Below are 113,168 nucleotides of genomic sequence, written 5' to 3' on the forward strand. Positions count from 1 at the left end.
TGCGGATCACAGGCCTGCCGTGGCCGCACCAGCTCGACCTGATGCCCGCGGGCGCGCAAGCCCTCGCACAAGCGGCCAAGGGTATTGGCCACGCCGTTGGAACTTCGGCGGTCACGGCCATGCGTTCATCGTCAGCGCCGAGGGCAAGATCCTCATCCACCCGGACAACAAACTGGTGCTCAAGACCCTCGCCGAGGCCTATCCAAATGGCGCGCCGAAGGTCAGCCCGGGCCTGAAAGAAGTCGAATTCGACGGCAAGACCCAGTTGATCTCGTTCACCCGCGTCAATGGCGTGCCGTCGGCTGACTGGTATGTGGCGCTGGTGCTCGACAAAGACACCGCGTTCGCCATGCTCAGCGAATTCCGCACCTCAGCGTTGATCGCCATGACCATTGCCGTGGTCATCATTCTGGCGTTGCTGGGCATGCTGATTCGCGTGCTGATGCAACCGCTGCTGACCATGGGCCGCGCCATGCACGATATTGCTGAAGGTGAAGGCGACCTGACCAAGCGTCTGGTGATTCACGGCAACGATGAGTTCGGCGCGCTGGGCACCTCGTTCAACCGCTTCGTCGAGCGTATTCACACCTCGATCCGCGAAGTGTCCTCGGCCACCGGCCAGGTCAACGAAGTCGCCCTGCGCGTGGTCGCCGCGTCGAATTCGTCGATGTACAACTCCGATCAGCAAGCCACCCGCACCAACAGCGTTGCCGCCGCGATCAACCAGCTCGGCGCCGCCGCCCAGGAAATCGCCCAGAACGCGGCCCTCGCCTCGCAGCACTCCAGCGATGCGCGCGGCCTCGCCGTCGAAGGTCAGCAAGTGGTGGATAAAACCATCCACGCCATGCAGCAGCTGTCGGCGAAGATCAGCGATTCGTGCGGCAACATCGAAACGCTTAACAGCAACACGGTGAACATCGGCCAGATTCTCGAAGTGATCACCAGTATTTCCCAGCAAACCAACCTGCTCGCCCTCAACGCGGCAATCGAAGCGGCGCGCGCCGGTGAAGCCGGTCGTGGTTTCGCCGTGGTCGCCGACGAAGTGCGCAACCTCGCCCACCGCACTCAGGATTCGGCGCAGCAAGTGCAGAAGATGATCGAAGAACTGCAAGTCGGCGCGCGTCAGGCGGTGAGCATCATGACCGAGAGCCAGCGCGAGAGCGAAAGCAGCGTCGGCATCGCCAACCAGGCCGGCGAACGCCTCGACAGCGTGACCCAGCGTATCGGCGAAATCGACGGCATGAACCAGTCGGTGGCCACCGCGACCGAAGAGCAGACCGCCGTGGTCGAGTCGATCAACGTGGATATCAACGAGATCAACACGCTGAATCAGGAAGGGGTGGAAAACCTGCAGGCGACCTTGCGCGCGTGTTCGGACCTGGAGCAGCAGGCGGCGCGCCTCAAACAATTGGTGGGTAGTTTCAGGATCTGAAGATCGAGAGCATACCCCTCACCCCAACCCTCTCCCCCAAGGGGGCGAGGGGGAAAGGGAGCAGATCTTCATGCTGTTCAAAACCTGAGTTCGACTCGAAGTTTGCAGGTCGATGTATCAAGTCCAGACAACTCGGTCAGTCCCCTCTCCCTCCGGGAGAGGGTTAGGGTGAGGGAAAGCCTTTAAAACCGCGACCCAGGCTCAGAAAGAAACACCAACTCCTCAGCCGTAGACTCCCGCCCCAACACCGCATTGCGATGCGGAAACCGGCCAAACCGGGCGATCACCTTGCGATGCCGCTCGGCATAATCCAGATTGTCGGCGAACACCGTCCGCTCATCCTCCGGCTGTTCCGCCACCAGCTCGATGAATCGCGACACCGCTTCGTTCTGCACTGCGAGGTTTTCGCAGTGTTCGAATACCAGATAGATGAACACACGCTGGATCGGTTTCAACTGCCGGTCGAAATCCGCCGCAATGCCTTGGGCGACGAGTTTCTGCGCGCGTAAATCACCGGAGTAGGCTTTGGGGGTGTTGCGATGGATCATGCGCGGCAGTTGATCGAGTAAAAGCACAACCGCCAGCCAACCTTCGGGACATTGCGTCCACTCGGTCAATTCGCCGGCCAGGGCCTGATCGACAAAGACCCCGAAACGCGTCTGCGCTTCGAGGTCCTGGCTGGCTCGCTTGCCGAACCACAACTTGCCCTTGTCAGCCGCCACTGCGTCCGGTGATTCGGCGTGTCCGAACCACCAGTCAAGCAACGGCTGCCAGGGCGCAGTCACGGTTATTCCTTGTGGTAAGCCGTGGCGCGCGCGACTTCTTCTTTCGAGCCGAGGAATACCGCTACACGCTGGTGCAGGCCTTCAGGCTGAATGTCGAGGATGCGCTGGTGACCATCGGTGGACGCGCCGCCCGCTTGTTCGACGAGGAACGACATCGGGTTGGCTTCGTACATCAGGCGCAGCTTACCCGGCTTGGACGGCTCACGGCTGTCGCGCGGGTACATGAACAGACCGCCACGGGTGAGGATGCGGTGCACGTCAGCAACCATCGCTGCGACCCAACGCATGTTGTAGTTCTTTTTCAGCGGACCTTCTTCACCGGCCAGCAACTCGCCGACGTAGCGCTGTACCGGGGCTTCCCAGTGACGCTGGTTGGACATGTTGATGGCGAATTCCTGAGTGGTTTCAGGAATGGTGATGTCTTCGTGGGTCAGTACGAAGCTGCCCATTTCGCGGTCGAGGGTGAAACCTTTGACGCCGTCGCCCAGGGTCAGCACCAGCATGGTCTGCGGACCGTAGATCGCGTAACCGGCGGCCACTTGTTGAGTGCCAGGTTGCAGGAAGGCCTTTTCGTTCAGCGGCTCGTTCTGGCTGAGGTATTCGTTCGGGCAACGCAGTACCGAAAAAATGGTGCCGACCGGAGCGTTGATGTCGATGTTCGACGAACCGTCCAGTGGGTCGAATACCAGCAGGTAGGCGCCTTTCGGGTATTTACCTGGAATCTGGTAGGCATTGTCCATTTCTTCGGATGCCATGCCAGCCAGGTGACCGCCCCATTCGTTGGCTTCGAGCAGGATCTCGTTCGACAGCACGTCGAGCTTCTTCTGCACTTCGCCCTGGACGTTTTCAGTGCCCATGCTGCCCAGAACACCACCGAGGGCGCCTTTGGACACGGCGTGGCTGATTTCCTTGCAGGCACGCGCCACCACTTCGATCAAAAAGCGCAGATCGGCAGGAGTGTTGTTGCTGCGGGTCTGCTCAATCAAATAGCGACTCAAGGTAACGCGGGACATGGACGGCTCCGGTGGAATGGGGGGCTAAAAACCCGCGCAGTTTACAGGGAGTCTGAAAACCTAGCGAGCGAAGACGCCCGCTAACGTGCGTCGGGCGTATTTGCCTGCATCAGACGTGATTGTCGGTGGAGAGTTCAGGTGGTGGATTTCAGCGTAGACCGGTTCGGGACTATTGGTGCCTGGCTGATGCGGCAGTTTGAAGATTTTTGTAGGCTGGAAGACCGCTATCGCGAGCAGGCTCACTCCTACAAGAACCGCATTCCACATGAAGAAATGCGGTCACTTGTGGGAGCGAGCCTGCTCGCGAATGGTGCGCAGCGCCAGCCCTTCTCAGGTGTTGGCGGGCGGCTTGCGCAACAGGCTGAACGCCATCGCACCCAGAAACACCACGCTCAACAGCAATACCGCCCACAGTCCGATCTTCTTCCAGTTGGTCCCGGCCACCGCCGCCGTGGTCGCCGTCGAGGTCTGCGTCACCACGGTTTCGCTCTGCACAGAGGCCTTGCCCAGCGTCGCCAGCATCTGCGGTTTGAAATCCGGAATCAGCGTGGTCAACGGCAGGTTCGCCGTTTTCACCGTGGCATTGCCCAAGGCGAGACTGTACGGCCCATCGCCCCGGGCGAGGAAAATCACCTGCGTGGCGCGCACTGCGTATTTCAGATCCGGCGCCTGCTCACCCAGCCCGCCGCCGCGCTCATCCACGGTCAGCTTCAATTGCTGCACGGTCTGCCCGGCGAGAGGGATTTCGTTCTGCACCACGTCCTGATTGTTCTGGGTCAGGCGATACAACAAGCCACTGCTCAGCATCTGCCACGGCAAACTGCTCTCGCGGCGGCCAGCCAACGTGACCGGCGCCAGACTGTTCGGCTGCTTCAGTTCGACCTGGACGCGCTCGACATTCAGCCCCATCGGCAACTGCCAGGTGTATTCCCCGGCCTTGGTGCTGCTGCCGGCCACGGTTTGCGACCAGACCAACGGCAGCGGTAAATGACGCGGGTCGCTGCTTTTCAGTTGCGCCGAAGTAAGGATTGGCGCTGAACCCGGCGACTCCCAGAGCAGGCGCACATACCGCGCGGTCAGCCCCGGCAGGGTCACTTCGTGCTGTTCGATGCGCTCATCGGAGAACGTCAGCCGAGCAACCTGGCCTTCGCCCCATGCCTGCCAATGTTGCAGGTCGTCGCTGGCTTCGATGCTGAAACGCTGGAAGCCGTCGCGCTCGCTGGTCCAGTCGAGGACCAGTTGCTGCAAGGGTGCCTTGATCGCGCTGGCATCGAGCAGCCAGCCACGCAGCACTTCTTCCCCGGCTTCCAGCTGACTGGACGGCTGCACTTCGACCAGCGTGCCGCTGGTGGTCGATTGCACGCGCACGTTTGGTGCGCGCTCGCCGGCATCTGCGGCGTTGTACAGCGGGAACCATTTGACGTCGTGTAACTGACCGTCATCGCGGGTCTGCGCGGATTCGCGGGCCAGCGCGTAAGCCTGCGGTTCACCGGCGGCGTTGAACACGCGCAAGTCGCCGAGGTCAGTCTGGCGTGCCTGCAGTTGCACGCTAAGCGGCAATTCGAGGCGATACCACGGGCCGTTGCCGCTGACCGACAGCGGCACCTGCGTGGCGAAGTCCGCAGGTTTTTCCTGGGCGCCGACAGCCATCACCACGCCCAACGCCAACCAACCCAGATTCAGCATGCGACTCAAGAGACAACTCCTTCGGTTTCCGTGGCGGGCTTGTCCGCCGCCGGTTCGGCTTCAACGCGCTTGGGCGGCAACGGGGCAAAATAGCCCACCACCAGCAGCAACACGCCGACGCCGATAAACGAGACGATCCGGGCGAGGCCGCCACGGTTGCTCAGTTCGACAAAAATCAGTTTTGCCACCACCAGCGCAATCAGCGCCGCGCCGATCAGCCACACTTCGCGCCGATGGCGCAGATGACCGCCGATCATCAGCCCCAGCGCCATCAGCGTCCAGACGATCGACAAGCCGGCCTGCACCAGCATCGAGGCGAGCAGCGTGTCCAGTTCGAAGGGGATGCCGGCCCAATGATGCGCGGCGCGGGTCACCAGCGCCGTGCAGAAGGCAAACAGCGAAACCCCGGCGATCAGTTGTGTGGCGGTGTCGGCGTAGTCCCGGCGTATCGACAGTTGTGCCACCGCACTGCGCGACCACACATAAACGCCGAACAAGGCAAACAGCAGCCCCAGCTCCAGAGGGTTGAGCAGCGGCACATAAGGCAGCGGTTCGGCGTTGCCATCGCTGACAGCGTTGGCCAGCCAGAACCACGCCAACATCAACACCGCCAGCGGCGCAGCGGCATACAAACGGTACTCGCGGGCAAACGCCGATACCGGCCACGGCCAGGCGCGCGGTGCCGCTGCAAGCAACAGATAGATACTCGGCAGAATCGCCCAACCCAGCCAGCGCCAGGCGTTGTACTGCTCGGACAACAGCAGCAGACCGTAGCGTAACTCCAGCGCCAGCACGCCGATCAGCAGCCAGCAGCCGAGTACATGCGCGGAACTTAAAGCGCGTGCCGGCAGCATCGGCGCGAGGCGGCGCAGGCTGAAGAAATGCGCGGCAAATACTAGCGTCCAGGCCAGCCAGCCGAAGTCGGCTGCCGGGTGATAACGCGACTGCCACGCGCCGAGCAATACCAGCGCTGCCACCGGAATCAGCAAGGTGCAAAGCAAGCCCAGCGCCGGCCATTTCAGCCGCAGTGACGCCAGCGTCCACAGCGCCACGCTGAGCGCCGCGACCAACAGCAATAGCGTCGCTTGCAGATTGGCCGGGGCAAAGCGCAATACCTCACTGACCCACGCCAACGCCCACCAAGCGGTGCCCCACACCAGCAACACTTCAGACAAGCGCTGCAAACTCAGCGCATCAAAGGCCGAAGCATGGTTGCCCAGTTGCAAGCGCCACGCACCGATCATCGCCGCCAACCCCAGCACCAGCGGCGTCCAGAAGCCACCATGGGCCAGCGGTTTCAAGCCTTCGCTGGACAGCGGCCCCAGCAACTCCGGGCCGGCCAACAAAAATGCTGCGCCGCCGATCACCTGCAACAGCAGACCGAATACGAAACTGACGCGCTGCTGCAGATACAGGCTCAGCCAGATGATCAGCAAACCACTGGCCGCCCACACCGCACTTGCGGTCTGCCATGGCAGGACAAACAGAACCGCCAGATTGATCAACACCAGGCCGGCCAACAGCACCACGGACAGACCGCGCAGCAGACGCACGTCGCTGCGCACCATGTCATCGCGTGCCGCCAGCAACATGCCGGCAATCAATGCCAGACCGATCAGCGATGCGCTGAGCAAACCACTCCAGCCCGCGCTGAACACTGCTGACGAATCCTCGCCCGCGCCTTGCAGGCGTAACAGGAACAACGCGCCACCGAGCAATTGCACCGCAAACGCACTGAACAGGAACGTGCGCGATTGTATGCGCAGACCGACCCACAACGTCGCCAGACCGGCCAGCGCCCAACTGATCGCCGTGCCCTGGATGAAAAAGAACAACGGGGCCAGCAGATACAGGCACGTCAGGCCCAGACTCGCCAGCACTGGCAACGCCTGGCGCTCCCACGGCGCGGTCTGCTCCGCTGCCGCTTTGCGCAATTGATAGAAGCTGAACAGCAGCGCACCGCCAAGCATCAACGCGCCCAGTGGCGCACCGTCGAGCAAACTGTTTTCGCCAATGCGCAATTCACTGAGGAAGGCCAACGCCGAGCCCAATTGCAGCAACAGTGCAAAGGCCCGCGCGAACGGTCGCTGCTGGCGCAGGCCAAGCCAGAAAATCCCCGCCCCTTCCACGGCCCATGCCGCTGACGTCCAGCGCGCATCGAGCCCCAACGGAATCGCCAGACTGGCAAAAATCACCCCGAGCGCCAGACAGGTTTCGCCCAGCAACACTGCGCGCCCACCTATCAATACCCTGGCCAGCGCCATATAGAGCAGGCCCAACGCCAAGGCACTGAACGCCGCCGCAAATTCCAGGTGCTGGACGATGGCGAACTGCAAACCGAAACCAATGATCGGCGGGCCGAACAACATCGTGCCGTCGACGTAATCGCCCTTGCGCACCGACCAGTGCAACAGCGCCTCGCGATCGGCGTCCCCCGGGGCATCGGCCAGATCGAGAAGCTTGCGTCGGGCAAACAGCAAACCGATGGTCAGGTACATCAGGAAAAACAGGATCAGGAACGGCTCGGTGCTCCACAACAGCTCCGGACCATAGGAACGCAGCCCCCAGGCGAACCCGATGCCAAAGGTGCCAACGAAGCCGATCAGATTGAGCAGGCGCCAGGCCTTGAACCAGGCAATCGCCAGAATGCCGGCGTTGAGCAGGGCGAAATAACTGAACAGCGCGACGTGATTGCCTTCCCCCGTTGAGGTCAGGATCGGCGCAGCAAAACCGCCCAAGGCTGCCGCAGCGGCCAGCCCCAGCGCATCCTGGGTGATTGCCAGAATGGCCGAGAACACCGTCACCGCCACCAGCAGGCCCAGCGCGGCGGAAGGATCGAGCAGCGGATGCAAGCGCATCGCCGCGAACACCGTCAGGTACAGCACCGCGATCCCGGTACCCTGCAGCATCAACGCATAGTGTGTGTTGCGCCGGCGCAGCCACCAGCCCAGGGCAAGCAGGCCCAACGCGGCAGCCGCAACCCCGGCGTAACGCAACTCGATCGGCACCACCATGCCTTCGGTGGCGTAACGCAGCAAAAACGCCAGACCGAAAAACAAAAGCACCACGCCGACGCGCAGCACTGTGTTGCCACCGAACAGCCAGTTGCGTGCCGCACTGATGCCACGCTCGATCAGGTTCGGCCCACGGGGTTCGGCAGGTATGTGCGGTTCACGAGGGGCCGGTTCGGCGCGCCAGACATCGTCCGGCAGCGGCTGGCTGGTTTCACGGTTGGCGGCAGTGATCGGCTCGAGTTCGGGCGGCAGCTCCCAGATAAGTTCAGGCGCCGCGGCTTGTTCGAAGACTTCGACAGACTCGGCGACAGGCTCAGCGACGGGCGCAGGAGACGGCGGTGGCGCAGCATGAAGCGGCGCGCCTTCGAGCAGAAACAGCCGCTGCTCGACGCCTTGCAAGGCGACTTTCGCTTGCTCGAGTTGCTGCTGTTGCGCAGCCGTCAGCTTACCGAGCCGCGCGATGCGCATCGTCTGCGCAATCGCCAGCCCGAGCAGCGCGCCCAACAGCGCAGCGCTGAACGACTCGTCGAGCAGTCCACCGAGCATCAGCCCGATCAACATGAACATCCATTGCATGGTCGATATCCCTAAGCAGCCCCGGGGCGGGGCGAGTCCGGCGATGGCTTCAGTCTAGGCACAAACCCCGTGGGAGCGAGCTCGCTCGCGAAAGCGCTTTGTCAGTCAACATTTCTGTTTAATGTGACAACGCTATCGCGAGCAGGCTCGCCCCCACAGGGCATGGGTGGTGACTGATGCATCCGGTAACCGGCGCTCAGTATATCGATCCGGCCCAACAAACGTTGGGCCTTGCGCAGATTTGTTGCGGAAAGTTACTCCAGCGCTTTCCAGATATCGGTGGCGTACTCGCGAATGGTCCGGTCAGACGAGAACCAGCCCATGCGCGCCGTGTTCAGCACTGCCGAACGCCACCAGTTATTGGAATCGTGCCAGTGCGCTTCCACGCGCTTCTGCGCTTCCCAGTACGAATCGAAATCGGCGCAGACCAGGAAACGGTCGTAGTCGATCAACGAATCGATCAGCCCGGTGTAACGCGAGGTGTCGTCGGGCGAGAACACACCGCTGCGGATCGCTTGCAGCACATCGTTCAGACGATGCGACGCGGCGATGTCCGGCAAGGCGCTGAACTCGTGGTTCTGTTTGCGCGCTTCAACCTGCTGCGCACTGAGGCCGAAGATAAACATGTGCTCTGCACCGATGCGCTCGGCCATCTCCACGTTGGCACCGTCGAGGGTGCCGATGGTCAACGCGCCGTTGAGACCGAACTTCATGTTGCTGGTGCCCGACGCCTCGAAACCGGCGGTGGAGATCTGCTCGGACAAGTCCGCCGCCGGAATGATGCTCTCCGCCAGGCTGACATTGTAGTTGGGCAGGAACACCACCTTGAGCAAGCCGCGCACCGTCGGGTCGTTGTTGACCACCCGGGCGATGTCGTTGGTCAGTTTGATGATCAGTTTGGCCTGGTGATAACTCGCTGCGGCCTTGCCGGCGAAGATTTTCACCCGTGGCACCCAGTCGACTTCCGGCTCGGCACGAATCGCTTGATATAGCGCGACGGTGTGCAACAGGTTGAGCAACTGGCGCTTGTATTCGTGGATGCGTTTGACCTGCACATCGAACATCGCCGCCGGGTTGACGGCAATGCCCAGACGCTCGTGAATCAGGTAGGCCAAGGCCTTTTTGCTGTGCAGGCGTTGTTCGGCAAAAGCTTTGCGGAACGCGGTTTTCTCAGCGAACGGCTCTAGTTCGAGCAAACGCTCTTCGGGATGGTCGAGTATCTCCGGACCCACAGCATCGACCAGCATCGACGTCAGCTCGGCGTTGGCCTGGAACAGCCAGCGGCGGAAGGTAATGCCGTTGGTCTTGTTGTTGATCCGCTCCGGGTAGAGTTTGTGCAATTCGGCGAATACGGTTTTGCGCATCAGTTGCGTGTGCAGCCCGGACACGCCGTTGACGCTGTGCGAGCCGAGGAACGCGAGGTTGCCCATGCGCACGCGGCGGCCGTTGTCTTCTTCGATCAGCGACACCGCGCGCAGCACGTCGAAATCGTGAATGCCCTTGGCCCGCAGCGAGTCGATGTGCTGGGCGTTGATCAGATAAATGATCTGCATGTGCCGCGGCAGCATGCGCTCCATCAGGCCGACCGGCCAGGTTTCCAGCGCCTCGGGCAGCAAGGTGTGGTTGGTGTACGACAGCGTGTCGACAGTCACTTGCCATGCCGCATCCCACGCCACGTCGTAGACGTCGACCAATTGACGCATCAGTTCGGCGACGGCAATCGACGGGTGGGTGTCATTAAGCTGGATCGCCGCATGATCACCAAGCGTCAGCACCGAGGTGTGCATGTTGCGGTGACGGCGCAGCAGATCCTGCAGCGACGCAGCGACGAAGAAGTATTCCTGACGCAGGCGAAGTTCCTGGCCTGCTTCGGTGCTGTCCGCCGGGTAGAGCACGCGCGAAATACTTTCGGCGCGAGCTACTTCGGCCACGGCACCGAGGTGGTCACCGGCGTTGAAACGCTCCAGATGCAACTCTTCCATCGCCCGCGCACGCCACAAGCGCAAGGTGTTAACGCTGGCGCCGCGCCAGCCGACCACCGGGGTGTCATAAGCAATTGCGCGCACGGTTTCCGCCGGCGACCAGACCTGGCGGGTTTTGCCATTGGCGTCGGTGACGGTTTCGACGCTGCCGCCAAAGCCGATCGGGTACACCACTTCCGGCCGCTCGAATTCCCACGGGTTGCCGAAATCCAGCCAGTGTTCGGTCTGCTCTTGTTGCCAGCCATCGACAATCGCCTGACGGAACAAGCCGTGCTCATAACGAATGCCATAGCCGTGACCGGCAATGCCGAGCGTCGACATGCTTTCCATGAAGCACGCCGCCAGACGTCCGAGGCCGCCGTTGCCGAGCGCTGCGTCGGGCTCCAGCAAACGGATGCGCTCCAGATCGACGCCCAGTTCGGTCAACGCCTCACGGGCGACGTCGAGCAGACCAAGGTTGCTCAGGCTGTCGTAGAGCAAGCGGCCGATGAGGAATTCCAGCGAGAGGTAATACACCCGCTTCTGGCCTTTGCGGTAGATCTGCCGGGTGTGGTCCATCCAGTGTTCGACCATGTGATCACGCGCCGCCAGGGCGATGGCTTCGAACCAGTCATGGTCAAAGGCGTGATCGGGATCCTTGCCCACTGCATAGGTGAGTTTGGTCAGGACGGCGTCGCGGAATGCGGCCACCTCTGCTTCGCGAACTAGTGGTTCTTGAGTCATCAATAGGACCTCGAGCGAGCGGGGAATTGTCTGAGCCTAGACGGTCTGACCGACGGTAACGGCTCTGGTTCGGCTGTATTTCCGGAGACTGTGAGGTAGTCCGGCATAACCTTGGCGGATGAACCAATGAATGCAGGGGCCGTGCCGAGTTGCCCGGCAAAGTGCCGGCATCAAGAAAAATCTGGCGAAAGGTTGTTCAAAAATCCACCGGTCCCGGTATGATCGCGCGCCCTGATGCATACACCTCTGGTAACTCCCGATGATGAAACCCAACCTGATCGCCGCCGCCGAGATCGATCGTCTCGATACGTGGGCCAAATATTCGGCGCCGATGTGCGGCTCGTGCATGTCCAGCTGCTGCACGCTGCCGGTTGAGGTGAAGATCAAGGATCTGGTGCGCATCGGTGTGGTCGACGAGTTCGAACTGGGCGATCCGCCGAAGAACATCGCCAAGCGTTTGCAAAAGGAAGGCCTGGTTGAGCGTTTCAATCAGAAGTCGGGAATCTTCACCCTCCAGCGCATGAGCAACAACGATTGCTATTACCTGGATCGTAAGAGCCGCCTGTGCACCATTTATGACAAGCGCCCGGACACCTGCCGCAACCACCCGAAAATCGGCCCGCGTCCGGGGTATTGCGCTTATAAGCCGAAGGAAGTCGAGCGCGTGCAGAATTTCCGCGCGATCGAGAAGTTCTGACCCGCGCTGCATTTTCGTTAGCCATCAGACCTCAGCCCCTCACCCCAGCCCTCTCCCGAGGGAGAGGGAGCCGACCGAGGTGCCTTGCGTTCTCCATCTACCTGAAATACCCGGTCGATTGTGGATTCGCTGCAGCACGGACGGGCCGGCGTATCCCTTGAGCATCCCCAATCAGTCCCCTCTCCCTCTGGGAGAGGGCTAGGGTGAGGGGCTTTTGATCTTCAAGGCCCAACCTGCATTTCCTCCAGACAAACAAAAACGCCCCCGGTCTCGCGACCGGGGGCGTTTTTTCAAGCTCGGGCTAAATTACGCCTTGGCTTTCTTGGCAGCGCGGGTACGCTCGCTTTCGTCGAGGATCTTCTTGCGAAGACGGATCGACTTAGGCGTGACTTCGCACAGCTCGTCTTCCTGGATGTATTCCAGAGCCTGTTCCAGGGTGAACTTCACCGGTGGAACCAGAGCGATGGTTTCGTCTTTACCCGAAGCACGCATGTTGTCGAGCTTCTTGCCTTTGGTTGGGTTTACACCCAGGTCGTTGTCGCGGCTGTTCTGACCAACGATCTGACCGTTGTAGATCTCCTGGCCGTGTTCTACGAACAGCTTGCCACGAGCCTGCAGGGTTTCCAGCGAGTAGGTCAGTGCCTTGCCGGTTTCAACCGAAACCAGAACGCCGTTCTGACGGCCGGACATATGGCCCGACTTGACGGTGTCGTAGCGGTCGAAGATCGAGGTCAGGATGCCAGCACCGTTGGTCAGGGTCAGGAACTGGTTACGGAAACCGATCAGACCGCGAGCAGGGATGTTGTATTCCAGGCGAACACGGCCCTTGCCATCCGGCACCATGTTGCTCAGGTCGCCCTTACGCAGACCCATCTCTTCCATGACCTTGCCCTGGGATTCTTCAGGGATGTCGATGGTCACGTTTTCGAACGGTTCCTGCTTCACGCCGTCAACTTCACGGATGATCACTTCAGGACGGCCCAGGGCCAGCTCGAAGCCTTCGCGACGCATGGTTTCGATCAGTACCGAGAGGTGCAGCTCACCACGGCCGGAAACCTTGAACTTGTCAGCGGAGTCGCCTTCTTCAACGCGCAGTGCAACGTTGTACAGCAGCTCTTTGTCCAGACGGTCCTTGATGTTACGGGACGTCACGAACTTGCCTTCTTTACCGCAGAATGGCGAGTCGTTTACCTGGAAAGTCATCGAAACGGTTGGCTCGTCGACGGTCAGCGGCTTCATCGCCTCGACGGTGTCCGGATGGCACAGGGTGTCGGAGATGAACAGCGAGTCCATACCGCTGATGCAGACGATGTCGCCGGCCGCAGCTTCTTCAACGTCAACGCGGTGCAGACCGTGGTGACCCATCAGTTTCAGGATACGGCCGTTGCGACGCTTGCCGTCGGCACCGATCGCCACAACCGGAGTGTTCGGCTTGACGCGACCGCGAGCGATACGGCCAACACCGATAACACCCAGGAAGCTGTTGTAGTCCAGAGCGGAGATCTGCATCTGGAACGGACCGTCACGGTCAACGGCCGGAGGCGGAACGTGATCGACGACTGCCTGGTACAGCGCAGTCATGTCTTCGCCCATGGCGGTGTGGTCCAGACCGGCAATACCGTTCAGGGCCGAAGCGTAAACAACCTGGAAGTCCAGTTGTTCTTCGGTCGCACCGAGATTGTCGAACAGGTCGAAGATCTGGTCCAGAACCCAGTCCGGACGCGCGCCTGGACGGTCAACCTTGTTGATCACCACGATTGGACGCAGGCCGGCTTCGAAAGCCTTCTTGGTCACGAAACGGGTTTGCGGCATAGGGCCGTCTTGAGCGTCAACCAGCAGCAGAACGGAGTCAACCATCGACATTACGCGTTCAACTTCGCCGCCGAAGTCGGCGTGGCCCGGGGTGTCCACGATGTTGATGTGGTAGCCGTTCCAGTTGATGGCGGTGTTCTTCGCCAGAATGGTAATACCGCGCTCTTTTTCCTGGTCGTTGGAGTCCATCACGCGCTCGTCGTTGAGCTCGTTGCGCTCCAGGGTGCCGGATTGACGCAGGAGTTTGTCTACCAGGGTGGTCTTACCGTGGTCAACGTGGGCAATGATGGCGATGTTGCGTAGATTTTCGATCACTTGTGTATCTCGATCAGAGGATTCGGTTTGCTGACAAGTCTTGGCAGCGATTAGCAGTAGTGTCCGGCATGGCCGTTACAGCTTGACGGCGGTGTCGGGGGGCCGGTGACGCAGGCCACAGGCAAACAGCCCCGGGCACTTAGCTCGGTCGATAAACGCGCACATTGGCATGCCCCTCACTGAGCAAATGGTGAGCATGCAGGCGACTCATCACGCCTTTGTCGCAATACAGCAGGTACTGGCGAGTCGGATCCAGCTCCTTGAAACGAGCGTTCACTGCATAGAACGGCATCGTCTGTACTTCTACGCCAGCGAGTTCCAGCGGCTCATCCTCGGCGGCATCCGGGTGACGGATGTCGATCACGATCTGGCCGGCCAGTGCTTCGCTGACTTCTTCAATCTGTACGTCCTGGCCCAGTTCGTCGATTACGCGATCGATCGGCACCAGTTTGGCATTGGCGAGCGCACGCTCGAGCACCGCCATGTCGAATTGCTGCTCTTCGTGCTCAACCCGACCGCGTTTGGCGGCCGTTTTCGGGTTGACCGAAATGACCCCGCAGTATTCCGGCATGTGCCGGGCGAAATCGGCGGTGCCGATCTCGTTCGCGGTGTCGATGATGTCTTGTTTGTGCGCCACGATCAGTGGGCGCAGGACCAGCTTGTCGGTCACGCAGTCGATCACCGACAGGTTCGGCAGCGTCTGGCTCGATACCTGGGAGATCGCTTCGCCGGTGACCAGCGCATCAATGTGCAGGCGCTCGGCGATGTTCGACGCCGCGCGCAACATCATACGCTTCAAAACCACGCCCATATGACTGTTATCGACTTTGCCGAGAATTTCGCCGAGGACTTCCTCGAACGGAACACTGACAAATAGCACGCGTTGCGAGCTGCCGTACTTCTTCCAGATGAAATGCGCGACTTCCATCACGCCCAATTCGTGGGCACGACCGCCCAGGTTGAAGAAGCAGAAGTGCGTCATCAGGCCACGGCGCAGGATCTGGTAGGCCGCCACGGTCGAGTCGAAGCCGCCGGACATCAATACCAGCGTCTGCTCCAGCGCACCGAGCGGGTAGCCGCCAATGCCGTTGTGCTGGCTGTGGATGACGAACAACCGTTTGTCGCGAACTTCGATGCGGACTTCGATTTCCGGCGCTTTCAGGTCGATTCCGGCCGCACCGCACTCGCGACGCAGCTTGCTGCCGACGTATTTTTCGACGTCCATCGAACTGAACGTATGCTTGCCGGCGCGCTTGCAGCGCACCGAAAAAATCTTCCCGGCCAAGGCCGCGCCGTAATGCTGTTTGCACTTCTCGGTGATGTCGTCGAAGTCGCCCAGCGGGTACTCATCGATCTGCAGAAAGTGCGCGATACCCGGCATGCAAGTCAGGCGCTCGCCCATCTCTTTCAAGGCTTTGGGGTCGGTAACGCGGGTTTCCAGCTCGAGATTGTCCCACACGCCGTTCACCACCACTGCCGGGTCCAGGTCGCGGAGCACGGTGCGGATGTTCTTGGCCAACTGGCGGATGAACTTCGTCCGGACAGGTCGGCTTTTGATGGTGATCTCGGGGAAGACTTTTACGATTAGTTTCATGAAAACAGCGCGCGCACGGCCAGCCGAAAAAGGGGGGCGCGGATTATAGCGGAAATTGCTCAAGGTTTAACCAGTTAATATGCAGAACGTTTTGCATGCACCAAAACGGGTCGTTTTCGATTTGCACCGCCACATTAAAGGGCGATATTTTCGCAATCAGGCCGCTTGAAGCCTTTATAAGCATGAAATTGGGGCAAAAAACCCATGCTGGGGCACTGGCATGCAATTTGCTCCCTTGTGAGGCAGGTTGCCTTGGCAGAGTATTCGCGCCGGCATCACCCAACTTTAAGGGCATCCACTACTAGCCCTAAGCCACCCGGAGGACAGTATGTCGAAGACGGTTCAACTCATCAAAGATCATGACGTCAAATGGATTGATCTGCGCTTCACGGACACCAAAGGCACTCAGCACCACGTGACCATGCCGGCTCGCGATGCGCTGGATGACGACTTCTTCGAAGTCGGCAAGATGTTCGACGGTTCCTCCATTGCTGGCTGGAAAGGCATCGAAGCCTCCGACATGATCCTGATGCCGGTTGACGAAACTGCCGTTCTCGACCCGTTCACCGAAGACGCTACCCTGATCCTGGTGTGCGACATCATTGAACCTTCGAGCATGCAAGGCTACGACCGCGACCCACGTGCGATCGCCAAGCGCGCCGAAGAACACCTGAAAGCCACCGGTATCGGTGACACCGTGTTCGCCGGTCCAGAGCCTGAGTTCTTCATTTTTGACTCGGTGAAATTCAAGTCGGACATCTCCGGTTCGATGTTCAAGATCTACTCCGAGCAAGGTTCGTGGATGTCCGACCAGGACGTCGAAGGTGGCAACAAAGGTCACCGTCCAGGCGTCAAGGGTGGCTACTTCCCGGTTCCGCCATTCGACCACGACCACGAAATCCGTACCTCCATGTGCAACGCACTGGAAGAAATGGGCCTGACCGTTGAAGTTCACCACCACGAAGTGGCGACTGCCGGCCAGAACGAAATCGGCGTCAAGTTCAACACCCTGGTGAAGAAAGCCGACGAAACCCAGACCCTGAAGTACGTTGTCCACAATGTTGCTGACGCTTACGGCCGCACCGCGACCTTCATGCCGAAGCCACTGTACGGCGACAACGGTTCGGGCATGCACGTACACATGTCGATCTGGAAAGACGGCAAGAACACCTTCGCCGGTGAAGGCTATGCCGGCCTGTCCGATACCGCTCTGTACTTCATCGGCGGCATCATCAAGCACGGTAAGGCTCTGAACGGCTTCACCAACCCGGCTACCAACTCGTACAAGCGTCTGGTACCAGGCTTCGAAGCGCCAGTAATGCTGGCCTACTCGGCTCGCAACCGTTCCGCTTCGATCCGCATTCCTTACGTGTCGAGCCCGAAAGCCCGCCGTATCGAAGCACGCTTCCCGGATCCGGCTGCCAACCCGTACCTGGCTTTCGCAGCACTGCTGATGGCTGGTCTGGACGGTATCCAGAACAAGATCCACCCAGGCGATGCCGCCGACAAGAACCTGTACGACCTGCCGCCTGAAGAGGCGAAAGAGATCCCACAGGTTTGTGGCAGCCTGAAGGAAGCACTGGAAGAGCTGGACAAGGGCCGCGCGTTCCTGACCAAGGGCGGCGTATTCTCCGACGACTTCATCGACGCTTACATCGCGCTGAAATCGGAAGAAGAAATCAAGGTTCGCACCTTCGTACACCCACTGGAATATGAGCTGTACTACAGCTGCTGATCCGGTAGCGCTGCGTAACGCGGCGTGACAAAAAGAGGCCTCCTTCGGGAGGCCTTTTTTATTGCCTCGATTTTGCGGCCAACCAAGTCCCCTGTAGGAGTGAGCCTGCTCGCGATGGCGGCGTGTCAGTCGCCAATTTTCTTGATGATCCACCGCGATCGCGAGCAGGCTCACTCCTACAGGGATTTGTGGTGTTTGAATGATCTTTGGATGTGTCGCAAGTTGGGCCAACCGCCCCACCTGTCCTATGCTGCTACCCATCGCTTTCCATACCGGTCGAGTTCATGGGTCGCATCTTTCTCTACATTCTGCTGCTGATCGCCCTGCCCGCCGCTGCGCAGATCTACAAATACACCGACGCCAACGGCAACACGGTCTACAGCGATCATTCGCCGGACGGCGTGAAGGCGCAGCCGGTTGAGCTGCCGCCGTTGAACCGTGTCGAGCCGCAAGCGCCAGGTACGCCGCCCCTGCCGGAGGCCGAGACGCCACAGCCTCCGCGCAATGCCTACGAAATCCTTGAACTGGCCGGCCTACCCACGGAAGAAGCCCTGCGAGCCAACAACGGCACTTTCACGGTCAGGGTGCTGATCAAGCCGCGCTTGCAGGCCCCGCATCAACTAAGACTGATGCTCGACGACGAACCCTACGGCCAGCCAAGCAACGTGCCGAGCCTGCAACTGGTCAACGTCGACCGCGGCGAACATCGGCTTGCGGTGCAGGTGATCGACGGCCAGAGCGTCATTCAGCAAAGCCCACCCGCAATCTTCACCGTGCAGCGGGTGCATCGACCATGAAAGTTGCCTGCCTGATCCTGTGCCTGCTCGCCCTGCCCGCTTCGGCGGAGGTGTTCACCTATATCGATGCCCACGGCAATCGCGTCTACACCGACCAACCGCGCGGCAACGCCAAGCGTGTGCCGATCGCCACCAGCAATCGTATGCCTGCCACCCCGACCGCCGCCGCCCCGAGTAGCCAAACCAGGAACGCCTCACCACAGCCACCGTTTCATTACGACATGCTGCGCGTTCTGGTGCCCGAGCCCGATGCGACGATTCGCAGCAGTGGCGGGGAACTGATTGTCAGCATCACCAGCGAGCCGGGCCTTCAAGAAGGTCACCGCTACCGCTTGTTGCTGGACGGCCAGCCCACTGGCGAGCCCGGCCTGAGCCCGGTCTTCCCGCTGAGCAATATCGATCGCGGCAGCCACCACCTGTCGGCAGAAATTCTCGACGCTGACGGGCGCACCGTCGAACGCACCGCCAACCAACCCTTCCACATGCTGCGCATCTCCCTGGCACAGAAACGCCAGGTCACACCCTGCACCAAAGACGATTACGGCGTGCGGCCGGAATGCCCGCTGAAAGACAAACCTGAAGAACCGAAAAACCCCTTCCTGCGCTTTTTCTGACGCTACCGAGCGAAGCGCACTGTATTGGTGCGCTAAGCTGCACCCTACTCAAATTCCAACCCATTTTGGTTCGAATCTTCCCGATTGAGCTGGCTTCGTGCCATACAAACGCGCGTCAAACGCCTGTTTCAGGCGTTAAACGCTTCTTTTCGGAGCCTTGGTTTGGTTTTTGCATTTTCCCGGTATCAGCGCTTAGTTCTCGCGCACGCCTTGCTCCAAAAGGGGTCCAGATGACCATAAGCGACGCAATCCATCGTTTGCTGCTCGACAACCTGACCACCGCGACCATCCTGCTCGACGCGCAATTGCGCCTCGAGTACATGAACCCGGCGGCGGAAATGCTGCTGGCCGTCAGCGGTCAGCGCAGCCATGGCCAGTTCATCAGCGAACTGTTCACCGAATCCCCCGAGGCGCTCAACTCCCTGCGCCAGGCAGTCGAGCAAGCGCATCCGTTTACCAAGCGCGAAGCGATGCTCACCGCGCTGACCGGCCAGACGCTGACCGTGGATTACGCGGTAACGCCCATCCTCAGCAATGGCGAAACCCTGCTTTTGCTGGAAGTCCACCCGCGTGACCGCTTGCTGCGGATCACCAAGGAAGAGGCGCAGTTGTCCAAGCAGGAAACCAGCAAGATGCTGGTGCGCGGCCTCGCCCATGAAATCAAGAATCCGCTCGGCGGGATTCGTGGTGCCGCGCAATTGCTGGCCCGCGAACTGCCGGAAGACAGCCTGCGCGACTACACCAACGTGATCATTGAAGAGGCCGACCGCCTGCGCAATCTGGTCGACCGCATGCTCGGTTCCAACAAGCTGCCGTCGCTGGCGATGTGCAACGTTCACGAAGTGCTCGAACGCGTCTGCCAACTGGTCGAGGCCGAAAGCCAGGGTTGCATCACCCTGGTGCGCGACTATGACCCGAGCATTCCCGACGTATTGATCGACCGCGAGCAGATGATCCAGGCCGTATTGAACATCGTGCGCAATGCGATGCAGGCGATCAGCAGCCAGAATGAGCTGCGTCTGGGCCGCATCAGCCTGCGCACCCGTGCCATGCGCCAGTTCACCATCGGCCATATCCGCCATCGCCTGGTGACCAAGATCGAAATCATCGACAACGGCCCGGGCATCCCTGCGGAACTGCAGGAAACCATTTTCTTTCCGATGGTCAGCGGTCGCCCGGACGGTACCGGGCTGGGCCTGGCCATTACCCAGAACATCATCAGTCAGCATCAGGGCCTGATCGAGTGTGAGAGCCATCCAGGCCACACCACGTTCTCGATCTTCCTGCCACTGGAACAAGGAGCCACATCGACATGAGCCGTAGTGAAACCGTGTGGATCGTCGATGACGACCGTTCTATCCGTTGGGTTCTGGAAAAGGCCTTGCAACAGGAAGGCATGACCACGCAGAGCTTCGACAGCGCCGATGGCGTGATGAGTCGTCTGGCGCGGCAGCAGCCGGACGTGATCATTTCCGACATCCGCATGCCCGGCGCCAGCGGTCTGGACCTGTTGGCGCGGATTCGCGAACAGCACCCGCGGTTGCCGGTCATCATCATGACCGCTCACTCCGATCTGGACAGCGCGGTCGCCTCGTATCAGGGCGGCGCGTTTGAATACCTGCCCAAGCCGTTCGACGTCGACGAAGCCGTTTCACTGGTCAAGCGTGCCAATCAGCACGCTCAGGAACAGCAAGGACTGGAAGTCGTACCGGCACTGACCCGCACCCCGGAAATCATCGGCGAAGCGCCGGCGATGCAGGAAGTGTTTCGCGCCATCGGCCGCTTGAGCCATTCCAACATCACCGTGCTGATCAACGGTGAGTCGGGTACCGGTAAAGAACTGGTCGCCCACGCCCTGCATCGTCACAGCCCACGCGCGGCTTCGCCATTCATTGCGCTGAACATGGCAGCGATCCCCAAGGATCTGATGGAATCCGAGCTGTTCGGCCATGAAAAAGGCGCGTTCACCGGAGCGGCGAATTTGCGTCGCGGCCGTTTTGAACAGGCGGATGGCGGCACCCTGTTCCTTGATGAAATCGGCGACATGCCGGCCGACACCCAGACGCGTCTGTTGCGCGTGCTGGCCGACGGCGAGTTCTATCGGGTGGGCGGGCATGTGCCAGTCAAGGTCGACGTGCGCATCATCGCCGCGACGCACCAGAACCTGGAAACCCTGGTGCATGCCGGCAAATTCCGTGAGGACTTGTTCCACCGCCTCAACGTGATCCGCATTCACATCCCGCGCCTGTCGGATCGTCGCGAAGACATCCCGACCCTGGCCAAACACTTCCTCAGCCGCGCCGCGCAGGAACTGGCGGTCGAGCCGAAGCTGCTGAAAAGCGAGACCGAGGAATACCTGAAAAACCTGCCGTGGCCGGGCAACGTGCGTCAGTTGGAGAACACCTGCCGCTGGATCACGGTGATGGCTTCCGGGCGCGAAGTGCACATCAGCGATTTGCCGCCAGAACTGCTTAACCTGCCGCAGGATTCGGCGCCGGTGACCAACTGGGAGCAGGCGCTGCGTCAGTGGGCCGATCAGGCCTTGGCGCGCGGCCAGTCGAGTCTGCTCGACAGCGCCGTGCCGGCGTTTGAGCGGATCATGATCGAGACGGCGCTCAAGCACACCGCCGGCCGCCGCCGTGATGCTGCGGTATTGCTGGGTTGGGGGCGTAATACCCTGACGCGCAAGATCAAGGAATTGGGGATGAAGGTTGATGGTGGCGATGATGATGAGGGGGAAGAAGGATAAAGCTTCGTTCGCTTGAGATTGTCGGTGTATTCGAGATCCAGCCCCCTCACCCCAGCCCTCTCACAATGGGAGAGGGAGCAGATCCCGAGCGTTTTCAAAGCTTGAGTTCGGCTCGGTATCTCAGGTCGGCGTAACTTGACCAGGCAACTCGGTCAGTCCCCTCTCCCTCCGGGAGAGGGTCAGGGTGAGGGCCACCGTGCACCGCATCAATGCACAATGACCCGTGATCGCGCATAGCGACCTCGCCTCACTCTCGATTGAAAAAGCGGCAAGCCCCACCAGCCGTACACACGAAAGCCCCGAATTCCGGGGCTTTCGCGTTCCTGATCAAGCTTTTTGTTACAGCAAATGAAAATCTGGCACGCCCCCTGCAATAACCCTTACAGGTGATTCGTTTCACCACCCTTTTCGGGGACCTTGGTACAGGCAGGCCGGGGATTCCCCTCTTTACATCGGGCTCATGTCGCAACGCGACGAGCTCACCCTTTTGGGATCCTTGGTACAGGCAGGCCGGGGGTTCCCTCTTTACACCGGACCGACGCTCACAGCGAAGTCCGCCCCTTTTGGGAACCCTGATACAGGCAGGTCAGGGATTCCCGCTTTTACTCCTCCCACGGTTCGAGGCTCAATCGAGCTTCGGACGCTTGGGCAGATGATGCAGGGGCTGATTCTGCCGTCCACTGTCGTATGTGCGTATTTCTTCCTCCAGCCTGTCCAGCATTCTTCCCGGGCTCGGTTCTTCAGCCAAGATCCGATTCAGTCGCAACTGCTCGTCTACATCAGCGTGGTGGTATATCTCGAGAAACGACCAGACGCGCCGCTGCAAAAGCGGCCGCTCAACGTAAAACTCCGGCGTACGGCTCAGTTTCTTCAGACCTCTGGCAAGATGGCTAACGTTGCCCCAGAGTTGTAGCTTTCGAGCCAATTGCTCTGCCGGGACATGCTGCAGCCAAAGATTGGCCGACAAATCAAAACTTTCTGTTCCCAGCCAAATGTCGTTACCTGTCTGGTTACGTGCATATAACAGCCGACGGAGGGAGACCGGATCAGTTATTGGATTGCCGATGAGATTGAAACCGGCTCTGATTTCAACGGATGCCGGGATCGCTGTGATTCGATTGTTCGCCAGATTCAATACTTTTTCTGGAATCGTCGAGGTAATGCCCTCGGGAAATCCGTCTAGCCCCATGTTGGAAAGATCCAGTTCCTGCAGCGCTGTCATAGCTTTGACCGAGGGTCCGGCAAATAGCGCATTGTCACCCAGTTTTAAAACTTCCAGCTTCGACGGACCATTGCCGGCGTCAAGCCCGGAAGGAAGACGGCGTATTCCAGTCCGCGTCAGATCCAACACACGTAACTCGGTCATGCCGGTCAAATCCGGTTCCACTGTTGAATAATTAGCCCAGTGTTGCACAGGCTCCCCTGGGCGCCACGGACCGGCCTGGGCGTTCAACACTTTGACCCGGGTATCAACCAACCTCAACACCTGCAGTCTGCTCAGGCCCCTCAACGAAAAATCTGCCGGCAAGTCGCAATTCTGCAGATTCAGTTCCCGTAACCGGGTAAGCCCTGTCAACTGCCCTGCAAAGCTTGAATCCATACTGAATCTTGATTGAGCTGCCTGGAACATGAACAACCCGCTCCCGGCATTTGTCATCACCTGGCTTGATATCGTCAGACTTTCAATGTTGGGAAACTGCCTGAAAAAAACCGCTGCATCCAGCGGAGCATGCCCCTTCAAAGTGAGAGAAACGACTGCGCTGAATCTCAACGAAAGCAGCTTGTCGACCGGCCATAACGTGAGATTGATATCCAGCTTGTAACCTGACAGTCGCCCGTCGCTATAGACTCGCTGATCAGGCTGGCCGTGCCACTCGTACACTTGCCGCAGCTTGCCCCACATATCCAACGCCTGCTGCATCTCCCCGCTATGGCCTATACGAGGCTCGTGGTACGGGATGCTGATGTGTTCGATGTCCAGCTGAGACGAACCACGCTGGATACGCTGGAGTTCGGCATCCGCCACATCCTTGTCATCGAACCGGGCGATAAAAGCGTCCGCATCGAGATCGCTTGCTTGCGAAAGGTACTTTTGGACCTGCGCGCGCGTGGTTCGCTCAACCAACTGGCGCGGATACCAATGACCGCTGGCGACGTCGCGTAGCAAGACCGGGCCCGATGGCAGCAACTCGCTTGGGCGCCGGGCGCGATATAAACCGGTGACGGGGTCCGCAGCGACAAGAACCAGATCGCCATTGGCAAGGTCAGCATACGTGCGGCGGCTGATCACCCGCAGACCGTCTTCATTGATTTGTGGAAGGATCGCCCGGGCATTGGTGGCGTAATCGTCCAGCGACGGCAGGGGGGCGGGACGATGAACTTCAGCGGAGGTCGCGTGAACTACGACAGCCGCGACAGCGCGAACGTCATCCAGAGTTGAGGCGCCGGACGGTCCGGGCTGCGGCTGCAAAGGATCGTGAGCCATGCCTGTATCGACGTTTCTACGCCCAGACAGGCCGGGCTGAGCGTTATCCGCGTCCGTGGAGCGCGAACTGCCGAGGACATCTGCGTGGCTACCGCCACCGCGAGGTGGTTTGACTGGCATATTTTTCTTCCTTGAAAAGTCGCTCTGCGTTCATGCAAGAGGTGAGGGTTTCGGCATCCTGCCGTTTGAGGGAGCGAACGATAGCGCGAGCCGGTGTTCGTTGGAGACGGGAAAGAGAGACGCTTGCAGTGGGAAATGACGCCATAAGGCGTCGGAGCGAACAGCGAGAGAAGATTATCCGCTAGGGCTCGCTCAAGCGGATCTCCAGGCGCCAGCGGTCGTCCACCTCGCTGCCGACCCACTCGCCTTTCAGCGGCCGTGCCGCCAGCACCGTCAGCAGCAAACCACCATCGCTTTTGCGGGTGCGCCAGTTGACGTCCCGGCCGTTGAGCTTGAGCTGGCCTTTCTGCGAGGGGCCTGCGGCCTGAAACAGCAGCGCTACGCTGCCGTCGATGATCTCGCCGTGCAGTTTCGGTTCGTTGTTGAACCACACGACCAGGCCGCCATCGATCACCTCGACCTGCTGCAGCACGCTGGGGTCCGGCGTGGTCAGGCGACCGATCATCAGACCGACCATCAGGCCGACAATCGCCAATGAACCGATCACCCGCGGGAATAGTTTCGAACGGTTGTCCACAGGCGGCGTAGAATGCCGCTCATCTTTACCTTCGGAGCCGTGCATGTTTCACGTCATCCTTTTTCAACCAGAAATTCCGCCGAACACCGGCAACGTTATCAGGCTGTGCGCCAACAGCGGCTGCCACCTGCATTTGATCGAACCGCTGGGTTTCGAGATGGACGACAAGCGCCTGCGCCGCGCCGGCCTCGACTACCACGAATATGCCACGCTGCAACGCCATGCGGACCTCGCCAGTTGTCTGGAAAGCCTCGGCAACCCTCGCTTGTTCGCCTTTACCACGAAGGGCTCGCGACCGTTTCACGACGCGGCGTTCGTGCCGGGCGATGCGTTTATCTTCGGCCCGGAAAGCCGCGGCTTGCCCGCCGAGGTGCTTGATGCCCTGCCCGCCGAACAGCGCCTGCGCCTGCCGATGCGCGAAGGCTGCCGCAGCCTGAACCTGTCCAACACCGTCGCGGTCGCCGTGTACGAAGCCTGGCGCCAGAACGACTTTAGATAACACCGCAAAACAAATGTGGGAGCGAGCCTGCTCGCGATGACGGAGTGTCAGGCGACATCGATATGTCTGACAAACCGCCATCGCGAGCAGGCTCGCTCCCACATGGGTGAGGCTGAACCGTTATTGAACGGTTGGCGTCTCGCCGCTTTCCTGCATGCGCTGCAGTTCTTGCGCGTACAGGGCGTCGAAGTTCACCGGGGCCAGCATCAGTGCCGGGAACGAACCCCGAGTGACCAGGCTGTCGAGGGTCTCGCGCGCGTACGGGAACAGGATGTTCGGGCAGAACGCACCCAGGGTGTGGCTCATCGAAGCGGCGTCGAGGTTTTTGATCAGGAAGATACCGGCCTGCTGCACTTCAGCGATGAAGGCGACTTCCTCACCATTTTTCACGGTCACGGACAGGGTCAGCACGACTTCAAAGAAATCGCCTTCCAGTGCCTTCTGACGGGTGTTCAGATCCAGCGCGACCGCCGGGTCCCACTGCTGGCGGAAGATCGCCGGGCTTTTCGGGGCTTCAAAGGACAGGTCGCGAACGTAGATGCGCTGCAAGGAGAATTGCGGTGCGGTTTCTTCTTCGCTGGCTGCAGTGTTCTGTTGGTCAGTCATCTCAGATCCTTATCGATCTTGGGTCTTTTAGGGAGTGCTGTACGTGGGTGCAGCCGTTCAGCCCTTGAGCAGTGCGTCGAGTTTGCCGGCGCGCTCCAGAGCATATAAATCATCACAACCGCCGATGTGCTTTTCGCCGATCCAGATCTGCGGCACGGACGTGCGTCCGGCCTTTTTGGTCATTTCGGCGCGCAGCTGCGGCTTGCCATCGACCTTGATCTCTTCGAAGGCCACGCCTTTGCTGGCGAGCAGGTGCTTGGCGCGCGAGCAGTAAGGGCAGTAATCGCTGGAGTAGACGACGACGTGGCTCATATCACTTCACCAATGGCAGGTTGTCGCCTTTCCAGCTGGAAATCCCGCCGGACAGCTTGGCCGCAGTGAAGCCGGATTTCATCAGCTCGCGGGCGTGAGTGCCAGCAGTCTGACCGAGAGCGTCGACCAGAATGATGGTCTTGGACTTGTGCTTTTCCAGCTCGCCGGTACGGGCAGCCAGTTTGTCCTGCGGAATGTTCACCGCACCGACGATGTGGCCAGCGGCGTAATCCTTGGCCGGACGGATGTCCACCACTAGGCCTGCGTCCTTGTTGACCAGTGCGGTCAGTTCGCCGGTGCTCAGGCTTTTACCGCCGCCCTGCATCGTGTGCGCCAGCAACAGAGCCAGCAATACGACGAAGATACCGACAAGAATGTAGTGGTTAGTGGCAAATTCAATCAGGTGAGCAACCATCGAAGGAGGTTCCAGGGCGTTAAAATGTCGGCCAGTATACACAGCCACTATGGTCGGCCAAACCCCGTCCGGCGGTGACGCGGTCGGAACTTCGCTTTAAACTCCAACTCCGTTTTGCATCGCCCTCTTCTTTATTAGCCACGAGTGGATTCCATGACGACTACGCCTAAACCTTTGGTCCTGATGATTCTCGACGGCTTCGGTCACAGCGACAGCCCCGAATCGAACGCCGTGTTCGCGGCGAAAAAACCTGTTCTCGATCGCCTCTGGGCCACGGTGCCGAACGGCTTGATCTCGGGCAGCGGCATGGACGTCGGCCTGCCGGACGGGCAGATGGGCAACTCCGAAGTCGGCCACATGAACCTCGGCGCCGGGCGCGTGGTGTATCAGGATTTCACTCGCGTGACCAAAGCGATCCGCGACGGCGAGTTCTTCGACAACCCGACCATCTGCGCCGCGGTGGACAAAGCCGTTACCGCCGGCAAGGCCGTGCACTTCATGGGCCTGCTGTCGGATGGCGGTGTGCACAGCCACCAGGACCACCTGATCGCCATGGCTGAACTGGCGTTCAAGCGCGGCGCTGAAAAAATCTACCTGCACGCCTTCCTTGACGGCCGCGACACGCCGCCGAAAAGCGCTGCCTCGTCGATCGAACTGCTCGACGCGACTTTCCAGGCACTCGGCAAGGGCCGCATCGCCAGCATCATCGGCCGTTATTTCGCCATGGACCGTGACAACCGCTGGGATCGCGTCGCTCAGGCCTACAACCTGATCGTCGACGGCAACAGCGAATTCCACGCCGCCACCGCTCAGGAAGGTCTGGAAGCTGCCTACGCACGCGGCGAGAGCGATGAATTCGTCAAAGCCACGACCATCGGCGAACCGGTCAAAGTCGAAGACGGCGACGCCGTGGTGTTCATGAACTTCCGCGCCGACCGCGCCCGCGAGCTGACCCGAGTGTTCGTCGAGGACGAGTTCAAGGACTTCGAACGCGCCCGTCAGCCGAAACTGGCCGGTTTTGTCATGCTCACCCAATACGCCGCAAGCATCCCGGCACCATCGGCCTTCGCCGCTGGCAGCCTGGAAAACGTGCTGGGCGACTATCTGGCGAAAAACGGCAAGACCCAGCTGCGCATCGCTGAAACCGAAAAATACGCGCACGTGACCTTCTTCTTCTCTGGCGGGCGTGAAGAACCGTTCCCCGGCGAAGAGCGCATCCTGATCCCGTCGCCGAAAGTCGCCACCTACGACCTGCAGCCGGAAATGAGCGCACCCGAGGTGACCGACCGCATCGTCGACGCCATCGAGAACCAGCGTTACGACGTGATCGTGGTCAACTACGCCAACGGCGACATGGTCGGCCACAGCGGCGTGTTCGACGCAGCGGTCAAAGCGGTCGAATGCCTGGACATCTGCGTCGGGCGCATCGTTGAAGCACTGGAAAAAGTCGGCGGCGAAGCGCTGATCACGGCCGACCACGGCAACGTCGAGCAGATGGCCGACGAATCCACCGGCCAGGCGCACACCGCGCACACCACCGAGCCGGTGCCGTTCATTTATGTCGGCAAGCGCGACCTCAAGGTGCGTGAAGGAGGCGTACTGGCGGATGTAGCGCCGACCATGCTGATGCTGCTGGGCCTGGAAAAACCGGCGGAGATGACCGGTACCTCGATCTTGGTCTGATCCGAATCCGGAAACACCGCAAAAACCCTGTGGGAGCTGGCTTGCCAGCGATAGCAATCTGACAGCCAACATTTATGTTGAATGTGCAGCCGCCATCGCTGGCAAGCCAGCTCCCACAGTGGTTTGTGCGGGTTTCGGAGATAATTTTCAGCTGTATCTCCAGCCAGTTATCACACAGCCCCAATTGGGCGTTTTTTTTGCAGCCTCGGGCGGGCATACTAGGCCGTCCCTTACCCTGGTGCCGCCCGCCCCTATGCTTCGCGTCCTGATCGCCCTTGCTCTGACCTGTCTGCTCCAGCCGGCCTTCGCCGATGAGCGCGCGCAAACCCAACAGCAGTTGGACGCTACGCGTCAGGATATCGCCGAGCTGAAAAAGCTCCTCGGCAAGCTGCAGGAAGAAAAATCCGGCGTGCAGAAAGAGCTCAAAGGCACCGAAACCGAGATGGGCAAGCTGCAGAAGCAGGTCGACGCCCTGCAGAAAGAACTGCAGAAAAGCGAATCCGAGCTGCAGCGGCTCGATGCAGAGAAAAAAAAACTCCAGAGCGCGCGCACTGAACAGCAGCGACTGATCGCCATTCAGGCCCGAGCGGCCTATCAGAACGGCCGGCAGGAATACCTCAAGCTGCTGCTCAACCAGCAGAACCCCGAGAAATTCGCCCGCACCCTGACCTATTACGACTACCTGAGCCAGGCCCGCCTGGAACAGCTGAAGAATTTCAACGAAACCCTGCGCCAACTGGCCAATGTCGAAAAGGACATCGGTCTGCAGCAGGCGCAGTTGCTGGTACAGAAAAGCGACCTCGATACTCAGCGCGAAGCACTCGAGAAAGTGCGCAAGGAGCGCCAGCAGGTTCTCGCCAAGCTTAATGACGACGTAAAAGCACGCGATCAGAAACTCGCTGCTCGCGAGCAGGATCAGGCAGACCTGTCTAAAGTCCTTAAAACCATCGAAGAAACCCTGGCCCGCCAGGCTCGTGAGGCAGAGGAAGCGCGACAGAAAGCGCTGATCGCCCAGCAGGAAGCGGAAAAAAAGCGCTTGCGTGAGGCGCAGGCTGACAACAGCGACGCCCCACGAAAACCCGCCAGATCAAGCCCCGGCGCCCTCGTATCGAGCAGCGGCGAGACATTTGGCGGGCCTTTTGCTGCAACCCGGGGAAAACTTCCGTGGCCGGTTGATGGTCGATTACTCGCACGCTTCGGTGAAAGCCGCGGCGACGATGCCCGCACCAAGTGGGACGGCGTGATGATCAGCGCCTCCGCTGGCAGTCAGGTGCATGCCGTCCACGGCGGTCGCGTGGTGTTCGCCGACTGGCTGCGCGGTGCCGGGCTGCTGGTGATCCTCGATCACGGCAACGGTTTTTTGAGTCTGTACGGCCACAACCAGACGCTGCTCAAGTCGGCGGGTGATGTGGTCAAAGCGGGTGAGTCGATCTCCACTGTCGGTAACAGTGGCGGTCAGGACACGCCAGCGCTGTATTTCGCAATTCGTCAGCAGGGTCACCCGAGTGATCCGGCGCAATGGTGTCGTGCGCAAGGATAAGCGCACCACCTAATTCAGGAGTTCGTTCGACATGCTGCATTTGTCCCGCCTTACCTCGCTGGCCCTGACGATCGCCCTGGTGATCGGCGCGCCTCTGGCGTTCGCCGCGCAACCGGCCCCGACCGTCGCTCCGGCAGGCACTGCCGCGACCGCCAAGGCCCCGCTGCCGCTGGAAGAGCTGCGCACCTTCGCCGAGGTCATGGACCGGATCAAAGCCGCGTACGTCGAACCTGTGGACGACAAGACCCTGCTGGAAAACGCGATCAAGGGCATGCTCAGCAACCTCGATCCGCATTCGGCTTACCTGGGCCCGGAAGATTTCACCGAATTGCAGGAAAGCACCAGCGGTGAATTCGGCGGCCTGGGCATCGAAGTCGGCGCCGAGGATGGCTTCATCAAGGTCGTCTCGCCGATCGATGACACTCCGGCGTCGAAGGCCGGCATTCAGGCCGGCGACTTCATCGTCAAGATCAACGGCCAGCCGACACGCGGCCAGACCATGACCGAAGCCGTCGACAAGATGCGCGGCAAGATCGGTCAAAAAATCACCCTGACCCTGGTGCGCGATGGCGGTACGCCGTTCGACGTGACCCTGGCGCGCGCTGTGATTCAAGTGAAGAGCGTCAAGGCACAGCTGCTCGAATCGGGTTACGGCTACATCCGCATTACCCAGTTCCAGGTCAAGACCGGTGACGAAGTCTCCAAGGCGCTGGCCAAGCTGCGCAAGGACAACGGCAAGAAGCTCAACGGCATCATTCTTGACCTTCGCAACAACCCGGGCGGCGTGCTGCAATCGGCGGTGGAAGTGGTCGATCACTTCATCACCAAAGGCCTGATCGTTTACACCAAGGGTCGCATCGCCAATTCCGAACTGCGCTTCTCCGCGACCGGCAAGGACGAAAGCGAAGCAGTGCCGATGGTCGTGCTGATCAACGGCGGCAGTGCCTCGGCGTCGGAAATCGTCGCCGGCGCCCTGCAGGATCAGAAACGCGCTGTGGTCATGGGCACCACCAGTTTCGGCAAAGGCTCGGTGCAAACCGTGCTGCCGCTGAACAACGACCGCGCATTGAAAATCACCACCGCGCTGTATTTCACGCCCAATGGCCGTTCGATCCAGGCGCAGGGCATCGTGCCGGACATCGAAGTGCGCCGCGCGAAGATCACCAACGAAGCCGACAGCGAATACTTCAAGGAGGCCGATCTGCAGGGCCACCTGGGCAACGGCAACGGCGGCGCGGACAAACCGACCGGCTCCGGCGGCAAGGCCAAAGCCATGCCACAGGATGATGATTACCAGTTGGCCCAGGCCCTGAGCCTGCTCAAAGGGCTGAGCATCACGTCCGGCCGTTGAGGATGTCGCTGCGTTTTCTGTTCGTTCTGTTGTGCTGCCTGGCGGGTGCTGTTCACGCAGAGCCCGCCAGCCCGAAACCGCACAAAGCCTACCTGACGCTGATCATCGATGACCTGGGGCAAAACCTGCCCCGGGATCGTCGCGTGCTCGCCCTGCCCGGCCCGGTGACCACGGCAATCATGCCGGACACCCCGCACGCCACCGAGTTTGCCCGCGAGGCCCATCGCGCCGGCAAGGTCGTCATCCTGCACATGCCAATGGACCCGGCCACCGGGCCTTATGCCTGGCACCCGGAACTGCCGATTGAAGAACTCGAAAAACGCCTCAACGCCGCCTTCGAGAAAGTCCCGTTTACCGCCGGCATCAACAACCACATGGGCAGCCGCATGACCGCACAACCCGCGGCGATGGCGTGGTTGATGGCTGAATTGCAGCGGCGGCACAAGTTTTTCGTCGACAGCCGCACCAGCGCCCAGACCGTCGCCGCGCAGCAGGCGCAGAAGATCGATCTGGCGAGCGTCTCGCGGGACGTGTTCCTTGACGACGAACGCACGGAAGCGGCGATCGCTACGCAGTTGCAGACGGCGATCAGCCTGGCGCACAAGCAGGGCTCAGCAGTGATGATCGGCCATCCGTATCCGCAAACCCTCGCGGTGCTCGAGCGTGAATTGCCGAAGTTGAAGGCGCAGGGGATCGACTGGATCGATATCCGGCAGATGATCAGTGTGCGCAGCAACCGCGCCATGGCCGCTCACGGCAAAGACGGCACTTATCGGTAATAGCCGGTCACGCTAAGCAATACATAGTTACCACCGCACGCCCCGCCCCGTTTCCGATAGTGCGACCTGCCACAGGTCGCGACTCCCACGAGTCGCTTTTCAGCTATCAGGAGTTCCCATGACAACAAACACCCCGATTACCCCGGCCATTGAACGGACCGAACCCATCAGAATCGATAACCTGTTGATCAATTTCACAACAGAGTTTCTGCGCATTTGGGATACCGACGGCTTGTCAGCCAAATCTGCGTCCTTCTGGCGACCTACCCCGGCCCCCGATGCGCTACCCGGTTACTTTCCCTTGGGCGATGTCGTCACCAGAGGCCTGAGCAACATCAATGGTAAAAAGGTGGTAGCCGTTGCTTGCGAAGCAGACATTGCCAGCACTGACTCCACCAAAGGCAGGGCACTGCGTCGTCCCGATGATTATGAACTGATCTGGAAAGACTCCGGGTCGGGCTCAAAAAGAGATCTGTCGATCTGGCGTCCACGCCCTCCCGCAGGCTACGTGGCGCTGGGGACGGTGTGTTCGAGCGATCATGAAAAGCCGTCACTCAACGCTGTCCGCTGCGTTCGCGCGGACCTGGTCATTCCATCGAATACCAGCGACATGATCTGGGATGACAAGGGCAGCGGAGCCCGTCAGCGTGTCAGTACCTGGAGCGCAGTACCTCCAGCCGCTTTACCCGGTGAGGTTCACTTGGCATCAGGCAGTTTTTTCGGCTTGAGTGACTACACCCGACCGGCCAGTTTTCCGGTTTACTGTCTGCGCCTGCAGATCGGGCTGCAACTGAATACACGCCCATCACCCCCTGTCCTGTGCGGAGAGACACCGACGTCTTCGGACACTACAGACGATCCTTCTTACACCGCCAGCCTGCCCTGGTTCACGATCAAGGATCCGCATTACCCAGCGACTGAGCAATTGCGTCGTTCCCCGTTCTATCAGCTGGAACGCAAGGATCGCTACATTCTGGTAGGCCATGCGCGCAACACCGGCAACGACAGCCAGATATTCAGGTGGTCAGCGCCTCGCGCCCAGCGAACCGCCGGTTTACGAACGTTTTCCCACACCACTTCCATTGAATTCGGAGCCCAATGGCAAACCCATCAGCACGACGCGCTGACGTTTTCCGCACGGTTGGGCCACGATTTCACCCAATGCGAAATACATTCGAACGAGTGGGGCAATATGGCGCCCATCGAAGTGGTTGCGGTCGTGGACCCAAACAGGTCGGTTGCCGCCTATCTGGTGCAAAGCGACTACAGACTGGTACGTGCAGACGGTACATCAGTGACCGAGGGTTTCAGCTACACCGATGGCAGTAGCTTGCACATCAGCCAGTACGCGTCACCCGAGCCCGAAATCATCGTCGTGCCGGTATCCGAGGCGGCCGAAGAGCAGACAGTGCAAGCGCCCTTGGCAGAGGACGAACCCAGCGCTCCGCTACCAACGCCAGATCAGTCCGCCACTACAGATATCGCCCCATGATCTCGTCAACCACGCCTTCCTTGCGCAACTGATCCAGCGCGGCCTGCAACCTGGCGACGACTTCATCGGGAACATCCTTGTTCAGCGCCAGATAAAGCTCTGCGCTGTTGAAGCGCAGCACGGTTTTCAGGCCGCTGACACCCTCCTGCCGGGCCAGATAACGCCCGGCGGGATCGCCGGTGGCCCACAGATCGATCTGCCCGTTGACCAGTTTCTTCGCATTGTCCTGATCGCGCAGCACTACGATCGGCTTCAGACCTTGCTTGGCCAGGGTCTCGGCGATGGCGTCGCCCTTGTAGGCACCGATCTTGTATTTGCGCGCGTCTTCCAGCGTATCGAGGGTGATCTTGCTGTCAGCCTTGGCCAACAGAATCCAATCATCCGGCCCGATCGGACCGACCCACTTGAACAGGTTTTCCCGGTCACGCAGACGCGCCATGACGAAGGCGCCGTAACCGGGGTTTTCCAGGGCAAGTTTGTACACCCGCTCCCAAGGGAAGCGCAGCGTCAGGCTGTAGGTGAGGCCGGCACGCTGGAACATTTCGCGCACGATATCGGTAGCAATGCCGCTGATGTTCTCGCCCGGGGCGAAGTTCTTGCCGTTTTTCGCCATGTTGTACGGCGGGAAGTTTTCGGTGAGAAGCACCAGATCGGTGTCGGGAGCGTTTTCGGCGCGAGCGGTGTGGATGAGCAACATCGAGGCGCTGGCGAGAACGAGAAGCAGGCGTTTGATCATGTCGGGCTACCGGGTTCCATGGCGTGCCCAAGAGTGCCTTGGGTGCGCCATGGTGTCCACTGGCCGGCACGAAATCAATGCACTTCGGCACTGTCGGAAGCGCCAGCAGCACGTGTTTGTTCAGAGCAGCCTAATCACTCTTGCTTATTAAAAATTTGAAAAACTTTTCAAATAGTATTCGTTTTACATCTCGCCACAGCACAAAAAACATCACTGCAGAAAATCCAAATAGAGTTACTGAAACCAACTTCTCTCTTTTAACTTTCGACCAAGGACCGGTCATGAACTACCAATCAAAAGTGGCAGCGGCACTCGCTTTTCTGACCACCACCTTCGCTCTAGCGTCTTGTGCATATACTTTCCCGGAACCTGCAGAGCCCATTATTTTGCATAATTCTCATCAGCAGAATAATCACTTGAACGGCATCGGACAGATCATCAAAGGGGACCGTCGTTACTGCACGGCTTTTCTCATCGATAGCCGCGACGCTGATAATGATGCAAATGGCCCCGCGTATATCCTGACCAGTGGACATTGCGCGTCAATCTGGATTGGAACAGTTGCGGACACGGCCTATCAGGGCCAGATACAGTTCAATTACTTTCAAGACACGCTGCTGGACGCCAAGCGTTACAACATTCAAAAGGTCAACTGGGCCAGCCTGGCTGGCACTGATATCGCCGTCATGGAACTGAACAGCTCGCTGCAAGCGGTGATTGCCGACGGCATCAATCCACTCAAGGCAGCACTCAAAGCGCCTGACAGACTCATTCAGGTCAGGGTCATCGGCGCGCCCTCAAGCGCGCCAGGTCTGAGGCTGTCGTCCTGCACCCAGGAGCCAGCCGACACGACGCTGATCAAGTATCTGACCGTTCATACCGGTTACCAGAAACAGGATTGCAAAGGCATCGAACCGGGCTCATCCGGCTCCCCGGTCATGGACATCGCTACAGGGGAAGTCATCGGTGTCATGTCGGGAACCACCTACGCAATCACAGCGAGTGATCTGTGCTTCTGGCATGGGCTCTGTGCAACCCCTGGTCGTCAATCCGTTTTGCCTGATCAGGCCAGTCAGAGTTTCCCGATCGACTATCTGATGTCCTGTTTTTCTGACGGACACTTCAATATCGAGGCGCCCGCCTGCTCGCTAAAACCCGACTTCAATTTCAGGGCCAGAACCAACGCAGACGTTTCGCTTTATAAAGCGCCTGAGAACGAATATGAAAAGAGGCCAGACTGGGACGTCAGGTTTTCAATGAACACAAACTTCTTCAGATTTAAAACCGTGCGTGACGCACACGCCTGTTACTTGCCAGAACGCTACAGTAACCCGATCGATATCAGCACTGGTCTTGTTGATGCACCGATCGGCAGTGAAGCAGGCTTGTACTATCTGTGCCTGGTGGGTGTCGACTCAGTTGATCATCAACTCAGCGAGGGGAAATTACGCAACACACAGATTCTGCCAGCGCGCCTGGTCAAGCCAGGCGGGATTTCATTGCCTGAACCAGCACCTGAGATCAAGCACGGCACTGAAGAGCTTTTGGTGGAATATCGTCAGAACACGGGTCGCAATATCTGGACTCAGATCTATGTTGGGGCAGTCGGTTCAACAGACTGCGCCGGCATCGAATCGAGAAGCTACACCAAGATAGGCGACAGCTTTCTGGTACCCAACCAAGCCCTGCCGTTGACGCTGTGCAGCTACACCATGGATCGCGATTTCAATACTTCTGCCGTACGCACGGAGATCTTGCAAAAACCTTGACCCGTCGGCTGCAAGCCGGGCGGTGAGTAACCCGCATGGGTTCCGCCCGGCAAAATGCAGCCTCAACGTGATCAGCGCATCACGATGCCGCGTTGGGCCATATACGCCTTGGCTTCCTGCACGGTGTATTCGCCGAAATGGAAAATACTCGCCGCCAACACGGCGCTGGCGTGACCTTCGAGGATGCCGTCGGCCAGATGCTGCAGGTTGCCGACACCGCCGGAAGCGATCACCGGGATACCCAGCGCGTCACTGATTGCGCGGGTCACGCCGAGGTCGAAGCCGTTTTTCATGCCGTCCTGATCCATGCTGGTCAGGAGGATTTCACCGGCACCGAGGCCTTCCATTTTCTTCGCCCACTCGACGGCGTCGAGGCCGGTTGGCTTGCGCCCGCCATGGGTGAAAATCTCCCAGCGCGGGGTTTCGCCGGGGCCGGAAACCTTTTTCGCGTCGATGGCAACGACGATGCACTGCGAGCCGAAATGCTGCGCTGCTTCACCGACGAATTCCGGGTTGAACACGGCGGCGGTATTGATCGACACCTTGTCCGCACCGGCATTGAGCAGGTTGCGAATGTCCTGCACGGTGCGCACGCCACCGCCGACGGTCAGCGGAATGAACACCTGGCTGGCCATGCGCTCGACGGTATGCAGCGTGGTATCACGGCCATCGACGCTGGCGGTGATGTCGAGAAAGGTAATTTCGTCGGCGCCCTGCTCGTCGTAGCGACGGGCGATTTCCACCGGGTCACCGGCGTCGCGGATGTTCTCGAACTTCACACCCTTGACGACCCGGCCGTTGTCCACGTCCAGGCAAGGGATGATGCGTTTGGCCAGCGCCATGGTCAGTCCTCAGCCTTGGTACGAATCGCAGAAAGCTTGCGCTTCGGCGACGTCGAGAGTGCCCTCATAAATCGCGCGACCCGTAATGGCGCCGATAATGCCCGGCGCCTTGGCGTCGAGCAGCGACTTGATGTCACCCAGATTGTGGATGCCGCCGGAAGCGATCACCGGGATCTTCGTCGCCGCAGCCAGCGCAGCGGTGAACGGTACGTTGCAGCCCTGCATCATGCCGTCTTTGGCGATGTCGGTATAAACGATCGACGAGACGCCGTCGGCTTCAAACTGCTTGGCCAGGTCGATGACCTGCACGGTGCTGATTTCTGCCCAGCCATCGGTGGCGACGAAACCGTCCTTGGCGTCGAGGCCGACGATGATCTTGCCCGGAAAGGCGCGGCAGGCTTCGGCGACGAAAGCTGGATCTTTCACGGCTTTGGTGCCGATGATCACGTAGCTGACGCCGGCCTTGACGTAATGCTCGATGGTTTCCAGCGAACGGATGCCGCCGCCGATCTGGATCGGCAGGTCCGGGTAGCGCTTGGCGATCGCGGTGACCACTTCGCCGTTGACCGGCTGGCCTTCGAAAGCGCCGTTCAGATCGACCAGATGCAGACGGCGGCAACCGCCCTCCACCCACTTGGCAGCCATGCTCACCGGGTCATCGGAGAACACCGTGGAATCTTCCATGCGGCCCTGGCGCAGACGTACACAGGCGCCGTCCTTGAGATCGATAGCGGGAATAATCAGCATGCTTTTTCCTTCGTCAAAGAGCTGCAAGCTGCAAGCTATAAGCTGCAAGCACGCATGTATGGCCGTTTCTTGCAGCTGGTAGCTTGAAGCTTGCCGCTGCTCCTAATTTTTTTCGAGCGCCCACAGGTCGCTTTCGATGCTTTCAAACCGCTCTTTGAGGTGGGTCTGCACATCGAAAATCGCCCTGTTGTAATAGTGCGGAGCAATTTCGCGGGTAAACAGCTCAAGAATTTCCGCCGCTTCGAACGAACCCAACTCCAGTTCGAAACGGTCTTCCATGAACCGCTGAATCTTGCGATTGGCCTCGCTCTCCTGTTCGGGAGTGAGGGTCAGAATCGGCGGTTTGGACTTCTTGACGGCCATTTACCAGCGACCGTCCCACGCGGCGAAGTTCTGCAGCAGCTGCAGGCCATGGGTATGGCTTTTCTCCGGGTGAAACTGCACGGCGAAACGCGAGCCATCGGCCAGCGCTGCTGCGAAATCGACACCGTAGTGACCGCCACCGACCACCTGCCGCGCGTTGGCGGCGGCGATGTAGTAGCTGTGCACGAAGTAGAAACGCGCCATATCCGGAATGTCATGCCACAGCGGGTGGCTGACCATCTGCTTTACCTCGTTCCAGCCCATGTGCGGGACTTTCAGGTGCTCGCCGTCTTCATGCAGGTCTTTGCCGAAGAACTTCACCGCACCCGGAAACAGGCCGATGCAGTCGACGCCATCGTTCTCTTCGCTGGTATCGAGCAAGGCCTGCATGCCGACACAGATGCCGAGGAACGGGCGATCCTGGCTGACTTCACGCACCAGCGAGTCGAAACCGAGGCGACGGATCTCCGCCATGCAATCGCGAATCGCGCCCACACCGGGAAACACCACACGATCGGCTTCGCGGATCACGTCCGCATCGCTGGTGATCAGCACCTTGCCGGCGCCGACGTGTTCCAGCGCCTTGGCCACCGAGTGCAGGTTGCCCATGCCGTAGTCGATAACTGCAACCGTCTGCATTACAGCACGCCTTTGGTCGAAGGCATCTGCCCGGCCATGCGCTCGTCCAGCTCGACGGCCATGCGCAGCGCGCGGCCGAAAGCCTTGAACACGGTTTCGATCTGGTGGTGAGTGTTGGTGCCGCGCAGGTTGTCGATGTGCAGGCTGACCAGTGCATGGTTGACGAAGCCCTGGAAAAATTCCTGGAACAGGTCAACATCGAAGCCGCCCACGGTAGCGCGGGTGTACGGCACGTGCATCTGCAGACCCGGGCGACCGGAGAAATCGATCACCACGCGTGACAGCGCTTCATCGAGCGGCACGTAGGCGTGGCCGTAGCGACGGATGCCTTTCTTGTCGCCGATGGCTTTGGCAAACGCCTGGCCGAGGGTGATACCGACGTCTTCCACCGTGTGGTGGTCGTCGATATGCAGATCGCCCTTGCATTCGATATCCAGGTCGATCAACCCGTGACGGGCGATCTGATCCAGCATGTGCTCAAGAAAAGGGACACCGATATCGAATCGGGCCTTTCCGGTGCCATCAAGGTTGATCGAGGCTTTGATCTGGGTTTCCAGAGTGTCGCGCTCGACAGACGCCTTACGTTCGGCCATCACCAGCTCCGCAAAATCATTGGGCGAAAAAGGCAGCCATTATAGGCACGCAGCAAGCAAACAGAAACACGAGAGGTGAGATGGCTGACGGATAGAATGCCCGGCGGTCGCGGGTAGACATGTCCATACAAGCCATTACAGACACACAAAACAACTGTAGGAGTGAGCCTGCTCGCGATGAGGGCCTTCCAGTCACCATTCTTGTGACTGTCAGACCTCTATCGCGAGCAGACTCACTCCTACAGGGGTACAGCGTTTTTACTTAGTGAAACAGTACCGCCGTCTTCTGCAGGGTCACCCACACACCCCACGCCAACGGAATACCGACCACCAGCCACGCAGCGATGGCCAGCGGCTTGCTGCCCGGTGCCGCTTTCCACTCAAGGACGGTGCTGGCATCAGCACCCTTGTCGTGGCCCAGCGCCTGTTCGGCCGCCAGTTCAGCGTCGCTCATGAAGTACTTGTCGGCCACCGGGCGCACCATCAGGTTGCACAGGAAGCCCAGCACCAGCAGGCCGGCGAGGATGTACAAGGTGATGTCGTAAGCGGCGGCGCGTTCAACGCCGATGCTCAACTGATATTCACGCAGGTAGTTCACCAGCACCGGACCCAGCACACCGGCAGCAGCCCAGGCAGTCAGCAGACGACCGTGGATCGCGCCGACCATTTGCGTACCGAACAGGTCCGCCAGATAGGCCGGTACCGTGGCGAAACCACCGCCGTACATCGACAGGATGATGCAGAACGCAGCCACGAACAGCGCAACGTTGCCCAGATGACCCATGTTCGGAATCAGCGCGTACAGGGCAAAACCCAGGGCGAAGAACACGAAGTAAGTGTTTTTGCGACCCAGGTAGTCCGAGAACGAAGCCCAGAAAAACCGACCACCGATGTTGAACAGGCTCAGCAGGCCGGTAAAACCTGCAGCAATCGCGGCGATCGAAGCCAGTTGACCGGCGTCAAGCTGACCGAACGGCACGTCAACGCCCAGCAACTTGCCGCCGAACACTTCCTGCAGCAGCGGCGAAGCCATGCCGAGGATGCCGATACCGGCAGATACGTTCAGGCACAGCACCAGCCACACCAGACGGAATTGCGGGGTTTTCCACGCTACGTTCACGTGCACGTGACGATTGGTGATCATCGCGTTCGAAGCTTTCTTCGCCGGCGCCGTCCAGCCTTCAGGCTTCCAGCCGGTTGGCGGAACGCGGTACGACAGTGCGCCACCGATCATGAACACGAAGTAAATGGCCGCCATGGCCACGAAGCTCTGCCAAACGCCCACGCCTTCTGGCGAAGCGAAGTGGCTCATCAGCGCCGTTGCCAACGGTGCACCGACCATCGCGCCGCCACCGAAACCCATGATCGCCATGCCGGTCGCCATGCCGCGCTTGTCCGGGAACCACTTGATCAGGGTCGACACCGGCGAGATATAGCCCAGGCCCAGACCGATACCGCCGATCACCCCGGAGCCGATCCACATCAGCCAGATCTGGTGGGTATAGATACCCAACGCCGAGATCAACAGACCGCCGCACCAGCACAGGGCCGAAACCACGCCTGCCTTGCGTGGCCCGGCATGTTCGAGCCAGCCACCCCAGATCGCTGCCGAGCAGCCGAGGAAGATGAAGAACAGCGTGTAGATCCAGCCGAGCATGGAGATCGGCCAGTCGCAGTTCGAAGAAAATACCTGTGCGATGAAGCTCATGTCCGGTGCGCAAGCCACCGGAGCGGTAACGCCCAGCGCCTTGGACAACGGCAACCAGAACACCGAAAAGCCGTAGGCCATGCCGATGCACAGGTGAATGGCCAAAGCGGCCGGTGGAACCAGCCAGCGGTTGAAACCGGGCTTGGCGATGATGCGTTCCTTGGACAGGAACGCAGGCTGGTCGGCGCGCAGGCCGTCCGCCGTGATGCTCGTGCTCATTGTGTATCCCCCAATTGTTAGTATGGTTCGCCAGCCACTGCTCACCCTCGGCCTTATGCACGCAGGCATGACCGTTTTTTTCAGGTGAAGCTCCTTGAAGGCGCGACGTTAAGTCGCAGACGGGCGGACGAACTGGCGAAGGTTACCATTCTCAGGTGACAGAAAAACCAAACTGATATCACCTTTTTTCAAGTCATCTGTTCTCGTACCACTCAGGAAACGACCATGCCGATCACCGTCCAGGTGCTACAAGACGCCAGTTATCAGGATCAGCAGGACTTGCAGAAGATCTATCGCGACGCGCCGCCATGGCTGTTCGCGCCGTTTTCCGGCGACAGCGGACTGATCGAAAGCAGCCTCGCCGACGGTTCTCTGATTGCCGGGCGCTTCAACGATCGCTTGCTCGGTGCCGGGCGTCTGCAAAGGCACCACGATGTCTGGTACTTGTCCCATTTATGCGTACGAAAAGTTACCCGCCGTCGCGGAGTCGCCGAGCGGCTGGTGAACCAAGCGCAGGAAATGGCGTCGCAAGCGGGGGCCGAATTGCGCCTGCTCGCGCCCGCCGGGCAGGTCGAGGCGCAAGCCCTCGCGGCCAAATTGCACATGACGCTGGACGTACTGGCAACAGGACGCCACAGCGAACCGGGCCATTGCAGCGCTATACTCCCCGGCTAATTTACGAATTCGACTCACTACAAGGACTCGCCCATGAAAGCGTTCGGCAAAATCCTGGGTCTGGTGCTTCTCGGGTTGTTGCTGATCATCGTGGCGGCAGGCTTTGCCCTGACCCACCTCTTCGATCCCAACGACTACAAAGACGAGATCCGCCAGATAGCTCGCGACAAGGCCCACATCGAGCTGACGCTCAATGGCGATATCGGCTGGAGCCTGTTCCCGTGGCTCGGCCTGGAATTGCACGAGGCCAGCGTCGCCACCCTGGCAAAACCTGCCGAACCGTTCGCCGACCTGCAGATGCTCGGCCTGTCGGTACGCGTGCTGCCGCTGCTACGCCGCGAAGTGCAAATGAGCGATGTCCGCGTCGAAGGCCTGAACCTGCGTCTGAACCGCGACAAGAACGGTCACGGCAACTGGGAAGACATCGGCAAGGTGCCGGTTGCGCCTGGTACAACGCCGCCGGCCAAAACCGACGCGCCTGCCAGCGAACCGACCGTAGCCGTGGAAAAACCGGCGCAGCCGATCCGCCTCGACATCGACAGCCTGACCGTCAACAACGCCCGCGTTGAGTACACCGACGAGCTGACCGGCAAGCAATTCAGCGCCGAAAGCATCCAGTTGAGCACCGGCCCGGTCCACGACTCGACCAATATTCCGGTAAAAGCCACCGCGTTTCTCGGCACCAATCAACCGGTGCTGCGCGTGCGCACCGAGCTCAGCGGCGAGCTGCGCTTCGAACGGGCCGTGCAGCGCTACAAGTTCGAAGACTTGAAGCTGTCCGGCGAACTGGCCGGCGATCCGCTGCAGGGCAAGACCATGACTTTCTCGGCGCAGGGGCAGCTATTGCTGGACAAAGCAGCGAATGTCGCCGAATGGACCGGCATCAAGATTTCCGCCAACCAGCTGCGCGCCTTGGGCGAACTGAAAGCCAACGACCTCGACAAGACGCCGCAGATCAGCGGTGGCATTTCGATTGCCCAGTTCGATCTGGCGAAATTCGTCGACAGCGTCGGGCAGACTCTGCCGGCCATGGCCGAAGGCAGTCTGAGCAAGGTCGAACTGGTCAGCCGCATCGCGGCCACGCCCAGCAGCATCGCCTTCGACAACATCAACCTGAAGCTCGACGACAGCAGCATCAGCGGTCGCATTGCCGTCGAAGACTTCGCCAGGCAATCGTTGCGGATGATCCTCAAAGCCGACACCTTCAACGCCGACCGTTATCTGACGCCGAAATCGGCACAGGCCAACAGCGCCACGCAAACGCGTCAGGCCGAAGTCGCCAGCACCGAGGCAGGTGCCGTCGCAGGCACCACGCCGCTGCCGGACAAACCGAGCAAAACCGCCTGGAGCACCGAGCGCCTGCTGCCAGTCGAACGCCTGGCCAAGCTCGATGTAGACGCTGACCTTAGCTTCGGCCAACTGACCCTCGACAAGCTGCCGATCGACAACGCCGCGCTCAAGGCCAGCGGTCAGGGCGGCCTGCTGACCCTGACCAACCTCAGCGGCGATCTGTACAACGGTGGATTCGTCGCCAACGGCACGCTCGATGTGCGCCCGAGCGCACCGGTGCTGAATCTGCAGACCCGACTCAATCGCGTCCCCGCAGAAAAAATCATTGAAAGCCAAGGCAAGAATCCGCCGGTCAAAGGTCTGGTGACACTCACCAGCAGCTTTACCGGCAGCGGTAACAGCCAGCAGGCGCTGATCGATACGCTGAACGGCAACGCCAGTTTCGTCATCAACAATGGCGTACTGCTCAATGCCAACCTTGAGCAGCAGTTGTGCAAGGGCATCGCCACGCTCAATCGCAAGACTCTCAGCGGCGAGCCGCGGGGCAAGGACACACCGTTTGAAGAACTCAAGGGCAACCTGACCGTGCGCAACGGCGTCGCCAGCAACCCGGACCTGAAAGTGCGCATCCCCGGCATGACCGTCAACGGTGACGGCGACATCGACCTGCGCGTCCTCGGCATGGATTATCGCGTTGGCATCATCGTCGAAGGCGACACCAGCGCCATGCCTGACCCGGCCTGCCAGGTCGGCGAAAAATTCGTCGGCGTCGAATGGCCGCTGCGCTGCCGCGGCCCGCTGGAACTCGGCGCCAAGGCCTGCCGCATCGACAATGATCGTCTCGGCCAGGTCGCGAGCAAAATGGCCGGCGACAAGCTCAGCGAAAAGATCGACGAAAAACTGGGCGACAAGGTCAGCCCGGAACTGAAGAACGCATTGAAGGGGCTGTTCAAGCGATGACAGCGGAGCAGTTTTCCAGCGCGGTGCTCGACTGGTTCGACCGCCACGGCCGCCACGATCTGCCTTGGCAACAGAACATCAACCCGTATCGGGTGTGGGTGTCGGAGATCATGTTGCAGCAGACCCAGGTCAGCACGGTGCTCAATTATTTTGATCGCTTCATGACCGCGCTGCCGACCGTCGAAGCGCTGGCCGCCGCACCCGAAGACGAGGTTCTGCATCTGTGGACCGGGCTGGGTTACTACACCCGCGCGCGCAATTTGCAGAAGACCGCGAAGATCGTCGTCAGCCAGTACGGCGGCGAGTTTCCACGCGACGTCGAAAAACTCACCGAACTGCCGGGCATCGGCCTGTCCACAGCTGGCGCCATTGCCAGCATCAGCATGGGCCTGCGCGCGCCGATTCTCGACGGCAACGTCAAACGCGTTCTGGCGCGTTTTACCGCGCAGGAGGGTTACCCCGGCGAGCCGAAGGTTGCCAAACAGCTGTGGGCCAACGCTGAGCGCTTTACCCCGCACGATCGGGTCAACGCCTACACCCAGGCGATGATGGATCTTGGCGCCACGCTCTGCACGCGCAGCAAACCGAGCTGCCTGCTGTGCCCGCTGGAGCGTGGCTGCGAAGCCCACATGCTGAGCCTGGAAACCCGCTATCCGATCCCCAAGCCGCGCAAAGCCATCCCGCAGAAGCGCACGCTGATGCCGATGCTCGCCAACGATGAAGGCGCGATTCTGCTTTACCGCCGCCCTTCGACGGGTCTGTGGGGCGGCTTGTGGAGCCTGCCGGAGCTGGATGATCTGGACGATCTGCAACATCTGGCCGACCAACACTCGCTGACCATGGGCCAGCAGCAGGCGCTGCCAAGCCTTGTCCACACCTTCAGCCATTTCCAGCTGTCCATCGAACCCTGGCTGGTTCAGGTGCAGGAGGCCGCCCATCACGTGGCCGAGGCCGACTGGCTCTGGTATAACCTCGCCACCCCGCCGCGCCTGGGCCTCGCCGCCCCGGTCAAGACCTTGCTCGAACGCGCGGCCGCCGTCTTGAATGCAGGAGTATCGCCATGACCCGCACCGTAATGTGCCGCAAGTACAAAGAACAACTCGAAGGCCTCGAGAAAGCACCGTTCCCCGGCGCCAAGGGCCAGGACATCTACGAAAACGTGTCCGCCAAGGCCTGGGGCGACTGGCAGAAACACCAGACCCTGTTGATCAACGAAAAGCGCCTGAACATGATGAACGCCGAAGACCGCAAATTCCTTCAGGGCGAAATGGAGAAGTACTTCTCCGGCGAGGAATACGCCAAGGCCGAAGGCTACGTGCCGCCATCCGAATAACCCGGGTTTTTCGTAAGCGACGGAATTAATTTAAGAAATTTTCAAAAAGTCGTTGACGTAAATCCGAAAAACCCTTTTAATGCGCCCCGTTGCCCAGATAGCTCAGTCGGTAGAGCAGGGGATTGAAAATCCCCGTGTCGGCGGTTCGATTCCGTCTCTGGGCACCAAATACCGAAAACCCTGAATCGCAAGATTCAGGGTTTTTTTATGCCTGCGATTTAGTGAGGCTGGTTTCCCACCTCTTGATCCGCGCTACCATCAGCACCCCTTACGGAAGAGGGCTATCCCCGCGATGAACCAAAAACGAACGCGAGTCCCACTGCCCCATCCGCCGCCGCACCAGGAAAGTCCGGTGTCCAGAGGGCTGGCAATCATGATCAGCCTGTTTCTGATCGGTACCGGCGCGTTGCTGGGCTACTCGGCCATCGACGGCGTTATCCACGAGACGATCACCACCGCCACGCGCGGCGGTCCGGCCAAGGTCTACACCCTCGCCGGGCAGCCGGGCATGTACTGGTTTCACGTTGTACTTCAAGGTCTGTTCGGCGTCTTGCTGCTGGCCGCAGGCCTGGCGTGGCAAAGACTGACGCGCATCGACAAACCTGCGGCCAGAACCCAACGCAAATCGCGTTCGCGTTAACGGTTGTCCTCAAGCGTACGAAATGGACTACAGACGTCAGCCCGGCAAAGCTTCGGTCCTCGGCAACGTCCTGCAATGGCAATCTCTTCTTCCTGCGGACTTCACCGTCTCCCCCGACATACTCAAACGGCGACAATCGTCATGCTTTTGCGTCTGTTCACCCTGACGCGGAAGACCCGATGAGCCAGCTAAAACCTGCTGACACGCAAGACCCGAAAATCGATTCACTGCTGGGCGAACTGGGCGAGTTGATTTGCCAGGCTCGGCAAAAAGTGCTGCGCGCGGTTGATACGATTCAAGTGCAGACTTGTTGGCAGATCGGCCGGCATATTGTCGAGTTCGAACAGAAGGGCGCCCAGCGTGCGGGTTATGGTCAGCGGTTGCTGGCGCTACTGGCGAAGGATCTGACGGAGCAGTTCGGGAAGGGCTTTGATGCTTCCAATCTGCGCTACATGCGCCTCTTTTATCAGGCGTTTCCAATTCGTGACGCACTGCGTCACGAATTGAGCTGGACCCATTACCGCCGCCTGCTACGCGTCGAAAACGAGAAAGCGCGCCTGTGGTACATGAACGAATGTGCCGACCTCAACTGGTCAAGCCGCGCCCTTGATCGGCAAATCCTGACGCTCTATTACGAGCGCCTGCTCATGAGTCAGGACAAAACCGAGGTGGTCGAGGAAGCGACCACCAACATCAACGCGATGAAATGCAACCCACGGGAATTCATTCGCGATCCGGTCATGCTCGAGTTCCTTGGCCTGCCCTCGGCGGGAAAAGTCAGGGAAAGCGGCCTCGAACAAGCTCTCATCGATCACCTGCAAAGCTTTCTGCTTGAACTGGGCAAAGGCTTCTCCTTTGTCGCTCGGCAACAACGCATCAGCACTGACGGCGTTGATCTCTACATCGATCTGGTGTTCTACAACTACCTGCTCAAGTGCTTCGTGATCATCGACCTCAAACGCGGCAAACTCAGCGCCCGCGATGTCGGGCAGATGGACATGTATGTGCGCATGTACGACGAGCTCAAGCGCAGCGAGGGCGACAAGCCGACTGTCGGCATCATTCTGAGCGCCGAGAGCAACGACTCGGTTGCGCGCTATTCGATGCTCAAAGGCAATGAGCAACTGTTCGCCAGCAGTTACAAGACGATACTGCCGAGCGAAGAAGAGTTACGGGCCGAGCTGAACCGCGAACAGGCGCTGATTGAAGAACGCTTGCTCACCCAATCCCCTGAATAAACCGGCTGGATTGTTCACAGACAGCACTGAGACTATCGTTGGCGAATCTCCGTCGAGGTCGAGCGCCATGAGCAGTCAGCAAACAACCGAACTGGAAGACGCCGAATTGAGCCAACCGGTTCTGACTGCAAGCGAAGGTACTCCCTTCAACGAAATCGCCAACGACGGCTATGCACTCGGCGGTTTCACCTGGCGCCACACCTCGTCCGACCCGCAACGCCCGGTGGTCATCATCAACGCCGCCACGTCCGTGCATTGCCGTCACTATTCGCGATTCGCGGCGTATCTGTTCAGCCATGGTTTCGACGTGATGACTTACGACTATCGCGGCATCGGCGAATCACGCAGCGAATCGATCAAAGGGCTGCGCGCCTCGTGGACTGATTGGGGCGCGCTGGATTTCCAGGCGATGCTCAAACGTGCGCAACGGGAGTTCCCGGGGCAGCCGATCGATGTGATCGGCCACAGTTTCGGCGGTTGCGCGGCGGGACTGGCTGAATCCGGGAGAGTGATCCGACGACTGGTCACCGTCGGCGCACAGTTCGCGTACTGGCGCGACTACGCTCCCGAACAGCGCTGGCGCATGTTCGGCAAATGGCATGTGGCGATGCCCTTGCTGACGCTGCTGTGTGGCTATTTCCCCGGCAAGCGCCTCGGCTGGCTGGAAGATACGCCAACAGGCGTTGTACGCGACTGGAGCACGCCTGCCGCGCGTTTCGAACAGCGCCCGAGCGGTCGCGCTCTGTTGCAGAAGACGGGTTCCCTACCCTTCGCCAACGTCCATGCACAAACCCTGGCCATCAGTATCAGCGACGACCCTTACGGCACGATCCCGGCCATCGAACGCCTGCTCGACTACTTCAGCAACGCGGAAAAAACCTACCTGCGTATCAAGCCGCAGGACATTGGCGAACAACAAGTCGGACATTTCGCCTTTTTTCGCAGCGCATACCAAGCCACACTATGGCCCATCGCTCTGACCTGGCTGCAGACCGGCGCACTGGCCCCCGACACATCCGGACGGCAAGTCCCGCGCAGCTGAGCCCTTCCCAACGCAAGACGGAACAGACCATGGCCTCCGCCAACAAGCAGCAAAAACGCGCCGCCCGGGCCAAGACCAAGGCCAGGCAGAACCGCACCAAACGCGCCGAGGCGCCGGTCGAACTGGACCCGAACGACGACCGCATCGACTTCGAATCGGTGGACCTCACCGAGCTGTTCAAGAAGATGATCGACGCCGAGAAGATCAGCCAGCAAGCGATGTGCAGCGCGTTCCTCGAAGACCCGCTGCTGGAACTGGTCTATGAGCAGGAAGGCGAAGAAGGCGCGATGGATTTCATCCTCGCCGCGCTGATCGAGTATCGCCAGTGGTCGCAGGAAACCGACGAGGCCGGCGCGCTGGCGTGGATCGAGTCCCCGGCCTTCCAGGCCGACTATGTGGCCGCGTCCGACGCGATCGCCGCACAAACCCAACAGAAGAACTGAGTTCCCATGGCATCCCTGAACAAGCAACAGAAACGCGCCAAACGCGCCAAGGCCAAAGCCAGGCAAATCCGCATGGTCGGTCGTAAACCGCTGGATCAGGACGAAGACCTCGGCCACCTCGCCGAGCCGATCCCGGAATACACCCTGGCGATGTTCAGCAAAATGCGCGACGCCGAAGCCGTCAGCCGCAACGAGATGCTGCTGACACTGCTGCGCGAGCTGGCCTTCATCATCGTCGACCATCCTGAACTGCTGGACATGGAAAACGCCGACAACGAAGGCATGGCCGCCACCCACCTGGCCGCTGACATGCTGATCGACTATCGCATGTGGGCCGACGGCATGACGATCGAAGAAGCCCAGGCCTGGCTGAGCGAACCGCAGTTCATCACCGATTTCGGGGTGGCGCTGGATGCTTATGGCAAGTCGGTGGACTCGCCGGAAGAAAAGAGCGAATAAATCCTGCGCAAAAACAAAAACGGCCGCTCGTCATCCCTGACAGCGGCCGTTTTCACATCACGCGTTGCGACTCAGCTCAACACCACCGCACCACGTTTTTCCAGCTTGCGACGGCGCGATACCAGCAGGCCGGCAGCCACCACCAGCAAGCTCAGCAGGCCTGTGGCGAGGATCTCCACGCGATGGGCTTCCTGGAACAGCATGATGGTCAGGGCCGCGATGATGAAGATGATCACCGCGTAGGTCAGGCCCGGGAACAGCCACATGCTGAAGACGATGTTCTCGCCGCGTGCCACGCGCTGCTTGCGCATGCGCAGTTGCGAGAAGGCGATCACCAGGTACACCAGCAGGGCAATGGCGCCGGAGCTGGCCAGCAGGAATTCGAACACCGCAGCCGGAGCGACGTAGTTGGCGAAGGTGCAGAGGAACGCTGCGCCGGTCGACAACATGACTGCCCAGTAGGGCGTGCCGCTCTTGTTGGTGCGGGTCGACATGGCCGGGGCATCGCCGCGCTTGCCGAGCGAGAACAGCATGCGCGAAGACGTGTACAGCGCCGAGTTCAAGCAACTGGTCACCGCGACCAGCACGACGATGTCGACAATCATCTTGGCGTTCGGGATGCCCATGCGCTCGAGCACAGTCTGGTAGGAGCCGAGGTTGGCCAGCGTAGGATCGTTCCATGGCACCAGAGCCACGACAATGAAGATCGACACCAGATAGAACAGGCCGATCCGCCAGATCACCGAGTTGGTGGCCTTGGAGATCTGTTTGCCCGGGTCTTTCGATTCCGCCGCCGCGATGGTGACGATTTCGGTCCCCATAAACGAAAACATGGTGGTCAGGATCGCGCCCAGCACGGCGCCCATGCCATTGGGCAGGAAGCCGCCGCTGTCGAACAGGTGCGAAACGCCGCTGACCTGACTCGTCGGCAGGAAGCCGAAAATCGCCGCAAGGCCGAGGCCGATGAAGCCGATGATCGCCAACACTTTGATCAAAGCGAACCAGAACTCGAACTCACCGTAGTTTTTCACGCTGAACAGGTTGGTCACGGTCAGCAGCAGGGTAATGACCAGAGCGAATGCCCAGATATCCACGCCCGGGAACCACGCGTGGAGGATGGTCGCTGCGGCGTTGGCTTCCAGTGGAATCACCAGTACCCAGAACCACCAGTACAACCAGCCGATGGTGAAACCGGCCCAATGACCAATCGCGCGGTCGGCGTAAGTCGAGAAAGAACCGGTGTCCGGCGAGGCGACGGCCATTTCGCCGAGCATGCGCATCACCAGCACCACCAACGTACCGGCAGCGGCGTAAGCCAGCAGCACGGCCGGGCCAGCAGCAGCGATGGCGTGGCCGGAGCCAACGAACAGACCGGCGCCGATCACACCGGCGATCGACAACATGGTCACATGACGCGGTTTGAGCCCCTGTTCGAGGCCATTGGAGCTTGGGGTACTGCTCATAGAGACTACCTTTGCAAGGAAAGCGGGTGCATCCGGCCGGTCTGAAAATTCTTTCTCGTAAAAAGAATCCAACGGGCTGTTCCTTATTCTGCACGCAATATTTACGCCAAAATGTTTCATATCCTTGGACGCCGGGGACTTGCGGGCAATGCCAGTGCTCGATGCAAGTCCTTGAGTTTAATGGCTATTCGCCAGAGCGTTACCCTGCGACTCACTTTCAGAACGAATCCACGCACCAGAAACACACAGAAAAAGCCTGCGACGCACAGAAAATGGGCAAAACAAGAACGTTCGGCCGGATAGCGCTTCCAACACCCCGCCAAAGCTGGCAACATCGCGCCTTTTTTTACGCGACACCCACGGGCGGGCTTGATCAAACACCCGTTCGGTTGTTGATGGGGCGACAGTCTGCTGCGCCGATGCGACACCCTGCCACAGGCCACCCGATTACCGCTTGTAGCGCTGTTGGCTGCCATTGAAACGCTATGCTAGCTTGGCCGCCTCGCCTGGAAGGCCCGCCAACAGCAGGAGCGCAACATATATGAGGAACGCACATGGCTGAGGCCACGCCCGCGCTGGAAATCCGCAACTTGCACAAACGCTACGGACAGCTTGAGGTGCTCAAAGGCATATCGCTGACCGCCCGCGATGGCGACGTGATCTCGATCCTCGGCTCCTCCGGTTCCGGCAAGTCCACTTTCCTGCGCTGCATCAATCTGCTGGAAAACCCGCACCAGGGCCAGATTCTGGTGGCCGGCGAAGAACTCAAGCTCAAAGCCGCGAAGAACGGCGAACTGGTTGCCGCCGATGGCAAACAGATCAATCGCCTGCGTTCGGAGATTGGTTTTGTATTTCAAAACTTTAATCTGTGGCCGCATATGAGCGTGCTCGACAACGTCATCGAAGCCCCGCGCCGCGTACTCGGCCAAAGCAAGGCCGAAGCCATCGAAGTCGCCGAAGCGCTGCTGGCCAAGGTCGGCATCGCCGACAAGCGCCACGCCTATCCGGCGCAACTGTCTGGCGGTCAGCAGCAACGCGCGGCCATCGCCCGCACATTGGCGATGCAGCCGAAGGTGATCCTGTTCGACGAGCCCACCTCCGCGCTTGACCCGGAAATGGTTCAGGAAGTACTTAGTGTCATCCGCGCATTGGCCGAAGAAGGCCGCACCATGCTGCTCGTGACCCATGAAATGGGCTTCGCCCGTCAGGTTTCCAGCGAAGTGGTGTTCCTTCATCAGGGCCTTATAGAAGAGCAAGGATCGCCACAGCAGGTGTTCGAAAACCCGCTTTCGGCGCGCTGCAAACAATTCATGTCCAGCAACCGCTAACGGAGCAACATGCATGCAGAATTTCAAAAAGGTCTTCCTGGCTGCCGCCGTCACCCTGGCGTTCAGCGCCGGTGCCATGGCTGAAACCCTGAAGATGGGCATCGAAGCGGCCTACCCGCCGTTCAACAACAAAGACGCCAGCGGCCAGGTTGTCGGCTTCGACAAGGAAATCGGCGACGCCCTGTGCGCGAAGATGAAAGTCGAATGCAGCGTGGTTACTTCCGACTGGGACGGCATCATCCCGGCCCTGAACGCGAAGAAGTTCGACTTCCTGATCTCCTCGCTGTCGATCACCGAAGAGCGCAAGGGCGCGGTGGACTTCACCGACCCGTACTATTCGAACAAGCTGCAATTCATCGCGCCGAAAAACGTCGATTTCAAAACCGACAAGGACTCGCTCAAAGGCAAGACCATCGGTACCCAGCGTGCGACCTTGGCCGGTACCTGGCTGGAAGACACCTACGGTGACGACATCAAGGTCAGCCTCTACGACACCCAGGAAAACGCCTATCTCGACCTGACTTCCGGTCGTGTCGATGCGATCCTCGCCGACAAGTACGCCAACTACGACTGGCTGAAAACCGACGCTGGCAAGAACTACGAGTTCAAGGGCGACCCGGTCGTCGAAAGCGACAAGATCGGCATCGCCGTGCGCAAGGGTGACAACGAACTGCGCAACAAGCTGAACGCCGCGCTGAAGGAAATCGTCGCTGACGGTACCTACAAGAAAATCAACGACAAGTACTTCCCGTTCAGCATCTATTGATCTGACCTGTGGGACTGGCGCCGTGACCAAGCGGCGCCGGCTCCCGACTTTGCCTGCCGCAATTTGAACAGAAATCCATGATTATCGACCTCTACGGATTCGGCCCGGCGCTTGCCGCCGGCGCGCTGATGACCGTCCAACTGGCCCTCACCGCCCTGTGCCTGGGCCTGGTGCTCGGCCTGCTTGGCGCCCTGGCCAAGACTTCCCCGTACAAGCCGCTGCAATGGCTCGGCGGCACTTATTCGACGCTGGTACGTGGCGTTCCGGAATTGCTCTGGGTGCTGTTGATCTACTTCGGTACGGTCAACCTGATGCGCGCCCTCGGCGAGTACTTCGGCAACCCCGACCTGCAACTCAATGCCTTCGCCGCCGGCGTGATCGCCCTGGGCCTGTGCTTCGGTGCCTACGCCACGGAAGTGTTTCGCGGCGCGATCCTCGCCATTCCCAAGGGCCATCGTGAAGCCGGCCAGGCCCTGGGCCTGTCGAAATGGCGGATCTTCACCCGCCTGATCATGCCGCAGATGTGGCGCATCGCCCTGCCCGGTCTGGGCAATCTGTTCATGATCCTGATGAAAGACACCGCGCTGGTTTCCGTGATCGGCCTGGAAGAAATCATGCGTCACGCGCAGATCGGCGTGACCGTGTCGAAACAGCCGTTCACCTTTTATATGGTCGCGGCCGTCACGTATCTGGGCCTGACGGTGCTGGCGATGACCGGCATGCACTTCCTGGAAAAACGCGCCGCCCGCGGCTTTGCGAGGAGCGCCCAATGAACTGGGAAGTGATCATCAAATGGCTACCGAAACTGGCGCAGGGCGCGACCCTGACGCTGGAGCTGGTCGCCATCGCGGTAATCGCTGGCCTGCTGCTCGCCATTCCGCTGGGCATCGCCCGCTCTTCGAAGCGGTGGTACGTGCGCTCGCTGCCTTACGCCTACATTTTCTTTTTCCGTGGCACGCCGCTGCTGGTGCAGCTGTTCCTGGTTTATTACGGCCTGGCACAGTTCGACGCGGTGCGTGGAAGCGCGTTGTGGCCCTACCTGCGCGATCCGTTCTGGTGTGCAACCGTGACCATGACGCTGCACACGGCGGCGTACATTGCCGAGATTCTGCGCGGCGCGATTCAGGCGATTCCACCGGGCGAAATCGAAGCCGCGCGGGCCTTGGGCATGTCCAGACCCAAAGCGATGTTCTACATCGTCCTGCCCCGAGCCGCGCGCATCGGCCTCCCGGCCTACAGCAACGAAGTGATCCTGATGCTCAAGGCCAGCGCGCTGGCGAGCACCGTGACCTTGCTCGAGCTGACCGGCATGGCGCGCACGATCATTGCCCGCACCTATTTGCCGGTGGAGATCTTCTTCGCCGCCGGCGTGTTCTATCTGGTCATGGCCTACGTGCTGGTGCGCGGCTTCAAGCTGCTGGAGCGTTGGCTGCGCGTCGATGCCTGCCAGGGCCGCTGAATCTTCCGACGTACTGACGGGCGAGGCCCTACTCGCCCGCTTCAGTGCGCTGGATGCTTTTTTGGTTGAGCATCAGGCGTTGTGGAAGCCTCGACCCTTCACTCATCTTTCGCTTCCTTGGGAAGCGTCCTACCCCGAATTGGCTTCATGGCTACGCGGGCGGTCACTGGACGACGCAGAGAACGCTCATAACCAACCTGCTGACCTTGCCGATGCGCCTGAGCCGTTCGCCTCATTGGCAAAGTTATCGGCTAAATTGAGCGCGGTCGGTTCGCTGCCGAGGCATGCGCTGGAAACCGCCGGCCATCGATTGAATGTCGATGTGCCGGGGCGCAAATGGCAACAGATCGAGGCGTTTGCCAGCCGCTTGGCTTTTTCATCTCAGCCGACGCATTGGCTGGACTGGTGTTCGGGCAAAGGTCATCTGGGCCGGCGGTTACTCAACGCAGGACAGCAACTGACGTGTGTTGAGTACGATCCAGCATTGGTTGCCAGCGGTCAGGCACTGAGTCAGCGTCACCATTTACATGCTCTGCATATCGAACAGGACGTGCTGGCGGCCGACGCTTCCGCCGTGTTGAACGTTGCCCACACCCCCGTCGCGCTCCACGCTTGCGGCGATCTGCACGTCCGCTTGATGCAACTGGCCAGCGCGGCCGGGTGCCAGCAGATGGCGATTGCGCCGTGCTGCTACAACCGCACCGTTCACAGCGAATATCAGGCATTGTCCTCCTCCGGCCTGAGATCTTTCCTAGGGTTATCGCGGGAAGATCTCGCCCTGCCGATGAGCGAAACCGTCACCGCCGGTGCACGAGTCCGACGCCAGCGCGACACGTCCATGGCGCGACGCCTGGCCTTCGACTTGCTGCAAAGGCAGCTGCGCGGTGTCGACGAATACTTGCCAATTCCGTCACTGCCGAGCGCTTGGCTGGATAAACCGTTCGCCGATTATTGCCGCGATCTCGCAGCCCTCAAAGACTTATCCACAGTTGACTCGATGGATTGGGAGAGTCTGGAAGCCGCCGGTTGGCAGCGTCTGGCCGAAGTTCGCAATCTGGAGTTGCTGCGCGGGCTTTTCCGCCGACCGCTGGAGCTTTGGCTGAATCTGGATCGAGCGCTTTTTTTGGTCGAGCACGGCTATGTCGTGCGTCTCGGCACATTCTGCGAAACGCCGCTGACGCCGCGTAATCTGCTGCTCTTGGCCGAGCGCGGATAACAGTCCGCCAACCTGTGGATAACTCTGTTGATGAAATTCGCGTGGATCCAATATATCCGCCTGTTTCGACCCTTCTGCCGCCCTGGTCATTTTTTGTTCACATAAATAAAAAACCGGCAAAACAGCGATTTGCATACAAAATGAGAATGGGTGCTAGAAAACCGGCCTAAGCAGACAATCGAGGCTTCGCGTTGTGCATAAGACGCCAATCAAAACGGCATAACCGCCGAATTTCGGGCATGCAAAGCGAATAATTGCGAGCATCCGCCAGCCTTGCTATACAAAGCTTCACCGCCTCGCCGGCACATGCCTGAATAATAAATCGACCGACAGGAAGCGACCGTGACGTTCATCTCCTATGCACAGAACTTCGAAGACGTCCGCCTGTGGCGCGCGCTCAAGCAGTTCGAACACGGTTTCTACATCGACGTCGGCGCCAACGACCCGAGCCACGATTCGGTCACCAAAGCTTTCTACGACCATGGCTGGCATGGCATCAACGTCGAACCGATGCAGGATTACTACGACGCGCTCTGCCTGCAGCGCCCCCGCGACACCACCGTGCAATGCATCGCCAGCGACCAGCCGGGCGCCGTAACCTTCTACGGCATTCCAGACACCGGCCTGTCCACCGCCGACCCCGTCGTTGCCCAACAACGCAAAGACCTCGGCATGAACGTGCACAAGTTCACGGTCGAGGCCCGCACCCTCACCTCGATCTGCGAACAACACGCCGCCGACCGGCCCATCCACTTTCTCAAGATCGACGTCGAAGGCCACGAAGAAACCGTCCTGCGCGGCATGGACTTCAACCGCTTCCGCCCCTGGATCATCCTGATCGAAACCCCATGGCTGCGCGATCACACCTGGGAACACTTGGTCACCGACGCCGGCTATCAGTCCGTCATGTTCGACGGCCTCAACACCTGGTTCCTCGCCGACGAACACCTCAACCTCAAACCGGCGTTCGAAATTCCACCCTGCACGCTCGACAACTTCCAGCTCTGCCACGGCCACGCCCTCGCGCATCCGCTTAGCCCCGCCGTACCCGACACCGCCACACAGCTCGCCGAAGCCCTGCACCGCGCCGAACAGGCTGAAAGCCAACTGCACGCGCTGCAAAACAGCCGCACGGTTCGAGCCGTGCAAAAGCTGAGAAAAGTACTGCGCAGGGCCTGATTTGTGGCAACGCAAAAATAGTCTGAATTCAGGGGTTTACAGGATCTTCCCAATCGCTATAATCGTCGCCCACACGCCGGTATAGCTCAGTTGGTAGAGCAACTGACTTGTAATCAGTAGGTCCCGGGTTCGACTCCTGGTGCCGGCACCATACAAAACGAAGCCCCTGCAGAAATGCAGGGGCTTTGTTGTTTCTGGGGTTTTATTATTTGGCACGCCGCATTCTATAAATGAGGTTCTGCCCACTCAGTCGAAGCTAACTGTCCCGTCGCAAGCAGTTTTCTGCCTTTATGCTAAATTATGAAATAGCAATAATTATGGCGTACCCATAAAAAGGTGTAATCGCATGAGTAGCATTTTTCAGCGTCCAGAATTGGCCGAGTCAATGGCAAATCAGCTTCTCAACCCGGGCGTTCTCGATGAAGGCCTGCGCTCAGGCTTGTTTCTATCTGGCTTGCGCCGCACCGGTAAAACGACGTTTCTGAGGAATGACCTTATCCCGGCCCTTGAGGAAGCGGGGGCTTTGGTCATCTACGTCGACTTGTGGAGCGACACCCTCGCCAACCCGGCCACGCTCGTGCACAACGCCATCCACAAAACCCTGAAAGATCTGCAAACACCCGGCTCCTCGGTTCTGGAAACATTCAGACGCGTCAGCAATGTCGAAATCGGCGCCGCAGGATTCAAGTTCGGGTTCAAACTCGACAGCATTGGCAGCGCCAACGGCCCGACACTGGCGCAAGCACTCACAGAAGTCGTGGATCAAGCAAAGACAGATCTGGTCTTGATCATCGACGAAGTGCAGCACGCCGTTTCCTCCGATGACGGCAACCAGTTGCTCTTGGCGCTCAAAGCCGCTCGGGACGCAATCAACCCACGCCCACATACACCGGGCTATTTCCTTTTCATCGGGACCGGCTCCCACAGGGCGCAAGTCAGCGAATTGACCGCCAAACGCAACCACGCCTTCTCCGGCGCCACGTCAGCTGCCTACCCGTTGCTGAAAGGCGATTACGTTGAATTCCTGCTCAACCGACTCGCAATGACAGTAAAGAAGGAGAAGCTGCCTTCCCTCGAAGTCGCCATCGATGCGTTCGATACCTTGGGAAACAGACCTGAAGAGATGCTCAAAGCCCTTCGCCAGCTATTGCAGCAAGAGGGCGAACCCGATGTTTTCCTGCCCGTCATAGCCAGCACACTACGCTCGGCAGCGGCGAGCATTGAGCTGGAAAAAGTCGAACAACTGGGCAGCCTGGCCCAAGCCATCTTCAACAAAATCGCCTCAACGGAAGGCGACGCTCGCGGTATTTTCTCCACCGACGCAGCGGCGGAGTATTCAAAATCGGTAGGGCGAGAGGTGCGCGTCGAAGAGATTCAACCGGTGGTGATTGCGCTGGTTGCCGAGAACATCATCATGCGACGCGGGCATGGGATTTATGCGATTACAGATCAGTTTGTTCAAGAAATCTGGCTGGAAGAGCGGGCTTTGATTGGGGGGAGTTAGGTTGCGGACTGGTTCCCCGAAGAGAATAGGGGTCAGACCACGTTTCCAATTGAATATCGAAAATCGTAGTCTGACCCTGTTTTCCCCCAGATGGAATCAGGCAGGAAACAAATCCCGCAACGCCTCAGGATGCTGACTTGCGACCCTCAAGAGGGTTTGTGCCGCACCCGTCGGCTGCCGGCGCCCCTGCTCCCAGTCCTGCAAAGTCCGCAGACTTACACCGATCAGTTTGGCAAACGCGCTTTGAGAAACACCTACCTTGGCGCGTGCTTCTGCTGCCGTAGAGAGCGGCACCTGCGTTACGCGCGCGGCCTTGCCGGCCTTCATCTGACGTACAGATTCCAGCAAGTCCTGCTGGAATTGCTCCAGTTCATCGACCATCGCTGATTTCCTCATTCAGTTGCTTAAGGAAGGCTAAGGGCAAGTTGTCGAGCTTTGCCTTGGTGTAGGCAATGAGCAACCAAATCGAGCCTTCAGAAAGCGTGTTGTAATAAATGACACGTGTACCGCCTCGCTTACCCATGCCGCTGCGAGTCCAACGCACCTTGCGCAAACCTCCACTGCCAGGCACGACATCGCCAACCAGAGGATTTGCAGCGAGCCAATTTATGAATTCGTGGCGTTCACCATCAACCCATTGGCGTCTGCATAGCGCTTGAACATTTCCGTTTCGATGATTGTATACATGAATCGGACTATACGGCCATGCCGTATAAACAAACCATAAACTCTTATGGGAACAGACCGACGAAATGCGCGGCACGAAACCTTATGAAATCTGCTGTAACGAGAAGCCACCACTTGCCACTGTTGCTCATCTGCCTGTCACAAAGCTACCGTCAATCCCGTCGCTGCCAATTCAGCGACCGGGCCTGAGAACCCGCGTAAGATGCAGGCGCACCAGCGCCCCAACCCACGATTGCCGGCGCTTTTTTGTGTCCGTCTTAACGTGCAATGGCGGCTGTGCGTGGGAGACCTTCGGGTCTGCCGGGTTCCTGTATCTCCGGTTTCTCAGCCTGCGCATAGCTGCCACCCTTTCGCCTGAGAACGAAATGGCAGCTCTCTCATTTGAAACAGGGAGTTTCACAGATGAATGCCATCGATCCATCCACAATCCGCTGCCTCGCGAAACCGTTCACCTCGCCTCACTTTCAATCGAACGGTGAAGCGAAATGACCAATCTTCTTGATCTGAAATTACCCGGCCTCACGCATTTTTCCTTTCAGTCCAACCAGGCGATGTTCCGCACCAACCGAGGCGTACCGGTGGTTGCCGCTCTGTCACATGCCTCGCACCTGCTACACATTTCAAAGCTTCTCACTGCGGACTCTACGGTTTCTCGCGATCCTGACCTGCATGCTTACGCCTCGCAGTATTTGCAGGAATTGAGCAAGGCGCTGATCGATGATGTTGTGAAGGTACTGGATGCGCCGCCAGTCAGCCATTGACGTAAATTATCCCATTAAGCCCTCTCGTCAATGCGAGGGCTTTTTGGCTCAAACCTGATTGATCTCAAACACGATCGAAATCTTGCGCTCGCTCGCACTCCACACATACCGCAAATGTTTCCCCTGCTTCGGAATCGAAACCGCCGGCGGCCGAAGCGCTGCAACACACTCATGCCCAGCCAGCCGCACGCTGTTATAAAGCAAGCCCCACGATTCAGCGTCGCGCAGCTGCCGCGCGAATGCTTGCGATGGGCCGTAAACTTCCGGGTCAGGCTGATGCAGGCTTTCGAAGCCTTGGCGAACATCATGCAGCGGCTTGACCACCCGATTGACGTAAGTGCGCATGGTCAACTCAAGATCGGCTTCCTGAGTCGCAGCAAGAAAACGCTCCTGGTGAAAACAGGTCTCGGCAATCGCCGCTGCCTGGCTGCTCGCGGCGTAGTAGACGCCGAAGGTGCCGTCGCTGAAGCGGCTGCGTTTGCCGACGTGGGTGAAGGCGGCCATCACCGGGCTGGAGCCGGGGCCGGACAGGCGATCTTCGGGGCGTACGCGGGCGAGTACGCCGGCCTGTTCGATCAGGCGATCGTTGGTCAGCGCTTCGATGGCGTAGGCGATTTCGAGGTCTTCGGGGTCGAGGACGTCTTCGAACAGGGCAATCGGCGGGAAGCTGCTGTTGACGATGCGATACGCCCGCGGCCACGGCACATCGACCAGCGCCGGGGTGTTCAACCGCGCACTCCGTCGAGGTAGCGGCGCACATCGGCGATGTCGATCACCCTCCCCGCCAGCATGTAATCGAGCGCCGTTTTGCCATTGAACGGTGCTGCCGTGTTCGGGCTGCTGACCCACGTGTACGCACGTTCGCGGCTGTTGCTGAAGATGATGCTCAACGCCTTGTGAATGCCCATCAGGTATGAAATACGCTCAAAGGTGTCGTGGGGCAAACGAATGTTGGGCGGCAGGTGTTTGTATTTATAGAACGTGGTGTTACCGACGCCGCCAAGTAACGTACGTTGCTGCTCGGCGCTGCAGCCCCAGTGCTCCATGAGATTGAAAAAGAACTTCAGCGCAACGCGGCCGGCTTCGGGGGCGACGAGTTGTTCCCGTGGACTTAAAGCAATGGATGACGTTGGCATCAGTTGCCTCCCATAGACTGTGTGCCTTCAGGTTAGTACATATATGTAGTTAATGCTGAACTTAATACACATACGAATTACCTTCTAAACGAGACGGGCCGTACGTTTTCTGCGAAATCCTCACCCCTCCCTTGACCCCCATCACCTGCAAGTCACCAAAACCCCCGATCCTCTGTCAGCCTCCAGCCATCGGCGGGGAAATCAATTCGCTACTAAATCCGCGACAACTATGCTCAGGTACAGGAATATAGCCAGCATATGGCGCCGGTTCGGTCGTCTCGTACACAACAATACCCAGCCCATTTCAGAGGGCATTACCCATGGATAGCAGAACCTTACGCAACCTGATGCGCATCGTGCAGACCGGCTCGTTGTCGGCCGCAGCGGACCATTCGTGTCTGACCGTGCAGGCGTTGGCCGCGCAGTTGAACAAGGTCGAAGAACAGTTCGGTTTTCGTTTGTTTCGACGTTCCAACAAAGGTCTGACGCTGACGCCGCAAGGCACGGAGCTCACGCCTTACATCGACAAGGTGTTGATCGCGACGCGACAGATGGAAGAAAAAGTCGCGGCGTTGAAAGTGCCGGGGCAGCGCACGTTGAAGGTGGCGTTGAACAATACCCTGGCACCCGACTTCAACCGGCGCATGATCGGGCGTCTGATCGAGGTGTTTCCGGATTATCAGATGGAGTTCAGCTACGCCGAGTCGATGGAGAATCTCAGCAAGCTGAAAAATGAAGATTTCGATCTGGCGGTGTTGATCGGTCCGCAGCGCCCGGGTTTGCCGAGCATTGTGCTGCCGGAGGTGCAGGTCCAGGTGGTCGGTGCGCATTGCGGGCAGGAAAACGATCCGCTGACCTTGCTGGGCAACAAGTTTCAGGTGCGTCCTGCGGAAGATTGTCCGTATTCCCACAGCTTTTTGCGCTTTCTCGATGCAGGTCTGGGCAATCACGAGAATGGCCAACGCATGGTTTATTCGTGCAGTGAAACTTTGACGCTGTCGTTGATCACGCAAATGGACGCGGTGGGCATGGTTTCGCGTGAGGCCGCGCAGAAAAACGGCCTGACGATTTTCCCCGGTTTCGAGGATTTCCTCGAGGTGCGCCTGGCGGTGAACAATCCGGAGTTGTCGAGCCAGGCGTTGAGCGATGTCGTCGACTTGCCGTTACATGAACGAGCCGAGCGCAATGTACGTGGCCGTCCCCACCGCCACACTGAGAAAGAGGTTTTTGCTGAAGTACGCACATAGCAACGTCGGAATCGCGGCATAGAATTCCGGGCGATCGAACTGTATCTGCCGGTCCTTGATCAACAAGGGGGTCAGGCTGATCGCGGCGACGATCGCCACCGGCAAGTACTCCAATGCCCGCGCGATAAACGGCGGCCAGTGTTCGGTGTTGATTTGCAGCGGCAGCGCGCGCGGCAGGAACGTCACCGCCATCATCAGCGCGACCACCAGGATCAGGAACGTTTGGTCAGGCATACACCGACTCCGCAGCCCACAAACGTGGCGATAAACACATTGAACGGCGAACTGCCCATCAGGCTCAACGCGCCCATGCAAACCACCGCAGCAGCGGCAGCGATGAGTTTGTTGCGTGTATTGCACAGCGACACCAGCACGTAAAGCATCATGGCAGTCAGGGCGTAGTCGAGCTGATATTTGATCAGGTGCGCGGCGTATTGCGCGCACACCGCGCCGAGCAGGCCACCGAGCACCCAAGAGGTGTGGCAGAACAGGTTGAAACCGATCAGATAACGCACGTTGACGGGGGCGCCTGTACCGAGCTTGACGCTGTGAAACGCAAAGGATTCATCGGTCAGGCCACCAGCGTAACACCAGCGCTCCATGCGGCTCAGGCCGAGCGCACGCAAGGCTTTGGCCATGTACACCGACATCAGCATGTGCCGCGCATTGATCAGAAAAGTCGTCAGCACGATGGTGGTCAGCGATGCGCCGCTGGAGATCAGCGCGAGCGCGGCGAATTGCGAAGCACCGGCATACACGAACAAGCACATCGCTACCGGCAGCCACATCGGCAGCCCGGCATTCACGGCCATCAGGCCGAACACGAACGCCACCGTGAAATACCCGGCGACCACCGGGCTGGCTTCGGCAAACGTGCGCGACGGCTGATGTTCGGCCATCAACGGCGCACTGCCGGACGTTTCATTCATAGGTCCCTCTCAAATGTCCGTTCGCCGTGAGGCTCGCAAAAACCCTGGGCGGCCCAAAAACGCTTGCCCGCGAGGTTAGCATCGTCGACGAACAGAAACATCCGTAACACCCCGACCCGCTTCATGTCGGATGACGCCGCTTCAACCAGCCGTTGACCGACCCCCTGGCTGCGATAGCGCGGGCTGACCGCCAAGTGATTGATGGTGCCGCGGCTACCGAGCATGCCACCCAACACCGCGCCGACGATTTCGCCGGCAATGTCAAAGGCCAGGTACGCGGTGGTGGTTTTCTGGATCAACACGCCGCGCAGGCACTTGGCGTCCTGCCATTCGCAGAACGACACTTCGTCGAACTGACGGAAAAAGCGCTCCATGCGCTGCGCATCCTTGGCGGTGGCGCGGCGCAACACCACGGGCGTTGAGCACTCGACGCCATCGATTGGGGTGATCTGATTAGCGAACAATGTCGAAAGCGGTCCCGGGCCGCGAGAAGGAAATCGCCAGAATCTGCCGGAATGCCATGGCATGGGTGTGCGTATTGCGCGCCGGGGTCACGTAGTGGCGCATGTCACGGTCGAGGAAATACGTGGTGTCGAGAATTTCCTGGTAAGTGGTCGACGCCAGTTGATGCTCGTGGATGTCGTACAAACGACTCTCCGCACCCTCGACGTTATTGCGCCCCCAGAAATGCACACCGCTGAACGGGTAGCCGTCGCAGTGAATGCCTTCCGGGGTGATTTCCAGTTGTTTGCCGGGTTTGATCTCGATGCGGATCTGATGGATCTGGCACTGCCAGATTTCATCGTGCAGCTCTTCCGGCAGTACGCTTTTATACACTTCGAAGTCCGTGTCGATCAGGCTGCGCATCACCGGCGAATTCATCACTTCCTCGGAGAAGTCCTGGAAGTGCCGCACAACGCCGCCGACGTAGGCGTTGTTTTCCTTCGATTGCACATAAGCGCGATGTTCGAGTTGCTTCAGTTCGCGAGTCTTCGGGTTGTATTCGAAGTCGCTGTAACGACGGTAACGCATGCCGGCTTCGGCCTGACCGTAGTAGCTGTCAGGCTCCATGTTTTCCCAACTTTTGGTCAATCTGACGAAGTCGGCAAAATGACCGTAGAGATTGAAGTCACCACCCTGGACGTTGACATATTTGTCGCGCCGTAGCGATTCGCCCACTTCTCTGTTCAAAACGATCATTACCCAAATCTCCGCTGCGTTGAGCGGCCTAATCTATTAGGTGGAGAATTTGCGTCCATGAGAAAGAATTTCAGGCATTTGAAGCGCTGTTTGAAACGGCACTTGCAGCGCTTGAAAAACAACTTTTACATGACAGAAACACGGGTTTTTTCGTTTTTTTGTCGAAAAACCGGCGAAAAAAAACCCCGAACGAATCGGGGTTTTCTCATTTTCGTTACAGCCCGATCATCAGAAGATGTTGATCGGGTAGTCGACGAACACACGCAGCTCGTTGCCGCTGACGTTGTATTCGCTGGATTTCTGCGATACGCGCAGGATCGAGCTGCGCAGTTTCACGCTGAGGTCTTTGGCCGGGCCGCTTTGCACGACGTACTTGACCTGGTTGAAAATCTCGCGCTCGGTGCCGCCTTCGCTGGTCGACGTGGTGATGTTGTCGCCACGTACGTACGCGAAGTTGTAGCTCAGACCCGGTACGCCGAATGCGCCGAAGTCCAGGCCGTAGCCCAACTGCCAGCTGCGTTCGTCTTCGGCGTTGAAGTCGGACCAGTAAGAGTTGGCCAGGTAGATGGAGTTACCACCGTCACCGACACGACCCTGATCTTTCTGGTAGCCGCCATAGGCGTAACCGAGATTGCTGTCGCCAGTCGAACGCTGGTGCGCCACGGTGAACGAGTGCGGGCCGGTGGCGAAGGTCGCTGCCAGGCTCCAGATCTTGTTGTCGTCGCCGGTTACGCCGTTTTCGCGGACGTACGAGTTGTCCAGTTTGGTGCGATAACCGTTGAAGTCCAGGGTCAGCGACTGATCCTTGTTGAACGGCAACACGTAGTTGGCATTCACGTACTGTTTCTTCAAGACGTCTTCAACATCGGAGGCGTACAGCGCGCCTTTGAAGTGTTCGGTGAACTGATAGCTGCCGCCCAACACGTTGATCGCTTTCAGACCGCCGCTGTCACGACCTTCATCGCTCTTGCGCGATTCGGCGGTGAAACGCCCGGCGTTCAGTTCCAGACCTTTGATCTCGCGCGACGTGATCAAGGTACCGGTGTAGCTTTCCGGCAGCAGACGCACGTTGTCGTAGCTCAGCACCGGCAAGGCCGGCATCTGGTCACCGTAAGTCAGCACGGTGTTGGACACACGGAATTTGACCGCTGCGCCGCCCTTGGCGATGTCATGGGCCGCGCGACCATCGTTTTCCTGTTTGAAGAAGTCGATACCTTGCGCGCCGGTGCGACCCTTGCCGCCGTCCAGACGCAGCGCGTACAGACCAAAGGCGTCAACGCCGACACCCACGGTGCCTTGGGTGAAGCCGGACGAGAATGTCCCGATCGCCGCCTGGCCCCACTCGGCTTTGTCCGCACGACCGTCTTTGTAATCACGATTGATGTAGGCGTTGCGCAGCAGCACTTTCAGACTGCTGTCTTCAACGAAACCCTTGGATTCGGCCTGGTCGTTAGCCATGGCCTGTGTAGCACTCAACATCCCCAGTGCGATCAGACTGATTCGCTTGTTCAACATTTTGTTTTCCTTATTACGGGTTGAAACGCGCTGTGTCGAACGGCTGAAACGGCGCTTTTGCACTCTTGTATTCACCCCGAAACAAAAAGACCCGCCGACGACAAGTCATGGCGGGCCTGCTCCTTATTTTGAGTCATGGCGGTTAGCCACAGGCGTTGGGCCGAATCGTAGCCGCGGCCTGAACAATGTGTCAATTTCAAGAATCGTCTTTAAATAGGCAGAAATCGTCTAAGAAACGTAAATTCTTAGCGAGGCTGTTGCAGAAAACCAAGGTTGAGCAGGGAGTTTTGAACTGTAGGAGTGAGCCTGCTCGCGATAGCGGTCTGTCTGTTGCAATATTTGTCGACTGGCAGACCGCTATCGCGAGCAGGCTCACTCCTACACTCGTTTTGTGTCGGGCATAAAAAAGCGCCGCCTTCCCGGCAGCGCTTTTTCCGATCCCTGTTGTTCTTCTTATCCTTCCATCACAGCCCACAACGCATCCAGTTCGGCCTCGCTGAACAGGTCAGCGGGATAGCGCTCGATCATCATCCGGCGCGGATCAGGTTCTCTGATCTGACGCGTTCCATTGGATTTCAACCAGTGCGCCACACGCTGGAGCGTTTCGCCGTTAACGGCCATGGGATGCAAAGTCCGCTCGCTGATTACGTTCACTTCGGCGTTCATTTCAGCGCTCTCTCCCGTTCGTGAGCGGCTACGTTATCCAAGATTCATGACAGAACTGTTGAAGTTCTTCTCCCTCCCTAGTGCATCAGAAGCAATACAAGAGCTATGCCAAGCTTTTCGCCCGGGCGACCAATGGAGACAAAAAAAGCCCGCGGTCCTTTCGGGCCGCGGGCCTGGCGTTCCTGACCGGTACGTTAAAAAACGTCAGGTTTTTTTACCTGTCAACTCAGGCTGTTACGACTCAACTCACTCTTTGTGCGGCGCCGGTTGCTGTTGGGTAAGGCAGTGAATATTGCCCCCGCCCAGTAACAGTTCGCGGCCGGGCACCATCACCACTTCGTGCTGCGGGAACAGCTTCTGCAGGATTTCCCGCGCTGGCGCATCCATCGGGTCATCGAAGCTCGGCGCGATGATGCCGCCGTTGACGATCAGGAAGTTGACGTAGGAACCGGCCAGGCGCGCGGACGGATTGCGTTCCTGAGTGCCGTCGACCGGATCGACGCCGGCGCACTCTTCCTCGGTCGCGTACAGCGGCCCAGGAATCGGCATCTTGTGCACCGTGAACGGGCGGCCCTTGGCGTCGGTGCTGCTTTGCAGCACGTTCATCGCAGCCTGGCAGCGCGGGTAGTTCGGATCCTGCGGATCGTCCGTCCAGGCCAGCAACACTTCGCCCGGACGCACGTAACAGCAGAAGTTATCCACATGGCCGTCGGTTTCATCGTTGAACAGGCCATCCGGCAGCCAGATGATCTTATCCACAGCCAGATTGGCGCTGAGCACCGCTTCGATTTCTTCGCGGCTCAGGTGCGGATTACGGTTGCGGTTGAGCAGGCATTCTTCAGTGGTGATCAGCGTGCCTTCGCCGTCGACGTGAATCGAACCGCCCTCCAGCACAAAACCTTCGGTGCGGTAACGCGGGCTGCGCTCGATCTCGAGGATCTTGCCGCCGACCTGCGAATCACGGTTCCACGGCGCATACAGGCCGCCATCAAAGCCGCCCCAAGCGTTGAAATCCCAGTTCACACCACGCACTTCGCCGCTGTTGTTGATGACAAACGTCGGGCCGCTGTCGCGCACCCAGGCATCGTCGCTGGACATCTCGACGACGCGGATATTCGGCACGTCGAGGCGCGCGCGGGCGTTTTCATATTGGCCGGCGGAGACCGCCACCGTCACCGGTTCGAAACGGGCGATGGCTTTGGCTACCGCGGCGTGTGCGGCCTGCGCCGGTTTGCCGCCCAGGCGCCAGTTGTCCGGGCGCTCGGGCCAGATCATCCAGGTCTGGGTTTGCGCTGCCCACTCGGCCGGCATGTAGAAGCCGTCGGCGCGCGGGGTGCTTTTCAAGGTGGTCATCGGGATCAGGACTCCAGGGAACCGTCGAGGGTTTTCAACGCACCGTACAGGTTCGGACGGCGGTCACGGAATGAACCCCACGCGCTGCGAATGTGTTCGAGCTCGTCGAGGTTGAAAGTGTGCACAAGAATACCTTCTTCGGTTTTATTCAGCTCCTGCACTTTTTCGCCGAACTGGTTGGCAATGAATGAGGAGCCGTAAAACGTGATGTCATAACCGTCCTGTTCTTCGCGGCCGATGCGGTTACTGGCGATCAGCGGCATCAGGTTGGCCCCGGCGTGGCCCTGTTGCACACGCTGCCAATGGTCGCGCGAGGAAATCGTCTGGTCGTGCGGTTCGCTGCCGATCGCGGTCGGATAAAACAGGATTTCCGCGCCCTGCAACGCCATGCTGCGCGCGGCTTCCGGGAACCACTGATCCCAGCAGATGCCCACGCCGATTTTTGCGTAACGGGTGTTCCACACTTTGAAACCGGTATCGCCGGGGTTGAAGTAGTACTTCTCGTGATAGCCGGGACCGTCCGGAATGTGGCTTTTACGATAAATCCCGAGGTTGCTGCCGTCGGCATCGATGATCGCGATGCTGTTGAACCGCGCACGGCCGGCCAGTTCGTAGAAGCTGATCGGCAGTACCACTTGCAGCTCTTTGGCGATGTTCTGGAAATGCTTGATTGCAACGTTGTCCTCGACCGTCGTCGCCAATTGCAGGTAATCCGGGTTGGGTTTCTGGCAGAAGTACGGCGCCTCGAACAATTCCTGAATCAGGATGATCTGCGCGCCTTTGGCAGCAGCTTCACGCACCAGTCTTTCAGCGATTTCGAGGTTGGCGTGCAGATCCCACGAACAGGCCATCTGAGTGGCAGCAACGGTAACGATACGGCTCATGAATCATCTCCGGGCAGGTGCTTCGACGGTCGGAAAGTCGACCGAAAAGTAAACGCGCGCGCCGGACAATAGATCGCCATGCCGGAGCAATAGCGACTTTATAGCCGATAAATATCGGCTTTAGAAGCACTTGAAACGCCTTATGTCGAAATAAAACCTAAAAATACCGATACAAATCGAACTAACAACCTAAAATAACGGTGGGAGCGAGCCTGCTCGCGAGGCGGTCTCACAGTCAACAATGACGTCGATTGATCGATAGCTTTCGAGAGCAGGCTCGCTCCCACAGGAGATTCGCAACGCTTACAGGCCTTCGCTGAACACCCGGTCGAGCATGTCCACGAAGAAATCCACGCTCTGGCGCGATGTCACCATCGGCGGTTTGATCTTGAGAATATTCAGATCATCGCCAGTCGGCTGCATGAAGATCCCCAGCTCACGCAAGCGATCGCACAGCAGCGCGGTCTCTTCGGTCGCCGGTTCCAGTGTGTCGCGGTTGCGGATCAATTCCAGTCCCAGATAAAACCCCGAACCATGCACCGCTCCCGCGAGCGGATGTTTATCGATCAACGCTTCGAGCCGCGCCTTGAAGTGGCCACCGACCACCTGGGCGTTTTCCCAGAGTTTTTCTTCTTCCATGACATCCAGTACTGCCATGCCGATCTGGCAACTGACCGGGCTACCGCCCGCCGACGAGAAGAAATAGCCCTCGGCCTCCAGCGCCTCGGCGATTTCCCGGCGCGTGATCACCGCGCCCAGAGGCTGGCCGTTGCCCATGCCTTTGGCCATGGTGATGATGTCCGGCACCACGCCCTGTTCTTCAAAACCCCAGAAGAAATGGCCCATGCGCCCGTAACCGACCTGTACTTCATCGGCGATGCACACGCCACCCCGGGCGCGCACCAATGCATAGACCTGTTGCAGATACCCCGGCGGCAGCGAGATGCCACCGGCGTTGCCGTACACCGGCTCGCAAATGAACCCGGCCAATTGGCGCTTTTGCTCAGCCAGTTTGTGTAATTGCTGTTCAACGCTGCGCACGTAATCCGGCGCTGAATCGAGGCCACGGAATTCACCGCGATAAGTATTCGGCGCGGTCACCGGATGCACCCAGTCCGGACGGCTTTCGAGGGCTCTGGGGTTGTCGGCAATGGAAGTCGATACCGCATCGGCGCCCACCGTCCAGCCGTGGTAGGCCTCCAGCACGCTAAGCATGTCGCGCCCGCCGCTGTACGCCCAAGCCAAGCGAATCGCCAGGTCATTGGCCTCGCTGCCGCTGTTGACCAGAAACACCCGATCCATGCCTTCCGGCGCCAGCTTCAGCAGGCGTTCGGAAAACTCGGCGACCGCCGCATAGTTGAACCGCGAGTTGGTGTTGAGCAGCGACCACTGCCGCGCCGCCACCGCCGCCATGCGCGGGTGACCGTGACCGAGCACCGCGACGTTGTTGAGCATGTCGAGATAGGAACGGCCCTGCATGTCGATCAGATGATTGCGCCAGCCGCGCTCGATGCGCGGCGGGTCGACGTAATAGTGTTTTTGCGTACGGGCGAAACTGGCGTCGCGCCGCTCAAGCAGGGTTTTGCCGTCCAGTTCCGGCTCGGCATCACAGGCCAGCCCCAGCACAGCGGCCGGCGAAGGACACAGGGCCTGCCATGCCTCTGCACGCGATGGTGTACAGAACAACGGCGCCGGAATTTGTGCGTCACGGCAAAGTTGCACCAGCAGCGGTCCGCTGACCGAGCCCAGCGCCTGCCCCTTGGCCAGCGTCGAACCACTTGGCAGCGAGGCCGTCACGCCCCACAGCCGCACGCTGAGCTGCGGGCCGTCCAGACACAACGCGCCGTCAGCCGTCTCGCGCAGGACAGCGGCGAACGGCGCTTGCACGACGCAGCCACGGGGAACACGCAGTTCGACATGCAGCGGGAAAGTCTGCGGCTCGACGGCGCTGTCAGGCTGTGTGCGTGACAATCGATACTGGCCGTAACGGCTCGCCGCGAGGCCATGCACGGCCGCGGCTTCGTCCAGCAGGCGCTGGTCAACGCCCGCCTGTTCCCAATTACCGGACTCGAAATGCGGACTCAGCACACCCAGGTCGATCAGGGCAAACTCGCGGCCGACCAGTCCCGGCAGCAACGTTGCGAAATCGCCACTGTCGATCGCCGGCAGGCTGTGCCCCACCGAGGTCAGGATCGCCGCTTCCATCAGCGCCAACGGCACCGAGGTGGCGACACGGAAAATTTCCCATTCATGGCTGAGGTTGTCGCGGCTGTAGCTGTTGGTCGGATCGATGCTGACCTGCTGCTCGCCACTAAGTACCAGCACGGCCGCGCGTGCGACGATCAACGGCCACAGCGCCTGCAATTCTTCATATTGCAGCGGATTGACCGCATGGTAGGCCTGCACCGCCGGGAGGATGACAAACGGATCGCCGTCGGCGTGATGCAGCAACGCAGCGCAAGTGACTGACAGATCGGTGATGCGCCAGGTGCGCACCAGATCGCCGAAATCGATCACGCCCTGCAACTGCCAGTGACGCTGGGCGTCGCGCGCCCAGACGACATTGTCATCGGTGATGTCCATGTGGATCGCCTGCACCGGCAGCTTGTCCTGCAGCGGCTGCAAGCGGCGCTCGGCCTGTTCGGCAGCCTCGGCGATCAAGGTGCGCTGCTGCGCGTCCTTGATCACCGGCAGCAGATGCTCGATCAAGGCACTGGCGTGGCGTGCGTCCCATTGCAAGGTACGCGCAAGGCCGGGATGGTCGAACCCGGCGAGGGCCAGATCCATCTCACCGCACAGCCGGCCGAAGTCTGCCACGACCTTGTGGCCAAGATGATCCAGGTGCGTCAGCGACTGGCCCTCGATGTAATCGAGCAGCCGCACGTGCACCGCTTCACCGCCGGCCTGCAGCGTCAGCAAGTCCTCGCCGTTTTTTGCCGCAATGACACGCGGCACCGTTATCGCCGGGTGCTCGGCCAGATATTTCAGACCCGCGTGCTGGGCTTGCAACTCCACCAGTGCGTAATCGCCGCGGCAGATTTTCATCACAAAGCGCCCACGCGGGCTGTCGACGCGGTAATTGAGATCCTGCTGGCTGCCGAGTGCGTGCAGAGCGCCGCTGAGCCCGTAATGCTCCGCCAGCCATTGCTGCGCTTGCTCCTGCGAAACCTGCGGGCTGGGCAAACTGGCGCGGTGAATCAACGTGGCAAGCGGCATGGAACGACCCCTGAAATTTTATTAGGCGCTTATATCGCCATTGCTTCAAAGGTTGCGCAACCCCCAAGCGCACAAAGGCTTCACGGCGAATTGAATGCCAGCACTCGCGCCATCCGGCACTTTGCGCAAGAATGGCGGCCATTCACACCTGACTACGGAAATCCTCATGAATGTAATCACCACCGATCTGCCCGGTGTTCTGATCATCGAACCCAAGGTGTTTGGTGACGAGCGCGGTTTCTTCTACGAGAGTTTCAACGCCAAAGCGTTCCAGGACGCGACCGGCCTCGATACACAATTCGTTCAGGACAACCACTCGCGCTCGCAAAAAGGCGTGCTGCGTGGCCTGCATTACCAATTGCAGAACACCCAGGGCAAACTGGTGCGCGTGACTGTCGGCGAAGTGCTGGACGTGGCCGTTGATATCCGTCGCAGCTCGCCGCACTTCGGCAAATCGGTGGCGGTGCGGCTGTCGGCGGAAAATCATCGTCAGTTGTGGGTGCCGGAAGGTTTCGCCCATGGTTTTGTAGTGCTGAGCGAGTTTGCCGAATTTCTTTACAAGACCACCAACTACTACGATCCATCGTCCGAACGCAGCATCCGCTGGGACGACCCGGCGCTGGGCATCGACTGGCAACTGGACGAAGCGCCGAAACTGTCGGCCAAGGACCAGGCCGCCGTGCTGCTCAAGGACGCTGACGTCTTCGCCTGAGCCCGGGCATAATGCGCCTGTTACTTCAGGCGCAACCGGCTCATGAAACCGACTCTTCCCCGCAGACCCCGCTGGCGCAGCCTTGCCCTGCTTGCGCTGTGTCTGGCGCCGCTGTTGTGGCCGCTGGAACATCTCGCCGAGCGCTATTACCGCAGCGAACTGGCCGGGCAGAACCGCCAGACCCTCGATCTGTATGTCGCCAACCTGCTCGGCACCCTGCACCGCTACGAGGTGTTGCCGCAGATTCTCGGCGACTTGCCGGCGCTGCGTGCCGTGCTTGGCGCGCCGGATGACGGTGTCACCCAAGGCAATGCCAATCGCCTGCTGAAGAACATCGCCGCGCAGACCGGCGCGGAAGTGATGTACCTGATGGACACCAGCGGCCAGACGCTGGCGGCGTCGAACTGGGATAAACATGACAGCTTCGTCGGCCGCAATTTCTCCTTCCGCCCGTATTTCAGTGAAGCCATGGCCGGGCGCCTCGGGCGTTTCTTCGGCCTCGGCACGACGTCGGCCAAACGCGGGTACTTTTTCGCTGCTGCCGTGCGCAACGGCGAAAAAATCATCGGCGTGCTGGTGATCAAAGTCGACCTCGACCACACCGAAAGCCTGTGGGGCAAAACCCCGGAACAACTGTTGGTCACCGACCACAATGGCGTGGTCATCCTCACCTCGCGGCCGGAGTGGCGATTCCGCTCGACACGCATTCTGAGCGACAGCGAACGCTCGGCAATCACCGCGATTCAGCCGTACCCGACGCGCGAGCCGCGGCCGCTGAACCTCAGCACCGACGCCTGGCTGATCCAGACCCACGACATCGCCGAAACCGGCTGGAGCGTCAGCATCCTCGCACCACGGACACTGATCGACCGCCCGGTGCGCACCGTCGTCGCGATTGGCGGCGCGACGTTGCTGGTGGTGATGCTGTTGGTGGGTTTGATGATGCAGCGCCGTCGGCATTATCTGGAGCGCATCGCCTTCGAGGCCAAGGCGCGGCGTGAGCTGGAGGGCCGGGTCGCCGAGCGCACCAGCGATCTCGAAGGCCTCAACCGACGGCTGAAGCAGGAAGTGCTCGAACGCGAAACCGCCCAGCAGGAATTGGTCCGCGCGCAGGATGATCTGGTTCAGGCCGGCAAACTGTCGGCGCTGGGGACGATGTCGGCGAGCATCAGCCACGAACTCAATCAGCCGCTGGCGGCGATCCGCAGCTACGCGGAAAACGCCGAGGTGTTGCTCGATCATCAACGCACCGACGACGCGCGCGGCAATCTCAAGCTGATCAGCGAACTGACCGGGCGCATGGCCTCGATCATCGCCCACCTGCGCGCCTTCGCCCGGCGCGACCGCCACGCCCCGGAAAGCGTCGCCCTGCAACCGGCGCTCGACGATGCGCTGGCCCTGCTCGCCAAGCGTCGGCGCAGCATGGAAGTCGAACTGATCCGCGATCTACCCGCCGCCACACTGTGGGTCGAGGCCGGTGAAACCCGTCTGCGCCAAGTCCTCGGTAACCTGCTCGCCAATGCCCTCGACGCCCTGACGGAAAAAGGTCCGCCGCGCAAACTCTGGCTGAGTGCCGAATCCACCGCCGACGGCGTCAACCTGTACATCCGCGACAACGGCCCGGGGTTCTGCATGGAAGCCCTTGGCCGCGCCAGCGAGCCCTTCTACACCACCAAGACCCGCACCCAGGGTCTGGGTCTGGGCCTGGCCATTTGTGAAACGCTGATGCGCGCCTTCGGCGGTGAACTGTCGTTCGCCAACCACAAGCAAGGTGGCGCTCTGATTACCCTGCGGCTGCGCGCCGGCGCGCCCGGGGTCAGCCTGCAACCCTCCGAGGACCGAAGTGCATGACCATCGACAATCGCATTCAGGTGGTGTTGATCGACGACGATCCGCACCTGCGTCAGGCCCTCGGCCAGACGCTGGATCTGGCCGGCCTGAAAATCCTGCCCTTGTCTGAAGCCAAGGGTCTGGCTGCGCAACTGGAGCGTGACTGGCCGGGCGTGGTGGTCAGCGATATTCGCATGCCGGGCATGGATGGCCTCGAACTGCTGAGCGAATTGCACGCACAGGACCCGGAGCTGCCGGTGTTGCTGATTACCGGCCACGGCGACGTACCGCTGGCCGTGCAGGCGATGCGCGCTGGCGCTTACGATTTTCTTGAAAAACCCTTCGCCAGCGACGCGCTGCTCGACAGCGTGCGCCGCGCTCTCGCCTTGCGCCGTCTGGTGCTGGATAACCGCAGCCTGCGCCTGGCCCTCAGCGATCGCAATGAGCTGAGCGCGCGGCTGGTCGGGCATTCGACGCCAATGTTGCGTCTGCGCGAGCAGATCGGCGCGCTGGCGGCGACCAAGGCTGATGTGCTGATTCTCGGCGAAACCGGCGCCGGCAAAGAAGTGGTCGCCCGTGCCCTGCATGACCTGTCCAGCCGCCGCAACGGGCCGTTCGTGGCGATCAACGCCGGTGCACTGGCCGAATCGGTGGTGGAAAGCGAACTGTTCGGCCATGAGCCCGGCGCGTTCACCGGCGCGCAAAAACGCCGGATCGGCAAGTTTGAATTTGCCAATGGCGGCACGCTGTTTCTCGATGAAATCGAGAGCATGAGCCTGGACGTGCAGGTCAAATTGCTGCGCATGTTGCAGGAGCGCGTCGTCGAACGACTTGGCGGCAATCAACTGATCCCGCTGGACATCCGCGTTATCGCCGCAACCAAGGAAGACCTGCGCCAGGCTGCCGATCAGGGCCGTTTCCGCGCCGACTTGTATTACCGTCTAAACGTTGCGCCGCTGCGCATTCCGCCGCTGCGCGAACGCGGCGAAGATGCGCTGCTGCTGTTCCAGCACTACGCCGATGAAGCCAGCGCCCGCCACGGTCTGCCACCCCATGAACTGCAACCGGCACAACGCGCCTTGCTGCTGCGTCACACCTGGCCGGGCAACGTGCGCGAACTGCAAAACGCCGCCGAACGCTTTGCCCTGGGTCTGGAGCTGGCGCTGGACAACGGCGCCGAAGGCAGCGCCGGCGCACCGGTCGAAGTCGTCAGCGGCGGGCTTAGCGAGCAAGTGGAAAACTTCGAGAAAACCCTGATCGCCGCAGAACTGGCGCGCTCGCACAGCTCGGTGCGCAGCCTCGCCGAAGCCCTGGGCATTCCGCGCAAGACCCTGCACGACAAGTTGCGCAAACATGGCCTCAACTTCGGCGATAACAGTCAGGGGGACGAAAACGAATGAGCGACCACACTGACCATCTGCAATCGGTGCTGCACCACGACATCCCACTGACCGCCGAGATGGGCCTGACGGTACTCGAGTGGCGTGAACAGCGACTGAGCCTGCATTTGCCGCTCGCGCCGAACGTCAATCACAAGAGCACGATGTTTGGCGGCAGCCTCTACTGCGGCGCGGTGCTGGCCGGTTGGGGCTGGCTGCATTTGCGCCTGAAGGAAGAAGGGATTACCGACGGGCACATTGTGATTCAGGAAGGGCAGATCAGTTATCCGCTGCCGGTGACCGGTGATGCCACGGCAATTTGCCCGGCGGCTGACGCGGCAGTGTGGAAGAAGTTTCTAGCGATGTATCGGCGTCATGGACGGGCGCGGTTGACGCTTGATACGCGGATCGTCAATCAAGGCAGTGAAGAGCACGCCGTGACGTTTACCGGGCAGTACGTTTTGCACCGTTGAAGATCAACGGCCCCTCACCCTGGCCCTCTCCCGGAGGGAGAGGGGACTGACCGAAGTGACTTGCGTTGTTCATCGACCTGAAAGACCGCAGCGATTGCGGATTCAGCAAAACTCGACCAGGTCGACGCGGCTCGCCAATATCCCGCGATCGGCTCCCTCTCCTGGGGGAGAGGGCTGGGGTGAGGGCAATTCCGGATCAGAACCCTAACCCCGGGCCAACTCCAACAACCGCCCACGCCACGAAGCCCTCGCCGGCAACGCCAGAAAGAACTCATTCAACAGCGATTCCCGCGCCGGATAACAAAACGCTTCACCGCGCAAATCCAGCACCTCGCCCCCCGCGCCTTCCAGCACGCCCTGCGCTGCCGCCGTGTCCCACTGCGAAGTCGGCGCCAGCCGCGGATAACAATCCGCGGCGCCTTCCGCCAGCAAACAGAACTTCAGCGAGCTGCCAATGTTGGCCAACTGCAATTCGCCCAGACTGGCACTCAGCCCGGCCAGCAAACGCTCCTGCTCGGGGCTCGAGTGTCGGCGGCTGGCAACCACGGTGAACGTTTCGCCCGGTTTCAGCGTTTCACGCACCTGGATTGCCACCGGCGTACCGTGCTCGTCGCAACGCCACGCCCCAAGCCCGGCGCCGCCGACGTAGTAGCAACCACTGGTCGGCATTGAAACCACGCCAAACACCACCCGACCGTTTTCGATCAGAGCGATGTTGACGGTGAACTCTTCGCTGCCACTGATGAATTCCTTGGTGCCGTCCAGCGGGTCCACCAGCCACCAGCGCTGCCAGCCAGCACGCACGCTTTGCGGGATATTGGCGTCTTCTTCCGACAACACCGGAATGCTCGGGTCCAGCGCTGTCAGCCCAGCGACAATCAGGTGATGCGCGGCCAAGTCGGCTGCGGTCACCGGCGAATCATCGGGCTTGGCCGTGACTTCAACGCCCGCACGCCAGAACGGCAGAATCGCCTCGCCAGCCTGCAATGCCAAAGCAACAACAGGCGCCATCAACGGGTGGGGGAAATTCATCGTCATCTCACTCAAGATTGAAAGAGCCGCGCTGGGTCAGAAGATCACGCGTCAGATACAGCGCCGCCAGCGCACGTCCTTCGGAAAACTGCGGATTGAGCGCCAGCGCCGACAGTTCGCGCAGGTTGACCTTGTCGACTCGCATCGGCTCTGGTTCGTCGCCCTCCAGGCGCTCTTCATACAGATCGGTGGCCAGCACCACCTGAATCTTCTGGCTCATGTAACCGGGCGACAACGACAGCTCCGTCAGATGCTCCAGTTGTCGGGCGCCGAAACCGGCCTCTTCCTTAAGCTCACGCTCGGCCGCTGCCAGTACATCCTCGCCCGGCTCGATCAGGCCTTTGGGCAAGGACAATTCGTAGGCATCGGTGCCACCGCAATACTCTTCGACCAGCACCGCATGTTCGGCATCGAGCATCGCCACGATCATCACCGCGCCGTAGCCCGCGCCCTTGCCGACCAGCCGCTCATACGTGCGTTCCACGCCATTGGAAAAGCGCAGCTTGAGTTCCTCGACCGCGAACAGACGACTGGTGGCGACGATCTCGCGGGCAAGTACGGTGGGTTTCTGGCGCATGCAAAGCTCCTTGGCGTGAACGCGCTACTATAACGCGGCTTTCCCGATTGTTTACCTCGGATATCCTTTCACCGCTCGAGACGTTGCCATGCCTTCATTACCGTGGTCCGACATCGATACCGTTCTGCTGGACATGGACGGCACGTTGCTGGATCTGCACTTCGACAACCACTTCTGGCTCGAACACCTGCCCCAGCGTTACGCCGAACTGCACGGGGTCAGCCGGGCCATGGCCGAGATGGAATTGCAGCCGCTGTTCGAGCGCCATGCCGGCCAGTTGCAGTGGTATTGCCTGGACTTCTGGAGTGCCGAACTGAAACTGTCGGTGCGCGAACTGAAACAGGAAACCGCGCATCTGATCGCGTTGCGCCCGGATGCCGACACCTTCCTTGATGCGATCAAACGCGCCGGCAAGCGGGTGATCATGATCACCAATGCGCACCGCGACTCGCTGTCGCTGAAACTGGAGCGGATCGAACTGGCGCCGTACTTCGAACGGCTGATCAGCTCCCACGATTACGGTTATCCCAAGGAAAATCCGCAATTCTGGGATGCCTTGCAGGCGGATATCGGGTTCGATCCGGCGCGCAGCCTGTTCATCGACGACACCTTGCCGATTCTGCGCAGTGCACGGGATTTTGGCGTGGCGCATTTGCTCGCGGTGAAAGAGCCGGACAGCCGCAAGGGACCGAAAGACACCGCCGAGTTTGCTGCGGTCGAGGATTATCGGGATTTGATTGCAGGGCTGTGAAGCCGGGTTGCCCCAATCGCCAGCAGGCTGGCTCCCCACAGGAGAATGCGGTCACCTGTGGGAGCCAGCCTGCTGGCGATCAGATGGGGTTTACTTCGGAATACGAAGCTTCTGCCCCGGATAGATTTTGTTCACATCCTTGAGCATCGGCTTGTTGGCGTCGAAAATTTTCTGGTACTGATTGGCGTTGCCATAGACGCGCAGCGAAATCGCGCTGAGGGTGTCACCTGCTTTGACCTCGACAAACTCGGCGGCGACTACCACCGGCCCGGTCACGGTGATCTGGTCATCGACGCTGCCCACTCCTTGAATGTTGCCCACCGCCAGAAGAATTTTCTCTTTCTCTTCTTGACTGGCGACTTCACCGGTCACCGTCACCTTGTCGCCGTCCACGGTCGCCTGTACGTTGGGATTGCCCAGCCCGACCTTGTTGATGTGTTCCTTCAATTGCTCGCTGGCATTGGCATTACCGGGAGTCAGCAGATCCAACAGCTTTTCACCGGCTTCCTTCACAAAGCTCAAAAGACTCATAGCGCACACTCCTTGATTTGGGTTCCAGACGCCCAAGCCTAGACCACCCCGGCCAAACCCGGTTCCAGTCCGACCAATGACCCTGTGCGCACGCACGCGGTAGAATCGCCCACCCCGCCAACATTTCCCGGAGCGAAGATGGACATCAAGCAACTGAAATTCCTCATCGCCCTCGACGAAACCCGTCACTTCGGCCAGGCCGCTGCGCGCTGCCACATCACCCAGCCGACCTTGTCGATGCGTTTGCGCAGCCTCGAAGAAGAACTCGACCTGCCGCTGGTCAACCGTGGCCAACGCTTCGAAGGTTTCACCGCGCCGGGCGAACGCGTGCTGGCGTGGGCGCGCACGGTGCTGGCGGCTTATGACGGCTTGCAGGCAGAAGCGGCGGCCTGTCGCGGCAATCTGATCGGTACGTTGCGCCTGGGCGTGGTGCCGCTGTCGAGCTTCGACCCGCTGCCGCTGATGCAACGCCTGCACGCTGCGCACCCGGAGTTGCGCTTCGAATTGTCGTCGCTGAGTTCCGAGCAGGTCCTCGAACACCTGGCCAACAATCGCATCGACATCGGCGTGTCCTATCTGGAACGTCTGGACGGCGAGCGCTTTGATTCTCTGGCCTTCGACGAAACGCGCATGGGCCTGCTTTACGATCAGCGCTCCTTCACCTTTGGCGAAGAACCGCTGAGCTGGGAAGCGCTGATCGAACTGCCGCTGTGCATGCTCACCAGCGGCATGCATTTTCGCCAGTCCATCGACCACAACTTCCACAGCCGCGGCCTGACCCCACAACCCCTGCTGCAAACCGACGCCGTGCATCAATTGTTACAGGCCGTACACGGCGGCTTTTGCTGCGCAATCATGCCGCTGGATGGCGGTGCGGAAACCCTGGCTGATCACCTGCGCCTGCAACCGATCGAAAATGCCCGCACGCTGGCGCCGCTGGGCCTGATCATGCGCCGTGGCGCGCCGCGTTCAGCGCTGGCGGAAGCCTGTTTCGCGCTGTACCAGAAATCGCCCAAAGAGGCTTGATCGACGGCATCTATCGGTAGATCGGTAATAGCGATTAGACGCGACAACTTGCCGCGCCTAGTCTTGACCTAGATCAAACCGTCGGTGATGCCATGAACGCCAAGCGTCCAGCCTGCGCGGCGCCAGCCCTCGAAACGCCCGCGCCCGCCGCCAGCCAGACCTACAGCTACAGCGATTTGCCCCGTGAGGAATCGGCCAGCACTGCGCTGGCCGAAGAAGTCGCGTTGGCGATTGCCTACAACGGCATCAGCCAGGCGGTGATGCTGGTGACGCCAACGGATCTGGAAGACTTCATTGTCGGCTTCAGCCTCGGCAGCGGCATCATTGAAGACGCCAGCGATATCTACGACCTGCAACTGACCGGCTCGGGCTCAGCGCAATATGCGCAGGTGACCATCGCCAATCGCGCTTTCTGGAACCTCAAGCAACAGCGTCGGCAATTGGCCGGCACCAGCGGTTGCGGTTTGTGCGGTGTCGAAGCGGTGGAACAGGCGCTGCCCGATCTCAAGGTTTTGCCCGGTGCGCCGCTGCCGCCGATCGCCTGGCTCGACGGCCTGCGCCAGCGGATCGGCGCGTTTCAGCCGCTGGGCCAGCATTGCGGCGCGGTGCATGCCGCGGTGTTCATGAATGCCAGCGGCGAGTTGCTGCTCGGTCGCGAAGACATCGGCCGGCACAACGCCCTCGACAAGCTGATCGGCGGACTGATCCGCCAGAAGATTATGACCGAGGGCGGCCTGGCGATTGTCACCAGCCGTTGCAGTCTCGAACTGATCCAGAAGGTCCTGCGTGCCGGTATCCAGACCCTTGTCAGTCTGTCGGCACCGACCGGCCTTGCCGTGCAATGGGCACGGCGCCACAACCTCAATCTCATCCACCTGCCGCAGAAAAGTGCGCCGCGGGTGTACAGCCCCGCGATGGAGAATCAAGCGTGAGCCAACATCATCAAGCCGACCAGAAACCTGTCCCGCGCTACAAGCCTTACAAAGGTGCCGCCGGCGGCTGGGGCGCCCTGATCAGTGTGGCTCAGGCCTGGTTGACCAGCGACAACGCGCTGAAGAACCTGCGCATGATGCTCAAGACCAACCAGAACGGCGGCTTCGACTGCCCTGGCTGCGCCTGGGGTGATTCGCCGGAAAGCGGCATGGTCAAGTTCTGCGAAAACGGCGCCAAAGCGGTGAACTGGGAAGCAACCAAGCGCCGCGTCGATGCGAAGTTCTTCGCCAAGCACAGCGTCACTGCGTTGCTGGAGCAGAGCGACTACTGGCTGGAATATCAGGGCCGGCTGACAGAGCCGATGGTCTACGACGCTGAAACCGATCGCTACAAGCCGATCAGTTGGGAAGATGCGTTTGCCCTGATCGGCAAGCATTTGCGCAATCTGCCGAGCCCGGATCAGGCCGAGTTCTACACCTCCGGTCGTGCCAGTAACGAAGCGGCGTATCTGTATCAGTTGTTCGTACGCGCCTATGGCACCAACAATTTCCCTGACTGCTCGAACATGTGCCACGAGGCCAGCGGTGTGGCGCTGGCGCAAAGTGTCGGCGTCGGCAAGGGCACGGTGACGTTCGATGATTTCGAGCACGCCGATGCGATTTTTGTCTGGGGCCAGAACCCTGGCACCAACCATCCGCGGATGCTCGAGCCATTGCGTGAAGCGGTGAAGCGCGGCGCGCAGGTGGTGTGTATCAACCCGTTGAAAGAGCGCGGCCTGGAACGTTTCCAGCACCCGCAGCACCCGATCGAAATGCTTACCAACGGCGACAAACCGACCAACACCGCGTATTTCCGTCCGGCACTGGGCGGCGACATGGCGGTGCTGCGCGGCATGGCCAAGTTTCTGCTGCAATGGGAACGCGACGCACAGAAGGCCGGCGAGCCGGCGGTGTTCGATCACGACTTCCTCAATGCCCACAGCGCCAACGTGCTGGAATACCTCGGTGTGGTCGATGACACGTCGTGGGAGCAGATCGTCGAGCAGTCGGGCCTGACCTTGGTCGACATCGAACAAGCCGCGCGTATGTACGCCAAAGGCAAGAACGTGATCATGTGCTGGGCGATGGGCATCACCCAGCATCGCCATTCGGTGCCGACCATCCAGGAAATCGCCAACCTGATGCTGCTGCGCGGCAACATCGGCAAGCCGGGCGCCGGTCTCTGTCCAGTGCGTGGTCACAGTAACGTGCAGGGCGACCGCACCATGGGCATCAACGAACGTCCGCCGGTGGCGTTCCTCGATTCGCTGGAGCGGCGCTTCCAGTTCAAGGTGCCGCGCCACAATGGGCACAACGTGGTCGAGGCGATCCACGCGATGGCCGAGGGCCGCGCCAAGGTGTTCATCGGTCTGGGCGGCAACTTCGCCCAAGCCACGCCGGACAGCCCACGCACCTTCCAGGCGCTGCGCAACTGCGACCTGACCGTACAGATCAGCACCAAGCTCAACCGCAGCCACTTGGCTCACGGCAAAGACGCGCTGATCCTGCCGTGCCTGGGTCGTACCGACATCGATATTCAGAGCGAAGGCCCGCAAGCGGTCACCGTGGAAGACTCGTTCAGCATGGTTCACGCCTCCAACGGCCAGTTGCAGCCGCTGTCGAACCAGATGCGCTCGGAGCCGTCGATCATCGCCGGCATCGCCGCCGCGACGTTGGGCAGCAAACCGGTGGACTGGAACTGGCTGGTCGCCGATTACGCACGCATTCGCGAACTGATTGCCGACACCATCCCGAACTTCAAGGACTTCAACGAGAAGGTGAAAAAGCCGGGTGGTTTCTACCTCGGCAACAGCGCTGGCGCGCGCAAGTGGAACACGCCGTCGGGCCGGGCCAATTTCCGTCCGAACCTGCTGCCCGTGGATCTGGTGCACGAACGCACCCGCGCCACCGGGCAACTACCGGACCTGATCCTGCAATCGATGCGTTCCCACGATCAGTACAACACCACGATTTACGGTCTCGACGACCGTTATCGCGGCGTCAAAGGCCAGCGTGACGTTTTGTTCGTCAACGAGGCCGACATCATTCGCCTGGGTTTCCGTCCGGGGCAGAAGGCCGACATCGTGTCGCTGTGGGACGATGGCCGGGAGCGCCGGGTGAAAGGTTTTACATTATTGGCGTTCGATATTCCTGCCGGCCAAGCGGCGGCGTACTATCCGGAAGTCAATCCGCTGGTGCCGCTGGAAAGTACCGGTGATGGCAGCCACACGCCGACATCGAAATTCATTGCGATCCGGCTGGAAGCGGCGAGTGAGAGCGGGTTGATCATGGCCAAAACCGCTTAATCGGCGCTTGCATTGGCCCCTTCGCGAGCAGACTCGGTCCCACATGGGATTGCATTCCAAGTGGGACCGAGCCTGCTCGCGAAAGCAATGGAAGTGCCCACTTACCTGCTGGGCCGGACGCTTTTCCAACGCCCACAAAAAAGGCCGTTTTTACATAAAAACGGCCTGTCCGAAGTAGCTAAAGACCGGCGAAAAACGGTTAAGTTCCAGTGAAAAAACAGTAACTTGCAATATTGTATACAAGTCGTGTTATTCGTCGGATTTTGATTGTCACGCCCATTGCAGAGCCTCAGGATCGGCGCCGTCATCCCTTTGAGGCTCATCCTCTATGAAGTTCTCCTCGATTCTCTTGTTGTCCCTTGGCCTGGTCAGTGGCTTCGCTTCTGCCGGCGGCACCACCGAAGCAGGTGTGGGCGGCGCATTGGGCGGGGTTCTTGGCTCGGTCGTCGGTCAGTCTATAGGCGGCAATACAGGTTCCACCATTGGCGCAGCCTTGGGCGGCGCAGGTGGTAGCGCAGTCGGCGCAGACCGCCACAGCCGTGGCGAAGCCGCCATTGGCGGTGCGTTGGGCGCAGCCGGCGGTAACGTCGTAGGTCGCAGTCTGGGCGGCACCACCGGCAGCCTGATCGGCTCCGCGGCAGGTGGCGGTGCAGGTGGCGCACTGGGTAACTACATGGGCCGCGATGATGACGATGATCGTCATCGCGATCGCCGCTACGATGATCGCCGTTACTACCGCGATCGTGGTCACCCAGGCCGCGGCCATGCTTACGGCCACCGCAAGCACCACAAGCACTATCGCCACCGCTAAGGCGCAGGCTTGAACAAAAATCGCAGCCCGAGGGCTGCGATTTTTTTTGCCTGTTTCAGACGGCCAAACGTTCCAGCGCTGCGCGCAGCCCGGGCGGAATCGGCACCGGTTGATTGCTCGCCCGGTCCACGAAGACATGAACGAAGCGCCCGGCTGCGCAGGCCTCCACTTCTCCGACCTTGAACACGGCCAATTCGTATTGCACCGAACTGTTGCCCAGCTTGCCCACGCGCATGCCGATTTCGATCAGATCCGGGAAGGCGATCGAGGCGAAATAATCGCAGGCTGAGCTGACGACAAAACCGACTACTTCGCCGTCATGGATATCCAGCCCGCCGACCTGGATCAGATACGTGTTCACGGCGGTGTCGAAGAAGCTGTAATAAGTGACGTTATTGACGTGGCCGTAGGCGTCGTTGTCGTGCCAGCGTGTGGTGATGGGCTGGAAGTGTGGGTAGTCGGTGCGTTGGGGTGTCGGGTTGGACATTTGATCAGCGATTCCTGAAGGTCTTTTGGCGAGTCTAAGTCAAAACTGTGCGACGGCTTTCGCGAGCAGGCTCGCGCCCACCAGAGACCGCGATTCAAAATGTGGGAGCAAGCCTGCTCGCGAAGACGTCAGCAAAGCCGCACTATTTCAACGATCAGCAAACCCCTTCCCCTGCGCCGCCAGTTCGCCAATCAACCGCGCCGGTTTCCACTGATCACCCTGGCGCGTCTCCAGCGCCAGCAGACACTGATGGATATCCGCCAGCCCTTGCTGATCCGCCCAAGCCATAGGCCCGCCCTTGTCGGCCGGGAAGCCGTAGCCGTTCAGGTACACCAGATCGATGTCATGGGCCGACTCGGCAATGCCTTCCTGGAGAATTTTCGCGCCCTCGTTGACCAGCGCCAGCAGGCAGCGCTCGAGAATTTCCTCAGGACCGATCTCGCGGCGCTGGAAACCCAGCCCTTCACTGACCTGCAACACCAGTGCGTCAACCTCGGGGTCATGCTCCGCCTGCCGACTGCCGGGTTCGTAATGGTAATAACCGTTGCCGGATTTCTGCCCAAAGCGGCCCAGCTCGCACAGACGGTTGTCGACCTGCACCTCTGGCGCATCCTGGCCCTTGCCGGCCAGTTCGCGGGCACGCCACTCCAGGTCGATACCGACCACGTCGTACATGCGGAAGGGTCCCATAGCGAATCCGAAACCCTGCAGCGCTGCATCAACCTGATGCGGGTAGGCGCCTTCGAGCAGCATCTTGCGTGCTTCCAGCACGTACGGGTGCAACATGCGATTGCCGATGAAGCCATGGCAATTGCCCGATACCACGCTGACCTTGCCCATGCGCTTGCCCAGCGCCAGAGCTGCCTCAAGGGCCGCCGGTGAAGTCTGCGCACCGCGGATGATCTCCAACAGTTTCATGATGTGCGCCGGGCTAAAGAAATGCAGGCCCAGCACTTGCTCCGGACGGCGCGTGGCCGCGGCAATCGCATCGATATCCAGCGCCGAAGTATTGCTGGCCAGCAGTGCTTCAGGCTTGAGCAGGCCATCCAGTTCGCGAAAGATCTTTTGCTTGAGCTCAAGATTTTCGTACACCGCTTCGATCACCAGATCGACATTGCGAATCGCCGCATAGTCGGCGGCGGCACTGACCCGGGCAATACGCACGTCAGCCTCCGCCTGATCGATCCGTCCCTGGCGCACATTGTGCGCGTAGGTTTCGGCGACAGCGGCAAGCGCCTGTTCGAGCATCTGTGGGTTGTTATCCACCCATTGCACCGCAACGCCGGCGTTGACCAGGCACATGACAATGCCGCGGCCCATGGTCCCCGCACCGATCACCGCGGCTTGCTGAATATCGAAGGATGTCTGGCTCATGTTGTTCTCTTGTTGGCGATCCAAAGACTGGAATCACCATAGTCAGCCAATGAGGTTTTTTGAAGTTTATTACCGTGATGGTTGGTATTCAGCGGATGGATACAGGCGCGTTTTTTGTAGGAGCGAGCCTGCTCGCGAAGGGGCCAAAGGCTTGAAATCAAGGTGCCTGATCCTGCGTTTTCGCAGGTTCGCTTCCACAAAAGTCCCGGTCACCCAGTTAGATTGTCAGCAGCCCAACTGCGCACTTCGGCAAAGGGATATTCCTCCAGCGCCGCGAACCCGGAAATCGTCCGCGCCTTGAGTTTGGTGAACAGCGGCACGCTTATCCCGCACAAAAACCGCGTCAACCGCTCGGCCGTTGGCATCACACCGGTGTGCTGCTCGTGCTTGTGGATAAATTCGCCACACAGCTGCGCAAAGTTTTCATCCACAAGCGCTGGCAGCTCCGGCGCTGCTGGCAACCGTGCAACGTGGCCGTGACACACCGAACAATGCCCACACTGTTGCGGGGCATTGCGGTCGCCGAAATATTCGGCCAGGCGATAACCCAGGCAGCGTTCGCTGGCGAACATCGCAAGCATGGCGTGAATGCGGGTGATTTCAGCCTGCTCATGGCGGGCGAAATAGTCGTGTAGCTCGGTACTCAAATGTTCACTATCGAAATCACTGCGCAGCAAGCTGTACACCTCGGTCATCTGCTTGCTTTCCAGCTCGATCCAGCCTTTTTCCTGGAAGTAATCCAGCGCCTTCACCACCCGACTGCGCTCGGCAGAATACTGCGCGTACATTGCGTCGAAATTCACCGTGGCCCACGAACGTGCACGGGTTGAGGTCTGGATCAGTGCGGCAACGAAGTCCCGGCGTTCGCCGTCAAAACGCTCAAGCAGAACCTCCGGCTCCAGCTGGTATTTGAATCGGTATTCGGCGTAATAGGCATAGCGCGGCGCTATCAAGCCGCGCAGTTCCAACTGAACCAGCAAAGTCTTCAACGGCAACGAGCGGATATTGCTCTGGTCCGCCAGCGGGCCAAGCATGAACTCCCACTGCCCCTGCACTGCCGAGGCCTTGATTTCATCCAGCACGTAACGAATGCCTGCACGCTCCGGGGTGTCGCCGTAGACAAAGTTTTCCAGCACGTTGAGGCTGTCGCGATTGGCCAATACCAGGCAATCGGATGGCTGCCCGTCACGACCGGCGCGGCCGATTTCCTGACTGTAGTTTTCGATGGATTTGGGCAGGTCGAAATGCACCACGTTGCGAATGTCGCTCTTGTCGATGCCCATGCCGAACGCGATAGTCGCAACGATGCAATTGGACTGCCCGGCCATGAAGCGTTTCTGGATCGCTTCGCGTTGGTCGTGAGGCAGACCGGCGTGATACGCCTCGGCCTGAATGCCATTGCGTTCAAGGTGCTCGGCGATGTGTGCGGCGGTTTTCTGCAAGGTCACGTAGACGATGCTCGGCTGGCCCGCTCGCGCGCTCATCCACTCGACCAGACGCCGGCGCTTGTCCTCACCGCGCACCGGTTCGACCAGCAGATTGAGGTTGGGCCGGTAGAAGCCGGTGCTCACCACGTCCTCGGCGGCGATATTGAATTTGGCCTGCATGTCGGCGATCACGTTCGGCGTTGCCGTAGCGGTCAGCAGCAGGGCTTGCGGGATGTTGAACTGGTGCTGGTAGTCCGGCAGCTTGAGGTAGTCGGGACGGAAATTGTGCCCCCACTCGGAAATACAGTGCGCCTCGTCCACGACCAATAACGAGATGGGTACCTGCTGCAGAAAGTTGCGAAAGCGCTCGTTCTTCAAGCGCTCCACCGAGACCATCAGGATCTTCAATTCACCTGAGCGGGCGCGAGCCATCACCGCACCGGCGTCATCGCGATTCTGCGCCGAATCGATGCTGCCGGCCGAGATGCCATGGCGCTGCAGAAAAGCCAGTTGATCCTGCATGAGCGCCAGCAGCGGCGACACTACCAGCGTCAGGTGCGGCAACAACAGCGCCGGCAGTTGATAGCAAATCGACTTGCCGGAACCGGTGGGGAAAATGGCCGCGGCCGAGCGCCCGGCCAGTACCGCACTGATCGCGGCTTCTTGTCCGGGTCGAAACTGTGAGAAACCAAAAACCTGTTCCAGGGTGTTGTGCATTCGCTGTCACTCCGTTGACCGCTGCCATGCCAACAGCCTAGCGGGCGATTGCAGCGAGTCGAGAAAAGGTCGGGGTCAAATCGATTCGGGATGATACCGCGTGGAGGAATGCTCAACGCAAGCGCACGGGGAATGCGATTGAAAAGCGCCGTTTCCGTTCAAGCGAGTGTCAGACGCCTGGAAACTTCCTACTGAATCCGAGGTACACGTTATGAAGTTCCATCACGAATCGTCTGCCGCAAAAGTAGGAATAATCACTGGTCGATTCTTTGCCAAAACAAACCGCGAAAACCTGTAGGAAAGATCGCTCAATTGACGAAAAAGTCCCTACGAAAGCTGTCCACTGCGGCTGTCTTGTCTCACCGCAAAACGCCCTTCTATAGTGACCGGCGCGGCCTGACACACCACCAGCCCGCCCGAACGCCTCAGCACAGGACACGCTTGACCATGATCAACCGCTACCGCCCGCTCAAGACCCGCTACAGCGAAAACCCGGTCCTGCTCATCGACAGCCATGCCAGCCCGCGCGATCTTATCGACGCCGCCGATCAGCGCTTGCGCGCGGCCGGCGACCTGCTGGAAACACTCTATTGCCTATGTTTTAAACAGGCAGATGTGAAAGACATCCCCAATATCGTCAACGCGCTTTATTTACTGGTACAAGATGGCTGCGACTTGCTGGAAGTCGCCAAACAGAACTCACCACAAACGACTTATAACTGATCAGCACTACAAATACAGAAACAACAGAACGCTTTATTTATTCACACAACCACCACTAACTTGCTTGCTCTTACAACTAAACAAGGGCAACACCATGACAGTTTTAACGATTTTCTTTTGCGGCACCGGTTCCAACAAGTTTGATGTCACCCATGAAAACTTCTGGGACGGTGAACTGGTTTCGACACTGGCCGCGAACCATGCGGGCCGCGAGTTCGCCGAATGGATCGTCGTCGACGGGCCGGGCAGTGGCAACCTGCAAGCCGACGATCTGTTTACCAAAACCAAGGAGTACGGCCTCACCGGCACACTGTTCGGCAAAGGCTGGGATGAAAACGTGCAGCACGCCGTGAATATCATCAAGGGCAAATGCAGCTGGCGGCGCGAACAACTTACTGAACAAGAATACAACCGTCTGAAAGCCGCCGGCATTCCTATCGAAGATGTAAAAGTCGAAGGCTCGTGGCTCTGGCGTAAATATAACTACGGCGAGCGCAGCGTGACCCAGCAAACGTTACAAGAGCAAATCATCAAGACGTTCCGCAAGGACGGCGTAATCCCGACTCAAGTCAATCTGGTGGGCTGGAGCCGTGGCGGGATCAGCTGCCATATGTTGGCGAACGCGATGTTGAATGATCCACAACTGAACCATATTCCGGTGAATATCTTCGCTCTTGATCCGGTACCGGGCATTGGCAACTTCCAGGACCAGCGCGTCAGGCTCGGTGCCAACGTCAAAGAGTACGTCGCGTTCTATGCCCGCGATGAGCGCTCCAAAGGCTTCAGCTGTGTCATTCCACAGACCGCGGTCGGCACCAAAACCAGCATCTACCCAATGGCCGGCCGCCACGCGACCATGGCCGGTAACGCCACCGCCGCCGGTGGCGTACCGACCAGCAGCAGCGATCTGAAAACCTTCATCGAACCGGGCCGCGTCGTCCGCCACTTCGCCGAAACCTGCCTCAAACGCTGGGGCGTGCAACTGAACAAAACCCTGAACCTCAGCGAAGCCGACCTGCTGCGCCTTACCGGTGCCATTGCCAGCGCCGAAGCGCGATACAAACTGATGCACAAGGTTTCCTACACCTATTTCACCGAACTCGATCAAGGCGAACGTTATGTGTCGCTGGGCAGCAAAGGGGTGCCGTTCTCGGCGGTGAAGGGTTCGATCTACGCGCCGGCAACGGGGTTGACGACCAGCGTGCTGGAGTTGGCGGCGTATAAACATCTGCGTTGAAAAGTGAACAGCCGTTGATAGCAACGTCCGATGAGATCTTCATACCGGTCCTACGCAGGCAGACTCTTTGTCTTCTATCGGGGTTGGGGGATGCGAACTTATAGTCGTGGCTGTCGCTGTTCACTTAGCGGCTCAGGTTTGGTCACCTGAAAACAGAGATAACTGATGCATGCCCTTGTATGCTGCCAGCACATTCTGTCGGCACGCTTAATGGCGGCTGTGTTTGGGACGCTTCGGCGTACCGGGTTATCTCTGCCGGTTTGACCAACTTGAACACAGTCCGCCTCCACCGCTTGGTCACGGTAGCAGCGGTTTTCGTTGCCTTCAGAGATGTCAAAAAAATGAAAACATGGAATGAGTTTCTCACCGATCGCTACCACCCACTCGAATCCAGCCTCACCGACACCAAGCCCCTGCTCATCGACACCGCCGCCAACCCGCAAGACATCCTCGAATGTGCAGTCCAGCGTCTGCGCGCTTCCAGCGACCTGCTCCGCACCCTGTACTGCCTCAACTTCAAACAAGCCGACGTCGAAGACATCCCCCACATCACCCACGCGCTTTATCTGTTGACGCAGGACGGCTGTGACCTGCTGCAGGTCGCGCAGCAGCGGATGCTCAACTGGAAAGCACCGACCGGAGCTTGAGTGATTACACCGCTCTCAACTAACCGTCGAGAGAGGTAAACAAGGCAATTAACCATCGGAGTAATCATGAGCAAATTCTTTGACGAACTGATGGAAAGCGTGCGGGAAATGGACGAGATTTTACGCAGTGAGCGTCTCACTCCCAGTCCACCTTTTCACCGAAAACAGACGACAAAACCGCGTTGTCGTTTGAGCAAAAACAAGCCTGCTACGACAAGGTACGCCGCTCGAATTACCTGGCCAGCCTTCATATCGAGGGCTGCGACACCCACCGCACCGATGCCGACAAGCCGCTTCCTTCGCGTGAGTCAGCCCTCGAAAAGCATCGTGAAAACAAAGACTGATTAGAAATCACACTACCTATAAGTGGCATTATTCTAGCTGTATTGCGTGGATACAATTGGAATAATGCCATTTAGAAACTTGGACACTGCAGATCTACCCAATCGAGCATCCTTCCGCTTAAGTGCTATTATTCTGGCAGTTAAATTTAAAAAATGACGGAATACTGCCACATGGCAAAGAGAACAGCGCCGCTTTTGCCCTCCACTGCTCGACTTCTGGTCGACTTTGGCGAACGCCTGAAGCTGGCTCGCCTGCGCCGCAAATTGACGGCCAAGCAAGTCGCCGAACGATCTGGCATGTCACTGACAACCTTGCGCAATGTGGAGACGGGACGATCAGGAGTAACCATCGGCGCCTACCTTTCGGTCATGCAAGTGTTGGGATTGGAGAAGGATCTGAACAAACTCGCTGCAGCCGATGAGATGGGACGCCAGTTGCAGGATGCGCAGTTAATGCCTGCAACACGATCCGCAGTAAAAAAAAACCAGCGAGTACGAGCAGCCAGTGCGGTAAAAAAGGGCGCATCCGAATACCTCGGGACTTCAAACGTTACCGATGCCGCCACTACCACGAAAATTCCGGCTGACTTCCCACTCAACACACACTCACTCTCCAGCCTCTTGAACAAGAAGAAAAAGGCCGGCCCCCCAACAGGTGAAGAATGACGCTGATTGCTGTTTATGCAGATTGGGAGTCCTTGAAAGGCGCCAGACGCCTCGGATTTCTACATGCAAGAAAAACACGCAACACCAACGTGTTCGAATTTGAATACGACCCCAAGGCGCTGGCCGATCCCGAGTTGAATTTCATAACCCTGGACCCGCGCATCGGCCCCTTCGAAGGCCGCCAATTCCCCGGAGAACATCAGAGCCGCTTTGGCGTCTTTGCAGACTCGAGTCCTGATCGTTGGGGCCAAATGCTTATGAAGCGCCGTCTGGAGAGGGACATTCGCGACGGTTTGCTTCCCCGCAACAGCAAGTTGTTTGAATCCGATTACCTGCTTGGCGTGCACGACCTGTTCCGCGTCGGCGCCCTTCGCTACAAACTTAATGACGAAGGCAACTTCCTCGACGACCGCGACGGTGTTGCCGCCCCACCCTTTGTCGAGCTACGTGCCTTGGAACAGGCAAGTCTCGCCCTGGAAAACGATAGGGACAACACAGCCCTCGATGGCCGCGAATGGCTAAGAATGCTCATCGCACCAGGCGGCTCGCTGGGCGGCGCCAGGCCGAAAGCCAGCGTCGTCGACGAGTTCGGCCAACTGTGGATCGCCAAATTCCCAAGTACGAGAGATGACTACGATGTAGGTGGTTGGGAATTTGTAGTAAACGCTTTGGCAGTCAATTGTGGCCTACGTGTTGCCACCGGCATGGCCCGACGCTACGCAAGCGATCACCACTGCTTCCTGGTGAAGCGTTTCGACCGAACCGAACACCGTGGCCGACACCACTTCGCATCAGCCATGACCATGACGAACCGCGTGGACGGGGACGACGCCTCAACCGGCGCCAGCTATCTAGAGTTGGCGGAAGTCATCATGGAACACGGCTCGGAACCCAATGCAGACCTTCGCGAACTGTGGTCACGAATCGTCTTCAACATCCTGGTCTCCAACACTGACGACCACCTGCGAAACCACGGTTTTATTCTGGATCCTGGTCGGGGATGGCGATTGTCGGCAGCCTACGACATGAATCCGGTGGCACACGCGGATGGGTTGAAGCTGAACATCACAGATTCTGACAATGCGCTGGATTTGGAGCTGGCGAGGGAAGTAGCAGAGTATTTTCGCGTCAGTCGCAGCGATACAAAGGAAATCATTGAGAACTTTCAAGAAACGATCAAGCAATGGTCGGCCTTGGCAGACACGCTAGGGCTATCGAGACGCGAGCAAGAAAAAATGATCAGTGCATTTCATGATTAAGAAAGTTAAGCCCAATGAATCCCGAAACACCACCCACAAAAAAGCCGCCCCTAAAGGGCGGCTTTTTCATTCACAACAAACCAATCTTACAACTTCGGCCCTGCAGCCTTGATCGCGTCGCTCACTTCGAACTTCTTGAAGTTCTCGATGAACAGACCGGCCAGTGCTTTCGCAGCCTCGTCGTATGCGGCCTTGTCAGCCCAGGTGTTGCGTGGGTTGAGCAGGACGGTGTCGACGCCCGGGACGGCCAGTGGCACGTCGAGGTTGATGGTGTCGAGGTGTTCGGTGGCGGCACCGATCAGTGCGCCGCTCTGGATCGCTGCGATCACCGCGCGGGTGGTCGGGATGTTGAAGCGTTTGCCGACGCCGTAGCCGCCGCCGGTCCAGCCGGTGTTGACCAGATAGACCTTGGAGCCGAAGCCGCGGATGCGCTTGATCAGCAGCTCTGCGTATTCGCCGGCCGGGCGCGGGAAGAACGGTGCGCCGAAGCAGGTGGAGAAGGTCGACTTGATGCCGCTGCCCGAACCCATTTCAGTCGAGCCCACCAGTGCGGTGTAGCCGGACAGGAAGTGGTACGCCGCTTGTTCTTCGTTGAGGATCGACACTGGCGGCAGTACGCCGGTCAGGTCGCAGGTCAGGAAGATCACCGCGTTCGGCTCGCCACCGAGGTTCTTCTCGGAACGCTTGGCCACGTGCTCAAGCGGGTAGGCGGCACGGCTGTTCTGGGTCAGGCTGACATCGGCATAGTCGGCGTGCTTGGCGTCGTCGATGACGACGTTTTCCAGCACCGCGCCGTGCTTGATGGCTTTCCAGATGACCGGCTCGTTCTTCTCGGAGAGGTCGATGCACTTGGCATAGCAACCGCCTTCGATGTTGAACACCACGCCTTCGCCCCAGCCGTGTTCGTCGTCACCGATCAGGTAACGGCTTTCGTCGGCCGAGAGGGTGGTTTTACCGGTGCCCGACAGACCGAAGAACAGGGTCACGTCGCCTTCTTCGCCGATGTTGGCGGCGCAGTGCATTGGCAGCACGTCAGCGGCCGGCAGCAGGAAGTTCTGCACGGAGAACATCGCTTTCTTCATTTCACCGGCGTAACGCATGCCGGCGATCAGCACTTTCTTCTGCGCGAAGTTGATGATCACGCAACCATCGGAGTTGGTGCCGTCACGCTCAGGCACGCACTCGAAGTTGGCCACGTTGAGCACTTGCCACTCATCACGGCCAGCCGGATTGTACTGGGCCGGGTTGATGAACAGGCAACGACCGAACAGATTCTGCCAGGCAGTCTGGGTGGTCATTTTCACGGCCAGGTAGTGATCTTCCGCAGCGCCTACATGCACGTGGGAGACAAAGTGCTCTTGCGCATTGTTGAAGGCTTCTACGCGAGCCCACAGGGCATCGAACTTGTCGGCCGGGAACTTGCGATTGATCGGGCCCCAGGCGATTGCAGCCTGGGTGGAAGGCTCTTCAACGATGAAACGGTCGACTGGCGAACGGCCGGTGCGATGACCGGTGCGGACTACCAGAGCGCCGGTATCGGCAAGCTCGCCCTCACCGCGTTGCAGGGCTTCTTTTACCAGATCATCAACACTCAGATCGGTGTACACGGCGTTATTGGCTTGCGTCATGAGGTTCCCCGTCGGCCAGTGGCCGAGTGTGCTCCAAACGTTTTGTAGTAGAAAGTCGTGCACTACTACCGCGAAAAAAGTGGGCCGGATTATGCCAGAAAAGCCCAAAAAGAGTAGGGTCCTCCCGTCGTAACGGCGAAATTCCGTCGCTACGCAGTGAATTTACCTGCGCTGAACCGTTTTAGTGCCGGGTATCTGACGGCGTGTCGACACCCGCGCCAGCGAACAATTGAGCGATATCGGCCGAGTCGAACACGTACTGCTGATTGCAGAACTGGCAATCGATCTCGACCTTGCCGCCCTGTTCAGCCGCCAGCGCCAGCGCATCCTCCAGCCCAAGACTGACCAGCGCATTGCCGGAGCGTTCCCGCGAGCAGCTGCAGTTGAAGCGCAAATGCTGCACATCGAACAGGCGAACTTGCTCTTCGTGATAGAGGCGATGCAGCACGGTTTCGTTGTCCAGGCTGAGCAACTCATCGGCGCCCAGAGTGCTGGCCAGCGCGGTGAGGTGCTGCCAACTGGCGGCGCGATCTTCCTCGTCTTTCAAGCGATCAGCAGGCAATTGCTGCAGCAGCATGCCACGGGCACGACGGCCGTCGGCGAACAGTTTGAAGCGAGTGCCGACCTGTTGCGACATGACGAAATAGTTGGTGAAGCAATCCGACAGGGTTTCGCCGTCGAGATCAACGATGCCCTGATAACGCTGGCCAACGGTCGGGTCGACGGTCAGGGCCAGTACGCCGTTGGGCATCAGGTCTGCCAGGGTGGCGTCGGCGGCAATCTGCTCGGCGTCATAGCGCGCCAGGCCACGGATTTCGCGTTCGCTAGAGCATTCGATCATCAGCAGCGGAATCGGCCCTTCGGAGCGCGCCTGCAAAATCAGCAGACCGTCGAACTTCAAAGTGCCGACCATCAGCGATGCCGCCGCCATCAATTCGCCGAGCAACTGCGCCACCGGCTCCGGGTACGGGTGCTTGGCAAGAACCTCGGCGTAGCTGCGCTCAAGCGCGACCAGTTCGCCGCGAGTGTCGCTGTCGTCGAAGATGAAACGTTGGGTGAAATCGGTATCCGTTAGGTCGGTCATAGGTCCGGGTATCTGAAGGTGATGACAAAATGATTACAAAAAGTGAAAATTTGCGGTTCTTGGCACCCTTTTTGGTGCCGGCGTTTTGGCCATGGGAGGCATTTTATGAACAATCCGGGTTTGTTCCAATCAAGGTGGAACCTCGGCCGGCTGGTTCTGTGTAACGTAGTGCCATTGGCGCTACTGGCTTTCTGGTTATGGCCTACAGGCCAGATGCTGTGTGTGATTTTCGACGAGTGGCTGTTCCGCTCGCTCAACACACCGCTGGCCAGCAACCCGATATGGCTCCACATCTGGGCAATTGCAAGTCTGCGCCCGTTCGACATCGTTGTCGGTCTGATTTTGCTGACGCTGCTTATCAAGGGCGACTGGGTGTTCAAGGCGATCGACGTGCGCCGCGCATTTTTCGGTTTTTTCTCGATCCTGCTGCTGATGGTGGTGATCCGCGCGCTGTTTTCCAGATTCGCCGATCACATGGGCTGGCAGCACAACAGCCCATCGATGGTCCTCGAAGGCGCGGTGCATATCAGCGATTACTTCCCGCATCTGGAAAAGACCTGGGAGCTGAAGGACCGCTCCGGGCAGAGTTTTCCCGGTGATCACGCTTCGGTGCTGTTGATCTGGGCGTTGTTCATGGCGGTGTTCAGCCGCACGGTGGGCCAGTTTCTGACGGTCTGGGGCTTGGCGCTGTTGTTCATGTTGCCGCGCCTGGTGGCCGGTGCGCATTGGGGTCAGGACGATTACATCGGCGGCGTATTGCTGGCGGTGTGGGCGTTGGGTTGGGGTTATTACACGCCGTTCGCTTATCACGCGGCAAATTTCTGGCTGAAGGTGACTGCGCCGATTTTTGCGTTGCTCGGCAAGTTGCCGGTGGTTGCGCGGATGAGTGTGGTGCGTAGCGCGTGATTCCGCGTCGCCTTCAGCGAGTGCTGCGCACTCGAATCGCCAGCAGGCTGGCTCCCACAGTAAACCGAGTTGCTTGAGCATCATGCGGTCAATGTGGGAGCCAGCCTGCTGGCGATGAGGCCGGCACTGACAGCACAAACCTCGGGTTAATCGTTGTTGCTGCTGCCACGAAACTTGAACAGATCCCGCCGCTGTTTCTTGCTTGGCTTGCCGTCGGTGCTGACGCCCAGCGCCCCCGCTTTGCGCATCGCTGCTGCGGCTTCGCGCTTGGCAATACTCGCCTCGGTCTCGCTGTAAAGCGTCTGGGCTTCCGGCGCCCCGCGCCGCACAATCGATAACGCTTCAACCCTCACAGTGCGCTCTTCGAAACCGGTACGAATCTGGAATTCGTCGCCAATCCGCGGCTCTTTGCCAGGCTTGCAGCGTTCACCACGACAATGCACTTTGCCGCTTTCGATCGCGGCTTTCGCCAACGCACGGGTTTTATAGAAGCGCGCTGCCCACAGCCACTTGTCGAGACGGACCTTGTCGTCCTCTTCCTGTTTTTGCGCCATATGAATTACTCGTTCAGCCAGTAGTCGGAACTGTACTACCGTTTCTGTCGGGCGCAAGAACTCGGCCCTCCAGATAGACTGTGATCTAGGCCGGCTATGCGGCATGGAGTGTTCGAGTGACTACAATTTTCCCCTCTTCGTTGACCGCGCCCAAGAGCGGTTGCCAGGGCTGCCAGCAAAGCGAGCCGCTGGATTTCGATTTTGCCTTTGCCTATCAACCGATCGTCGACCTGCGCGACCAATCGGTGTTCGCCCATGAAGCGCTGGTGCGCGGCGTCGCCGGTGAAGGCGCGATGTCCGTGTTAGATCAGGTTACAGAAGCAAGCCGCTACCGCTTCGACCAGCTCTGCCGGACCCGCGCCATCGAAGGCGCGGCAGCGCTAAACATGCAGACATACTTGTCGATCAACTTCATGCCCAACGCCGTCTATCGTCCAGAGTTATGCATTCGCAGCACCCTGGAGGCGGCGAAAAAACACAATTTTCCGATCGACCGGCTGATTTTCGAAACCCTGGAAAGCGAGCACGTAGATAACTATCGCCATTTGACCAATATTCTGCGTGAATACCGCGAATTCGGCTTCAAGACCGCCATCGACGATTTCGGTGCCGGGTATTCGGGGCTCAATCTGCTGGCGGATTTCCAACCGGACCTGATCAAACTCGACATGGCGCTGATCCGTGATGTCGATCGCGACCGTGTTCGTCAGGCGATCGTTCGGGGGATTGTCACAATCTGTGCGGAGTTGAACGTTACAGTCATCGCCGAAGGTATCGAGAGCGCCGGTGAACGGGATTTCCTGGCGGACTGTGGAATATTTCTGATGCAGGGCTACTGGTTCGCCAGACCTGCATTCAAAGCGTTGGCCCAGGTCACACCTGACGCCTGGACGCGTTAATCGTTGGTTTCTTTCTTTGAAGACATTTGATCATTTGACCGTTGTCGGTCTGCGCGAGTGGGTGGCGCTCCCGGATCTGGGAGTCGCCGGCCTGCGGGCGAAAATCGACACCGGCGCCAACACCTCCAGCCTGCACGCCACCGACATCGAGCCGTTCGAACGTGACGGCGAGAAATGGGTGCGCTTCACCGCGCACCTCGGCACGGTGGTGCAGTTGCGTCATCGTCGCTGCGAAGCGCCGCTGGTGACGCGCAAGACCATCAAAAGCTCCAACGGCCATGCGCAGGTGCGCTACGTGATCAGCACCACCCTGGCCCTGGGCGATCGAGTGTGGCGGGTCGAGTTCACCCTCGCCTGCCGCAAGTCCATGCGCTATCGCCTGTTGCTCGGTTCCAAAGCCCTGATCGATGGCCACCTGGTGGTCAATCCGGGCATCAAATATGTACAAGACAAGCCGGTGTTCCCGGTATCTACCTTTTCCACAGGTGTTGCATGAAGATCGCTGTGCTGTCGCGTAATCCGCGTCTGTATTCCACCCGCCGTCTGGTCGAAGCCGGAACCGAGCGCGGGCATGAAATGGTGGTGATCGACACCTTGCGCGCCTATATGAACATCGCCAGCCACAAGCCGCAGATCCACTATCGCGGCAAACCGCTGGAAGGCTTCGATGCGGTGATTCCGCGGATCGGCGCGTCGGTGACTTTCTACGGCTGCGCGGTGTTGCGCCAGTTCGAAATGATGGGGGTATTCCCGCTCAACGAATCGGTGGCCATCGCCCGCTCGCGGGATAAACTGCGTTCGCTGCAACTGCTGTCGCGCCGCGGTATCGGTTTGCCGGTGACCGGTTTTGCGCACTCGCCGGATGATATTCCCGATCTGATCGACATGGTCAACGGCGCCCCGCTGGTGATCAAAGTGCTGGAAGGTACTCAGGGCATCGGTGTGGTGCTGTGTGAAACCGCGACCGCTGCCGAGTCGGTGATCGAGGCGTTCATGGGCCTGAAGCAGAACATCATGGTGCAGGAATACATCAAGGAAGCGGGCGGCGCGGACATCCGCTGTTTCGTGGTCGGCGACAAGGTGATTGCGGCAATGAAGCGCCAGGCCAAACCGGGTGAATTCCGTTCCAATCTGCACCGTGGCGGCAGCGCCAGCCTGATCAAGATCACCCCGGAAGAACGCATGACTGCATTGCGCGCGGCCAAGGTCATGGGCCTGGCGGTGGCGGGCGTGGATATCCTGCGCTCCAACCATGGGCCGCTGGTGATGGAGGTGAATTCGTCGCCGGGTCTGGAAGGGATCGAGACCACCACCGGCAAGAACGTGGCGGGGATCATTATCGAGCATCTTGAGAAGAATGGCGGGCCGAATATGACCCGGACCAAGGGTAAGGGCTGAAGCCAGCTTCAAGCGGCAAGCGGCAAGCTGCAAGCTGCAAGCAAAGTCGCTCTTGCTTGCCGCTTGCAGCTTGAAACTTGCAGCTGCTTCTATACCGCATCCCGAGGCAACATCAATCCCAACGGCAATCTCACCCGCGCCTCCAGTCCACCCCCGGACCGATTGCGCAGTTCGACATTGCCGCCATGCATCGAAGCAATCCGTTTGACGATCGCCAGGCCCAACCCGGTGCCCTTGCCGCCCCGTGCACGGTCGCCACGGGTGAACGGATTGAAGATCGCCTCCAGCTCCGACGGATCGATCCCCGCGCCGCGGTCCATCACGCTCAGCACCACGTACGGCGCGCTGACGTCTCCGGACACATAAGCCGCCACTTCGACGTGACCGCCGGCATGGTTCAAGGCGTTGCCGATCAGGTTGTTGAGCAGGCGTTTCATCGATACCCGACGCAGCGGAAACGGCTGGATCGGCTCCAGGCGCAAGCGCACCTTCTCCTCGTTCTGGTTGTACGGCGCCGCAACTTCACGCACCAGATCGCTGAGATCGACCTCTTCCACCGACTCGTCGCGTCCGTCGCGAATGAACGCGAGGAACTGGTCGAGAATTGCGTCCATGTCTTCGATATCGCGGACCATGTCATCGGTCAGATCGTTGCGGTCGCCCATCAATTCCAGCGACAGCCGCAGGCGGGTCAACGGTGTGCGCAAGTCATGAGACACGCCGGCCAGCATCAGTTCACGCTCGCGTCCGGCCTGTTCGACGTCTTCGGCCATCTGGTTGAAGGCGCGATAAACCTCGGTCATTTCACTCGGTGTGTCGCTGATCGGCAGGCGCACGCTGCGGCCCTGACCGAGTTGGCGCGCGGCATAGACCAGACGTTTCAAAGGCTGATTGAGCTGGCTGACGAAAATCCATGCCGAGGCCGTCGACAGGAGGCCGATGGCGAGGAACCAGCCGAGCACGTTCCAGATTTTCTGACCGCGCAGAGGGTGCGGGTACAACGGCACCTTCAGCCAGCCATCGCCCAGGCTTGGCGCGCGCACCCACAACGCTGGCGGCGAATGCATGCGCAAGCGCACCTCGGTATCGGCGCCCAGTTCCGCCTGCATCTGCCGCTGGTAGATTTCGCTGTACGGCCAATGCTGTTCGCCTTCCGGCACACCGGCGCCGACCACGCGGATCAGGGTCGCGGCATCAGCGATTTTCGCGCGGTTTTCTTCATCGGCGGCCCAATAGGCACGCAGCGTCAGGGCGACGCCGTGGCTGTATTGGCGATCCACCAGTACGTCCTCGTTCATCAACAGATAAACCAGGGTCAGCGCCTTGGAAAACAGCACGACGATGAGCACCAGCCAGAGGGTGCGGGAGAAAAAGCTTTGGGGGAACCAGACGGGGGTTTTCATCTTTAACCGCTACACACTTGCAGGAGCGAGCAATGCTCGCATATTGCGGATTGCGAGTCTGCGGACGTGACCTCTCGACCCGCCCTGCAGACCCGCTCCTACAAATCACCGATCACTTGCTGGCGGTGCCATCCGGTACGAACACGTAACCAACGCCCCAGACGGTCTGGATATAGCGCGGTTTGGACGGATCAGGTTCGATCATCCGGCGCAGACGGGAGATCTGCACATCGATGGAACGCTCGAGGGCATCCCATTCGCGGCCACGGGCCAGGTTCATCAGCTTGTCGCGGGTCAGCGGCTGACGGGCGTTCATCACCAGCGCCTTGAGCACTGCGAATTCACCGGTGGTGAGCATGTGCACTTCGTCACCGCGCTTGAGTTCGCGGGTCGCCAGCGACAACACGTAATCACCAAAGGTGACGTTTTCGTCTTCGCTGCCCGGCGCGCCCGGTACAGGGGCAGCCTGGCGACGCAGCACGGCTTTGACCCGGGCCATCAGCTCGTCCGGGTTGAACGGCTTGGCCAAGTAGTCGTCGGCGCCCAGTTCCAGGCCTTTGATGCGGCTCAGCTCGTCGCCTTTGGCGGTGAGCATGATGATCGGGATCTGATTGTTTGCGCCACGCAGACGGCGGCAGGCGGTCAGGCCATCTTCGCCCGGCAGCATCAGGTCGAGCACGACCAGATTGAACACTTCACGCGACAGCAGACGATCCATCTGCTCGGTGTTCGGTACGGTCCGGGCACGGTAGCCCTTGCTGACGAAAAAACGTTCCAGCAGGCTGCTCAGCCCCGGATCGTCGTCAACGATGAGAATTTTTTCGCCTTCAGCAGTTTGTGCAGTGCTGCTCATTGGATGCTCCTTTTAGCTCGGCGCGCATTATGGCGTAGCTGCCGTTATACGCACCGTGTGCATTGTTAGCAGATTTTTCCTTCACTGCCAGAAAACCGGGGTTTATGCCTACAGACTGCAACGCCCCCGAACGACAGAACGCTGGTTATAATGCGCGGCGTTTTGTGCCAGGCAACGTCTGAATCGTTACCGCAGGTGGCAGGCTTTTTCCCCCGCCCCGCGCAGTAATCGTTCGATTTCACGGGTCAATGGGCTGCCTCTTGATCCAGGCAGCGGCAATTCTCTAGCCGCTCAACCAGACTCCGGGCCTTTATTTCCGTGCCCGCGAGCCTGCTTTCACACTATGTCAGGTGGTTTTATGGACAGCATCAACAGCCGCATTGCCGAGGAACTCGGTGTACGCCCACAACAGGTCGAAGCGGCCGTCGCGCTACTCGATGAAGGCTCTACCGTTCCCTTCATCGCCCGTTACCGGAAAGAAGTCACCGGCAGCCTCGATGACACCCAGTTGCGTCATCTGGAAGAGCGCCTGCGCTACCTGCGAGAACTCGACGAACGGCGCATCAGCATCCTCGCCAGCATCGAAGAGCAAGGCAAACTCACCCCGGCCCTTGAGCGCGACATCAAGCTCGCCGACACCAAGACCCGCCTCGAAGACTTGTACCTGCCGTACAAGCAGAAGCGCCGCACCAAGGGCCAGATTGCCCTCGAAGCCGGCCTCGGCGAACTGGCTGACGGCCTGTTCAACGACCCGACTCTGGCCCCCGAAGCCGAAGCCGCGCGCTTCGTCGATGCTGAAAAAGGCGTGGCGGACGTCAAGGCTGCGCTGGAAGGCGCCAAGTACATCCTCATGGAGCGCTTCGCCGAGGATGCCAGCCTGCTGGAAAAATTGCGTAACTACCTGAAACAGGAAGCCACCCTCAGTGCCCGCGTAATCGCCGGCAAGGAAGAGGAAGGCGCCAAGTTTCGCGATTACTTTGAACACGATGAACCGCTGAAAAGCATGCCGTCGCACCGCGCGCTGGCGATTTTCCGTGGCCGCAACGAAGGCATCCTCAGCTCTGCGTTGAAGGTCGGCGACGAACTGCCGGGCACCATGCACCCGTGCGAAGGCATGATCGCCCAGCAATTCGGCATCCAGAACCAGAACCGCGCGGCGGATAAATGGCTCGGCGAAGTGGTGCGCTGGACCTGGAAGGTCAAGCTCTACACTCATCTGGAAACCGACCTGCTCGGCGAGCTGCGCGATGGCGCCGAAACCGAAGCGATCAACGTGTTTGCGCACAACCTGCATGACTTGCTGTTGGCCGCACCGGCCGGCCCGCGCGCGACCCTGGGCCTCGACCCGGGCCTGCGTACCGGTTGCAAAGTGGCCGTGGTCGATTCGACCGGTAAGCTGCTCGATCACGCCACGGTTTACCCGCACGTGCCGCACAACAAATGGGACCAGACCATCGCCATTCTGGCCGCGCTGTGCGCCAAGCATTCGGTGGACCTGATCGCCATCGGCAACGGCACCGCCAGCCGCGAGACTGACAAGCTGGCGATCGAGCTGATCAAGAAATATCCAGCGATGAAGATGACCAAGGTCATGGTGTCCGAAGCGGGCGCATCGGTTTATTCGGCATCGGAACTGGCGGCCAAGGAGTTCCCCGATCTCGACGTGTCGATCCGTGGCGCAGTGTCGATTGCTCGTCGCTTGCAGGATCCGCTGGCGGAGCTGGTGAAGATCGATCCGAAGTCCATCGGTGTCGGCCAGTACCAGCACGACGTATCGCAGCTGAAGCTGGCGCGGGGTCTGGACGCAGTGGTCGAGGATTGCGTGAACGCCGTCGGCGTTGACGTCAACACCGCGTCGGTGGCGCTGCTGGCGCGCATCTCCGGCCTCAACGCGACACTGGCACAAAACATCGTCGCGCACCGCGACGAACACGGTGCGTTCAAGACCCGTGCGGCGCTGAAGAAAGTCGCGCGTCTGGGCGAGAAAACCTTCGAACAGGCCGCCGGCTTCCTGCGCGTGATGAACGGCGACAATCCGCTGGATTCGTCCGCGGTGCACCCGGAAGCGTATCCGCTGGTACAGCGTATCGCCGCCGAAACCGACCGTGACATTCGCTCGCTGATCGGCGATGCCGCGTTCCTCAAGCGTCTCGATCCAAAGAAATTCACCGACGAAACTTTCGGTCTGCCCACCGTGACCGACATCCTTCAGGAACTGGAAAAACCCGGCCGCGATCCGCGTCCAGAATTCAAGACCGCCGAATTCCAGGAAGGCGTCGAAGATCTCAAGGACCTGCAACTGGGCATGATCCTCGAAGGCGTGGTGACCAACGTGACCGCGTTCGGCGCATTCGTTGACATCGGTGTGCACCAGGATGGTCTGGTGCATATTTCGGCGCTGTCGGAAAAATTCATCAAGGATCCGCGCGAAGCGGTGAAGGCCGGTGACGTGGTGAAAGTGAAGGTCATGGAAGTCGACATCCCACGCAAACGCGTGGGCCTATCGATGCGCATGGGCGACACGCCGGGCGAGAAAATCGACGGCGCCCGTGGCTCGCGTCCGGGCTCGGCGCAACGCCAGCCGTCGAACAACGCGGCACGCAAGGAAACCGTCACCGCAGCGCCGGTGAACAATGCGATGGCCTCGCTGTTCGCCAACGCCAAACAGTTGAAGAAACGCTGATGGAGCTGCCGGCCGGGCTTGTCGAGAGCGCCTTTTTCAAGCTGTTGGGCTGCCGCCTGCACAGTCTGGAAACCGGGGTGGCGCAAGTCGCCCTGGTGCTGGAGCCGCAGCTGCGCAATCGCGGCGGCAAACTGCACGGCGGCGCGCTGTTCAGCCTGGTCGACATCGCCATGGGGCTGGCCTGTTCCAGCACCCACGGTTTCGATCAGCAGAGCGCGACCATCGAATGCAAGATCAACTACATCCGCGCCGTTTCCGACGGCGAGGTGCTGTGCACGGCGCGGGTGATCCACCCGGGCCGGCGCACGCTGGTGGTCGAGGCCGAGGTGATGCAGGGCGACAAACTGGTCGCAAAAGCGCAAGGCACCTTCGCTGTCCTGTAGATGTTGGCCATCATTTTGAGTTAATTTCGGCGCAACGAACCCTGTGGGAGCGACGGTGCGGCGAGCAGGCTCGCTCCCACAAGGATTGTGCAGTTCCTGACTGACCGGCAAATGGCCTGCCACTACTAAACCAGGCGATAACGCCAGTTTCAACTTCACCCTTGTAGACCGTCCTGCCCACCCCCATATTGGGGCGACTGACGCGTGAAGGAATCCAAATTGAGCGAACTTCTCAACCGCCGCCTGGCTCTGCTCGGCGAGCGCGCTAACCTCTCTCTGCTCGAGCAGTGCCTGCACGGTATCGAACGTGAATGCCTGCGCGTGACCAGCGAAGGTCGCCTGGCGCAAACGCCGCACCCCGAAGCCTTGGGTTCCGCGCTGACCAACGAACAGATCACCACCGACTACTCCGAGTCGCTGCTGGAATTCATCACGCCCGCCCTGCCCGACCCGGCCGACACCCTGGCGAGCCTGGACAAGATTCATCGCTTTGCCTACAGCAAACTCGGCGACGAGTACCTGTGGAGTCCGTCGATGCCGTGCCCCTTGCCGGCCGAGGAAGATATCCCGATCGCCTATTACGGCACCTCCAATATCGGTCAGCTCAAATACGTCTACCGCAAGGGTCTGGCCCTGCGTTACGGCAAGACCATGCAATGCATCGCCGGGATTCACTACAACTTCTCGCTGCCGGAACAGCTCTGGCCGCTGCTGCGTGAAACCGAGGGCTTCGTCGGCACCGACCGCGATTTCCAGTCGGTTTCCTACATCGCGCTGATCCGTAATTTCCGTCGCTACAGCTGGCTGCTGATGTACCTGTTCGGTGCCTCGCCGGCGCTGGATGCGGGATTCCTGCGCGGTCGTTCGCATCAGCTCGAACAGCTCGACCCGGACACCTTGTACCTGCCGTACGCGACCAGCCTGCGCATGAGCGACCTCGGTTACCAGAGCAACGCCCAGGCCGGTCTGACGCCGTGCTACAACGATCTGGCGAGCTACACCGACAGCCTGCGCAAAGCCGTGGCCACGCCGTACGCGCCATACGTTGAAGTCGGCACGCACAAGGATGGCGAGTGGGTGCAGCTCAACACCAACATCCTGCAGATTGAAAACGAGTACTACTCGAACATCCGCCCGAAACGCGTGACTTATACCGGCGAGCGGCCGATCCAGGCCTTGATGGCACGCGGCATTCAATACGTTGAAGTGCGTTGCCTGGACATCAACCCGTTCCTGCCGATGGGCATCGACCTGACCGAGTCGCGCTTCCTCGACGCATTCCTGCTGTACTGCGCGTTGAACGACAGCCCGCTGCTGACCAACACTTCGTGCGGTAACGCGACCTCGAACTTCCTCAGTGTGGTCAAGGAAGGTCGGCGTCCGGGCCTGCAACTGCAGCGTGACGGCCAAGCGGTCGAGATGAAGACCTGGGCTGCCGAACTGCTCGAGCAAATCGCTCCGCTGGCGGCGCTGCTCGATCAGAGCCACGGCGGCGATGCGCACAGCAAGGCGCTGGATGCGCAACTGGCCAAGGTCAGCGATCCGTCCCTGACGCCGTCCGCGCAGGTGCTGGCGGCGATGGCCGAGCACAAGGAAAGCTTTGCGCAGTTCTCGCTGCGTCAGAGCCAGGCCCATGCGGAGTTCTTCCGCGGCGAGCCATTACCGGCGGATGAGCAGGCGAAGTTCGAGGAGGTGGCGCGCACTTCTTTGGCAGCGCAGGCTGAGCTGGAGCAGAACGAGGTGGGGGATTTTGATGTGTTTGTCGGTTCGTATCAGGCAAGTATCCTCGCAATCAGCAACTGAAGAGCCCCTTGAAGAGGCCCTCACCCTAACCCTCTCCCGGAGGGAGAGGGGACTGACCGCGGTGTTGGTGCGACGTACGTAAACCTGCAATACCGCGCCGAACCCAAGACTTGAAAAACATGAAGATCGGCTCCCTTTCCCCCTCGCCCCCCTGGGAGAGAGGGCTGGGGTGAGGGGGCAAAGATCTAACGTCGAACGAATAAATCCGAACCGCCCACAACCTCCTCGCGCTTAGATTTTTCCGCTCATAAGCTCATTCTAAAAAGTTATTTATTTCAAGATTCTTAGATCATTTAGTCTCCATCCACGCCGACGCTCGGTCGCCTGATATGGAGCTCTTCAATGAAACTGAATGTCCCGCTTCGCCTGCTCGCCGCTGCCACTCTGGCTGCCGCAAGCTTTCTGGCGCAGGCTGCCGACCTCACCGTTGCCTACCAGACCACCGTCGACCCGGCGAAAGTCGCCCAGGCCGACGGCACTTACGAAAAAGCCACCAACGCCGATATCGCCTGGCGCAAGTTCGACAACGGCGCCGACATCATCGCCGCCATCGCCTCCGGTGACGTGCAGATCGGTTACCTCGGTTCGAGTCCGCTGACCGCCGCGATCACCCGCAAAGTCCCGGTGCAAACATTCCTCATCGCCACGCAGATCGGCGCCGCCGAAGCACTGGTTGCGCGCGATGGCTCCGGCATCAAGACGCCGCAGGATCTGATCGGCAAGAAAATCGCCGTGCCGTTCGTCTCCACCGGGCACTACAGCCTGCTCGCCGCGCTGAAGCACTGGAACATCGACCCGTCGAAAGTCACCGTGCTCAACCTCGCCCCGCCCGCGATCATCGCCGCCTGGAAACGTGGTGACATCGACGCCACCTACGTCTGGGATCCGGCACTCGGCGTCGCCAAGGAGAACGGCAAAGTGCTGATCACCTCCGGCGAGCTGGCCAAATTCGGCGCGCCGACTTTCGATGCGTGGATCGTGCGCAAAGACTTCGCCGAGAAGCATCCGGAAATCGTCACCGCGTTCGCCAAGGTCACCCTCGACGCCTACGCCGATTACCGCAAGGATCCGCAAGCCTGGCTGGCAAATCAGTCCAACGTCGACAAGCTGGTCAAGCTGTCGGGCGCCAAGGCCAGCGACATTCCGTTGTTGCTGCAAGGCAACGTCTACCCGCTGGCGGCGGATCAGGTCAGCGACCTCGGCGCGCCGACCACCAAAGCCATCACCGACACCGCCGCGTTCCTCAAGGAGCAAGGCAAGGTCGAAGCTGTGCTGCCGGGCTACGCGCCGTACGTCAGCGCCAAATACATCACCAACTGATCGGGAGTAGACAGCGATGGCCTTGCTACAGCTGGAGCGCATCAGCGCACAGTACCCGGGCAGCCCTGAGCCGGTGCTGGCGGATATTTCTTTGACCCTGGGGCCCCAGCAGTTGCTGGTCGCCCTCGGCCCGTCCGGCAGTGGCAAGACTTCGCTGTTGAACCTGATTGCCGGTTTCGTCGAACCGAGTGCCGGACGCATTACCCTCGACGGCGTGCCGGTCAAAGGCCCGAGCGCCGAGCGTGGTGTGGTGTTTCAGGACGACGCCTTGCTGCCATGGCAGGACGTGCTGGCCAACGTTGCATTCGGTCTGGAACTGGCCGGTGTCGCCAGGGACAGACGCGAAAAAATCGCCCGTGAAATGCTCGCGCTGGTGGATCTCTCGGGGTTTGAAAACCGCCGTATCTGGCAACTTTCCGGCGGCCAGAAACAACGTGTCGGCCTCGCCCGCGCTCTTGCCGCCGATCCTCGCGTGTTGCTGATGGACGAGCCTTTCGGCGCTCTCGACGCGTTCACTCGCGAGCAGATGCAAGAGCTGCTGCTGCAAGTCTGGCAGCGCACAGCCAAGCCGGTTTTCCTGATTACCCATGACATTGAAGAAGCGGTGTTTCTCGCCACTGACCTGATTCTGCTGGCGCCGAATCCGGGGCAGATCGTTGAGCGCCTGCACCTGGATTTTGGTCAGCGTTATGCCGCTGGCGAGTCGGCCCGCGCGATCAAATCCGATCCGCGCTTTATCGAAACCCGCGAACACGTGCTGAGCAAAGTGTTCTCGCAACGCAGCGCCGAGCAACGGCAGGAGCGCGCATGAGCAGTTACGACGTTTCCGCGGCGGCGGTGAAAACATCCTCGGTGGTCACCCCGGTGCGCCGCAGCCTGAGTACACGCTGGATCAGTCTGCTGACGTTGTTCGCATTGCTGGCGATCTGGTGGGCGGTGACGGCCACTGGATTGATCGAACCGCTGTTCCTGCCACCACCGTCTGCGGTGTTGCAAAAAGGCTGGTTGCTGGCGACCACTGGCTACATGGATTCGACCCTGTGGCAACACTTGGGCGCGAGCCTGAACCGCATCGGTCTGGGCCTCGGCTTTGCCATTCTGACCGCCGTGCCGGTGGGCATCGCCATCGGCGCCAACCGCATCGCCCGTGGCGTGCTCGATCCGCTGATCGAGTTCTACCGCCCTATTCCGCCGCTGGCTTATCTGCCGCTGATCGTGATCTGGTGCGGCATCGGCGAGTTGTCGAAAGTGCTGCTGATCTACCTGGCGATTTTTGCGCCGATTGCCATCGCCACCGCGACCGGCGTGCGCACGGTTGATCCGGCGAAATTGCGCGCCGCGCAGTCGCTGGGGGCGACCCGTGCACAACTGATTCGCCATGTGATTTTACCCAGCGCCCTGCCGGACATTCTCACTGGGGTGCGCATTGGTTTGGGTGTCGGCTGGTCGACCCTGGTCGCCGCTGAATTGATCGCGGCGACCAGTGGCCTGGGCTTCATGGTGCAGTCGGCCGCACAGTTTCTGGTCACCGATGTGGTGGTGCTGGGGATTCTGGTCATTGCCCTGATCGCCTTCGCCATGGAAATGGGCCTGCGCGCCCTGCAGCGCAAGCTGGTGCCATGGCATGGTCAGGCGCACTGACAAATTCCCTGCGAATTCTCTGTAGGCCTTCGCCTGCAAAAGCTTGAACCCCGAATTGATGAGAACAACCATGAGCAGCCTCACCATCACCCCGTTAAGCTTGGCCCTCGGCGCGCAGATCAGAGGCGTCGACATCAGCCAGCCACTGAGCCTGGAACATCGCGATGCGATTGAGCAGGCGCTGCTCAAGTATCAAGTGCTGTTCTTCCGCAACCAGCCAATCGAACCGCCGCAACAGGGACGCTTCGCCGCGTATTTCGGCGACCTGCACATTCATCCGATCTACCCGAATGTGCCCGAACAGCCAGAAGTTCTGATCCTGGATACGGCCGTCACCGATGTACGCGACAACGCCATCTGGCACACCGACGTGACGTTCCTGCCGACCCCGGCGATGGGCGCGGTGCTCAGCGCCAAGTTGCTGCCGGAGTTTGGTGGCGACACCTTGTGGGCCAGCGGCATTGCTGCGTATGAGGCGTTGTCGACGCCAATGAAAGGCTTGCTCGAAGGGCTGACCGCGACTCACGATTTCACGCGTTCGTTTCCGCGGGAACGCTACGGCAACACGCCCGAGGCGCTGGCACAGTGGGAAGAAGCGCGACGCAAGAATCCACCGCTGTCGCACCCGGTGATTCGTACGCATCCGGTCAGCGGCCGGCGCTCGCTGTTCGTCAACGAGGGCTTCACCTCGAAGATCAATGAACTGGCGGAGACCGAAAGCGAAGCGATTCTGAAGTTTCTGTTCGCCCACGCGACGCGGCCGGAGTTCACCATTCGCTGGCGCTGGCAGAAAGACGATATTGCGTTCTGGGACAACCGCGTGACCCAGCATTACGCGGTGGACGATTACCGCCCGGCACGGCGGGTGATGCAGCGGGCGACGGTGTTGGGGGATGTGCCGTTTTTTCGTTGAGCCCTGAACAGCAGAAAAGCCCCTCACCCTAACCCTCTCCCGAAGGGAGAGGGGACTGACCGAGGTGATTGTACGAGCTACATCGGCCTGAAATGTCGGGTTGGATTCAAGTATTGAAATCCATGAAGATCGGCTCCCTTTCCCCCTCGCCCCCCTGGGGGAGAGGGCTGGGGTGAGGGGGTTGGATCTTGCTGACCCAACCCAATCTTCATCACTCCGCCGTCGAGGGCTTCTCCCACAGATTGATCCCGCCCTCCTGGGCGAACCGGTCAATCTCCGCCAGTTCCTCAGCGCTGAAATTCAGATTCTTTAATGCGCCGACGTTCTCGATGATCTGCTCCGGCCGGCTCGCGCCGATCAGTGCCGAGGTCACCCGTGGATCACGCAGCGTCCACGCCAGCGCCAGTTGCGCCAAGCTCTGGCCGCGACGTTTGGCGATCTCGTTCAACGCCCGGACGTGAGCAATGTTGGCCTCGGACAGGTGCGAAGCCTGCAACGAACCGCCGCCCGGACGATTGACCCGCGCATCCGCCGGTACGCCGTTGAGGTATTTGTCGGTGAGCAGACCTTGCGCCAGCGGGGTGAAGGCAATCACGCCGGTGCCGAGTTCGTCGGTGGTGTCGAGCAGATCCTTTTCCACCCAGCGATTGAGCAGGTTGTACGCTGGTTGATGAATCAACAGGGGCACTTTCCACTCCTTCAACAGCGCGGCCATTTCGCGGGTTTTCACCCCGGAGTACGACGAGATGCCGATGTACAAAGCCTTGCCCTGCTGCACCGCCGTGGCAAGAGCGCTGGCGGTTTCTTCCAGTGGGGTGTCCGGGTCGAAGCGGTGCGAATAGAAGATATCCACATAATCCAGACCGAGGCGCTGCAGGCTCTGATCGAGGCTGGCCAACACGTATTTGCGCGAACCGCCGCCCTGCCCATACGGGCCGGGCCACATGTCCCAACCGGCCTTGCTGGAGATGATCAGCTCATCGCGGTACTGCTGAAAGTCTTCACGCAGCAGACGACCGAAATTGACTTCGGCACTGCCGTACGGCGGGCCGTAGTTGTTGGCGAGGTCGAAGTGGTTGATGCCCAGATCGAACGCAGTACGCAGCAGGGCGCGCTGGGTGTCGATCGGCGTGCTGTCGCCGAAGTTGTGCCACAGGCCCAGCGACAGCGCCGGCAGTACCAGACCGCTGCGCCCGACGCGGCGGTAAGGGATGGAGTCGTAGCGGTTTTCGGCAGCGGTGTAGGTCATCGAATGCTCTCTTGTCTGTCTTGTCTGAATTCTACAAGGTCGTGCAGACCTTTTCGCCAGCAGGCTGGCTCCCACAGGGGACCGCATTACCGCTGGAAAACCAACCCCTTCGAGCAGGCTGCTATCCAGTGTGGGAGCCAGCCTGCTGGCGATTGACCGCGAAGCGGTCACGCAAATCTGTTTTCCGGTGCGCCAGCCCCAGGTTCTGGCGCAACGTCCGGCCCTCATACTCCGTTCTGAACAGTCCACGCCATTGCAGTTCCGGAACCACAGCGTTGGCGAAGTCTTCGAGCCCGTCCGGCAGGTTTGGCACAAACTTCGACAAATCGAAGTTGCCCAGCATACGCCCAAGCAAGGCCACGCCCACCTCCGGTTCGACTAATTGCTGAAACGTTTCACACTTTTCCTGCGCTTTCGCTTCAGTCGGCCGACCACGATAAAAAACTCCAGGCACTGCCAGGTTATCGAGCGGGAAAACGCACCTGTCCTGCAGTTCTCGCTCAGCTCGACAATTCGCGCAAGGCAGCCGCAGCCAGGAACCCTGAACGCGAGTTGTAGCGCTGATCACGCCTGACTGTTTGATCGATACGCTCCAACAGTTGCTCAGGCAGTGTGGCGTTGAACCGCACTGACTTGCCAAAATACGGCGTGATATCAAAATCGACCACGCCCCAGATCCCCCCTGCGTAATCCGGATTATCAAGATGCGCATCAATGTCTTGTACCTGCGGCAGCGGCGCTCCGTCGGCAACCAGACCTTCATAGTGAAGCGCCAACGCCTCCCGAGTACTTTCAAAAGCCTCAGCAACCGTAGCGCCTGCGGAGAAGCAGCCGGGGACATCCGGGATAATCACTCCGTAGTCCGAGTCGGCATCCTTGTGCAGAACGACCGGGAATTTCATGTGGATGAGTCCTTCCTCTGACAGGCCAATCAAAGGGCCTTCGTTTTCAATGGTGAGCCTCATTTCAAGCCCGCCTGTTTCAATATGCTATTAATCGTCCCCTTGGGAAGATCTGAGTCAGGGTGCTTGATCGTCACCCTCCCCGGCTTAATCAGATGCTTGTATTGATGATGGCTGCCTTTCACCGCCACCAGATACCAACCATCGTTCTCGATCCTCCTGATCATTTCCCGACTTCGCATTTCCTTCGCCCTGTTCGACAGCTAGAGCTTCTTACAATAGGTGGCCCAGGCGGTTTTTATACACACGATACACACGCAGACAAATATTAGCTCACGGAGCAGGCGTGTGGGTATGGGGTGGATCATCGGTAGGTAAGGGCCGGCAAGCAAAACATGTCAACCGCCAGGCATTTTTAAACGAGTCGCAAAATGTGTCGCTAGAACAACCTTATGCGCAATAGCGAGGGCGCGATTGACTATGCTCAAGGTGACACCGCGAAGGCGCTCTTCCCGGCACGACATCTCCACCAGACAGAACCCGCCATGCACACCGCCATCATGATTTTCTTCGGCTTGGTCCTGCTCGCGCTGATGCTCTACATCGGTGAGCGCATCGGCTTCAGTCGGCAGACCATGACATACGGCTTCGCCGCGCTGTGGCTGGCGTTGACGTTGATCA

General features: G+C 59.7%; 105 protein-coding genes, 2 tRNA genes and 2 pseudogenes (1 of these 109 running past the window's edge). 61 read left to right on the plus strand and 48 right to left on the minus strand.

Translation table 11 applies throughout. The features are described 5' to 3' along the window. The first annotated feature begins 19 nt into the window (after positions 1 to 19). Positions 20 to 1,432: a methyl-accepting chemotaxis protein gene (locus tag ACYYKW_RS04655; RefSeq protein WP_464989594.1), complete on the plus strand. Its 1,413-nt coding sequence runs from the start codon at positions 20 to 22 to the stop codon at positions 1,430 to 1,432. A 182-nt stretch (positions 1,433 to 1,614) separates the two neighbouring features. On the opposite strand, the gene ACYYKW_RS04660 is transcribed toward ACYYKW_RS04655, so the two are convergent. From ACYYKW_RS04660 to ACYYKW_RS04680, 5 genes are all read right to left on the minus strand, one after another. Continuing rightward, positions 1,615 to 2,217: a DUF924 family protein gene (locus ACYYKW_RS04660; RefSeq protein ID WP_464989528.1), complete on the minus strand. Its 603-nt coding sequence runs from the start codon at positions 2,215 to 2,217 to the stop codon at positions 1,615 to 1,617. A gap of 2 nt (positions 2,218 to 2,219) precedes the next feature. After that, a complete protein-coding gene (locus tag ACYYKW_RS04665) occupies positions 2,220 to 3,230 on the minus strand; it encodes a class 1 fructose-bisphosphatase (RefSeq protein WP_039756611.1) in 1,011 nt (336 codons plus the stop codon). A gap of 330 nt (positions 3,231 to 3,560) precedes the next feature. After that, entirely contained in the window at positions 3,561 to 4,925 is a 1,365-nt protein-coding gene (locus ACYYKW_RS04670) for a DUF3999 domain-containing protein (RefSeq protein WP_464989529.1), read from the minus strand. Then, the gene (locus ACYYKW_RS04675) at positions 4,922 to 8,506 is read right to left on the minus strand and encodes a DUF2339 domain-containing protein (RefSeq protein WP_464989530.1); all 3,585 of its coding nucleotides are present in this window, start codon (positions 8,504 to 8,506) and stop codon (positions 4,922 to 4,924) included. Before ACYYKW_RS04675 ends, ACYYKW_RS04670 begins: the two co-directional genes overlap by 4 nt. Before the next feature lie 254 nt (positions 8,507 to 8,760). Then, on the minus strand, positions 8,761 to 11,211 hold the full coding sequence (locus ACYYKW_RS04680) for a glycogen/starch/alpha-glucan phosphorylase (RefSeq protein WP_090280262.1): 2,451 nt from the start codon (positions 11,209 to 11,211) through the stop codon (positions 8,761 to 8,763). Positions 11,212 to 11,470: 259 nt separating this feature from the next. Here ACYYKW_RS04680 and ACYYKW_RS04685 point away from each other — a divergent pair, with 259 nt between their 5' ends. After that, positions 11,471 to 11,908 (plus strand): YkgJ family cysteine cluster protein, encoded by a 438-nt coding sequence (locus tag ACYYKW_RS04685; protein WP_025110918.1) that lies wholly within the window; start codon positions 11,471 to 11,473, stop codon positions 11,906 to 11,908. Between the two features lie 306 nt (positions 11,909 to 12,214). Here ACYYKW_RS04685 and typA read toward each other — a convergent pair whose 3' ends face one another. Both typA and thiI read right to left on the minus strand, forming a co-directional pair. Then, positions 12,215 to 14,035 carry a translational GTPase TypA gene (gene typA / locus ACYYKW_RS04690; RefSeq protein WP_090280259.1) on the minus strand — a complete coding sequence of 607 codons (1,821 nt, stop codon included), beginning with the start codon at positions 14,033 to 14,035 and terminating at the stop codon, positions 12,215 to 12,217. Between the two features lie 139 nt (positions 14,036 to 14,174). After that, complete coding sequence (thiI, locus tag ACYYKW_RS04695; RefSeq protein ID WP_093105919.1) at positions 14,175 to 15,629, minus strand: tRNA uracil 4-sulfurtransferase ThiI; 1,455 nt, start codon at positions 15,627 to 15,629, stop codon at positions 14,175 to 14,177. 328 nt (positions 15,630 to 15,957) lie between these two features. Here thiI and glnA point away from each other — a divergent pair, with 328 nt between their 5' ends. From glnA to ntrC, 5 genes are all read left to right on the plus strand, one after another. After that, entirely contained in the window at positions 15,958 to 17,364 is a 1,407-nt protein-coding gene (gene glnA / locus ACYYKW_RS04700) for a type I glutamate--ammonia ligase (RefSeq protein WP_090280253.1), read from the plus strand. Between the two features lie 284 nt (positions 17,365 to 17,648). After that, complete coding sequence (locus tag ACYYKW_RS04705) at positions 17,649 to 18,161, plus strand: DUF4124 domain-containing protein (RefSeq protein WP_336356272.1); 513 nt, start codon at positions 17,649 to 17,651, stop codon at positions 18,159 to 18,161. Further along, positions 18,158 to 18,775 carry a DUF4124 domain-containing protein gene (locus ACYYKW_RS04710; RefSeq protein ID WP_336356271.1) on the plus strand — a complete coding sequence of 206 codons (618 nt, stop codon included), beginning with the start codon at positions 18,158 to 18,160 and terminating at the stop codon, positions 18,773 to 18,775. Before ACYYKW_RS04705 ends, ACYYKW_RS04710 begins: the two co-directional genes overlap by 4 nt. A gap of 230 nt (positions 18,776 to 19,005) precedes the next feature. Continuing rightward, on the plus strand, positions 19,006 to 20,091 hold the full coding sequence (gene glnL / locus ACYYKW_RS04715; RefSeq protein ID WP_090280248.1) for a nitrogen regulation protein NR(II): 1,086 nt from the start codon (positions 19,006 to 19,008) through the stop codon (positions 20,089 to 20,091). Further along, positions 20,088 to 21,524, plus strand: a complete 1,437-nt coding sequence (gene ntrC / locus ACYYKW_RS04720) for a nitrogen regulation protein NR(I) (RefSeq protein WP_093105931.1) — start codon at positions 20,088 to 20,090, stop codon at positions 21,522 to 21,524. Before glnL ends, ntrC begins: the two co-directional genes overlap by 4 nt. A gap of 625 nt (positions 21,525 to 22,149) precedes the next feature. Here the strand turns inward: ntrC and ACYYKW_RS04725 are convergent. Beyond that, a complete protein-coding gene (locus tag ACYYKW_RS04725) occupies positions 22,150 to 24,009 on the minus strand; it encodes a leucine-rich repeat domain-containing protein (protein WP_464989531.1) in 1,860 nt (619 codons plus the stop codon). Between the two features lie 301 nt (positions 24,010 to 24,310). Next, positions 24,311 to 24,751 (minus strand): hypothetical protein, encoded by a 441-nt coding sequence (locus ACYYKW_RS04730; RefSeq protein ID WP_464989532.1) that lies wholly within the window; start codon positions 24,749 to 24,751, stop codon positions 24,311 to 24,313. On the opposite strand from ACYYKW_RS04730, the gene trmL reads away from it, so the two are divergent. Then, positions 24,750 to 25,205 (plus strand): tRNA (uridine(34)/cytosine(34)/5-carboxymethylaminomethyluridine(34)-2'-O)-methyltransferase TrmL, encoded by a 456-nt coding sequence (gene trmL, locus ACYYKW_RS04735; protein WP_093105940.1) that lies wholly within the window; start codon positions 24,750 to 24,752, stop codon positions 25,203 to 25,205. The two genes, ACYYKW_RS04730 and trmL, sit on opposite strands and share 2 nt — an antisense overlap. 120 nt (positions 25,206 to 25,325) lie before the next feature. On the opposite strand, the gene secB is transcribed toward trmL, so the two are convergent. Genes secB through ACYYKW_RS04750 form a run of 3 tightly spaced genes read right to left on the minus strand, consistent with a single transcriptional unit; the run spans position 25,326 to position 26,538 of the window. Beyond that, the gene (secB, locus tag ACYYKW_RS04740; protein ID WP_064117041.1) at positions 25,326 to 25,811 is read right to left on the minus strand and encodes a protein-export chaperone SecB; all 486 of its coding nucleotides are present in this window, start codon (positions 25,809 to 25,811) and stop codon (positions 25,326 to 25,328) included. 57 nt (positions 25,812 to 25,868) lie between these two features. After that, on the minus strand, positions 25,869 to 26,123 hold the full coding sequence (gene grxC, locus ACYYKW_RS04745; protein ID WP_090280239.1) for a glutaredoxin 3: 255 nt from the start codon (positions 26,121 to 26,123) through the stop codon (positions 25,869 to 25,871). A 1-nt stretch (position 26,124) separates the two neighbouring features. Then, positions 26,125 to 26,538: a rhodanese-like domain-containing protein gene (locus ACYYKW_RS04750; RefSeq protein WP_093105945.1), complete on the minus strand. Its 414-nt coding sequence runs from the start codon at positions 26,536 to 26,538 to the stop codon at positions 26,125 to 26,127. 153 nt (positions 26,539 to 26,691) lie between these two features. Between ACYYKW_RS04750 and gpmI the strand changes: the two genes are divergently transcribed. From gpmI to ACYYKW_RS04775, 5 genes are all read left to right on the plus strand, one after another. Continuing rightward, positions 26,692 to 28,221 carry a 2,3-bisphosphoglycerate-independent phosphoglycerate mutase gene (gpmI, locus tag ACYYKW_RS04755; RefSeq protein ID WP_464989533.1) on the plus strand — a complete coding sequence of 510 codons (1,530 nt, stop codon included), beginning with the start codon at positions 26,692 to 26,694 and terminating at the stop codon, positions 28,219 to 28,221. Positions 28,222 to 28,474: 253 nt separating this feature from the next. Then, entirely contained in the window at positions 28,475 to 29,761 is a 1,287-nt protein-coding gene (locus ACYYKW_RS04760) for a murein hydrolase activator EnvC family protein (RefSeq protein WP_093105956.1), read from the plus strand. Positions 29,762 to 29,792: 31 nt separating this feature from the next. After that, positions 29,793 to 31,112 (plus strand): S41 family peptidase, encoded by a 1,320-nt coding sequence (locus ACYYKW_RS04765; RefSeq protein WP_093105959.1) that lies wholly within the window; start codon positions 29,793 to 29,795, stop codon positions 31,110 to 31,112. A 2-nt stretch (positions 31,113 to 31,114) separates the two neighbouring features. Next, on the plus strand, positions 31,115 to 31,891 hold the full coding sequence (locus ACYYKW_RS04770; RefSeq protein WP_464989534.1) for a divergent polysaccharide deacetylase family protein: 777 nt from the start codon (positions 31,115 to 31,117) through the stop codon (positions 31,889 to 31,891). Positions 31,892 to 32,009: 118 nt separating this feature from the next. After that, positions 32,010 to 33,383 carry a Vps62-related protein gene (locus tag ACYYKW_RS04775; protein WP_464989535.1) on the plus strand — a complete coding sequence of 458 codons (1,374 nt, stop codon included), beginning with the start codon at positions 32,010 to 32,012 and terminating at the stop codon, positions 33,381 to 33,383. Here the strand turns inward: ACYYKW_RS04775 and ACYYKW_RS04780 are convergent. Beyond that, entirely contained in the window at positions 33,364 to 34,119 is a 756-nt protein-coding gene (locus ACYYKW_RS04780) for a substrate-binding periplasmic protein (protein WP_464989536.1), read from the minus strand. The genes ACYYKW_RS04775 and ACYYKW_RS04780 overlap by 20 nt on opposite strands. Before the next feature lie 140 nt (positions 34,120 to 34,259). On the opposite strand from ACYYKW_RS04780, the gene ACYYKW_RS04785 reads away from it, so the two are divergent. Further along, positions 34,260 to 35,888, plus strand: coding sequence for a trypsin-like serine peptidase (locus tag ACYYKW_RS04785; RefSeq protein ID WP_464989537.1), 1,629 nt, complete (start codon positions 34,260 to 34,262; stop codon positions 35,886 to 35,888). A gap of 71 nt (positions 35,889 to 35,959) precedes the next feature. Here ACYYKW_RS04785 and hisF read toward each other — a convergent pair whose 3' ends face one another. From hisF to ACYYKW_RS04815, 6 genes are all read right to left on the minus strand, one after another. Further along, entirely contained in the window at positions 35,960 to 36,730 is a 771-nt protein-coding gene (hisF, locus tag ACYYKW_RS04790) for an imidazole glycerol phosphate synthase subunit HisF (RefSeq protein ID WP_003220755.1), read from the minus strand. Positions 36,731 to 36,739: 9 nt separating this feature from the next. Then, positions 36,740 to 37,477, minus strand: coding sequence for a 1-(5-phosphoribosyl)-5-[(5-phosphoribosylamino)methylideneamino]imidazole-4-carboxamide isomerase (gene hisA / locus ACYYKW_RS04795; protein ID WP_464989538.1), 738 nt, complete (start codon positions 37,475 to 37,477; stop codon positions 36,740 to 36,742). A gap of 102 nt (positions 37,478 to 37,579) precedes the next feature. Beyond that, positions 37,580 to 37,840: a DUF2164 domain-containing protein gene (locus tag ACYYKW_RS04800; RefSeq protein WP_464989539.1), complete on the minus strand. Its 261-nt coding sequence runs from the start codon at positions 37,838 to 37,840 to the stop codon at positions 37,580 to 37,582. Beyond that, a complete protein-coding gene (gene hisH, locus ACYYKW_RS04805) occupies positions 37,841 to 38,479 on the minus strand; it encodes an imidazole glycerol phosphate synthase subunit HisH (protein ID WP_093105986.1) in 639 nt (212 codons plus the stop codon). Then, entirely contained in the window at positions 38,479 to 39,072 is a 594-nt protein-coding gene (gene hisB, locus ACYYKW_RS04810) for an imidazoleglycerol-phosphate dehydratase HisB (RefSeq protein ID WP_007909204.1), read from the minus strand. Before hisB ends, hisH begins: the two co-directional genes overlap by 1 nt. Before the next feature lie 262 nt (positions 39,073 to 39,334). Further along, complete coding sequence (locus ACYYKW_RS04815) at positions 39,335 to 40,999, minus strand: OFA family MFS transporter (protein ID WP_464989540.1); 1,665 nt, start codon at positions 40,997 to 40,999, stop codon at positions 39,335 to 39,337. Between the two features lie 225 nt (positions 41,000 to 41,224). Between ACYYKW_RS04815 and ACYYKW_RS04820 the strand changes: the two genes are divergently transcribed. The 10 genes from ACYYKW_RS04820 (at position 41,225) to ACYYKW_RS04865 (ending at position 49,079) form a co-directional block, all read left to right on the plus strand. Further along, on the plus strand, positions 41,225 to 41,674 hold the full coding sequence (locus ACYYKW_RS04820) for an acetyl-CoA sensor PanZ family protein (RefSeq protein ID WP_464989541.1): 450 nt from the start codon (positions 41,225 to 41,227) through the stop codon (positions 41,672 to 41,674). 33 nt (positions 41,675 to 41,707) lie between these two features. Then, positions 41,708 to 43,924 carry an AsmA family protein gene (locus ACYYKW_RS04825; RefSeq protein WP_464989542.1) on the plus strand — a complete coding sequence of 739 codons (2,217 nt, stop codon included), beginning with the start codon at positions 41,708 to 41,710 and terminating at the stop codon, positions 43,922 to 43,924. Next, on the plus strand, positions 43,921 to 44,988 hold the full coding sequence (gene mutY / locus ACYYKW_RS04830; protein ID WP_464989543.1) for an A/G-specific adenine glycosylase: 1,068 nt from the start codon (positions 43,921 to 43,923) through the stop codon (positions 44,986 to 44,988). The genes ACYYKW_RS04825 and mutY overlap by 4 nt, the downstream gene beginning before the upstream one ends. Beyond that, a complete protein-coding gene (locus ACYYKW_RS04835; RefSeq protein WP_093106010.1) occupies positions 44,985 to 45,257 on the plus strand; it encodes an oxidative damage protection protein in 273 nt (90 codons plus the stop codon). Before mutY ends, ACYYKW_RS04835 begins: the two co-directional genes overlap by 4 nt. Before the next feature lie 91 nt (positions 45,258 to 45,348). Then, positions 45,349 to 45,424, plus strand: a tRNA-Phe gene (locus tag ACYYKW_RS04840). Between the two features lie 206 nt (positions 45,425 to 45,630). After that, positions 45,631 to 45,897, plus strand: coding sequence for a hypothetical protein (locus ACYYKW_RS04845; protein ID WP_464989544.1), 267 nt, complete (start codon positions 45,631 to 45,633; stop codon positions 45,895 to 45,897). A 179-nt stretch (positions 45,898 to 46,076) separates the two neighbouring features. Next, a complete protein-coding gene (locus ACYYKW_RS04850) occupies positions 46,077 to 47,135 on the plus strand; it encodes a PDDEXK nuclease domain-containing protein (protein WP_464989545.1) in 1,059 nt (352 codons plus the stop codon). 67 nt (positions 47,136 to 47,202) lie between these two features. Next, positions 47,203 to 48,177: an alpha/beta hydrolase family protein gene (locus ACYYKW_RS04855; RefSeq protein ID WP_464989546.1), complete on the plus strand. Its 975-nt coding sequence runs from the start codon at positions 47,203 to 47,205 to the stop codon at positions 48,175 to 48,177. A gap of 29 nt (positions 48,178 to 48,206) precedes the next feature. Continuing rightward, positions 48,207 to 48,620 carry a hypothetical protein gene (locus ACYYKW_RS04860; RefSeq protein WP_090280172.1) on the plus strand — a complete coding sequence of 138 codons (414 nt, stop codon included), beginning with the start codon at positions 48,207 to 48,209 and terminating at the stop codon, positions 48,618 to 48,620. Positions 48,621 to 48,626: 6 nt separating this feature from the next. After that, positions 48,627 to 49,079 (plus strand): hypothetical protein, encoded by a 453-nt coding sequence (locus tag ACYYKW_RS04865; protein ID WP_093106028.1) that lies wholly within the window; start codon positions 48,627 to 48,629, stop codon positions 49,077 to 49,079. 71 nt (positions 49,080 to 49,150) lie between these two features. Here ACYYKW_RS04865 and gabP read toward each other — a convergent pair whose 3' ends face one another. Beyond that, positions 49,151 to 50,542, minus strand: a complete 1,392-nt coding sequence (gabP, locus tag ACYYKW_RS04870; protein ID WP_464989547.1) for a GABA permease — start codon at positions 50,540 to 50,542, stop codon at positions 49,151 to 49,153. 554 nt (positions 50,543 to 51,096) lie between these two features. Between gabP and ACYYKW_RS04875 the strand changes: the two genes are divergently transcribed. From ACYYKW_RS04875 to ACYYKW_RS04910, 8 genes are all read left to right on the plus strand, one after another. Further along, positions 51,097 to 51,870, plus strand: coding sequence for an ABC transporter ATP-binding protein (locus ACYYKW_RS04875; RefSeq protein ID WP_039756564.1), 774 nt, complete (start codon positions 51,097 to 51,099; stop codon positions 51,868 to 51,870). Positions 51,871 to 51,883: 13 nt separating this feature from the next. After that, positions 51,884 to 52,636, plus strand: a complete 753-nt coding sequence (locus tag ACYYKW_RS04880) for an ABC transporter substrate-binding protein (protein WP_464989548.1) — start codon at positions 51,884 to 51,886, stop codon at positions 52,634 to 52,636. A gap of 77 nt (positions 52,637 to 52,713) precedes the next feature. Beyond that, positions 52,714 to 53,409, plus strand: coding sequence for an ABC transporter permease (locus ACYYKW_RS04885; RefSeq protein ID WP_464989549.1), 696 nt, complete (start codon positions 52,714 to 52,716; stop codon positions 53,407 to 53,409). Next, positions 53,406 to 54,095: an ABC transporter permease gene (locus tag ACYYKW_RS04890; RefSeq protein WP_090288375.1), complete on the plus strand. Its 690-nt coding sequence runs from the start codon at positions 53,406 to 53,408 to the stop codon at positions 54,093 to 54,095. The genes ACYYKW_RS04885 and ACYYKW_RS04890 overlap by 4 nt, the downstream gene beginning before the upstream one ends. Further along, entirely contained in the window at positions 54,076 to 55,311 is a 1,236-nt protein-coding gene (locus tag ACYYKW_RS04895; protein WP_464989550.1) for a methyltransferase, read from the plus strand. The genes ACYYKW_RS04890 and ACYYKW_RS04895 overlap by 20 nt, the downstream gene beginning before the upstream one ends. Before the next feature lie 342 nt (positions 55,312 to 55,653). Next, the gene (locus tag ACYYKW_RS04900) at positions 55,654 to 56,490 is read left to right on the plus strand and encodes an FkbM family methyltransferase (protein ID WP_093106050.1); all 837 of its coding nucleotides are present in this window, start codon (positions 55,654 to 55,656) and stop codon (positions 56,488 to 56,490) included. Positions 56,491 to 56,565: 75 nt separating this feature from the next. Further along, a tRNA-Thr gene (locus tag ACYYKW_RS04905) sits at positions 56,566 to 56,641 on the plus strand. 195 nt (positions 56,642 to 56,836) lie between these two features. Next, positions 56,837 to 57,994, plus strand: coding sequence for an AAA family ATPase (locus tag ACYYKW_RS04910; RefSeq protein ID WP_464989551.1), 1,158 nt, complete (start codon positions 56,837 to 56,839; stop codon positions 57,992 to 57,994). A 96-nt stretch (positions 57,995 to 58,090) separates the two neighbouring features. Here the strand turns inward: ACYYKW_RS04910 and ACYYKW_RS04915 are convergent, their stop codons facing one another. Both ACYYKW_RS04915 and ACYYKW_RS04920 read right to left on the minus strand, forming a co-directional pair. After that, positions 58,091 to 58,375 carry a helix-turn-helix domain-containing protein gene (locus ACYYKW_RS04915; RefSeq protein WP_172833301.1) on the minus strand — a complete coding sequence of 95 codons (285 nt, stop codon included), beginning with the start codon at positions 58,373 to 58,375 and terminating at the stop codon, positions 58,091 to 58,093. Then, a pseudogene (locus ACYYKW_RS04920) lies at positions 58,365 to 58,681 on the minus strand (transcriptional regulator). The gene ACYYKW_RS04915 and the pseudogene ACYYKW_RS04920 overlap by 11 nt, the downstream one beginning before the upstream one ends. 485 nt (positions 58,682 to 59,166) lie before the next feature. Here ACYYKW_RS04920 and ACYYKW_RS04925 point away from each other — a divergent pair. Beyond that, positions 59,167 to 59,442 carry a DUF3077 domain-containing protein gene (locus tag ACYYKW_RS04925; protein WP_464989552.1) on the plus strand — a complete coding sequence of 92 codons (276 nt, stop codon included), beginning with the start codon at positions 59,167 to 59,169 and terminating at the stop codon, positions 59,440 to 59,442. A 48-nt stretch (positions 59,443 to 59,490) separates the two neighbouring features. Here ACYYKW_RS04925 and ACYYKW_RS04930 read toward each other — a convergent pair whose 3' ends face one another. Together ACYYKW_RS04930 and ACYYKW_RS04935 are read right to left on the minus strand one after the other, a co-directional pair. Continuing rightward, positions 59,491 to 60,156, minus strand: a complete 666-nt coding sequence (locus tag ACYYKW_RS04930; RefSeq protein WP_464989595.1) for an RES family NAD+ phosphorylase — start codon at positions 60,154 to 60,156, stop codon at positions 59,491 to 59,493. Positions 60,157 to 60,167: 11 nt separating this feature from the next. After that, on the minus strand, positions 60,168 to 60,578 hold the full coding sequence (locus tag ACYYKW_RS04935) for an MbcA/ParS/Xre antitoxin family protein (protein WP_464989553.1): 411 nt from the start codon (positions 60,576 to 60,578) through the stop codon (positions 60,168 to 60,170). A gap of 320 nt (positions 60,579 to 60,898) precedes the next feature. Between ACYYKW_RS04935 and ACYYKW_RS04940 the strand changes: the two genes are divergently transcribed. Next, complete coding sequence (locus tag ACYYKW_RS04940) at positions 60,899 to 61,825, plus strand: LysR family transcriptional regulator (protein ID WP_464989554.1); 927 nt, start codon at positions 60,899 to 60,901, stop codon at positions 61,823 to 61,825. Here the strand turns inward: ACYYKW_RS04940 and ACYYKW_RS04945 are convergent. The 9 genes from ACYYKW_RS04945 to ACYYKW_RS04985 form a co-directional block, all read right to left on the minus strand. After that, positions 61,742 to 62,059, minus strand: coding sequence for an AzlD domain-containing protein (locus tag ACYYKW_RS04945; protein WP_464989555.1), 318 nt, complete (start codon positions 62,057 to 62,059; stop codon positions 61,742 to 61,744). The genes ACYYKW_RS04940 and ACYYKW_RS04945 overlap by 84 nt on opposite strands. Next, entirely contained in the window at positions 62,038 to 62,754 is a 717-nt protein-coding gene (locus ACYYKW_RS04950; protein WP_336356245.1) for an AzlC family ABC transporter permease, read from the minus strand. The genes ACYYKW_RS04945 and ACYYKW_RS04950 overlap by 22 nt, the downstream gene beginning before the upstream one ends. Continuing rightward, on the minus strand, positions 62,751 to 63,128 hold the full coding sequence (locus ACYYKW_RS04955; protein ID WP_093107005.1) for a GNAT family N-acetyltransferase: 378 nt from the start codon (positions 63,126 to 63,128) through the stop codon (positions 62,751 to 62,753). The genes ACYYKW_RS04950 and ACYYKW_RS04955 overlap by 4 nt, the downstream gene beginning before the upstream one ends. Positions 63,129 to 63,207: 79 nt before the next feature. After that, the gene (locus ACYYKW_RS04960) at positions 63,208 to 63,954 is read right to left on the minus strand and encodes a 2OG-Fe dioxygenase family protein (RefSeq protein ID WP_090288355.1); all 747 of its coding nucleotides are present in this window, start codon (positions 63,952 to 63,954) and stop codon (positions 63,208 to 63,210) included. 228 nt (positions 63,955 to 64,182) lie between these two features. Further along, on the minus strand, positions 64,183 to 65,469 hold the full coding sequence (locus ACYYKW_RS04965; protein ID WP_093106119.1) for an OprD family porin: 1,287 nt from the start codon (positions 65,467 to 65,469) through the stop codon (positions 64,183 to 64,185). A gap of 453 nt (positions 65,470 to 65,922) precedes the next feature. Next, a complete protein-coding gene (locus ACYYKW_RS04970; RefSeq protein ID WP_090288350.1) occupies positions 65,923 to 66,135 on the minus strand; it encodes a hypothetical protein in 213 nt (70 codons plus the stop codon). Between the two features lie 246 nt (positions 66,136 to 66,381). Beyond that, the gene (gene aguA, locus ACYYKW_RS04975; RefSeq protein ID WP_090288348.1) at positions 66,382 to 67,488 is read right to left on the minus strand and encodes an agmatine deiminase; all 1,107 of its coding nucleotides are present in this window, start codon (positions 67,486 to 67,488) and stop codon (positions 66,382 to 66,384) included. A 5-nt stretch (positions 67,489 to 67,493) separates the two neighbouring features. After that, positions 67,494 to 68,372: an N-carbamoylputrescine amidase gene (aguB, locus tag ACYYKW_RS04980; protein ID WP_090288346.1), complete on the minus strand. Its 879-nt coding sequence runs from the start codon at positions 68,370 to 68,372 to the stop codon at positions 67,494 to 67,496. 303 nt (positions 68,373 to 68,675) lie between these two features. Beyond that, positions 68,676 to 71,588 carry an aminotransferase gene (locus ACYYKW_RS04985; protein ID WP_464989556.1) on the minus strand — a complete coding sequence of 971 codons (2,913 nt, stop codon included), beginning with the start codon at positions 71,586 to 71,588 and terminating at the stop codon, positions 68,676 to 68,678. A gap of 166 nt (positions 71,589 to 71,754) precedes the next feature. Here ACYYKW_RS04985 and rfbC point away from each other — a divergent pair, with 166 nt between their 5' ends. The 4 genes from rfbC to ACYYKW_RS05005 are packed head-to-tail and all read left to right on the plus strand — an operon-like array spanning position 71,755 to position 75,982. Continuing rightward, on the plus strand, positions 71,755 to 72,300 hold the full coding sequence (gene rfbC, locus ACYYKW_RS04990) for a dTDP-4-dehydrorhamnose 3,5-epimerase (RefSeq protein ID WP_336356241.1): 546 nt from the start codon (positions 71,755 to 71,757) through the stop codon (positions 72,298 to 72,300). A gap of 42 nt (positions 72,301 to 72,342) precedes the next feature. Continuing rightward, complete coding sequence (locus ACYYKW_RS04995) at positions 72,343 to 74,151, plus strand: sensor histidine kinase (RefSeq protein ID WP_090288336.1); 1,809 nt, start codon at positions 72,343 to 72,345, stop codon at positions 74,149 to 74,151. Next, positions 74,148 to 75,530, plus strand: a complete 1,383-nt coding sequence (locus ACYYKW_RS05000; RefSeq protein WP_090288334.1) for a sigma-54-dependent transcriptional regulator — start codon at positions 74,148 to 74,150, stop codon at positions 75,528 to 75,530. Before ACYYKW_RS04995 ends, ACYYKW_RS05000 begins: the two co-directional genes overlap by 4 nt. Next, positions 75,527 to 75,982, plus strand: a complete 456-nt coding sequence (locus tag ACYYKW_RS05005; RefSeq protein WP_464989557.1) for a YiiD C-terminal domain-containing protein — start codon at positions 75,527 to 75,529, stop codon at positions 75,980 to 75,982. The genes ACYYKW_RS05000 and ACYYKW_RS05005 overlap by 4 nt, the downstream gene beginning before the upstream one ends. A gap of 204 nt (positions 75,983 to 76,186) precedes the next feature. On the opposite strand, the gene cysQ is transcribed toward ACYYKW_RS05005, so the two are convergent. Both cysQ and nudE read right to left on the minus strand, forming a co-directional pair. Continuing rightward, positions 76,187 to 77,020, minus strand: coding sequence for a 3'(2'),5'-bisphosphate nucleotidase CysQ (gene cysQ, locus ACYYKW_RS05010; RefSeq protein WP_172833302.1), 834 nt, complete (start codon positions 77,018 to 77,020; stop codon positions 76,187 to 76,189). Between the two features lies 1 nt (position 77,021). Beyond that, on the minus strand, positions 77,022 to 77,591 hold the full coding sequence (gene nudE / locus ACYYKW_RS05015; RefSeq protein WP_090288331.1) for an ADP compounds hydrolase NudE: 570 nt from the start codon (positions 77,589 to 77,591) through the stop codon (positions 77,022 to 77,024). A gap of 88 nt (positions 77,592 to 77,679) precedes the next feature. On the opposite strand from nudE, the gene yrfG reads away from it, so the two are divergent. Continuing rightward, positions 77,680 to 78,342 carry a GMP/IMP nucleotidase gene (gene yrfG / locus ACYYKW_RS05020; RefSeq protein WP_186619411.1) on the plus strand — a complete coding sequence of 221 codons (663 nt, stop codon included), beginning with the start codon at positions 77,680 to 77,682 and terminating at the stop codon, positions 78,340 to 78,342. 90 nt (positions 78,343 to 78,432) lie between these two features. On the opposite strand, the gene lysM is transcribed toward yrfG, so the two are convergent. Continuing rightward, entirely contained in the window at positions 78,433 to 78,873 is a 441-nt protein-coding gene (gene lysM / locus ACYYKW_RS05025) for a peptidoglycan-binding protein LysM (RefSeq protein WP_093106148.1), read from the minus strand. 138 nt (positions 78,874 to 79,011) lie between these two features. On the opposite strand from lysM, the gene ACYYKW_RS05030 reads away from it, so the two are divergent. The 4 genes from ACYYKW_RS05030 to ACYYKW_RS05045 all read left to right on the plus strand — a co-directional run bounded on the left by ACYYKW_RS05030 (position 79,012) and on the right by ACYYKW_RS05045 (position 83,987). After that, positions 79,012 to 79,899 (plus strand): LysR family transcriptional regulator, encoded by an 888-nt coding sequence (locus ACYYKW_RS05030; RefSeq protein ID WP_093106153.1) that lies wholly within the window; start codon positions 79,012 to 79,014, stop codon positions 79,897 to 79,899. A 92-nt stretch (positions 79,900 to 79,991) separates the two neighbouring features. Then, on the plus strand, positions 79,992 to 80,831 hold the full coding sequence (gene fdhD, locus ACYYKW_RS05035) for a formate dehydrogenase accessory sulfurtransferase FdhD (protein ID WP_464989558.1): 840 nt from the start codon (positions 79,992 to 79,994) through the stop codon (positions 80,829 to 80,831). After that, on the plus strand, positions 80,828 to 83,176 hold the full coding sequence (locus ACYYKW_RS05040; protein ID WP_464989559.1) for an FdhF/YdeP family oxidoreductase: 2,349 nt from the start codon (positions 80,828 to 80,830) through the stop codon (positions 83,174 to 83,176). The genes fdhD and ACYYKW_RS05040 overlap by 4 nt, the downstream gene beginning before the upstream one ends. Before the next feature lie 328 nt (positions 83,177 to 83,504). After that, positions 83,505 to 83,987: a glycine zipper domain-containing protein gene (locus ACYYKW_RS05045; protein ID WP_090288320.1), complete on the plus strand. Its 483-nt coding sequence runs from the start codon at positions 83,505 to 83,507 to the stop codon at positions 83,985 to 83,987. Positions 83,988 to 84,042: 55 nt separating this feature from the next. Here ACYYKW_RS05045 and ACYYKW_RS05050 read toward each other — a convergent pair whose 3' ends face one another. The 3 genes from ACYYKW_RS05050 to ACYYKW_RS05060 form a co-directional block, all read right to left on the minus strand. After that, positions 84,043 to 84,474 (minus strand): acyl-CoA thioesterase, encoded by a 432-nt coding sequence (locus tag ACYYKW_RS05050; protein WP_093106166.1) that lies wholly within the window; start codon positions 84,472 to 84,474, stop codon positions 84,043 to 84,045. Positions 84,475 to 84,621: 147 nt separating this feature from the next. Beyond that, complete coding sequence (locus ACYYKW_RS05055; protein WP_464989560.1) at positions 84,622 to 85,848, minus strand: 3-hydroxyacyl-CoA dehydrogenase; 1,227 nt, start codon at positions 85,846 to 85,848, stop codon at positions 84,622 to 84,624. A 209-nt stretch (positions 85,849 to 86,057) separates the two neighbouring features. Then, complete coding sequence (locus tag ACYYKW_RS05060) at positions 86,058 to 87,992, minus strand: RecQ family ATP-dependent DNA helicase (protein WP_464989561.1); 1,935 nt, start codon at positions 87,990 to 87,992, stop codon at positions 86,058 to 86,060. Between the two features lie 447 nt (positions 87,993 to 88,439). On the opposite strand from ACYYKW_RS05060, the gene ACYYKW_RS05065 reads away from it, so the two are divergent. From ACYYKW_RS05065 to ACYYKW_RS05090, 6 genes are all read left to right on the plus strand, one after another. Further along, entirely contained in the window at positions 88,440 to 88,715 is a 276-nt protein-coding gene (locus tag ACYYKW_RS05065; RefSeq protein ID WP_090288313.1) for a hypothetical protein, read from the plus strand. Positions 88,716 to 88,809: 94 nt separating this feature from the next. Further along, complete coding sequence (locus tag ACYYKW_RS05070; RefSeq protein WP_464989562.1) at positions 88,810 to 89,952, plus strand: hypothetical protein; 1,143 nt, start codon at positions 88,810 to 88,812, stop codon at positions 89,950 to 89,952. A gap of 341 nt (positions 89,953 to 90,293) precedes the next feature. Then, complete coding sequence (locus ACYYKW_RS05075) at positions 90,294 to 90,599, plus strand: hypothetical protein (protein WP_093106187.1); 306 nt, start codon at positions 90,294 to 90,296, stop codon at positions 90,597 to 90,599. Positions 90,600 to 90,781: 182 nt separating this feature from the next. Continuing rightward, positions 90,782 to 90,943, plus strand: a complete 162-nt coding sequence (locus ACYYKW_RS05080; RefSeq protein WP_093107015.1) for a YhfG family protein — start codon at positions 90,782 to 90,784, stop codon at positions 90,941 to 90,943. A 171-nt stretch (positions 90,944 to 91,114) separates the two neighbouring features. After that, positions 91,115 to 91,609 (plus strand): helix-turn-helix domain-containing protein, encoded by a 495-nt coding sequence (locus tag ACYYKW_RS05085; protein ID WP_464989563.1) that lies wholly within the window; start codon positions 91,115 to 91,117, stop codon positions 91,607 to 91,609. Next, positions 91,606 to 92,868: a type II toxin-antitoxin system HipA family toxin gene (locus ACYYKW_RS05090; protein ID WP_464989564.1), complete on the plus strand. Its 1,263-nt coding sequence runs from the start codon at positions 91,606 to 91,608 to the stop codon at positions 92,866 to 92,868. Before ACYYKW_RS05085 ends, ACYYKW_RS05090 begins: the two co-directional genes overlap by 4 nt. A gap of 86 nt (positions 92,869 to 92,954) precedes the next feature. Here ACYYKW_RS05090 and ACYYKW_RS05095 read toward each other — a convergent pair whose 3' ends face one another. Together ACYYKW_RS05095 and hslO are read right to left on the minus strand one after the other, a co-directional pair. Then, positions 92,955 to 94,496, minus strand: coding sequence for a phosphoenolpyruvate carboxykinase (locus ACYYKW_RS05095; protein WP_090288305.1), 1,542 nt, complete (start codon positions 94,494 to 94,496; stop codon positions 92,955 to 92,957). Between the two features lie 181 nt (positions 94,497 to 94,677). Further along, the gene (hslO, locus tag ACYYKW_RS05100; RefSeq protein ID WP_090288303.1) at positions 94,678 to 95,580 is read right to left on the minus strand and encodes an Hsp33 family molecular chaperone HslO; all 903 of its coding nucleotides are present in this window, start codon (positions 95,578 to 95,580) and stop codon (positions 94,678 to 94,680) included. 105 nt (positions 95,581 to 95,685) lie between these two features. On the opposite strand from hslO, the gene ACYYKW_RS05105 reads away from it, so the two are divergent. Beyond that, positions 95,686 to 96,486 carry a phosphatase PAP2 family protein gene (locus tag ACYYKW_RS05105; RefSeq protein WP_464989565.1) on the plus strand — a complete coding sequence of 267 codons (801 nt, stop codon included), beginning with the start codon at positions 95,686 to 95,688 and terminating at the stop codon, positions 96,484 to 96,486. Positions 96,487 to 96,632: 146 nt separating this feature from the next. Here ACYYKW_RS05105 and ACYYKW_RS05110 read toward each other — a convergent pair whose 3' ends face one another. Continuing rightward, positions 96,633 to 97,040 (minus strand): RNA-binding S4 domain-containing protein, encoded by a 408-nt coding sequence (locus ACYYKW_RS05110; protein WP_090288299.1) that lies wholly within the window; start codon positions 97,038 to 97,040, stop codon positions 96,633 to 96,635. A 116-nt stretch (positions 97,041 to 97,156) separates the two neighbouring features. Here ACYYKW_RS05110 and rimA point away from each other — a divergent pair, with 116 nt between their 5' ends. The 3 genes from rimA to rimK are packed head-to-tail and all read left to right on the plus strand — an operon-like array spanning position 97,157 to position 99,337. Then, the gene (rimA, locus tag ACYYKW_RS05115) at positions 97,157 to 97,939 is read left to right on the plus strand and encodes a S6 modification regulatory phosphodiesterase RimA (protein ID WP_464989566.1); all 783 of its coding nucleotides are present in this window, start codon (positions 97,157 to 97,159) and stop codon (positions 97,937 to 97,939) included. A 16-nt stretch (positions 97,940 to 97,955) separates the two neighbouring features. Then, complete coding sequence (gene rimB, locus ACYYKW_RS05120; protein ID WP_464989567.1) at positions 97,956 to 98,435, plus strand: retropepsin-like aspartic endopeptidase RimB; 480 nt, start codon at positions 97,956 to 97,958, stop codon at positions 98,433 to 98,435. Then, positions 98,432 to 99,337: a 30S ribosomal protein S6--L-glutamate ligase gene (gene rimK, locus ACYYKW_RS05125; RefSeq protein WP_007949201.1), complete on the plus strand. Its 906-nt coding sequence runs from the start codon at positions 98,432 to 98,434 to the stop codon at positions 99,335 to 99,337. The genes rimB and rimK overlap by 4 nt, the downstream gene beginning before the upstream one ends. An 89-nt stretch (positions 99,338 to 99,426) precedes the next feature. Here the strand turns inward: rimK and ACYYKW_RS05130 are convergent, their stop codons facing one another. Both ACYYKW_RS05130 and ompR read right to left on the minus strand, forming a co-directional pair. Beyond that, entirely contained in the window at positions 99,427 to 100,740 is a 1,314-nt protein-coding gene (locus tag ACYYKW_RS05130; protein ID WP_090288293.1) for an ATP-binding protein, read from the minus strand. A gap of 112 nt (positions 100,741 to 100,852) precedes the next feature. Further along, entirely contained in the window at positions 100,853 to 101,593 is a 741-nt protein-coding gene (gene ompR, locus ACYYKW_RS05135) for an osmolarity response regulator transcription factor OmpR (protein WP_090288291.1), read from the minus strand. A 358-nt stretch (positions 101,594 to 101,951) separates the two neighbouring features. On the opposite strand from ompR, the gene ACYYKW_RS05140 reads away from it, so the two are divergent. From ACYYKW_RS05140 to tauD, 7 genes are all read left to right on the plus strand, one after another. Beyond that, positions 101,952 to 104,276 carry a Tex family protein gene (locus ACYYKW_RS05140; protein WP_464989568.1) on the plus strand — a complete coding sequence of 775 codons (2,325 nt, stop codon included), beginning with the start codon at positions 101,952 to 101,954 and terminating at the stop codon, positions 104,274 to 104,276. After that, the gene (locus tag ACYYKW_RS05145) at positions 104,276 to 104,659 is read left to right on the plus strand and encodes a PaaI family thioesterase (RefSeq protein ID WP_093106213.1); all 384 of its coding nucleotides are present in this window, start codon (positions 104,276 to 104,278) and stop codon (positions 104,657 to 104,659) included. The genes ACYYKW_RS05140 and ACYYKW_RS05145 overlap by 1 nt, the downstream gene beginning before the upstream one ends. A gap of 219 nt (positions 104,660 to 104,878) precedes the next feature. Further along, positions 104,879 to 106,462, plus strand: coding sequence for a glutamate--cysteine ligase (gene gshA, locus ACYYKW_RS05150; RefSeq protein WP_464989569.1), 1,584 nt, complete (start codon positions 104,879 to 104,881; stop codon positions 106,460 to 106,462). 342 nt (positions 106,463 to 106,804) lie between these two features. Beyond that, entirely contained in the window at positions 106,805 to 107,782 is a 978-nt protein-coding gene (gene tauA / locus ACYYKW_RS05155) for a taurine ABC transporter substrate-binding protein (RefSeq protein WP_464989570.1), read from the plus strand. A 16-nt stretch (positions 107,783 to 107,798) separates the two neighbouring features. Further along, a complete protein-coding gene (gene tauB, locus ACYYKW_RS05160) occupies positions 107,799 to 108,593 on the plus strand; it encodes a taurine ABC transporter ATP-binding subunit (RefSeq protein ID WP_464989571.1) in 795 nt (264 codons plus the stop codon). Continuing rightward, positions 108,590 to 109,423, plus strand: coding sequence for a taurine ABC transporter permease TauC (gene tauC / locus ACYYKW_RS05165; protein ID WP_464989572.1), 834 nt, complete (start codon positions 108,590 to 108,592; stop codon positions 109,421 to 109,423). The genes tauB and tauC overlap by 4 nt, the downstream gene beginning before the upstream one ends. A 70-nt stretch (positions 109,424 to 109,493) precedes the next feature. Next, positions 109,494 to 110,336 carry a taurine dioxygenase gene (gene tauD, locus ACYYKW_RS05170; RefSeq protein WP_464989573.1) on the plus strand — a complete coding sequence of 281 codons (843 nt, stop codon included), beginning with the start codon at positions 109,494 to 109,496 and terminating at the stop codon, positions 110,334 to 110,336. Positions 110,337 to 110,547: 211 nt separating this feature from the next. Here the strand turns inward: tauD and mgrA are convergent, their stop codons facing one another. The 4 genes and pseudogenes from mgrA to ACYYKW_RS05190 all read right to left on the minus strand — a co-directional run bounded on the left by mgrA (position 110,548) and on the right by ACYYKW_RS05190 (position 112,729). Beyond that, complete coding sequence (mgrA, locus tag ACYYKW_RS05175; RefSeq protein WP_464989574.1) at positions 110,548 to 111,585, minus strand: L-glyceraldehyde 3-phosphate reductase; 1,038 nt, start codon at positions 111,583 to 111,585, stop codon at positions 110,548 to 110,550. A 167-nt stretch (positions 111,586 to 111,752) separates the two neighbouring features. Beyond that, positions 111,753 to 112,039: pseudogene (locus tag ACYYKW_RS05180) on the minus strand (nitrilotriacetate monooxygenase); the annotation flags it as partial. A gap of 46 nt (positions 112,040 to 112,085) precedes the next feature. After that, positions 112,086 to 112,550 carry a type II toxin-antitoxin system HicB family antitoxin gene (locus ACYYKW_RS05185; protein WP_464989575.1) on the minus strand — a complete coding sequence of 155 codons (465 nt, stop codon included), beginning with the start codon at positions 112,548 to 112,550 and terminating at the stop codon, positions 112,086 to 112,088. Continuing rightward, the gene (locus tag ACYYKW_RS05190) at positions 112,547 to 112,729 is read right to left on the minus strand and encodes a type II toxin-antitoxin system HicA family toxin (protein WP_464989576.1); all 183 of its coding nucleotides are present in this window, start codon (positions 112,727 to 112,729) and stop codon (positions 112,547 to 112,549) included. Before ACYYKW_RS05190 ends, ACYYKW_RS05185 begins: the two co-directional genes overlap by 4 nt. Before the next feature lie 303 nt (positions 112,730 to 113,032). On the opposite strand from ACYYKW_RS05190, the gene ACYYKW_RS05195 reads away from it, so the two are divergent. Further along, positions 113,033 to 113,168: the 5' portion of a hypothetical protein gene (locus ACYYKW_RS05195; protein WP_464989577.1), read on the plus strand. It continues 125 nt past the right edge of the window; the window shows 136 of its 261 coding nt (coding positions 1-136); it begins with the start codon at positions 113,033 to 113,035; the stop codon falls past the right edge of the window.

This window comes from Pseudomonas sp. 15C (genome assembly GCF_055484735.1).

Excerpts from the sequence above, each read along its gene's own strand:
- ACYYKW_RS04665 (WP_039756611.1), bottom strand. The coding sequence starts at position 3,230 with ATGTCCCGCGTTACCTTGAGTCGCTATTTGATTGAGCAGACCCGCAGC.
- ACYYKW_RS04675 (WP_464989530.1), bottom strand. The coding sequence starts at position 8,506 with ATGCAATGGATGTTCATGTTGATCGGGCTGATGCTCGGTGGACTGCTC.
- ACYYKW_RS04680 (WP_090280262.1), bottom strand. The coding sequence starts at position 11,211 with ATGACTCAAGAACCACTAGTTCGCGAAGCAGAGGTGGCCGCATTCCGC.
- ACYYKW_RS04685 (WP_025110918.1), top strand. The coding sequence starts at position 11,471 with ATGATGAAACCCAACCTGATCGCCGCCGCCGAGATCGATCGTCTCGAT.
- thiI (WP_093105919.1), bottom strand. The coding sequence starts at position 15,629 with ATGAAACTAATCGTAAAAGTCTTCCCCGAGATCACCATCAAAAGCCGA.
- glnA (WP_090280253.1), top strand. The coding sequence starts at position 15,958 with ATGTCGAAGACGGTTCAACTCATCAAAGATCATGACGTCAAATGGATT.
- ACYYKW_RS04705 (WP_336356272.1), top strand. The coding sequence starts at position 17,649 with ATGGGTCGCATCTTTCTCTACATTCTGCTGCTGATCGCCCTGCCCGCC.
- ACYYKW_RS04710 (WP_336356271.1), top strand. The coding sequence starts at position 18,158 with ATGAAAGTTGCCTGCCTGATCCTGTGCCTGCTCGCCCTGCCCGCTTCG.
- glnL (WP_090280248.1), top strand. The coding sequence starts at position 19,006 with ATGACCATAAGCGACGCAATCCATCGTTTGCTGCTCGACAACCTGACC.
- ntrC (WP_093105931.1), top strand. The coding sequence starts at position 20,088 with ATGAGCCGTAGTGAAACCGTGTGGATCGTCGATGACGACCGTTCTATC.
- ACYYKW_RS04725 (WP_464989531.1), bottom strand. The coding sequence starts at position 24,009 with ATGGCTCACGATCCTTTGCAGCCGCAGCCCGGACCGTCCGGCGCCTCA.
- trmL (WP_093105940.1), top strand. The coding sequence starts at position 24,750 with ATGTTTCACGTCATCCTTTTTCAACCAGAAATTCCGCCGAACACCGGC.
- ACYYKW_RS04730 (WP_464989532.1), bottom strand. The coding sequence starts at position 24,751 with ATGCACGGCTCCGAAGGTAAAGATGAGCGGCATTCTACGCCGCCTGTG.
- secB (WP_064117041.1), bottom strand. The coding sequence starts at position 25,811 with ATGACTGACCAACAGAACACTGCAGCCAGCGAAGAAGAAACCGCACCG.
- grxC (WP_090280239.1), bottom strand. The coding sequence starts at position 26,123 with ATGAGCCACGTCGTCGTCTACTCCAGCGATTACTGCCCTTACTGCTCG.
- ACYYKW_RS04750 (WP_093105945.1), bottom strand. The coding sequence starts at position 26,538 with ATGGTTGCTCACCTGATTGAATTTGCCACTAACCACTACATTCTTGTC.
- gpmI (WP_464989533.1), top strand. The coding sequence starts at position 26,692 with ATGACGACTACGCCTAAACCTTTGGTCCTGATGATTCTCGACGGCTTC.
- ACYYKW_RS04760 (WP_093105956.1), top strand. The coding sequence starts at position 28,475 with ATGCTTCGCGTCCTGATCGCCCTTGCTCTGACCTGTCTGCTCCAGCCG.
- ACYYKW_RS04765 (WP_093105959.1), top strand. The coding sequence starts at position 29,793 with ATGCTGCATTTGTCCCGCCTTACCTCGCTGGCCCTGACGATCGCCCTG.
- ACYYKW_RS04770 (WP_464989534.1), top strand. The coding sequence starts at position 31,115 with ATGTCGCTGCGTTTTCTGTTCGTTCTGTTGTGCTGCCTGGCGGGTGCT.
- ACYYKW_RS04775 (WP_464989535.1), top strand. The coding sequence starts at position 32,010 with ATGACAACAAACACCCCGATTACCCCGGCCATTGAACGGACCGAACCC.
- ACYYKW_RS04780 (WP_464989536.1), bottom strand. The coding sequence starts at position 34,119 with ATGATCAAACGCCTGCTTCTCGTTCTCGCCAGCGCCTCGATGTTGCTC.
- hisF (WP_003220755.1), bottom strand. The coding sequence starts at position 36,730 with ATGGCGCTGGCCAAACGCATCATCCCTTGCCTGGACGTGGACAACGGC.
- hisA (WP_464989538.1), bottom strand. The coding sequence starts at position 37,477 with ATGCTGATTATTCCCGCTATCGATCTCAAGGACGGCGCCTGTGTACGT.
- ACYYKW_RS04800 (WP_464989539.1), bottom strand. The coding sequence starts at position 37,840 with ATGGCCGTCAAGAAGTCCAAACCGCCGATTCTGACCCTCACTCCCGAA.
- hisH (WP_093105986.1), bottom strand. The coding sequence starts at position 38,479 with ATGCAGACGGTTGCAGTTATCGACTACGGCATGGGCAACCTGCACTCG.
- hisB (WP_007909204.1), bottom strand. The coding sequence starts at position 39,072 with ATGGCCGAACGTAAGGCGTCTGTCGAGCGCGACACTCTGGAAACCCAG.
- ACYYKW_RS04815 (WP_464989540.1), bottom strand. The coding sequence starts at position 40,999 with ATGAGCACGAGCATCACGGCGGACGGCCTGCGCGCCGACCAGCCTGCG.
- ACYYKW_RS04820 (WP_464989541.1), top strand. The coding sequence starts at position 41,225 with ATGCCGATCACCGTCCAGGTGCTACAAGACGCCAGTTATCAGGATCAG.
- ACYYKW_RS04825 (WP_464989542.1), top strand. The coding sequence starts at position 41,708 with ATGAAAGCGTTCGGCAAAATCCTGGGTCTGGTGCTTCTCGGGTTGTTG.
- mutY (WP_464989543.1), top strand. The coding sequence starts at position 43,921 with ATGACAGCGGAGCAGTTTTCCAGCGCGGTGCTCGACTGGTTCGACCGC.
- ACYYKW_RS04835 (WP_093106010.1), top strand. The coding sequence starts at position 44,985 with ATGACCCGCACCGTAATGTGCCGCAAGTACAAAGAACAACTCGAAGGC.
- ACYYKW_RS04845 (WP_464989544.1), top strand. The coding sequence starts at position 45,631 with ATGATCAGCCTGTTTCTGATCGGTACCGGCGCGTTGCTGGGCTACTCG.
- ACYYKW_RS04850 (WP_464989545.1), top strand. The coding sequence starts at position 46,077 with ATGAGCCAGCTAAAACCTGCTGACACGCAAGACCCGAAAATCGATTCA.
- ACYYKW_RS04855 (WP_464989546.1), top strand. The coding sequence starts at position 47,203 with ATGAGCAGTCAGCAAACAACCGAACTGGAAGACGCCGAATTGAGCCAA.
- ACYYKW_RS04860 (WP_090280172.1), top strand. The coding sequence starts at position 48,207 with ATGGCCTCCGCCAACAAGCAGCAAAAACGCGCCGCCCGGGCCAAGACC.
- ACYYKW_RS04865 (WP_093106028.1), top strand. The coding sequence starts at position 48,627 with ATGGCATCCCTGAACAAGCAACAGAAACGCGCCAAACGCGCCAAGGCC.
- gabP (WP_464989547.1), bottom strand. The coding sequence starts at position 50,542 with ATGAGCAGTACCCCAAGCTCCAATGGCCTCGAACAGGGGCTCAAACCG.
- ACYYKW_RS04875 (WP_039756564.1), top strand. The coding sequence starts at position 51,097 with ATGGCTGAGGCCACGCCCGCGCTGGAAATCCGCAACTTGCACAAACGC.
- ACYYKW_RS04880 (WP_464989548.1), top strand. The coding sequence starts at position 51,884 with ATGCAGAATTTCAAAAAGGTCTTCCTGGCTGCCGCCGTCACCCTGGCG.
- ACYYKW_RS04885 (WP_464989549.1), top strand. The coding sequence starts at position 52,714 with ATGATTATCGACCTCTACGGATTCGGCCCGGCGCTTGCCGCCGGCGCG.
- ACYYKW_RS04890 (WP_090288375.1), top strand. The coding sequence starts at position 53,406 with ATGAACTGGGAAGTGATCATCAAATGGCTACCGAAACTGGCGCAGGGC.
- ACYYKW_RS04895 (WP_464989550.1), top strand. The coding sequence starts at position 54,076 with ATGCCTGCCAGGGCCGCTGAATCTTCCGACGTACTGACGGGCGAGGCC.
- ACYYKW_RS04910 (WP_464989551.1), top strand. The coding sequence starts at position 56,837 with ATGAGTAGCATTTTTCAGCGTCCAGAATTGGCCGAGTCAATGGCAAAT.
- ACYYKW_RS04915 (WP_172833301.1), bottom strand. The coding sequence starts at position 58,375 with ATGGTCGATGAACTGGAGCAATTCCAGCAGGACTTGCTGGAATCTGTA.
- ACYYKW_RS04925 (WP_464989552.1), top strand. The coding sequence starts at position 59,167 with ATGACCAATCTTCTTGATCTGAAATTACCCGGCCTCACGCATTTTTCC.
- ACYYKW_RS04935 (WP_464989553.1), bottom strand. The coding sequence starts at position 60,578 with ATGCCAACGTCATCCATTGCTTTAAGTCCACGGGAACAACTCGTCGCC.
- ACYYKW_RS04940 (WP_464989554.1), top strand. The coding sequence starts at position 60,899 with ATGGATAGCAGAACCTTACGCAACCTGATGCGCATCGTGCAGACCGGC.
- ACYYKW_RS04945 (WP_464989555.1), bottom strand. The coding sequence starts at position 62,059 with ATGCCTGACCAAACGTTCCTGATCCTGGTGGTCGCGCTGATGATGGCG.
- ACYYKW_RS04950 (WP_336356245.1), bottom strand. The coding sequence starts at position 62,754 with ATGAATGAAACGTCCGGCAGTGCGCCGTTGATGGCCGAACATCAGCCG.
- ACYYKW_RS04955 (WP_093107005.1), bottom strand. The coding sequence starts at position 63,128 with ATGGAGCGCTTTTTCCGTCAGTTCGACGAAGTGTCGTTCTGCGAATGG.
- ACYYKW_RS04960 (WP_090288355.1), bottom strand. The coding sequence starts at position 63,954 with ATGATCGTTTTGAACAGAGAAGTGGGCGAATCGCTACGGCGCGACAAA.
- ACYYKW_RS04965 (WP_093106119.1), bottom strand. The coding sequence starts at position 65,469 with ATGTTGAACAAGCGAATCAGTCTGATCGCACTGGGGATGTTGAGTGCT.
- ACYYKW_RS04970 (WP_090288350.1), bottom strand. The coding sequence starts at position 66,135 with ATGAACGCCGAAGTGAACGTAATCAGCGAGCGGACTTTGCATCCCATG.
- aguA (WP_090288348.1), bottom strand. The coding sequence starts at position 67,488 with ATGACCACCTTGAAAAGCACCCCGCGCGCCGACGGCTTCTACATGCCG.
- aguB (WP_090288346.1), bottom strand. The coding sequence starts at position 68,372 with ATGAGCCGTATCGTTACCGTTGCTGCCACTCAGATGGCCTGTTCGTGG.
- ACYYKW_RS04985 (WP_464989556.1), bottom strand. The coding sequence starts at position 71,588 with ATGCCGCTTGCCACGTTGATTCACCGCGCCAGTTTGCCCAGCCCGCAG.
- rfbC (WP_336356241.1), top strand. The coding sequence starts at position 71,755 with ATGAATGTAATCACCACCGATCTGCCCGGTGTTCTGATCATCGAACCC.
- ACYYKW_RS04995 (WP_090288336.1), top strand. The coding sequence starts at position 72,343 with ATGAAACCGACTCTTCCCCGCAGACCCCGCTGGCGCAGCCTTGCCCTG.
- ACYYKW_RS05000 (WP_090288334.1), top strand. The coding sequence starts at position 74,148 with ATGACCATCGACAATCGCATTCAGGTGGTGTTGATCGACGACGATCCG.
- ACYYKW_RS05005 (WP_464989557.1), top strand. The coding sequence starts at position 75,527 with ATGAGCGACCACACTGACCATCTGCAATCGGTGCTGCACCACGACATC.
- cysQ (WP_172833302.1), bottom strand. The coding sequence starts at position 77,020 with ATGACGATGAATTTCCCCCACCCGTTGATGGCGCCTGTTGTTGCTTTG.
- nudE (WP_090288331.1), bottom strand. The coding sequence starts at position 77,591 with ATGCGCCAGAAACCCACCGTACTTGCCCGCGAGATCGTCGCCACCAGT.
- yrfG (WP_186619411.1), top strand. The coding sequence starts at position 77,680 with ATGCCTTCATTACCGTGGTCCGACATCGATACCGTTCTGCTGGACATG.
- lysM (WP_093106148.1), bottom strand. The coding sequence starts at position 78,873 with ATGAGTCTTTTGAGCTTTGTGAAGGAAGCCGGTGAAAAGCTGTTGGAT.
- ACYYKW_RS05030 (WP_093106153.1), top strand. The coding sequence starts at position 79,012 with ATGGACATCAAGCAACTGAAATTCCTCATCGCCCTCGACGAAACCCGT.
- fdhD (WP_464989558.1), top strand. The coding sequence starts at position 79,992 with ATGAACGCCAAGCGTCCAGCCTGCGCGGCGCCAGCCCTCGAAACGCCC.
- ACYYKW_RS05045 (WP_090288320.1), top strand. The coding sequence starts at position 83,505 with ATGAAGTTCTCCTCGATTCTCTTGTTGTCCCTTGGCCTGGTCAGTGGC.
- ACYYKW_RS05050 (WP_093106166.1), bottom strand. The coding sequence starts at position 84,474 with ATGTCCAACCCGACACCCCAACGCACCGACTACCCACACTTCCAGCCC.
- ACYYKW_RS05055 (WP_464989560.1), bottom strand. The coding sequence starts at position 85,848 with ATGAGCCAGACATCCTTCGATATTCAGCAAGCCGCGGTGATCGGTGCG.
- ACYYKW_RS05060 (WP_464989561.1), bottom strand. The coding sequence starts at position 87,992 with ATGCACAACACCCTGGAACAGGTTTTTGGTTTCTCACAGTTTCGACCC.
- ACYYKW_RS05065 (WP_090288313.1), top strand. The coding sequence starts at position 88,440 with ATGATCAACCGCTACCGCCCGCTCAAGACCCGCTACAGCGAAAACCCG.
- ACYYKW_RS05070 (WP_464989562.1), top strand. The coding sequence starts at position 88,810 with ATGACAGTTTTAACGATTTTCTTTTGCGGCACCGGTTCCAACAAGTTT.
- ACYYKW_RS05075 (WP_093106187.1), top strand. The coding sequence starts at position 90,294 with ATGAAAACATGGAATGAGTTTCTCACCGATCGCTACCACCCACTCGAA.
- ACYYKW_RS05085 (WP_464989563.1), top strand. The coding sequence starts at position 91,115 with ATGGCAAAGAGAACAGCGCCGCTTTTGCCCTCCACTGCTCGACTTCTG.
- ACYYKW_RS05090 (WP_464989564.1), top strand. The coding sequence starts at position 91,606 with ATGACGCTGATTGCTGTTTATGCAGATTGGGAGTCCTTGAAAGGCGCC.
- ACYYKW_RS05095 (WP_090288305.1), bottom strand. The coding sequence starts at position 94,496 with ATGACGCAAGCCAATAACGCCGTGTACACCGATCTGAGTGTTGATGAT.
- hslO (WP_090288303.1), bottom strand. The coding sequence starts at position 95,580 with ATGACCGACCTAACGGATACCGATTTCACCCAACGTTTCATCTTCGAC.
- ACYYKW_RS05105 (WP_464989565.1), top strand. The coding sequence starts at position 95,686 with ATGAACAATCCGGGTTTGTTCCAATCAAGGTGGAACCTCGGCCGGCTG.
- ACYYKW_RS05110 (WP_090288299.1), bottom strand. The coding sequence starts at position 97,040 with ATGGCGCAAAAACAGGAAGAGGACGACAAGGTCCGTCTCGACAAGTGG.
- rimK (WP_007949201.1), top strand. The coding sequence starts at position 98,432 with ATGAAGATCGCTGTGCTGTCGCGTAATCCGCGTCTGTATTCCACCCGC.
- ACYYKW_RS05130 (WP_090288293.1), bottom strand. The coding sequence starts at position 100,740 with ATGAAAACCCCCGTCTGGTTCCCCCAAAGCTTTTTCTCCCGCACCCTC.
- ompR (WP_090288291.1), bottom strand. The coding sequence starts at position 101,593 with ATGAGCAGCACTGCACAAACTGCTGAAGGCGAAAAAATTCTCATCGTT.
- ACYYKW_RS05140 (WP_464989568.1), top strand. The coding sequence starts at position 101,952 with ATGGACAGCATCAACAGCCGCATTGCCGAGGAACTCGGTGTACGCCCA.
- ACYYKW_RS05145 (WP_093106213.1), top strand. The coding sequence starts at position 104,276 with ATGGAGCTGCCGGCCGGGCTTGTCGAGAGCGCCTTTTTCAAGCTGTTG.
- tauA (WP_464989570.1), top strand. The coding sequence starts at position 106,805 with ATGAAACTGAATGTCCCGCTTCGCCTGCTCGCCGCTGCCACTCTGGCT.
- tauB (WP_464989571.1), top strand. The coding sequence starts at position 107,799 with ATGGCCTTGCTACAGCTGGAGCGCATCAGCGCACAGTACCCGGGCAGC.
- tauC (WP_464989572.1), top strand. The coding sequence starts at position 108,590 with ATGAGCAGTTACGACGTTTCCGCGGCGGCGGTGAAAACATCCTCGGTG.
- tauD (WP_464989573.1), top strand. The coding sequence starts at position 109,494 with ATGAGCAGCCTCACCATCACCCCGTTAAGCTTGGCCCTCGGCGCGCAG.
- mgrA (WP_464989574.1), bottom strand. The coding sequence starts at position 111,585 with ATGACCTACACCGCTGCCGAAAACCGCTACGACTCCATCCCTTACCGC.
- ACYYKW_RS05185 (WP_464989575.1), bottom strand. The coding sequence starts at position 112,550 with ATGAGGCTCACCATTGAAAACGAAGGCCCTTTGATTGGCCTGTCAGAG.
- ACYYKW_RS05190 (WP_464989576.1), bottom strand. The coding sequence starts at position 112,729 with ATGCGAAGTCGGGAAATGATCAGGAGGATCGAGAACGATGGTTGGTAT.